At 41.9% G+C, this 115343-nt stretch carries 89 protein-coding genes, 5 tRNA genes and 2 pseudogenes; 58 read left to right on the forward strand and 38 right to left on the reverse strand.

Going from position 1 to position 115343, the window contains the following annotated elements:
• The 22 genes from Q0791_RS01565 to Q0791_RS01670 form a co-directional block, all read left to right on the forward strand.
• The coding region (locus tag Q0791_RS01565) for a transposase (protein WP_299002110.1) at window positions 1-391 on the forward strand (391 nt) is incomplete at its 5' end.
• Window positions 392-417: 26 nt separating this feature from the next.
• Window positions 418-960, forward strand: a complete 543-nt coding sequence (locus Q0791_RS01570) for a transcription termination/antitermination NusG family protein (protein WP_299002111.1) — start codon at window positions 418-420, stop codon at window positions 958-960.
• Between the two features lie 63 nt (window positions 961-1023).
• On the forward strand, window positions 1024-1524 hold the full coding sequence (locus Q0791_RS01575; RefSeq protein ID WP_299002112.1) for a thermonuclease family protein: 501 nt from the start codon (window positions 1024-1026) through the stop codon (window positions 1522-1524).
• A 443-nt stretch (window positions 1525-1967) separates the two neighbouring features.
• Window positions 1968-3110, forward strand: a complete 1143-nt coding sequence (locus Q0791_RS01580; RefSeq protein WP_299002114.1) for a hypothetical protein — start codon at window positions 1968-1970, stop codon at window positions 3108-3110.
• A gap of 877 nt (window positions 3111-3987) precedes the next feature.
• Window positions 3988-4629, forward strand: a complete 642-nt coding sequence (locus tag Q0791_RS01585) for a hypothetical protein (protein WP_299002115.1) — start codon at window positions 3988-3990, stop codon at window positions 4627-4629.
• Window positions 4630-5159: 530 nt separating this feature from the next.
• Window positions 5160-6542: a phage tail sheath C-terminal domain-containing protein gene (locus Q0791_RS01590; RefSeq protein WP_299002117.1), complete on the forward strand. Its 1383-nt coding sequence runs from the start codon at window positions 5160-5162 to the stop codon at window positions 6540-6542.
• Window positions 6543-6576: 34 nt separating this feature from the next.
• On the forward strand, window positions 6577-7017 hold the full coding sequence (locus Q0791_RS01595; RefSeq protein WP_299002118.1) for a phage tail protein: 441 nt from the start codon (window positions 6577-6579) through the stop codon (window positions 7015-7017).
• Between the two features lie 63 nt (window positions 7018-7080).
• Complete coding sequence (locus tag Q0791_RS01600) at window positions 7081-7569, forward strand: phage tail protein (RefSeq protein ID WP_299002120.1); 489 nt, start codon at window positions 7081-7083, stop codon at window positions 7567-7569.
• Window positions 7570-7572: 3 nt separating this feature from the next.
• Window positions 7573-7710 carry a hypothetical protein gene (locus tag Q0791_RS01605; RefSeq protein ID WP_299002121.1) on the forward strand — a complete coding sequence of 46 codons (138 nt, stop codon included), beginning with the start codon at window positions 7573-7575 and terminating at the stop codon, window positions 7708-7710.
• Between the two features lie 5 nt (window positions 7711-7715).
• The gene (locus Q0791_RS01610; RefSeq protein WP_299002124.1) at window positions 7716-8303 is read left to right on the forward strand and encodes a hypothetical protein; all 588 of its coding nucleotides are present in this window, start codon (window positions 7716-7718) and stop codon (window positions 8301-8303) included.
• A gap of 9 nt (window positions 8304-8312) precedes the next feature.
• Window positions 8313-9920: a type VI secretion system tip protein VgrG gene (vgrG, locus tag Q0791_RS01615; RefSeq protein ID WP_299002126.1), complete on the forward strand. Its 1608-nt coding sequence runs from the start codon at window positions 8313-8315 to the stop codon at window positions 9918-9920.
• Window positions 9921-9931: 11 nt separating this feature from the next.
• Window positions 9932-10315, forward strand: coding sequence for a GPW/gp25 family protein (locus Q0791_RS01620; RefSeq protein ID WP_299002127.1), 384 nt, complete (start codon window positions 9932-9934; stop codon window positions 10313-10315).
• Between the two features lie 177 nt (window positions 10316-10492).
• Window positions 10493-17419 (forward strand): baseplate J/gp47 family protein, encoded by a 6927-nt coding sequence (locus tag Q0791_RS01625; RefSeq protein WP_299002129.1) that lies wholly within the window; start codon window positions 10493-10495, stop codon window positions 17417-17419.
• A 144-nt stretch (window positions 17420-17563) separates the two neighbouring features.
• Window positions 17564-19402 (forward strand): hypothetical protein, encoded by a 1839-nt coding sequence (locus Q0791_RS01630; RefSeq protein ID WP_299002131.1) that lies wholly within the window; start codon window positions 17564-17566, stop codon window positions 19400-19402.
• Between the two features lie 211 nt (window positions 19403-19613).
• Window positions 19614-23921, forward strand: a complete 4308-nt coding sequence (locus Q0791_RS01635) for a hypothetical protein (RefSeq protein WP_299002133.1) — start codon at window positions 19614-19616, stop codon at window positions 23919-23921.
• A gap of 32 nt (window positions 23922-23953) precedes the next feature.
• Entirely contained in the window at window positions 23954-26863 is a 2910-nt protein-coding gene (locus Q0791_RS01640) for a contractile injection system tape measure protein (protein ID WP_299002135.1), read from the forward strand.
• On the forward strand, window positions 26856-27455 hold the full coding sequence (locus tag Q0791_RS01645; RefSeq protein WP_299002137.1) for a DUF4255 domain-containing protein: 600 nt from the start codon (window positions 26856-26858) through the stop codon (window positions 27453-27455). The genes Q0791_RS01640 and Q0791_RS01645 overlap by 8 nt, the downstream gene beginning before the upstream one ends.
• Window positions 27455-29275, forward strand: a complete 1821-nt coding sequence (locus Q0791_RS01650) for a hypothetical protein (RefSeq protein WP_299002138.1) — start codon at window positions 27455-27457, stop codon at window positions 29273-29275. The genes Q0791_RS01645 and Q0791_RS01650 overlap by 1 nt, the downstream gene beginning before the upstream one ends.
• A 121-nt stretch (window positions 29276-29396) precedes the next feature.
• Window positions 29397-30743, forward strand: coding sequence for an ATP-binding protein (locus tag Q0791_RS01655; RefSeq protein ID WP_299002139.1), 1347 nt, complete (start codon window positions 29397-29399; stop codon window positions 30741-30743).
• 21 nt (window positions 30744-30764) lie between these two features.
• Window positions 30765-33245 carry a GNAT family N-acetyltransferase gene (locus Q0791_RS01660; RefSeq protein ID WP_299002140.1) on the forward strand — a complete coding sequence of 827 codons (2481 nt, stop codon included), beginning with the start codon at window positions 30765-30767 and terminating at the stop codon, window positions 33243-33245.
• A gap of 70 nt (window positions 33246-33315) precedes the next feature.
• Window positions 33316-33687, forward strand: coding sequence for a hypothetical protein (locus tag Q0791_RS01665; RefSeq protein WP_299002141.1), 372 nt, complete (start codon window positions 33316-33318; stop codon window positions 33685-33687).
• 181 nt (window positions 33688-33868) lie between these two features.
• A complete protein-coding gene (locus Q0791_RS01670) occupies window positions 33869-34417 on the forward strand; it encodes a hypothetical protein (protein WP_299002143.1) in 549 nt (182 codons plus the stop codon).
• 128 nt (window positions 34418-34545) lie between these two features.
• Here Q0791_RS01670 and Q0791_RS01675 read toward each other — a convergent pair.
• Window positions 34546-35489, reverse strand: a pseudogene (locus Q0791_RS01675) (IS256 family transposase); the annotation flags it as partial.
• Window positions 35490-36463: 974 nt separating this feature from the next.
• Here Q0791_RS01675 and Q0791_RS01680 point away from each other — a divergent pair.
• The 9 genes from Q0791_RS01680 to Q0791_RS01720 all read left to right on the forward strand — a co-directional run bounded on the left by Q0791_RS01680 (window position 36464) and on the right by Q0791_RS01720 (window position 50117).
• On the forward strand, window positions 36464-37441 hold the full coding sequence (locus Q0791_RS01680; protein WP_299002145.1) for a DNA/RNA non-specific endonuclease: 978 nt from the start codon (window positions 36464-36466) through the stop codon (window positions 37439-37441).
• Window positions 37442-38242: 801 nt separating this feature from the next.
• Window positions 38243-40828 (forward strand): tail fiber protein, encoded by a 2586-nt coding sequence (locus tag Q0791_RS01685; RefSeq protein WP_299002146.1) that lies wholly within the window; start codon window positions 38243-38245, stop codon window positions 40826-40828.
• 100 nt (window positions 40829-40928) lie between these two features.
• Window positions 40929-41330: a 3TM-type holin gene (locus Q0791_RS01690; protein WP_299002148.1), complete on the forward strand. Its 402-nt coding sequence runs from the start codon at window positions 40929-40931 to the stop codon at window positions 41328-41330.
• A gap of 221 nt (window positions 41331-41551) precedes the next feature.
• Window positions 41552-42574, forward strand: coding sequence for a hypothetical protein (locus tag Q0791_RS01695; protein WP_299002150.1), 1023 nt, complete (start codon window positions 41552-41554; stop codon window positions 42572-42574).
• A gap of 133 nt (window positions 42575-42707) precedes the next feature.
• Window positions 42708-43667 (forward strand): hypothetical protein, encoded by a 960-nt coding sequence (locus Q0791_RS01700; protein WP_299002151.1) that lies wholly within the window; start codon window positions 42708-42710, stop codon window positions 43665-43667.
• A complete protein-coding gene (locus Q0791_RS01705) occupies window positions 43664-45298 on the forward strand; it encodes a serine protease (RefSeq protein WP_299002152.1) in 1635 nt (544 codons plus the stop codon). Before Q0791_RS01700 ends, Q0791_RS01705 begins: the two co-directional genes overlap by 4 nt.
• An 84-nt stretch (window positions 45299-45382) precedes the next feature.
• Window positions 45383-47161, forward strand: a complete 1779-nt coding sequence (locus Q0791_RS01710) for a hypothetical protein (protein WP_299002154.1) — start codon at window positions 45383-45385, stop codon at window positions 47159-47161.
• 10 nt (window positions 47162-47171) lie between these two features.
• Entirely contained in the window at window positions 47172-47726 is a 555-nt protein-coding gene (locus tag Q0791_RS01715; protein ID WP_299002156.1) for a pesticin C-terminus-like muramidase, read from the forward strand.
• A 123-nt stretch (window positions 47727-47849) separates the two neighbouring features.
• On the forward strand, window positions 47850-50117 hold the full coding sequence (locus Q0791_RS01720; protein ID WP_299002157.1) for a putative Ig domain-containing protein: 2268 nt from the start codon (window positions 47850-47852) through the stop codon (window positions 50115-50117).
• Between the two features lie 723 nt (window positions 50118-50840).
• Here the strand turns inward: Q0791_RS01720 and Q0791_RS01725 are convergent.
• The 5 genes from Q0791_RS01725 to Q0791_RS01745 form a co-directional block, all read right to left on the reverse strand.
• Window positions 50841-50947, reverse strand: a tRNA-OTHER gene (locus tag Q0791_RS01725).
• Window positions 50948-51033: 86 nt separating this feature from the next.
• Window positions 51034-51110, reverse strand: a tRNA-Val gene (locus tag Q0791_RS01730).
• A gap of 120 nt (window positions 51111-51230) precedes the next feature.
• Window positions 51231-51307, reverse strand: a tRNA-Val gene (locus Q0791_RS01735).
• A gap of 117 nt (window positions 51308-51424) precedes the next feature.
• Window positions 51425-51501, reverse strand: a tRNA-Val gene (locus Q0791_RS01740).
• 350 nt (window positions 51502-51851) lie between these two features.
• Window positions 51852-53219 (reverse strand): MATE family efflux transporter, encoded by a 1368-nt coding sequence (locus Q0791_RS01745; RefSeq protein ID WP_299002159.1) that lies wholly within the window; start codon window positions 53217-53219, stop codon window positions 51852-51854.
• Window positions 53220-53604: 385 nt separating this feature from the next.
• On the opposite strand from Q0791_RS01745, the gene Q0791_RS01750 reads away from it, so the two are divergent.
• Entirely contained in the window at window positions 53605-54216 is a 612-nt protein-coding gene (locus tag Q0791_RS01750; protein WP_299002275.1) for a riboflavin synthase subunit alpha, read from the forward strand.
• 120 nt (window positions 54217-54336) lie between these two features.
• On the opposite strand, the gene Q0791_RS01755 is transcribed toward Q0791_RS01750, so the two are convergent.
• The 3 genes from Q0791_RS01755 to Q0791_RS01765 all read right to left on the reverse strand — a co-directional run bounded on the left by Q0791_RS01755 (window position 54337) and on the right by Q0791_RS01765 (window position 55652).
• The gene (locus tag Q0791_RS01755; protein WP_299002161.1) at window positions 54337-54537 is read right to left on the reverse strand and encodes a CPXCG motif-containing cysteine-rich protein; all 201 of its coding nucleotides are present in this window, start codon (window positions 54535-54537) and stop codon (window positions 54337-54339) included.
• A 63-nt stretch (window positions 54538-54600) separates the two neighbouring features.
• On the reverse strand, window positions 54601-55350 hold the full coding sequence (locus Q0791_RS01760; RefSeq protein ID WP_299002163.1) for a pteridine reductase: 750 nt from the start codon (window positions 55348-55350) through the stop codon (window positions 54601-54603).
• 65 nt (window positions 55351-55415) lie between these two features.
• Window positions 55416-55652 carry a hypothetical protein gene (locus tag Q0791_RS01765; protein WP_299002164.1) on the reverse strand — a complete coding sequence of 79 codons (237 nt, stop codon included), beginning with the start codon at window positions 55650-55652 and terminating at the stop codon, window positions 55416-55418.
• A 225-nt stretch (window positions 55653-55877) separates the two neighbouring features.
• On the opposite strand from Q0791_RS01765, the gene Q0791_RS01770 reads away from it, so the two are divergent.
• From Q0791_RS01770 to rplT, 5 genes are all read left to right on the forward strand, one after another.
• On the forward strand, window positions 55878-56000 hold the full coding sequence (locus tag Q0791_RS01770) for a hypothetical protein (protein ID WP_299002165.1): 123 nt from the start codon (window positions 55878-55880) through the stop codon (window positions 55998-56000).
• A 56-nt stretch (window positions 56001-56056) separates the two neighbouring features.
• Window positions 56057-57985: a threonine--tRNA ligase gene (gene thrS, locus Q0791_RS01775; protein WP_299002166.1), complete on the forward strand. Its 1929-nt coding sequence runs from the start codon at window positions 56057-56059 to the stop codon at window positions 57983-57985.
• A gap of 3 nt (window positions 57986-57988) precedes the next feature.
• Window positions 57989-58531 (forward strand): translation initiation factor IF-3, encoded by a 543-nt coding sequence (gene infC / locus Q0791_RS01780; RefSeq protein ID WP_299002276.1) that lies wholly within the window; start codon window positions 57989-57991, stop codon window positions 58529-58531.
• A gap of 86 nt (window positions 58532-58617) precedes the next feature.
• Window positions 58618-58812, forward strand: a complete 195-nt coding sequence (gene rpmI, locus Q0791_RS01785; RefSeq protein WP_011865828.1) for a 50S ribosomal protein L35 — start codon at window positions 58618-58620, stop codon at window positions 58810-58812.
• An 18-nt stretch (window positions 58813-58830) separates the two neighbouring features.
• The gene (gene rplT / locus Q0791_RS01790) at window positions 58831-59190 is read left to right on the forward strand and encodes a 50S ribosomal protein L20 (protein WP_028775125.1); all 360 of its coding nucleotides are present in this window, start codon (window positions 58831-58833) and stop codon (window positions 59188-59190) included.
• A 124-nt stretch (window positions 59191-59314) separates the two neighbouring features.
• On the opposite strand, the gene Q0791_RS01795 is transcribed toward rplT, so the two are convergent.
• Window positions 59315-59932, reverse strand: coding sequence for a DUF938 domain-containing protein (locus Q0791_RS01795; RefSeq protein WP_299002189.1), 618 nt, complete (start codon window positions 59930-59932; stop codon window positions 59315-59317).
• Window positions 59933-60069: 137 nt separating this feature from the next.
• On the opposite strand from Q0791_RS01795, the gene Q0791_RS01800 reads away from it, so the two are divergent.
• Together Q0791_RS01800 and Q0791_RS01805 are read left to right on the forward strand one after the other, a co-directional pair.
• Entirely contained in the window at window positions 60070-60411 is a 342-nt protein-coding gene (locus Q0791_RS01800; protein ID WP_299002190.1) for a Fis family transcriptional regulator, read from the forward strand.
• 109 nt (window positions 60412-60520) lie between these two features.
• Entirely contained in the window at window positions 60521-60907 is a 387-nt protein-coding gene (locus Q0791_RS01805) for a hypothetical protein (protein ID WP_299002191.1), read from the forward strand.
• Between the two features lie 155 nt (window positions 60908-61062).
• On the opposite strand, the gene Q0791_RS01810 is transcribed toward Q0791_RS01805, so the two are convergent.
• Complete coding sequence (locus tag Q0791_RS01810) at window positions 61063-62622, reverse strand: S8 family peptidase (protein WP_299002192.1); 1560 nt, start codon at window positions 62620-62622, stop codon at window positions 61063-61065.
• A 676-nt stretch (window positions 62623-63298) separates the two neighbouring features.
• On the opposite strand from Q0791_RS01810, the gene Q0791_RS01815 reads away from it, so the two are divergent.
• From Q0791_RS01815 to cyoE, 8 genes and pseudogenes are all read left to right on the forward strand, one after another.
• Window positions 63299-66190 carry an ExeM/NucH family extracellular endonuclease gene (locus Q0791_RS01815; RefSeq protein ID WP_299002193.1) on the forward strand — a complete coding sequence of 964 codons (2892 nt, stop codon included), beginning with the start codon at window positions 63299-63301 and terminating at the stop codon, window positions 66188-66190.
• Between the two features lie 166 nt (window positions 66191-66356).
• Window positions 66357-68576 (forward strand): hypothetical protein, encoded by a 2220-nt coding sequence (locus Q0791_RS01820; RefSeq protein ID WP_299002194.1) that lies wholly within the window; start codon window positions 66357-66359, stop codon window positions 68574-68576.
• Window positions 68577-68745: 169 nt separating this feature from the next.
• Complete coding sequence (locus tag Q0791_RS01825) at window positions 68746-69249, forward strand: hypothetical protein (RefSeq protein ID WP_299002195.1); 504 nt, start codon at window positions 68746-68748, stop codon at window positions 69247-69249.
• A 746-nt stretch (window positions 69250-69995) separates the two neighbouring features.
• Window positions 69996-70826, forward strand: a pseudogene (gene cyoA / locus Q0791_RS01830) (ubiquinol oxidase subunit II); the annotation flags it as partial.
• Window positions 70827-70878: 52 nt separating this feature from the next.
• Entirely contained in the window at window positions 70879-72852 is a 1974-nt protein-coding gene (gene cyoB / locus Q0791_RS01835; protein WP_299002196.1) for a cytochrome o ubiquinol oxidase subunit I, read from the forward strand.
• Window positions 72845-73456, forward strand: coding sequence for a cytochrome o ubiquinol oxidase subunit III (gene cyoC / locus Q0791_RS01840; RefSeq protein WP_299002197.1), 612 nt, complete (start codon window positions 72845-72847; stop codon window positions 73454-73456). Before cyoB ends, cyoC begins: the two co-directional genes overlap by 8 nt.
• Complete coding sequence (gene cyoD / locus Q0791_RS01845; protein ID WP_299002198.1) at window positions 73453-73788, forward strand: cytochrome o ubiquinol oxidase subunit IV; 336 nt, start codon at window positions 73453-73455, stop codon at window positions 73786-73788. Before cyoC ends, cyoD begins: the two co-directional genes overlap by 4 nt.
• A complete protein-coding gene (gene cyoE, locus Q0791_RS01850) occupies window positions 73743-74633 on the forward strand; it encodes a heme o synthase (protein ID WP_299002199.1) in 891 nt (296 codons plus the stop codon). Before cyoD ends, cyoE begins: the two co-directional genes overlap by 46 nt.
• 329 nt (window positions 74634-74962) lie before the next feature.
• Here the strand turns inward: cyoE and Q0791_RS01855 are convergent, their stop codons facing one another.
• From Q0791_RS01855 to punR, 7 genes are all read right to left on the reverse strand, one after another.
• Window positions 74963-75301, reverse strand: coding sequence for a TusE/DsrC/DsvC family sulfur relay protein (locus Q0791_RS01855; RefSeq protein WP_299002200.1), 339 nt, complete (start codon window positions 75299-75301; stop codon window positions 74963-74965).
• On the reverse strand, window positions 75295-75576 hold the full coding sequence (tusB, locus tag Q0791_RS01860) for a sulfurtransferase complex subunit TusB (protein WP_299002201.1): 282 nt from the start codon (window positions 75574-75576) through the stop codon (window positions 75295-75297). The genes Q0791_RS01855 and tusB overlap by 7 nt, the downstream gene beginning before the upstream one ends.
• A complete protein-coding gene (gene tusC / locus Q0791_RS01865; protein ID WP_299002203.1) occupies window positions 75576-75932 on the reverse strand; it encodes a sulfurtransferase complex subunit TusC in 357 nt (118 codons plus the stop codon). The genes tusB and tusC overlap by 1 nt, the downstream gene beginning before the upstream one ends.
• Before the next feature lie 22 nt (window positions 75933-75954).
• The gene (gene tusD / locus Q0791_RS01870) at window positions 75955-76344 is read right to left on the reverse strand and encodes a sulfurtransferase complex subunit TusD (RefSeq protein WP_299002205.1); all 390 of its coding nucleotides are present in this window, start codon (window positions 76342-76344) and stop codon (window positions 75955-75957) included.
• An 89-nt stretch (window positions 76345-76433) separates the two neighbouring features.
• Window positions 76434-77093 (reverse strand): pseudouridine synthase, encoded by a 660-nt coding sequence (locus Q0791_RS01875; protein ID WP_299002278.1) that lies wholly within the window; start codon window positions 77091-77093, stop codon window positions 76434-76436.
• An 88-nt stretch (window positions 77094-77181) separates the two neighbouring features.
• Window positions 77182-77841, reverse strand: a complete 660-nt coding sequence (locus Q0791_RS01880; protein WP_299002207.1) for a Bax inhibitor-1/YccA family protein — start codon at window positions 77839-77841, stop codon at window positions 77182-77184.
• Between the two features lie 260 nt (window positions 77842-78101).
• Window positions 78102-79004 (reverse strand): DNA-binding transcriptional activator PunR, encoded by a 903-nt coding sequence (gene punR, locus Q0791_RS01885; protein WP_299002209.1) that lies wholly within the window; start codon window positions 79002-79004, stop codon window positions 78102-78104.
• 120 nt (window positions 79005-79124) lie between these two features.
• On the opposite strand from punR, the gene punC reads away from it, so the two are divergent.
• The gene (punC, locus tag Q0791_RS01890) at window positions 79125-80330 is read left to right on the forward strand and encodes a purine nucleoside transporter PunC (protein ID WP_299002211.1); all 1206 of its coding nucleotides are present in this window, start codon (window positions 79125-79127) and stop codon (window positions 80328-80330) included.
• 115 nt (window positions 80331-80445) lie between these two features.
• Window positions 80446-80536: transfer RNA gene (locus tag Q0791_RS01895), tRNA-Ser, on the forward strand.
• Window positions 80537-80844: 308 nt separating this feature from the next.
• On the opposite strand, the gene Q0791_RS01900 is transcribed toward Q0791_RS01895, so the two are convergent.
• The 3 genes from Q0791_RS01900 to Q0791_RS01910 form a co-directional block, all read right to left on the reverse strand.
• Window positions 80845-82611: a hypothetical protein gene (locus Q0791_RS01900; RefSeq protein ID WP_299002213.1), complete on the reverse strand. Its 1767-nt coding sequence runs from the start codon at window positions 82609-82611 to the stop codon at window positions 80845-80847.
• 727 nt (window positions 82612-83338) lie between these two features.
• Window positions 83339-83875: a TetR/AcrR family transcriptional regulator gene (locus Q0791_RS01905; RefSeq protein ID WP_299002215.1), complete on the reverse strand. Its 537-nt coding sequence runs from the start codon at window positions 83873-83875 to the stop codon at window positions 83339-83341.
• A gap of 287 nt (window positions 83876-84162) precedes the next feature.
• A complete protein-coding gene (locus Q0791_RS01910) occupies window positions 84163-84819 on the reverse strand; it encodes an NAD(P)H-dependent oxidoreductase (RefSeq protein WP_299002217.1) in 657 nt (218 codons plus the stop codon).
• A 247-nt stretch (window positions 84820-85066) separates the two neighbouring features.
• On the opposite strand from Q0791_RS01910, the gene Q0791_RS01915 reads away from it, so the two are divergent.
• Window positions 85067-85672, forward strand: coding sequence for an HAD family phosphatase (locus Q0791_RS01915; protein WP_299002219.1), 606 nt, complete (start codon window positions 85067-85069; stop codon window positions 85670-85672).
• Window positions 85673-85802: 130 nt separating this feature from the next.
• On the opposite strand, the gene Q0791_RS01920 is transcribed toward Q0791_RS01915, so the two are convergent.
• Window positions 85803-86690 (reverse strand): AEC family transporter, encoded by an 888-nt coding sequence (locus Q0791_RS01920; RefSeq protein ID WP_299002221.1) that lies wholly within the window; start codon window positions 86688-86690, stop codon window positions 85803-85805.
• 404 nt (window positions 86691-87094) lie between these two features.
• Between Q0791_RS01920 and Q0791_RS01925 the strand changes: the two genes are divergently transcribed.
• The 3 genes from Q0791_RS01925 to Q0791_RS01935 are packed head-to-tail and all read left to right on the forward strand — an operon-like array spanning window position 87095 to window position 89654.
• The gene (locus tag Q0791_RS01925) at window positions 87095-88567 is read left to right on the forward strand and encodes a hypothetical protein (protein WP_299002223.1); all 1473 of its coding nucleotides are present in this window, start codon (window positions 87095-87097) and stop codon (window positions 88565-88567) included.
• A 4-nt stretch (window positions 88568-88571) separates the two neighbouring features.
• Window positions 88572-89165 (forward strand): hypothetical protein, encoded by a 594-nt coding sequence (locus Q0791_RS01930; protein WP_299002225.1) that lies wholly within the window; start codon window positions 88572-88574, stop codon window positions 89163-89165.
• A 30-nt stretch (window positions 89166-89195) separates the two neighbouring features.
• Window positions 89196-89654: a macro domain-containing protein gene (locus Q0791_RS01935; protein ID WP_299002228.1), complete on the forward strand. Its 459-nt coding sequence runs from the start codon at window positions 89196-89198 to the stop codon at window positions 89652-89654.
• Here the strand turns inward: Q0791_RS01935 and Q0791_RS01940 are convergent.
• Window positions 89651-90232: a TetR/AcrR family transcriptional regulator gene (locus Q0791_RS01940; RefSeq protein ID WP_299002230.1), complete on the reverse strand. Its 582-nt coding sequence runs from the start codon at window positions 90230-90232 to the stop codon at window positions 89651-89653. The two genes, Q0791_RS01935 and Q0791_RS01940, sit on opposite strands and share 4 nt — an antisense overlap.
• Window positions 90233-90447: 215 nt before the next feature.
• Here Q0791_RS01940 and Q0791_RS01945 point away from each other — a divergent pair, with 215 nt between their 5' ends.
• On the forward strand, window positions 90448-90870 hold the full coding sequence (locus tag Q0791_RS01945) for a nuclear transport factor 2 family protein (protein ID WP_299002232.1): 423 nt from the start codon (window positions 90448-90450) through the stop codon (window positions 90868-90870).
• Window positions 90871-90940: 70 nt separating this feature from the next.
• On the opposite strand, the gene Q0791_RS01950 is transcribed toward Q0791_RS01945, so the two are convergent.
• The 6 genes from Q0791_RS01950 to Q0791_RS01975 all read right to left on the reverse strand — a co-directional run bounded on the left by Q0791_RS01950 (window position 90941) and on the right by Q0791_RS01975 (window position 98064).
• On the reverse strand, window positions 90941-91702 hold the full coding sequence (locus tag Q0791_RS01950) for a DUF3726 domain-containing protein (protein WP_299002234.1): 762 nt from the start codon (window positions 91700-91702) through the stop codon (window positions 90941-90943).
• A gap of 22 nt (window positions 91703-91724) precedes the next feature.
• Window positions 91725-93416: a hypothetical protein gene (locus Q0791_RS01955; protein ID WP_299002236.1), complete on the reverse strand. Its 1692-nt coding sequence runs from the start codon at window positions 93414-93416 to the stop codon at window positions 91725-91727.
• A gap of 60 nt (window positions 93417-93476) precedes the next feature.
• Window positions 93477-95063 carry a BCCT family transporter gene (locus Q0791_RS01960; RefSeq protein ID WP_299002238.1) on the reverse strand — a complete coding sequence of 529 codons (1587 nt, stop codon included), beginning with the start codon at window positions 95061-95063 and terminating at the stop codon, window positions 93477-93479.
• A gap of 81 nt (window positions 95064-95144) precedes the next feature.
• Entirely contained in the window at window positions 95145-96149 is a 1005-nt protein-coding gene (locus Q0791_RS01965) for a membrane dipeptidase (protein WP_299002239.1), read from the reverse strand.
• Window positions 96150-96158: 9 nt separating this feature from the next.
• Complete coding sequence (locus tag Q0791_RS01970) at window positions 96159-97607, reverse strand: aldehyde dehydrogenase family protein (RefSeq protein ID WP_299002240.1); 1449 nt, start codon at window positions 97605-97607, stop codon at window positions 96159-96161.
• 58 nt (window positions 97608-97665) lie between these two features.
• The gene (locus tag Q0791_RS01975; protein WP_299002241.1) at window positions 97666-98064 is read right to left on the reverse strand and encodes a RidA family protein; all 399 of its coding nucleotides are present in this window, start codon (window positions 98062-98064) and stop codon (window positions 97666-97668) included.
• Between the two features lie 537 nt (window positions 98065-98601).
• Here Q0791_RS01975 and Q0791_RS01980 point away from each other — a divergent pair.
• Window positions 98602-99480: a LysR family transcriptional regulator gene (locus Q0791_RS01980; protein ID WP_299002242.1), complete on the forward strand. Its 879-nt coding sequence runs from the start codon at window positions 98602-98604 to the stop codon at window positions 99478-99480.
• 90 nt (window positions 99481-99570) lie between these two features.
• Here Q0791_RS01980 and Q0791_RS01985 read toward each other — a convergent pair whose 3' ends face one another.
• Entirely contained in the window at window positions 99571-100833 is a 1263-nt protein-coding gene (locus Q0791_RS01985) for an SGNH/GDSL hydrolase family protein (protein WP_299002243.1), read from the reverse strand.
• Between the two features lie 417 nt (window positions 100834-101250).
• Here Q0791_RS01985 and Q0791_RS01990 point away from each other — a divergent pair, with 417 nt between their 5' ends.
• Complete coding sequence (locus tag Q0791_RS01990) at window positions 101251-101709, forward strand: DUF2919 domain-containing protein (protein ID WP_299002244.1); 459 nt, start codon at window positions 101251-101253, stop codon at window positions 101707-101709.
• Window positions 101710-101803: 94 nt separating this feature from the next.
• Here Q0791_RS01990 and Q0791_RS01995 read toward each other — a convergent pair whose 3' ends face one another.
• The 4 genes from Q0791_RS01995 to Q0791_RS02010 all read right to left on the reverse strand — a co-directional run bounded on the left by Q0791_RS01995 (window position 101804) and on the right by Q0791_RS02010 (window position 107314).
• On the reverse strand, window positions 101804-102124 hold the full coding sequence (locus tag Q0791_RS01995) for a YdbL family protein (protein WP_299002246.1): 321 nt from the start codon (window positions 102122-102124) through the stop codon (window positions 101804-101806).
• Window positions 102125-102143: 19 nt separating this feature from the next.
• Window positions 102144-102344, reverse strand: a complete 201-nt coding sequence (locus tag Q0791_RS02000; RefSeq protein WP_299002248.1) for a YnbE family lipoprotein — start codon at window positions 102342-102344, stop codon at window positions 102144-102146.
• Between the two features lie 193 nt (window positions 102345-102537).
• Window positions 102538-106377 (reverse strand): YdbH domain-containing protein, encoded by a 3840-nt coding sequence (locus tag Q0791_RS02005; RefSeq protein WP_299002250.1) that lies wholly within the window; start codon window positions 106375-106377, stop codon window positions 102538-102540.
• Between the two features lie 85 nt (window positions 106378-106462).
• Complete coding sequence (locus Q0791_RS02010) at window positions 106463-107314, reverse strand: D-hexose-6-phosphate mutarotase (RefSeq protein WP_299002252.1); 852 nt, start codon at window positions 107312-107314, stop codon at window positions 106463-106465.
• Window positions 107315-107505: 191 nt separating this feature from the next.
• Between Q0791_RS02010 and Q0791_RS02015 the strand changes: the two genes are divergently transcribed.
• Entirely contained in the window at window positions 107506-109296 is a 1791-nt protein-coding gene (locus tag Q0791_RS02015) for an acyl-CoA dehydrogenase C-terminal domain-containing protein (protein WP_299002253.1), read from the forward strand.
• A gap of 407 nt (window positions 109297-109703) precedes the next feature.
• Here the strand turns inward: Q0791_RS02015 and Q0791_RS02020 are convergent, their stop codons facing one another.
• Window positions 109704-110807 carry an alpha/beta hydrolase gene (locus Q0791_RS02020; protein ID WP_299002255.1) on the reverse strand — a complete coding sequence of 368 codons (1104 nt, stop codon included), beginning with the start codon at window positions 110805-110807 and terminating at the stop codon, window positions 109704-109706.
• 277 nt (window positions 110808-111084) lie between these two features.
• On the reverse strand, window positions 111085-112311 hold the full coding sequence (locus tag Q0791_RS02025) for a phosphatidylinositol-specific phospholipase C domain-containing protein (protein ID WP_299002257.1): 1227 nt from the start codon (window positions 112309-112311) through the stop codon (window positions 111085-111087).
• Between the two features lie 309 nt (window positions 112312-112620).
• Here Q0791_RS02025 and Q0791_RS02030 point away from each other — a divergent pair, with 309 nt between their 5' ends.
• Complete coding sequence (locus Q0791_RS02030) at window positions 112621-113229, forward strand: chorismate mutase (RefSeq protein WP_299002259.1); 609 nt, start codon at window positions 112621-112623, stop codon at window positions 113227-113229.
• A gap of 72 nt (window positions 113230-113301) precedes the next feature.
• On the opposite strand, the gene trpA is transcribed toward Q0791_RS02030, so the two are convergent.
• Both trpA and trpB read right to left on the reverse strand, forming a co-directional pair.
• Window positions 113302-114111, reverse strand: coding sequence for a tryptophan synthase subunit alpha (trpA, locus tag Q0791_RS02035; protein WP_299002261.1), 810 nt, complete (start codon window positions 114109-114111; stop codon window positions 113302-113304).
• On the reverse strand, window positions 114104-115303 hold the full coding sequence (trpB, locus tag Q0791_RS02040; protein WP_299002263.1) for a tryptophan synthase subunit beta: 1200 nt from the start codon (window positions 115301-115303) through the stop codon (window positions 114104-114106). The genes trpA and trpB overlap by 8 nt, the downstream gene beginning before the upstream one ends.
• Window positions 115304-115343: the final 40 nt, after the last annotated feature.

Raw genomic sequence — 115343 nt, forward strand, 5'->3', positions numbered from 1 at the left:
TGACTTAGGCACGCCTAAGGTTTTACAGTTATATGGAAAACGCTGGGGAATTGAAACAAGTTTTAGAGATATCAAGGATTACCGTTTTGGTATGGGCATGAGTGCAACGGTTACTCGCTCAACGGCAAGACGGGATAGGTTATTCCTGCTAAGTGCGTTGGCTATCGGTTTACTTACCTTATTAGGTAAGGCTGGCGAAGAGGCGGACTTAGAAAAAACCATTAAGGCCAATACCACAAAGAAAAGAAGCTACTCATTATATCGACAAGGTTGTATTTACTATGAACTGTTACCGACGATGAGAGAGGAATGGGCGCATCCATTAATGGAAAATTTTTATCGTTATATGAAGAACCATCTTATTTATCGCAATGTCTTCGGGATTATTTAGAATAAAAATATGAGGGGATCTTTAAGATGTCAGACAATGAAAAGTCGCAGTCACACTGGTATGTGCTGCAAACTAAACCCAATGCTGAAATCGGCTTAAGTGAATTGATTGACGCGAATACTGCGGCGGGTATTTGGAATATTCAGTGTTACTTACCCATTCTTAAACAAGGCGCTAAAACCTTGCCTATGTTTAAAGGTTATTTGTTTGTCTATCACGACGAGAGGGGGTTTCATCAACTCAATTATCAAACAGGCGTGAAGGGCTATGTTCGCTTTGGCGGTATGCCCAGTCAAATATGCCTTCGAGACATTGAGTTAATGCACCAAGTCGAAGCCCACTTTAATGGAGTCAACTCAGTGGATGCTTATCTTGTAAAAGGCATGAAAGTGCGGATCACAACGGGTGTGTTGGCGGGCCGTACAGGCGTGTTAATGGACAGCCCAAAAGGAAAAAAGGTCGCATTAGAAATTGAAAACTTAGGTCGAAGTTTATTGGTGCAGGTGCCGCCATCAGACTTATTGGTGCTACCTTGCAGTGATCAGTCTAGGTTCGCCCCTAGCGAATGATTATGTCTTATATAAGGCAACCCCACTTTTCTCATTTTAATTTGTCGATTAAAGGGATGTTTCATGAACCCATTGCAAGTGATGTTTATTATTGTGTGCCTTTATTGTGGCGCACTGACCTTAAGCTGTAAGGCTAAGCCGCTGCCCAATGTCTATGGCGCCGAGCTTATTAAAGTCATTGATGCCGACACCATAAAAGTCCGGCTCTTACTCTACCCTGGTTTATATCAAACCGTGAATTTGCGCATTGCGGGCATCGATACGCCTGAGTCTCGCCGCGGGGTCAAAAATGGTCAACGTATTCGTGAATGTGAAATCATTTTAGGCCATCAAGCCAGCGATTATGCCCGCAATTTGCTGCACCATGCTCAGCAGTTACAAGTGAGAAATATTGACCCTAGCCTCACCAAATACGCCAGCCGCATCAATGGTGAGCTGTGGCTGATAGACGGTGATTCTCCTATGAATTATGGCGCGCATTTAATCGAGCAAGGTCTGGCAGTGCCTTATACTGGCGGTGCTCGCCAGCCGTGGGAGTGTAAAAAGGTGACGCCGTTACCGTAATAAGTGAACAGTCTTGAAAAAACGTGAGCCCTCAGCGTATCGAAAGCCCTCAGCGGATCGATCGAGAGCCTTCAGCGAATAGAAAGTCTTCAGCGCATGAAAAGTAGAAAAAACCCTTGAACGAGAGCCTTAGAGAGAGCTTGTAGCGTACAAAAAGTGATAAGCAGCTCAAGGCAGAGAACCTGATCACATAGGCTCATCGATTATCTAAAACTCACTAATAGGTTGATTTTATTGGTTAAAGTTGCTTTTTTTGTATCAATTATATGACGCTAAGGGGCTCCTAGTTAGGGATGAGCATATGTTACAGAAAAACCGACAAAGGCACCTGTGCCAACATGACAAAATCATTATGCTAAGTAGTCTGCTCAGTAAGGTAGCCTGCAAGAGAGCCAGCCTGATAGCGAGGATGATGACGAGAATGGTGACGAGAATGCCGGCCTTTGGCAGGGCAGTGTTATGCATTTTTTTATGTTTTAAGTCTCGGTCAGGTGGTGCTTGCAGGACAGGAAACACCAAAGCAGGGAATACCAGAGCAGGAAATACTAGAACAGAAAACACCAGAACAGGAAATACTAGAACAGGAAATACTAGAACAGGAAATATCAGGGCAGGAAATATCAGAACAGGAAATACCAGGGCAGGAAATACTAGAACAGGAAATACTAGAACAGAAAACATCAGGGCAGGTGATGCTAGATGATTTACCGCGATTAACACGCAAACCTTGGGATCAGCGGCTCGATTATGTCCTCAGCCTGCGCCGAGATATTGAAACTATTACTATGCCTCAGGAAACTGGAGTGGGCAGTGCGCTGTTTACCATTGACTCAAGGCCCTATGATGTCACCTTGAGTGTTGGGGGCAACCTGTTTGATAACACCTCTGTGTTTACGGAGTTTATGATCAATCGCAATCAATATACCTATAATCAAGCTCATCCTAAGGTGGGAGTGGACTCTTCGGAGTGGCGGCTGGATGTGTTATTGGAACATGATTTTGGCGGTGGTTATACCTTAGGGCTCGATGGTTATTATGCGGATCGCAGTGACAAGTATAATATCGAATATCAGCTACCTGAGCAGACCATAATCCAGCAATATAATGATGACACTCAAGCTGTTGGCATGGATTTAATGGCATCACGCACCTTCTTTTTTGATGTGTCCTTTAATGTGCCCTTGATGGTACGTTTAGATTATAACTTGAGTTATTGGCGGTCTAAGGGTAATGAAGACACTGTCTCTCGGTATTATCAAAATCTGGCCTTGAGTCAGGCCATACAGTGGCGCTTTGATTTGCAAAGTGTGTTGAGCTTGCAGTATGTGGACTTTCCCGATGATTATTTTGTGTTAACCGAATACATTCAAGATGTGTATTTTCTTTCGGCAGAACTTAATTATCGATTTACTCAAGTGAGTCAATTTTCTCTGGGTTGGCAACGGCTTGAATTTGGTACCCGCTCAAACATAGTGACCTGGTCATTTCGTTTTGAATACCAGTTTGGTCTTGATGAAAGTAAGCGCCGCGCTAGGCAATACCGAGTGCCTAAGCCCATTTACCGTATTCGTGGGTTGTTACATTGAGACTTTAGCCGAGTTCAGGCGACTTCAGTGGTTTCTGTACTACATGATAAATTACATGGAAAATGTAGGCAGCAAAGAAAATTAAGACAGCCATCATTAACGGCATATTTTAAATCCTTTGATTAATCGTGGTGGGTTATAAATATCCAAATCAAACTCACTCATTCCGCCAATATCGCACATTTTCCCAGATTGGCAGCAGGCATTAGGTTAAAAACCGTTAGGTCATGATTTGATAAATGCTGAGTGCAGAATTCTGGCTAAAACCTCAGTATATTACTGATTAATAGTGGCTGGCTATAAAATAATCCTAGGGATGATATGCTTTATAAGCAAAGGGGACAGGGTAATACATATCCACATCAAACTCACTGATGTCCCTAATCTCACTCATTTTTCAAGACCAAGAATAAGCATTAAGTTAAAAGCAGTCGGGCCATTATCTGATAAATGCTGAGTGTAGAATTCTAGCGAAAATCTGAGTATGTTACTGATTAATAATGGCTGGCTATTAATAATCATTTTGCACTGGGAAGGCTTAAGGCCGGCCCGCTTAAGTTTCTCTGATGTGCCAGATGCAAGACCTGCAAGGTACAAGACCTGACCCCCTAGGTCTTGCACCTAGGTCTCCGTTAGGCTCCTCTCAGATTGAGAATTATTAAATGAAAATGCGTAAGGAGATGCTGTGGAGCAACTTAAACCCAAAACTAACAACAATTATACGACAAATGACTATATCGACATGAATGTAGTGGACGAGCTACGAAAAAATCATGAGCATAAGGCAAATGGTAAACACGTGGCCGTAATGTATTACGGTGCAGGGGAAACAGATTACGTGCTACAAGGATAAAATATTAAAAACACGCACGCGTACATGAAAATTCAACAAGAGGTCGCACAACCAAAAGGTGATACCGGTTTTGGGACGTGCGGCGAGTGCTTAGCCCTGAACAAGTATACAGACGGGTCCGTAACAGCAGAAAATGCTGCCACGCCCGAAACAAAGGCTCGCCTAGAAGCACTAAGGATGGTCGCGTTTAGAAGAGATAAAGAAGGTGATAAAACTGAACTCTATCCCATACCGCCCTGCGCCACGTGTAAGACGTGGGTAGAACCCGCTAATGGTCGATATAGAAACTATACGTCACGACTAACACAGAAATCAATATACGCGATCATGGGGAAATATAAGAAGACGGGCGACTCCTTAGCGACGTTGCTCGGTGCCGAAGAAACGTATACCTCAAAAAGTAACGGTGTCGAAGGCCTAAAAGAATCCGGTAAGTGGGTGTATGGTAACCCCTGGGTTGGTATGCTCAAAAAAAATGATGCCGCGGTGGCTCAATCGATCATAGACATATCACAGGAGGCGCTACCCGGCAAAACGATCACCGTAAAACTAAGTGACTGGCTAGAAAAGTATGCGGCTAATTGCAATCAGGTGCCTACTAATACACAAAATAACCGCTTGCCTTCGCAGTCGACCTTCACTATAGCCGTACCGCCGAAAAAATGAATGCGCGGTAACAGACATGTACAGATAGTATCTGTAGACAATTGTAAAACATGATAGGGATTAGACTTTCATATAGCATCCAAAGCTTGCGGGGTCAGGTCTTGTATTTTGCAATTTTGGCTTTCGGCTTCCTCGTGTACCTACGGGGTCAGGTCTTGTATTTTGCATACCTGGCTTCCTCACGATCAAGTGACCAAAAAATAATTGAAATAACCTAACTGAAATTAAAACCCTTTAAATCGAAATTTATTTTCACATTTTATTTAATCATACGTCTTTTCAATACAGTAATACTTCATCTTGAGCCTGAATTGGGAATTCATTCAATTAAGCTTGCGTAAAGTAAGCGGGTGGCGGTAACCACTTAATAATATACAAAACTCAACATTTCTAATCAGGCGGAACGTCTGCGCCTCAGGCTTAAGCCTAATCATTTCATGATTGAAAATCGAACGCTCAACCTTGAGTTGTACTCATAGCGTTATGCAATAACGCGCTCACCTTAACCTAATAAGCATATAAGGAAGCTTATGTCTAATTATCAAACACCTGGTATTTATATAGAAGAAAAGTCTGTACTGCCTCCGTCTATTGCGGGGGCTTCTACAGCTATCCCCGCTTTTATTGGTGTTGTGGCAAAGAACTTGTCCAATAAACGGGCCACCAGAATCACCACCTTAGAAGAGTATATCGCTCTGTTTGGCACGGTATCGACTGCAGATAAACAGTTTGTCGTTACCCTCAGTGATGATAATAAGGAGATTGCAAGCATCACGCCGCCGACACTCTCCTCTTCCAGCCCTATGTATAACAACATCCGTTTCTATTTTGATAATGGCGGCGGCCCCTGTTATATCGTGCCTGTAGAGAAAGATTCTGATTCATATAACCTTGCATCATATACCGACGCCCTTGATGTACTGTCGACTGAATCTGAGCCGACATTAATCATTCCTGTGGCTGATAAGCTGGCAGTAAGCGATTACCATTCACTCGTTGTTAAGGTGCTTGAGCAGTGCAATAAAATGCAAGACCGCTTTGGTATCTTCGACCTTGTTAGTGAAGAGCGAGATACCGAAGACAATCCTATTATATCCACGTTGGATAAAGCTGAAAATTTCAGGGGTGGTGTTAGCGCCAGCAAAGATGTACTCAAGTATGGCGCCGTCTATTACCCGGCATTAAAAACCCAATACGGCTACGAAATCGACGACAGCCAGATTTCGGTAACCTATAAAGACGAGTCTGGTGCGGATACAACCCATATGTTGGATGCCGCTGATATCAGCGATGAGGTTAAAAACCTAATTCAGCGGGAAGTGAAAACCTACCGCCTGACATTGCCAGTTAGCAGTGCCATGGCCGGGGTTTATGCCAAGGTTGATAATGAACGAGGCGTATGGAAAGCCCCTGCCAATGTGGCACTTAACTATGTTACAGAGCCTGAGATTAAAGTGACTAATGAGGAAAATGGTCTGCTTAACATCGACGCTGAAACTGGTAAGTCCATCAATGTTATTCGTGACTTTGGCACCCGCGGAAATTTGGTTTGGGGGGCGCGCACCTTAGCGGGCAATGACAACGAATGGCGCTATGTCCCAGTTCGACGCCTGTTTAATTATGTTGAAGAAAGCATTAACAATGCCACCAATTACGCGGTATTTGAGCCCAATGACGCCATGCTTTGGCTGAAATTAAAATCCAGTGCCGTCAGCTTCTTAACCGATTTATGGCAACAAGGCGCGCTTGCGGGCAGCTCTGCGGATCAGGCCTTTTTTGTGCAGGTAGGGCTGGGGCAAACCATGACTCAGCAAGATGTTCTGGAAGGGCGCTGTATTATCAAGATTGGTCTGGCCGCCGTTCGCCCGGCAGAATTCATCATCATGAAATTCACCCATCATATTCAACAGTAAACCTGTTTCAACCATTATTAATAAGGAAAAATAAATGAGTGAAAATGCAATCCCACTCCCGGTCTTTCAGTTCCAGGTTAACTTCGACAAAGAAAGCATTAACTTCAGTGAAGTCTCCGGGCTGAATATCGAGTATGAGCCGATCACCTATAAACACGGCTTAAGTTATAAAGGTGAAATTCAACATATTCCCGGCAACCGCACACCGGTAAAAATCACCTGTAAAAAAGGCATCGCACATAAATCAGAGGCATTAATTGAATGGATTAAAACCGTTCAGCTCAACCAGGTTGAGAAAAAAGTGGTCACTATTTCTATGCTGGATGAAACCGGTGAAAACGAGCTTATCACCTGGACATTAAACAATGCCTTCCCGACAAAACTCGAAGGCCCGTCTTTTAATGCAGGTTCTAATGAAGTTGCCATTGAGACCATAGAATTGATTGGCGACAAGCTCTCGCTCGAGCATAAATAATACTTTGTTTAAGGTAAATACAATCAAATGATTGTATTTACCGCTTTAATACTAGGATAAATCATGTCTTTGTATGATCTATTAGAAAAAACCAACTTGAGCATTACAGACACGCCCGTCAGGTTTAACTTTGCCGTTATTTTATTTCCAGGCGGCACGCCTGTCCCCAACCCCATTGATATACGCTTTAGTAAGGTCAGTGGCATGAATTGCTCGATTGAAACAGAGCCGTTAGAAGAGGGGGGAGAAAACCTAGCGAGGCATTTACTGCCAAAAAGGGTAAATTATGAAACCTTGAAACTGGAAAGGGGCATGGTGATTGGTTCTTTGTTGAATCTTGAGTTCTCCCTTGCCATGACAACATTGGAAATGGTGCCGGGCAATGCCATGGTATGTGTCTTAAATGACTTGGGTATTCCCGTCTCCTCTTGGTTATTTTTAAAAACCTACCCGCTTAAGTGGAGTGTGTCAGATCTGGATGCCAATCAAAATGATTTGATGATAGATACCATGGAACTGGCGTATGAAAAGTTTATCCCCTTGAGGCTATAAAATATGGAAGATGATAAAAGCAAATTGATAATCAATACCAAAGTTAAAGAAGATGATAAACATAAGCTCGATGAAGATGCAATTGTCGATAAATGTGTTGATCGAGTCATAGAAGCGCTGACTTCGTTACAATTTCGTTAGGGGGAATGATGTCTGAACTCATTAATAAGTTTATTCATCAAAAATTAAGCATTAAAAAGCTGGATGAAAATGGAAAGGAAATAGGTGATCAGCCGGGTGAAAGCTTTCAGGTGATGTTCAACCCAACTCACTATCAGGAAAAATTTGGTGTAGACGTTGTCTGTAAAACACTTATCGATGGCAGTGAATATTTAACCTATAAACAGCTACAAGATCAGACGCTTGAATTTGAACTGTTATTTGATGAAAGTTATGTCAATGAGTATGTCTGGCGCAGGTTAACTAAAAGCTTTGATAGTGTTGCTACGCAAATCGAAAACTTCAAAAAAACCACTGGCTATCCTTTGGCAGGGGAAAATAAACCAAACCAAGTAAAGTTGGAGTGGGGGGGAAATAACTTTAAAGATGAACGCTTCTTTTTACAGAGTATGGTATTGAATCATTTGATTTTTAATCGTTCAGGAAATCCAATAAGAACCAAAGCTAATGCTATTTTTAGAAGGGTCAATACCCTCAAGAGTGAGCAAGCGGATAACTCAGGCTCAGGTAGCAAATCTGCACCTATATCTAAACTAGAATTGAAAATTGGCTAAGGAAAGTACATGAGTGAATTTATTATATCTAGTGCTGATAACTCTGAAGTGAAGGTTAGTGTTGAAAAGTTTAAGTTTATCAGTAGTGTGAATCGGATCCCTTGTGTCTACCTTGTATTAAACGAAGATAGTAAGCTGTTTGATGATAAGAAATTGATTACTCTGAAAGGGGACTCGTCTATTGAGTTTATAGGATTTGTTAGCGAGAAATCCAAATCCTTTAATGGTGGTGTGTTTACATATGAAGTAAAACTTATTCACCCTGTATATCAATTAACCAAACTGAGAAAAACAAGAGTTTTTCAAGAAGGAAAAGAGTCGAAATTACTTGAAAGTATCATAGATTTATATCCTGATTTAGGCTTAAGGTTTAAGTACAAAGGTGCCAGTGTAGATAAAGTTGAACAACTCATACAATATGAATGTACGGACTGGGATTTTTTATTGTCTCGAGCCGAGGCAAATGGGTGTGTCGTTGCTGTAGATGGTAGTGAAATCAGGTTGGTAAATACAAGTGAACTGTTAAAAGGGGAGGCGAGTAAATTAATAGATAATTCAGAAATAAAGTCGGTAAACCTTAAATCTTACTATCAACAGGCTGTTGATGAAGTTTCTGTGAGTTTTCATAATCGTGACAATTTGCAAGCTCCTTTGGCTGAGTCAGTTAAAACGAAAGATGTAAACCTAAAAATAACCCAGCAGCCAGCAATTGAAGAAACTACGATGTGCAAATATCAAGGTGTATTTGGCGAAGTCAATGAAGCAAAAAACTGGTCGACGGGGAAAGTATTACGTAATCTACTGGCTAGAATTCAAGGAAAAATTGAAGTTGTTAATTTACACTACTCAAAGTTGTTAGCACCAGTAAGCTTAGCGGGCTATGAGGATATGAATGGTGACTCTTTTATTACTGGCACCGAAATTAAGTTTCAAAGCGAAAAGATAGAAACGGTGTTAACCATTGGCCTTTCCGAAACTGAATTTATGGATTTGCATTCGGTGCATTCGCCACCAGCTGGAAATTTATTGCCCGCTATTCAAGGGCTTCAAATAGGTTATGTTGCCAAGGTTGAACAGGACAGCAAACTTAAAGATCGCATTAAAGTCATGATACCTTCTTTACATGCAGGTAAAGAAAAGGCGAATAAATCTGTTTGGGCGCGCTTAATTTTTATGGCGGCAGGCCATAGCCGAGGTGTATTTTTTACGCCTGAAGTGGGTGATGAGCTCCTAGTAGGGTTTTTAAATAATGATCCCAGGCATCCTTATGTTTTAGGGTGTTTGTACTCTCATAAAACAAAAGGTGAAAATACCAAGCAGCCTTTTCTTATTAATAGTAAAGAAAACCAACATTCCGGCATTGTCACAAAAGAAGGATTAGCGCTGGAGTTCAATGATAGTAAAGAAGGTAAGTCTTTAAGTTTGTATGCTCCAGGGGCTGATGAAGCAGCTTCTAAGGACAATAGTTTTGGGTTACATATAAAAAGAATTGATCAAGACACAGTTGAGCTGCTCAATGGAGCTAATAACTCTATTGTTCTCAATAAAGCGGGCATTGAAATGAAAGCAGGGAATACCACCTTATTGCTTAACAACGAAGGTGTGACTGTCAGTTAAAAGGAAAAAATATGAATAGTACAGGTTGGGAGTTCCCGCCCATTTTTAAAAATTTGGGCTCTGCCATTGGAATGAGTAGTGGCGGAGAAAAAATAAAACAATCATTAAAAGTGATATTTTCAACCCATTTAGGAGAGCGGTTAAAACATGCTGACTTTGGTTGTAACCTTGCGCAGTTTAATTTTGAGCCGATTACTAACCAGTTTGTTAGTGTATTAGAAGATGAAATAACTAATGCGATAAAAAAGCATGAGCCGCGTATTCATCAATTTAATCTTGCGTTAAGCCATAGTGCTGATACACCTGAAACGATAAATATCAGGGTTAAATATTGGCTGGATGGATCAGATGAAGAACAAGTGTTTACTTATCCATTAGCCTTAGAAAATATTTAGTTGCTCTTCCATCAATAAATATTGTAACTCTTTTCGCTTAGCTGAGTTAGTTTAGTCCTCCTTTCTTTTTTTTGAATAATGTCAAACCTGTGTATTTTTTAAATACACCTTAGGTATTTCCCGTGCGCAATTAAGCTGGCGCATCATCAATTTTTAGCTAATTTTGAGGTTTTATTCGTGTCAATAGTAATCAATCGTCAAGGTATGACGCAGACTCAACGTTTATTTCCCGCGCTGGATCCATCCTATTATTCGATAGATGAGCGGGAATTAATAGAGCATATTCGCTACTTACAGCGTTATGCAAAAAAACTCAGGTTTCATCAGCAAAAAGACATAGAAACCGAGACCAAGGAAAATGAAAAACAGTTTTGGAGCAAGTTTTTAAATTTCACTGAGCAGGAGCTGATTGAAATTGTCAGTATCTTAAAGCAGCCAACACTCCTTGAGCAGAATCCGGCATTACAAAGTAAATATTTCCAGTCCCACTACAGCTTAGTGTTTACTTTTATTCAATTGCTGGACTATCCCAAGTTAAGAATGGCTCAGCTAACTCGAGAGCATTTGGATTATTGCTATCAACTTAGCCTGCAAATGTCACAAAAAGCCGCCCGAGCCGACAAGGTGCATGTGATTGTCGAACTTGCCAGCTATATTGAGCAATTAGCTCTGGATAAGGGCACGCTTGTTTATGCCGGTGAAGACACTGAAGGGCGCAGGGTAGAGTTTGAAGTCTCACAGGATATGCTGTTTAATCATGCCCAAGTCAGCGATATTTGCTCCGTTCAGTTTGATCAGGCAGAAACTGGCTTGGCCGAAATTCGCAGCCAGGCCGGAGAAGGTTTAGTCGGCTTTAATGCCATGCTGCTACACGCCTTGGGCGGCTTGGAAAACCTGCCACCGTTTCCCAAACTGTTAGGTTTAGAGCAGACATTGTCCTTATCCCAGTTATTGAACAACTGGTATCCCGATATTCGAGAATTGAGTGCAGAGCAGTTGTCACAGTCGGATCGGGAGTATGTTTTTAACCGTTTAAACTTTCTCAGTTTATTCGAATGCCAGTTTGTTTTTGATGTGCTTTATCGCGATACCAGGCAAGGGGCCGAAGGGGTACTGCCAGTAACCGAACGAGAGTGGCAGCAGGTTTATCGGATCATGGCCGTTATTCATGATGAAACCCACAGGAAAAGCCGCATCGCCCAGCTTAAGCAATGGCACCAGGAGAAAGGGATAAACGGACTGTTAGAGTGGCTTTTTGGCGCCCCCGGTCCCAGCGACATGTTACATGCCTTTCCTAAACTGAATGTGGCAGATTTTACTCAGAAACAGCAGCAGGCAGTGATCAGTTACCCAGTAGCCGTTTTATATTTCAGTCAGACAAGTGCCGCTGAGCGTTATGTGCAAAAACACTTGTGTATGGAGTACCGTGATTTTTCCCAATTGATGTCGAATATCTTGGGGGAAACGTCGGTGATTTCCTGGGAGTTGGTGTACCGTCTTCTTGAAAAAGCCTGGAGCAAAAAGCGTCATTACCAGTACCCGTCGATTACCGATACCAGAGTGACGGGAATGCAGCAGCAAGTGCTGCACACTAGCCTTGACAATATCCAGCCCTTTAGTCCTTTTCAAGGCGGAGAAGCGGCCGAGATGGGACTGCAGCTTCAGTCTGATCTACTGCTGATGAATGAAGGCGACCGAAAGGTAGAACTGATCATTGACTGTAAAGGTGAGACCTTGCCGCTTAATACCTTAGCCGAATTGGGTAACCGCTTTGCAGCGAGTGAGTTTTTCAAGGTGTCGCTTAGTACCGAGCAGGGCTGGCAGGAAGTGCCTGAATATCAGTTTGATTTTGGTGACATGTTTACAGAGCCAGTCATACGGGATACCGCCAGCCATACGGTGCAAATATTTGCAACCAGCTATACCCTGAGTAATCAGAGTGATACTTTAAAAGCGCAGTTGCTTGGTCAATATATCGCATTAGAAAATGGCTGTTGTTTTGAAATAGAGCAAGTTATTCGGGACGGACAAGAATTCCAGTTACGCCCCGTATTGTATCAATCAGGGCAAAACGCGGCCGCCCTAATAGCCAAATTCAATTTGGTAAACGAAAGCGGCGGGGTGTCGGGTGGCTTAAGCTATTCATTTGCCAGTCAAATATTAAGCGCTGGTGATGAGAGCTTTTCTCCTGAGCAGCAGGGGCATTTTGTTGTTGATGACAGCGGCAATGTTTATCAGATCCAGCGCTTTGTTAATGCCTCTGAAATTGAAGTGTCGATTTTGTGTCGTACCAGCAATGCCGAAGAGTTTGCCAACAAAGTATGGAAGTCTCTGCAACCTGAATTTGTTCCAAACCTGAATTTAAGTGATGTACAGTTAACCCATGCGACACTTTATGATCCGGACATCGATATTCGAGTGACGGGCAACAGCATTGATTTTACCTGCCCAGACGCTTGCAGCGCGCAGCAGCTGTTCAGCTACTGGCAACAAGCCACAATCACGGACGGGCTTAGCACCAGCCACTTTGAACTGCAACTGCCGGGCAGCGGTAATACTCTGTTACCCGAAGGTGAAAAGGCATTACCGGCAGAAGATCGCTGGTTAAAACGTTATCGCAGTTTGCGTGAACATGGCTTGGATGTCACCTTTGAAGGGCGCCGTGATGAAGCGGCAAGTGTTGCCATACTGCCCGCAAATGATGAGCCTAAAACGCAGTTTTTATTAAAGGGCAATGAGCTTAACATCATACCGGCGGTGAATGCGACGGCGAATGAGGTTGCAGCGGCTTGGCGTCATTGGCGTAGTGCCAATGACGGCTCGAATTTTAATGTCATGAGTCAGGATAAACGCCTGCTCGCTTTACAGCCGCTTAGCGAACAGTCAATGCTGCCGTTGGATATCCAAGAAAAAGCTTATCACTGGCTTGATGCCAAACAAAACGGCTTACGCTTTTCTTATTTAGGGGCCTCGGCTCAGCCGGCCAGCGTACTCTTGAAAGAAAATATCATCGATGATTACGATTTTGAGATAAGTGCAGACAATGTGTTAACGGTTTTGTATCCATTGTGCAGCAGAACGCTGGGTAGTAGCTTAATTAAAGCTTGGACGAAATGGCACAGCGATATACTCAATGATGCAAAGGGTTTTGCAATACAGCTTGTCGGGGATGATATTCTGGATATTGCCGCTAGGGCCGAGTTTGAACTGGGGCCTGTGTATCAGGTGCTGCTAGGGAATGAAACTCTGGGGGTTGCGATTAAGTATTTTGGTGACTTAGCCGATGGCAGCATACTTAACATTTTAGAGGCGGATGTCTTTAAAGCGGAATTTGAGCTAACACCGACACATATCTTGATTCGAGTACCACAAAATTCAAGTATCACGGCACAAGAACTCTTGCTGCACTGGCAGGACTGGCAAGTGGCAAACCCCGCTTCAGGGTTGGAGCTGGATTTGATTGTATATGGCGAGGATGACTTTACCATTGTACCTCAAACTCAGCTCTGGACACACTTTGGCGCAAAAGGGGAAGTTGGCGAGCATGGCTTGGCGGTAGATTACACTTGCAGTCAACACCCAGATCAAAAACCCAATGCCAAGGTCATATGCTGGGAAAATACAGAAGTAACAGATGCCTTTGAGTTTAGCTTTGAAAATGATGAGCTAACGGACTCGGCGGTACTGCATATAAGCTATCCACAAAATCACAGTGAACGTACCATTGAAAAGTTAGTGCAAAACTGGTTGAGCTTCTTGGAAGCAAATTCCCCCCTGGGTTTCTCCATTGCAGCTGCTGGGGAGGGGAGCTGGCAAGTCAGCGGGGATAAGCGCTGTGAATTAATCGCCACACCGCGTGCCCATTATCGAATAAGCACAGCGGGTTCGGCCTATATTCAGTTTGACTTTGTGACTGAGGCTGCAGGTGTGCCTCATCTGAGTATGGCAGAACATGCCGATCGCCAATTTGATATTCAATTTGAGCTGCCTGAGGTTGAGCAGACAGCGGGCGTACCCAATTTAACCCTTTATTATCCTGAGCAAAGCGAATACCAAACGGCTGAAAACTTGTACGATGCCTGGTATCAGCTGGAGCAGCATCACGGTTTTGTGTTGCGGGATAATTCCTTGAAGCTTGTGCCGCGCACGCTTGCGCGTTTGGCTGAGACTGGCAATCAGATCAAATACCTTGACTATTATGGTCTCAGGTTGAGATATGTCGGCTCGAAGCAAGACGTGACCCTTAAGCTGAGTCAGCAAAGCCCGTTTGACGACAGCACCGAAGGCCAGCAATTATTACTCGACTCGGGTTTATTGTTTGCAATCGGTAAAAAGTTAAATCGCAATACTGCCAATATTGAGCTGAGCGGCGTGGTTGACTTTCAGCAACGGGGCGGTATATATCCGGCGGACTCGGTTAAACGTCACAGCATGCGTATTACCACCGAAGTGGACGCATCCTTTATGCCTGTTATGCCGATCCCTGATGCTGAGTTTGCCGGCACCGAAAAAGCGGCAATAAAAGTGCAGCTTAACCCTGGCTATGGCATGGACGAGCCCTACTTTTTATACCCGGTATTTCGCGATATTGTTATCGAGCAGGCTATGATCAACGTAGAGGTGAGAAATTTAACCTCGGTGATTGCCCGCAGCCGGGACAGCTCATTGGATACCCAGTCGGAGCTTGCTCTCTTTGGTCATGAGCTTGGGCATAATGACTATTTTGACTTTGCCCATCCCGAGTTGTGCGGCAAACCGCTTCAAGCCCTGTATTGCGAATATGACTGGCGGGAATTAACCGATCCTATTACCAAAGAAGTAAATCAACTTCCTAATATTCAAACTTATTATAAAAGCTATGGCTTACTGGACGACCATAGCGTTGCCGATGTGGCCAATGAAGACTTTACCACCTCGTTGGCTATTTTTAACCGAAATCGGTGGCATGCTTCGGGACAGACGCAAAACCTCTTAGTTGCCGAGCAGCACTATTCGGCATTAGCTGATATGGGCAGTGAACCCGGCTTGCTGACATCGCCGAAGGAGGTGAGCAACTGGCAGACGCATTTCCGCCTGCAATTACACGGTAACTTTTATCACAGCGCTTATCGGCAGCTGCAACAAAAGTTGCAGCAAATCCAGCGGGAAGCCAGTAGCGCTCAAGCGGCATTTTCAAGCGCAGTGCAAGCTAAACAGGCGTATCATGAAGAGGTTAAAGCCACGCGCATTGCCCTGGAACAGGCCCGGCAGAGTGGGGAGGTCTATCAGGCTGCGCCAATCGCGGCAGTACCGGATTTACCCAACCCGAGAGAGGATGCGCAGGAGTTCAATCAATTTGAGCTACCGCTACCCTTTAGCCCGTTATTGAATAAGCTGAAGCTGGGTTATCGCACTTCTGGAGTGGTGAATTTGTCGAAGAGCTGGGCGGCAACAGCCTTTGAAATGCCTGTTGAGCTATATCGCCAACAGCCTTTTGGCATCAGAAAAATGGCGGGAGAGCAGGACAGTGACGATACTATGCTGCCGGTATATCAACACCAGGGCTACCTGTATCTGGGGTTGACGAACTTGTCGGCGGGGCAAAGTGTATCCCTGTTATTTCAGATAGCCCCGGGTACCGGGGAGGTAAGTCATGAGCGCGACGATGCAAGCTGGTCTTATCTTGCGGGAGAAAACTGGCAAGCGCTGCCACAAGCAGCCCTGCTAAAAGATGAAACCTACCACCTGCAAAATACAGGCTTGCTACAGCTGACGTTGCCAAGTGATGCCACGACCGCTCATACGGTAATGCCAGCCAACCGCATTTGGCTACGCATGGCGTTTGAACGGGACATAATGGGGTTACCCACCATTGTCGGCGTACATACCCAGGCTGTGCTGGCCAAGTATGTGTTAAATGAACAAGCCGTGGAAAGGTTACAAGCGCCACTTGCTGAGAATACTATCACTGCACTGGTTGAGCCGCTCCCCGGGTTGCAGGCACTTAAGCAACCCTATGCCTCATTTGCCGGGCGGGCTGTTGAAAGCGATCAAGATTATTACCAAAGAGTGGCGGAGCGCCTTAAGCATAAACAGCGTTGTTTAACACTCACAGATTATGAAACCTTAGTCCTGGGCGAATTCTCAGAGCTGCATCAGGTGCTTTGTATGCCCAATGTCTTGTACCGCGAACAAAGAGAAGGTGCGGACTTTTTACTAACGGAAGAGGAGAAAGATCTTAAGCTGATTATTATTGCCAAAAGTGCGCCGACCTTTGCGGGATTAGCTATGCGCCCTAGCGCGTCACAGCTGTTAATTGATAGGGTGCAGGCCTTTGTCGACCGGCATAAACCTGTGCGTACCCAAGTGGAAGTCATTAATCCGGGGTTTGAGGAGCTGTCTTTTAGATTAGCGGTAAAATTCAAGCCCGGATTTGATAAAGGTTTTTATGTGAAAACCCTTAACCAGGCGATTGTCGATTATTTATCCCCCTGGTCACATCAGAAGCAGGCCAGTCTGAACTTTGGACGCACTTTGTACAGTGCGGCTGTGGTGAATTTTATCGAGTCGCAGGCCTATGTTGAATATGTGGCCAATTTCACTCTGCTGCGTCAGGAGATTGCTCATCAGGGCTATCAGGAAGTGGTGCCCTTGTTTTTAAATGACGATCATGCCGCCAGCAGTTTGTATTCGGGTAACCTCCTAGTTTCGGCTGACCAGCATATTATTGACGTCATTGAGTCAGAGCTGTATGACGCCGATGCCTATCGGGGCATAGGTTATATGCAAATTGGTGCGGACTATTGGGTTGACCGTCCCGGCGCTGATTTTAGGCTCGGGCTCGGCCAGCTGATGATTGAATCGCCCAGGATCTATCCCGAATTATTGGAAAAAGAGTTACAACTACACATTCCAGAACAGGGAGATATTGCCATGCTATGGCAAGCTTTACTGGAGAAAGAGTATGTGACCGAACAATATGAGATAGGCCCGCATTTTAATACCGATTTGGGTCTGAATGGCTTTGAGGTCGAGCTGGCGGCAGAGGTTAAGCTGATGTTATACCAGCTGTTTATTGCTCGGCGACAATGGCAACCCAGCGAATACCGCTGGCAATTAGACTGACGTTTTAATTCAAATACAGGTTTCCTAACCTTGTGAACAAAGGGTTTAACTGAACCTGAATCAACAAACCGAATCATTTCTTTTTGAATAATCCGCTATTCGAATAATTTTCTTATATCTAAATCAACCTAATGAGTGATCACTATGACCAATAAAAAAAGCCGTTTTCAATTATATGATAAGTTTCGTCAGGGCGCGATTCCAACGGGCGCAGACTTCGCTGAGCTTATTCGCTCAAGCGTTAATGTGCTCGATGACGGCCTAGATATGCCGGAAGATGCGCTGCAGCCCATAAAAATCAGGGGGCGGGGTGAATACAACCATGTATTGGATTTCTGTGATAACGAGTGGAACCCGCAGTGGCGTATTTCACAAGCGGTTGATGGTCAGCCGGAACAAACCGGATTAAATTTTAGCGCCAATGGCAGCAGTCGGTTATTTATCGATCATGAATACGGCAATGTGGGCTTAAGTACTGAGCAGCCCGGTGCCCGCTTGCATATCAGCCAGCTCGGCAGTCAGGATTGCATTCGTATTGATGATGAGGTGGGGGATACCTCGCCATTTATTATTGACAGTACTGGGGCTATGGGCTTGGGCACGTTAGCGCCGGGGGCAGTGTTTCACCTGACCAATAGCGGTGAGCAGGACAGCTTTCGAGTCGATGATAAAAGCGAAGACGATAGCCCATTTGTCATTAAAAACGATGGCAACGTAGGAATAGGCTACAGCGCTTCGCTTGCTAAAGTGGCCATTAACGGCGGCCTTAATGTCGGCGGCACATTTGATCCGGGGGATAAAAATGCCAGTATTCAGGGCAATTTAGTTGTTAATGCCGATACCCAGCTTGGCGCAAGCGATCAGCAAACCGTATTTGTGCCAGCTCAAATACAGTCTGTTGCCGTACCGGATGCCAGCTCCAAAGTCGTAGTGAATGATTCGCTTAAAATTAAGCAAAATCTTGCGGTAACCGGCAGTACGGAGCTTGGCATCGCTGCTGAAGATTCTGTGACCATTAATGGTAATACTACATTAAATGAGACCTTAACGGTTAAGCAGAATGTGACTTTAGGTGATCAAGTAACGGATCATGTCACCATAAAAGGCTCTGCCACCATAGATAATGATTTAACCATTACAGGTGCGTTAACGGTAACCGGAAATGTCATTGCCAAAGATGCTGAACATGTACTGGGTGATGTCACTCTAGGAGATGCTGATAACGATATTATTACCATCGAAGGCACACTAAAGTCGGGGCATTCCAGCGATAAGCTGGAGATTCATGATGCGGTGAATATCACCCAAGAGTTAGTGGTGGGTAAGAATTCGACAACCAACGATTCATTATTCTTGCAAGGGAATGCTGAAGTTAACGGCCATTTTAAACTTGCAGGTAGCACGTACATAAATAAGTTTTCAAACGATGCGACCTTTAGTGAGAATAGCGAGAAAACTTTACCAACAGAGCAAGCGGTGAAAACTTATATCGATGGTGCTATTTCAAGTACAACTAACAGCTTGCAAGCATATGTCCACAATACTTTGCCTAAAGGGGCAATTATTATGTGGTCTGGTACAAGTATGCCAACAGGGTGGGCAATTTGTAATGGGGCTAATGGAACACCTAATTTAAGAGATAGATTTATTGTTAGCACTGGCAGTGCTTATGATGTTGGAGATATGGGGGGATCGAAGGAAGTTAGGCTTACGACCACTGAAATGCCAAGACACACACATACTATTGATGAAGGGGGGAGTCATAGTCACATAATTTCAGAGAAAAGAGGGGAAGGCGGTGGGGACGGCAGTCGCTTTGATATGACTGACGGTGATAGCAATGGGGACGTCACCACACAAACTGATGGTTCTCATAGCCATTCTATTAATTATAGCGGTGGTAATAGTGATGGCACTACCAAAGCGCATGAAAACAGACCCCCCTATTATGCATTGTATTTTATCATGAAAATAACAGAATAATGTATCTCTACCTGTGTATATCTAAGTATCACGGGTATATAGCATATTCGCTTCGCTATATTCGAAACCGAATGTTCACTTCTATTTAACTCATGTGTTATCAGATGGTTGATGACGTTAAAGTTCAGTTAGTTACAGCTTTTATGTAGCTGAAAAAAATACGGATATGTTAGAGCGAATATCGACCCAATACTTTTAATGGGAAAAATTCATGCCTGAACTAAACATAAATGATGAGGTGGATTGGTCACTGTTGCGTGAACAAGGCTTAGCCTATTTACGCACTATCAGTGCCCCTCTTTGGGACGATTTTAGTTTAACCGATCCCGGCCTTACCTTATTTGAAACCCTTTGTTACGGTATTGAGCACCTTAACAAGTATGCAAGCACGCCTGTTCAACAACTCTTGGCAAAGGATGCAAAGCGCGATCAGTATCGTCACTTTTTTAAGCAGGAAGATATTTTAACAACTCACCCCCTTACCGCTTTAGATTGTCGCAAGTTTTTAATTGATATCGAAGGTGTGCGCAATGCCTGGGTGGTGGACGGCGCAGATTTAAGTGAACCTATTTATTACGATAAGGATCATAACCGTCTGGGCCTACAAACAGCTCCCGGGCACAGGCCATTTACTTTGAAGGGGATACATGGCGTTCGCATAGAGGCAGAACCGGATTTGGCGCTTAGTCAAGCGGAGCTGGTTGAGCGCGTGCGCGAGCAGTTACATTCGGCGCGCGCATTGAGTGAGGATTACGGCGCAATCACGGTGCTCGATACTCAGCCTTTATATTTGTTTGCCAAGTTGGAACTTGTTGAAGACGCGGATGCCGAGCTCACCCTGGCCCAGCTTTATTTTGATTTAAAGCAGCAACTTGAACCTAGCGTGCCTAAGTATTCACTGGGCCAGTTACTTGCTCAAGGGCATGCTATGGCGGATATCTATGCCGGGCCTAAGCTTAAAAACGGTTTAATGCTTGATGAAGACCTGGGCGAGGAAAACCGGCCTCAGGAGCTGAGGCTGTCAGATATAAATCCTGTCATTTTGGGATTATCCGGCGTGTCGAATATTAAATACCTGGCGGCCTCACATCGCTTAGATGCCTCCAGGGAGGAAAGCTATGAATGGGTGATGCCCCTTGATGCCAGCCGAGTGTTGCGGCTGGCGCCCTTGGCGGATCAGCCGATCACTTTATTTAAGCAAGGGCTAAAACTTCATGTTGACAGGCAGCGGGTGGAGCAACATTTAAGCCGCCTCAATGAAGAAGCGGACTACCTGCAAGTGCAAAATGCGTTGTTAAGCACTCCGGTATCAATAGAGGATGAATCGACGGCCGACGCCTCGCCCCTAACAAGCAGCTTGGCAGCGTTATTGCCGGAAAATTATGGCTTGAGTTTACACGGGGCACCTGCAGGCGCAGGCAGTGCGCATAAAGCACAGATTAAACAGTTAAAAGCGTTTATTCTGATGTTTGATCAGCTGTTGGCGAACTCTGCCGCGCAAATTAACGCTGTGGGCCGTCAACTGAGTATCGATCAGGATAGCACAAGTGTAAGCTACCTGAGTCAGGTCTTGCAGGACAGCCAGCATTTGGATTTCAGTGAACTTGCCGATCCTAACTGGTTAGCACAAATACAGGCACAGCCGCAGCGAGACCTTGATCGGCGTCAGCGTCTGGTGGGCCACTTGCTGGCGCGCTTTAATGAGCAGTTTGTCGATCGTATTTTGCTTGATATGCAACAAGATGACTATTTTAACGCCCAGCAGACGTATCTGAAAAATCTGGATACTTTATCTCGTAATCGGGCCTTGGGGGTGAATTTACTTGAGGTCAACGATGACGTGAGCAAGCTTAACTTTAACCTAAATCAGCATGGTGTCGCTGCTAATGTGTTTAGCAAACTGGCCATGTCACAGGAGGAGCAGGACAGCTGTTTAATGGTGGAGCATATATTATTGCGCTCTGATTTTAGTGCTTACTCTTTGGCGAATGCTTATTTTGAACAGCTAACGGACACCAGCTCGGATCCCTACAGTTTTTCCCTGACCTTTTATTACGCAAATAATATGGGGCGCTTTGCCACTTTAGAAGGGTTTGACAGTACCTTGGAACATACCCTAATGGCGTTGCTGCCCGGCCATTTAAGCTGCCGCTATGTGCAAGTCAGTCAGGAGCAACTTAATGTGCTCAAGCAGAGCTACGCGAACTTTTTGACGCTGAAATATACGGCAAATGCACCTGAAGAATATCACCAGGCGCGTACAGAGTTGCTTACCCATATGGCGCTGGTGGCACAACGCGGCCCCAGGCTGCACCTGAGTGCTCAGAGCTTTGCGGATGACAGCAGCGAGGTCATAACCTGGCCTGATTTAAGCCCGGTAGCAGAAAATGTCCTACTTACCGATGTGGACGGTCAGGTGAAAGCCGCACTTTACCGACCCGAATTCTGGCAGGGCTTGCCCGCCGTGACGCAGTTGGAAGATGTCATGCTGCCCCTGCCGACAAGCAATACCTGGAGTGTGATGCTGGCGCTGTCTTGGCAAAGTGCGCAGCAAACCTTGTTTGAACTGGTTGGTGAAAATGGCTTTCCATCGGTGTTGCTCACCGTGGCCGAGCAAGAATTGATCCTGCAAATCAATGCTACAGCGGTTTGGCAACATGGGGTCGATCAGATGAGTCCACATTTAATCTGTCTGGTGTATGAACAGGATGCAAAAAATGGCGGTTACACCCTGCAATGTCACCTCAATGGTATTGTCAGCAGCGAACCTGTCGTTCTGTACCTTGGCGCGGAGCAGAATGTGTCCGGTTTATGGTTAGGCGACATCAATATGCACGAAGTGGTTTGGTTAAATTACGCCGCTAAAGGCGACTTGCTGCATTCGCTGACTACGGGTTTGATGGATAAATGGCATTTGGTCAGTAGTGAAGTGCATGCATTGCAGCGCCCCTTTGTTCATTTTGATGCCGCCGAACAAGGCGGCTATACACTTACACCTTCGGGGGACTTTGTGGATTGGCAAAGTCCGCACCTCTTAGATGTGAGCCTAGAACCCAGCTCGCCGGAGAAGCGGCCCGAAGTGATCTATCAGGCGGTGGCTGGCAATACTGGGCTTAAACTGAATAACTCAGCACTGGTGATTAATACGCCAGTATTGCATGAGCCTGTTCAGGCCGCCTTTTTAGTCTTTACCCTTGAGGCAGAGGGTAATGTGCTTAGCACTGAGCAAGGCACAGTCCTGCGGGTGCACAAGGATAGCCTAATTATTGATGTGGCAGAGCAGGCGTTTTCGCTTCCCTTGCCGCTGGCTCCCTGGATTCACTTGTTTATACAGCAACCAGCCCAGGGCGATGACATTCTGGTGATGATAAATGAACAGTACCGTTATACCTTACCTGCCAACGGACAGCAGATCTTTTCAGCTGCGCACGGCAGCTGGCGTTTAAGTCAGGAGCATGAGCAAGCTTCAGGTTTTTCAGGTCTGTTGTTAGAGTTTGCGGCATATTCAAATGTTCTGAGTGATGCAAGGCGTCAGCAGTTGGCACTGTTCCTTGGCAATAAATGGCAACTGGACCAAACCGGGGTTGATACTCTGGCTCAACCTATTTTGCATTTAGATGCCTTGCAGTTGGCAATGATGCAAACGGATGATGAGCAGGTTATTCAAGGTTGGCGTGATAAGCGCTTGAATCCGGCGGATACCCATTTAAAAGCCAGGTTGACGGCTCGTTCACAAAACGGTACGCCGGCACCGGTTTTCATGGCAGATGACGGGGTTAAGGTGGTGAATTTCACCAGCGAGCAGAGCCTTTTGGTGAGTGAGTTAGAACAGCAAAACCTGACCTTGATTGTGCGTTTCCAGTCTGACGGCGTACGGCCCATTTTACGTGCCGAGTTGGAAGCTGAGTTTACTGAGCATACTCAGCTATGGCAGCATTTAATTGACAAAGCCTGGATAGAAATACAAGGCAGCGAAAGTAACAGTGCCGCCATTAGGGTAAGTGCTGAGCAGGCACGCCAGGGACTTGATGACGAGCTGGGGTTGATTAGTCAGGATGTCTATCGTTTTTTACTTAACATTAAAGGGGTAACGGCTGATGACCACTGGGCCAAAGGGGCAGGGTTAGTCTCATTAGATTGCCCGGGGGAATACAATGATATGGGCTTGAGTATCGGCAGTGAAGGCTCCCTGCTGGCGGGAGTAGGCCATAGATATGGCGTACAAACGACATTGTCTTCCTCTTTGCATAACTGGCATACAAGTCACACTGCTGCGCTGACTTTGGACGCTGCATTCGGTGACTGCGCACTTTATCTCGACGGTGAACAAGCCGATGCAAAAAATTTACTTGAACAGGTGAATTTTACTCGAATCACCGGCCTTAAAATCGGCGGCTCATTCCACCAGGGAGCGCCTTTTTATGGCCATATCAAAGAGGTGTTGTTGTTTGAACAGGTGCTGGAGGAAGAGACTATCAAGTCGGTAACTCAGCACCTTGATCGCAAGTGGAGTTTTTAGCCACGTCCCAGCCCCCGCTCTTGCTGTGGCTTATGCATTTGGTTGAGAGTGTGGCTAAGTGTGCCAGAGTGGGGGCTTCCCCTAATCAATATTCAGTAAAAGCCTGCCAATTTATGATAGATGAAATAATAATCAATGTTGAATTTGACTGCGGTGCGCGATCGAATTTAGCGCAAACACGTTTTCAACAATTTGCCAAACAGCGTTTTCTGCCGCAGCTTAAGCTGTGGTTGAAGGATAATCAACTCAGTTTACCCCGAGGTAAAGCTATTGAACTGGATGTAGGAGAAATTTCACCCGATAGCTTAAGCCAATATTTCACCCAGAGCGTTATCAGGCAACTGTCTGACAGGGCTGAATTAGTTGCTTTGCAAGTTGAGAATGATGCTTTAGCCTCAGCAACCTTTGAGCAAGAGCTGAATTTACATCGCCTGAAGGTAGCTGAGCAAAGCAATAAACACAGCGAGTTTTCCCTCGATGATTTAGCGCATTACCTGCTTACCGGTTACCTTGCCCGTGTTTATCGCGATTTGTCTCTGTTGACCGAACTTTTGACGCGGTTTGTTGAAAGCGCTGGCGATGATATCGTGAAGGTATTAACAAAGACCTTGTGTTATCAAGTCGCTCAAAAAAGATTTGAGAGCATATGTACAAACAAGTTGCTCAAGCAAGTGATAGCGCTTATTGCGCCGACAGAGGTTTTAGCTGAACTCCTTGATATGTGCGCTGGCCTGGGGAAAACGCCATTATCGAATGTTGAACAGCGCTATAAAGTGTTGGCAGCATTAGGGCAGGCGCTTCAAGCTCACACACCGAGAGATCCTTGGATCCTGACATCACTTTTTTTACAGGAAAAAAAGGTCTCCAGCGAACAGTTGGTTTGTGTGGAAAACTGGCTGTGTGCCTTGTCTGAAAAGGATATCGGCTGGTTGCGGCTGCTTGTGTTGCCCAGACTTAACCGAAGTGATTATTGCCGCTACTTAGTTGAAAAATTGAGCCTGGATACTGTGACTTATTTGTTCGCACGGCTATTTTCAGTGTCACAATCGAGTATGCAAGCTTATTTAGCCGAGCAAAGGCAGCTTGATGATGAGAAAAGAGGTGATAACAAAAGTGAACAGGAGCGGCTAAGCGTAAAACTGGCTGAATTTGACACATTGTACAAAAAATATGGCCGACTGGATGAAGCTATCCTTACACATGCTGTGGATGAAAAGCGCACCCAGGAAAACAATATTAGTCAGCAAGGATTTTTAAACCGTTTGAGTGAATATTGCCAGCGTTTGCAGCTTGAGTTGCAAAGCGCCAAGGCAGAGATATTGAAGCTTTTTAATTCCTCCTTCGGTAAAGAGGAAGAGCCTGGCTCACAATATTTAACTAATCAAGAGCAAATGCAGACGGTTTTTGCCAAGCTTGTTAATGGCTTGGAGCAAGTATCAAAAAACCTTCAGCAAGCAGTGCTGAATAACCCCGAATTAAAGCGCTATCAGGCTGCCTGGCTGGAAATGTTAAACAGCATCAAGAGCTGTTTTGGAGGGCTGGCAACTGGCGTTCATCAACAGCCGCTGGATGATGAGTTATATGCAGATGTGGACGGTATTATTAATACCTGTCTTCAGTACGTAAACCAAATGGAGCAAACCCATAGTCAAACCCATACTCAAACACATAGTCAAAATAGCGCCTTAACGGGCGAGCCTGAACGGGTGGATATAGCCTGTTTAAATCTGCATGAGTTACAGCAGGCATTGAAGCGTGAAGTTGATAAATGGCATGCACAAATGAGCTTGTTTTCATCGCAGGATGCGAAAGTCTGTACCAAGGAGTCAGCTTTAGCGAGTATACAGGTACAAAAAGCTTGGGTTGTCATCTTGAAGGCGGCAGTCATTCAGGTTTTGGCGGATATAGAAGGCTCAGCGTTCGGCTTAGAGGGAACGCAGCAAAGCCTGATAAAGCTTGAGCAGGCAATCATGAATGTCCATGACATGGCCTTGGCGAGTGTGATGATTTTGGAAGCTGAGCGAAGCTATTGGCTGCAGTTGGGCCGGCAAATGCAAGATTCATTTGCGGGACATTCAGCGATTGTTAACCTTGATGCAGACGACACCAGCTCAGCTGAAAATATCAGCCAGTTTAACAAACTATGTTCGGCTTTGTTGCAGTTAATCGAGAGCCTTGAGAGCATACTGACGGCAGCACAGCGTTATCAACACACCCCAGATCCGACATTCATTGAAGATGCTTTGACCAGGTTACAACAGCTGGAGTCTCAAACCTCTATGTCAACTGCGCCAGTTTACGCCTTGGGCCTGCAATTATTAACCCCGAAAAAAGAAGCTGAGGTTCCCCTTGTAGATGTTTCGCCAACTGGGGACTCAAGACTCCCGCTAATAAAGGAGCAAGAGAATACTAATCCCGGCGAGACCAAGACCCACCTGCCAGTAGGAGAGTCGGGGCTGGTGATCATATGGCCCTATCTGAGCCAACTATTTACCCAGTTGCAATGGCTGAATAAAGAGCAGCAATTTAAGCAGTCAACATTTCACGAGCGGGCAGCGTATTGGTTATATCAACTGTGCCATGGCAAAGCAGAGCCTGTTGCTGCCTGTTGCCCGCTAATCAACATACTGCTGAATTTGCCTGCTGATTCTGTGATAGATGACGAAATTGAACTCAGTGAACAGGAAAGCAATGCAGTCAATCAATTATTTACTCAGTTGGCGCAGCATTGGCCCGCCCCGGTGGCACAGTCCTCAGAGCAAATACAGCGACTGTTTTTTAAACGACAAGGCAGCTTAATCGAACAGGCCAGCGGTTATCGGCTGCAAGTCAAACCTCAACTGCAAGATGTGTTGTTAAATACCTTGCCCTGGCCCTATGAAACTGTGGTTTTACCCTGGATGTCATCTCACTTACATGTCGAGTGGAGTACCCATGATTGAAAATGTATTGGATTTTATAAAAGAAACCGCTGAGAGCTATATTACAGAGCAGATAGGCAATGCACTTGGTGACGAAAAAGTGGTGCTGACCACCTTTGTTGACGATGCCGGCAAAACCCAAATCCCCATTGAGCGGCTGGGTTTAAGCCTGTTAAACATTGAGCATGAGCGAACCTTTCGTGCAGGACCTAACGTGCCCATGAAGCAAAGCAATGCTGGCACTCCTGAGCAGGCGGTATTTCTCCATAAGCCGGTTGACGTTAATTTACAGCTGATCTTCACCGCTAATTTTTCCAATTATCAGGAGAGCCTGAAACATATTTCCTATGTGATCCAGTGTTTTCAGTCACAAACCAATCTGGTGTTTGAACCGCAAGATGCTGAGCTGGAACCTATGCCTTTGCATATGGAGATCAACACGTTACCTTTGGAGCAGCAGCACTATATCTGGAGTATGATCGGCTTGAGGTACTTGCCATCTGTGGTGTATCGCCTGCGTATGGTGCGTATTCAGGATATCAACGACAAGCGGGTTAAGCCTGTGATGAAGTCGATGAAGTTTTCAGAGGGACAAAAAGAGGAGCAGGATTAATGGCTACCTTAAATTATCAAAATTTATTCTTTTTAACCTTGAAACACAGTCTTTATCCCAAGGCCAACCGCAACCTGTTTGACGTAGAGCCGATATTTGAATGTCGAGCCCTGATGAAGAACCTTAAGTTTGATTTTTACCAAAACGATGAAGGGTTTGGTGTGGCGGCGTCGGCAGATGAGGTGTTTGACGATAATCGCTTGCATACGCCGGTGACACAGCCGGAAAACCGTTTATCTTTTGCGGTATTTTCTCGAGTGCAAGACTTTTATCAAGACTCGTTTTTACCAGAAGAAACTCCAGGCCAGTTTATCTATTACTTCGATAATCTCGACGGTACTCAGGTATTTAGTCTGGCACTAAAACAAACTTCGGGTATAACGACTCAGCTAAGGCTACCGATAGCGCTTGGCCAGTTAAGTGGGCGAACGGTTAAGGATCAGCTTCATCGCCTTTGGGACGCACAAGGGCGGGTAGTGTCGCTGGCGGATAGGCTGCATATTGACGTTGAAACTTGGCGATATACTGTATCTTTAGCAGGGTTAACGCCCGGCCGATATCAGTGGCAGGATATGGATGGCGTACAGGATTATTATGTTTGTCCGGCTTCTTTTGCCCGCCGCGTGCCGGTGGCGGTATTTCATGTCTTTTTACATCAGGGAGTAGACTCTGAATATCAGGTGATTAACTATCGTCAGAGCGCGCAAACCAGCGAGCCTGAGCAGAAGCCCATTCAGTTTATCAATGAAAAAAACTGGGGACTGTATTTCAGTCGCTTTGAATTTTACTGGCGCTACCGAGTGAATACTCAGGAGCTGCTTTCCCATTCGGGCCTGTCTGTATACAGTATCGATCCTTCGGTAGGTTTTGAGCCTGAGTATCAGGTGGTGGATCACTGTCATTCAGATATTGTCTTTACCAGCAATCGGGCTATTCACCTAGATGAACCTCTGGCGCCTTTTGAACTGTATCAAACTTGTGTCTATGCCTATTGCTGTCAATGCCACTGCCATTGCCATAGTGAGCCTGATTGTTGCGATCATTACCCGGATCAGCACTGCCATCATAGTAATCACTATGGCGGTGGCAATCGAGGCCGAGGACATCAGGGTCGAAGACATTATCACCCTCATAGGCGTGATAATGCTTCTCCTCAAGCCTATTCATCTTCCCCAGCAGACCACCAGACTCCTTGGCACCTCCATCACCAAGGGTATTGGGATCGGGGCCGTTGGTGTTGTGATCTTCATCACGGCTATTGTGACTGTTATGCCCATGAATGCAGAATTGCCCGCCTGCCTAGGCTATCTCAAAAGTCACTTCGTTTTATTGAAGAAGACGGCAAGTTAATTGCTGAAGTGACTGTGGATGCGGAGCAGGATGATCACCGTCACTTATATCGTCCCCATGCATCGTGCCACTCGCCCTTTGGCCCGTCATCATCGCACAGATATGATATTCGCTCGGATAAACCGCAGGTTGAGCGCAATGCGCCTATGGGTAACCTGGAATATAGTAGTGGATCGCAAAGTCGTCGATCGCCGCATTATGCAGATAATGAAGGTAAGAAAAGTGTCGATGAAAAAAATTTAGATGCAAAAAATCACTATGAAGACAGGCGAGATGCCAGTGTTTATTCCCCCCCAGAGATGCAAAGAGATAGCCGAGTCTCAGCTCCTTTTTCACCGGAGCCATATGGGTATGACAAGGGGGAAGACTGCTATAGGCTGTCACAGGAGCAAGACTACCAGGACGACAGATATCACCGCCCTGAGCAAAGCCGTAGAGATTTGGGGCCTACACGTCGCCCCCGCCGTTAATATATTTTAACCCTGTACAAGTAGACCAACCCCTAATCCTAAACGGTCACTGCATTTTGTTAACCAAATAACGATGTCAGTGATTAACCGAGAGTGATCTTAAACATTGAATAATCGAAATATGAAAAATAATGCCTTAATTGAGCAGGATCTCGCCTGGCTGGAACATTGTGTCGAGTATCGGGTAGAGGAGTTCTTAAATTCAGAGCGGACCTATCATGGCCTTCCGGCTGCACCGGATTTTCATCCTGACGAAGCGGATGATTATGCGACCTTTTTAGTCAAACATAACTTATCAGAGCAAGAGCGCTTGATTTTGATTATGGCACTGGCACCTGAGATTAAACCTCAGGTGTTTGATGCCTTTTTAGTTAAAAATACCCATACCGAACGCAGCTTTTCTGAGTTTGGCGGCTATCAGGTGGGCAGCTTTAACGGTTTTATTCCCGACAGGCGCACCGCACTTTTTGTCCTGAGCGGCAATGATGTGCGCGCCCAGTTTGCACTTTATCCCTTATTTGACCCCAATAGCCGCTTGTTTAATCAGGATATTTTGCAAGAAGGCACAGCCAGTGATGCTCCTAAGAGTCACAATAAGCTGCAATTAAGTGAAACTGCACTGGCGCAGCTCTTAACGGGTCAACCACAGGCACAATTAAGCCTAGAGTTTCCAGCCAGAGAAATAGACAGTTCCTTGACCTGGTCAAACCTGGTGTTGCCGGCAAGTACTGAGTTTCAATTAAAAGAGCTGATGGCCTGGCTAAAGCTACGAGGGGACTGGCAGCATAGGGCACAGGGCAGAAATGGCGTGATGGCTCAGGATATTTATCAGGGATATCGCTGTTTATTTTATGGGCCGTCTGGTACGGGTAAATCGTTAACCGCCAGCTTATTGGGCAAGCAGGTCGGACTTAAAACCTATCGGGTCGACCTCTCTCAGTTGGTGTCTAAATACATAGGTGAAACAGAGAAAAACCTAGAGCAAGTTTTTAAACAGGCAGAAGCCAATCAATGGCTGCTGTTTTTTGATGAAGCAGAAGCGCTTTTTAACCAGCGTACCTCGGTCGGTAACGCTAATGATCGCAGTGCTAATCAGCAGGTGGGGTATTTGCTGCAGCGAATAGAAACTTGTACTACCACGGTTATTTTGGCAACCAACCTGAAAGAGAATATCGACCCTGCTTTTATCCGCCGCTTTCAGTCAATCGTCTATTTTCCTGTGCCGGACGCTAAACACAGAACCCGTTTATGGCGCAGCTTATTTGGCCCTGATTGGCATTTTGAGTCCAACATCCACTTTAACGAGCTGGGTCAACGTTTTGATCTGGCTGGTGGAGCGATGAATAATGTCATTCGCTACGCCAGTTTGATGGCCATGCAGCGCAGCAGTGAGGAAATTTTATATGATGATCTCATTGAGGGGATCCGCCGCGAATACGCCAAACAACACCGCAGTTTGCCGAGCTAATAATAGGTTAATAGGGAGTACATGATGGCAGCGAATAATAAACAGGCGCTGGCGGCCTTCTTTGAAAAGACTAGGGCCGAAAAGACCAGAGTTGTAAATAATAGCGCCGACAAAAAACAGCAAAACAGCCAGAACACCAATGAAACGAGCGAGCCAGACGAGCCCGCACCATTGCAGGTGGCAGGATTATTTCCTTCGCCTCAGGACACCCCGTTAGCGGGGGACTCGGGCTCCTTGGATTTTTCAGCCTTTTCTCAGTCTGAAATCTGGCGCTTGCAAAATGCCTATTATCAAAAGCAAGGACCTGCCGTCTGGCAGCAAAATCAGTTGCCGCATTATATTGCCAATACTCCCAGTCTTGTGAAGGCCTACGCCGATATACTGGTACATTTTGTTATGGACGGGCTGCAAAATGGTGCCATTGACTCTGAGCTGCCGATATATGTGCTTGAGTTAGGCGCAGGCTCCGGTCGTTTTGCCATTCAGCTGTTGCGGCAGCTGGAAGTGATAATGCGGCAGTACGGCTTGGCTGAATTGCAGCTGTGCTACCTGCTCAGTGATTTCAGTGAAAAAAACTGTGCCTTTATGGCGGCCCATCCTTATCTGCAACAGGACTTGGCGGACGGCCGCGCTAAAGTGATTCACTATAATATACTGGCTCAAAACGCAGAAGTTGACGTACCAGTTGATGTGACGAAGACAGAAGTGATAGATATTGCGTCGGTGCTATCCTGCAGCAACCCACCGATAGTGATCGCTAACTATGTGTTGGACAGCCTGCCGCAGGAATTAGTGTATTTGCACTATGGCGAGCTCTATCAGGGGGAAGTCGCAATTGAGACCGGCCCCTTGCCTGATGACATTCAATCACAACAAGAGGGCGAACAAGGATCCCAAGAACAATCCCAAGAAAAAGCGCAGGCTGAAACACAGTTGTACTATCGCTGGCAAAAGCAGCCGAGTGTTGCCCACTGGCTTAACTCTCAGCCCGAGGCGCTGAGCGCAGACCTAAGCCATCAGTTAAATTATTATTCAACCCGTTTACACAGTCAGCCCCTGATGTTGCCAACAGGCGCACTTGCCTGCCTCTATAAGTTACAGCAATCACTGCCACAGGGTATGCTGCTGCTCAGTAGCGATTTTGGCCAAAACCAGCTCAGTGAACTGGCTGATCTCGGTTTACCCGGTACATGGCAGCGGCAGCACTTTTCACAGCCGGTAAACTTTCACAGCATTAACTTGTGGCTGGACCGTCAACAGGCGCTGGCCCGTTCGATAAAACACAGGGGCAAGGGGCTGGTATTTAATCTGGCGATCACTTCGGGTACCCGCACAGCAGTATCGAATAAAGCCTGGCCTTTAACCCACCAGGCCTGTGAAAACAGCTTGCTTGATTATAACCCCGACGATTTCTTTGTGATTAAACGCAGCCTGCACGGCGCCAGGGAGGTGCTGAGCGAGGCGCAGCAACAGGCCTATATTCGCCTAAGTGAATATGATCCTAAAGTCTTAGCGCTGTTTTTACCTAACTTGCTGAGTCAGGGAGTATCAGTGGATAACAGGCTGGACTGGTGCGCCTTGCTAAGCAAGGTATGGCAAGCCTATATACCCATAGGCGAGCAGGGTGATTTTGCCTTTCAGCTGGGCTTGCTGGCCATAGACTTAAGTCACTGGAGTCTAGCGAAAGCCTGTTTTATCTCTTGCCTGCACTGGTATGGTGAGAGCACGGCGGCGCTGCACAATTTGGCATTATGCGCTCAGGCGACAGCTGAAGATGATTTGGCGATGAAAACCAGCGCGTATGCACTTGAACTAACCCCGAAGGATAAACAGGTTCAACAGCTGGCGCAAACCATCAAAGATAGCCAAGCACAAGGTGAAATGAGTCGGTATTTTTTCTGTTCGACTGATAGCGAGGCTTATCTTGTTTTGCGGCCATTGGCCGCGCACCACGGCGCGGAGTTTTATCTGCAATATCGGCATCAATATACCGCTGCTATGTTGCGCGGCCTTGCGCTGACATCGCTCAGCCAAGTGCAATCAGTCATTACCGAGTGGCAACAAGAGTCGAAGCAAGTCCAGAGTGTACATTACGGGGTGATCCATGCTGAACTTGGGCTGGTGGGAGTCACGGCGCTGGAATTTAACTTTGTCAAACCAGAGCAGAGAATAAAAACCGCTTATTTCTCGTTTTGGATAGGTACCGACTACCAGGGCATGGGGTTTGGCACGCAAGCGGTAGCCCTATGTATCGAGCAGGCACGGGCGATTGCACAGCCTCAAGTCTTGAATGCCTTAATTACCTCGGTTTGGCACCACAATGGTGCGTCTATGCGCATATTAGAAAAGCTGGGCTTTGTGCCTTTGGACTTAACTAAAGGACAGGGGGTTGAACAAGAGCTGTTTTATGCTTTGCCATTAGACCACAAAGAGCGAGAGGCTGATTTTATTTTACAGCTTAAACAGCAAGTTTCATCAGATCTCACCACAAGCGCGCAGTAACAAGTCGGAATCAGTTAACTTATTTTGTAAAAGTTAAGCCTGTGACTTAAATTAACAACAAGGACCTATTATGCCTCAAAACGTGGCCACAGCCGTTGCTGTGCAATTATCCCAGACAAAGCTTGCTGCTGATACCAATGGATCTGGCGCCTGGTCAATTTTAGTGGGCCCGTTAACCGAACCTGCGCTTAAGATAAAAACAGAAAAAGGCCCGGCTCTGTTGGCAGCCGATGTGTCATTGATCTATATGGGTGGCGCCGCAGCGGGCAGCCCGCCGGTACCCATTACCCCGGTGACCTCCAGTATTAAGTTGGAACCTAAGCCGGATACTAAGTTGATTAACAATACAAAATGTTTACTTGAAAAAGATGTGGCGCAAGATACCTACGGCAATATTTTAGAAGTTAGCGATGTTTCGGCGAAGTTAAAGGTGGGGGCATAGTGGGATTTGCAAGAAACAAGACCTGACCCCAGAGGTGCATGATTGTAATGGTCAACCACACCTCTAACTAGGTGGCTAAATTAACTATGCGACTATACCTTTTTATTTATGACGAACACCGAATCAGTTGCTAAGAAGCACCATTACACATGAATCAATTAACAATATATAGGAACAACATATGTTTATGAATTTCGCGAAATCCATGGGTAAAAAAAATACAATTAGTAAGATCCAGCAAATACAAAAATATAGCTACCGTACTGAAGCCCGAAACAAGATGTCTCGAATATACCTCGATAAAACTGGTCAAATAGATGATAAGAAGACAATAATGGCAGACGCTGACGACTTCAAAGATAAACAAAACTTTGAAGTCGTCAGCGCCGTAAAACATGGCGGACACATCGACAGAAATGGTTTTATCGGTCCGCTTAGTAATGACTTATATCATAACGCAGCGTCACTAATAACAGAGAACAGAATTGAAAATGAACAAAAGAAAAATATTAAAAAGAAGATGCAAAATGGAGAAATAAGCAACACAGTAGTCTTAGTTGAAGCAACTGATAAGGAAGTAATTGCGAACAAAGATGAGCTCTTGAAAGTAAAGGGTCCTACATATGATGTGAGAAAGAAGAATGGAACAATGACTAGCGAATATAAAAATCCGTTAGCATTATTCGATCCGAAGAAAGGATACCACTATGAAGGTACTGACGTGATTTAATTGATACGACTATACACGTGATCATTGAACATGCAGGTCATTCAAACAAAAAACCTTGATTTATTTTGTAATGAGATCATTATGTCTATATGCGATAAAAAGGGCAGAGTGTAGGGGGCAAGTCGGGGTCTAAATTGGCGATGCACGGCTTCCACAGCGTTAGTGGTGTAAATCACTTTTCGAATGTGCTCTGGATACTTAAAGTAGTGCAATCTCGGCCGCTTCCTTAGTCACAGCTCGATAAACCGGCTTTAAATCAGCCATGAAGGCTTTTTGATGCTTTGAGGCGACATATTTCATCGAGTTGCGGATTTGATGGATAACGCACAACTGCACCTCAGTTTGAGGAAAAATACTCGCTATGGCTTCAGGAAAGCCTGTCAGACCATCAACACAAGCGATGAGAATATCCTCAACCCCCCGATTATTAAAATCTGTCAGTACCGATAACAAATAGCTTGCCCCTTCATTTTCAGACAGGTGTAGGCCTAAGATCTCCTTTTTGCCTTCCATATTCATGGCAAGCAGCGTATAAACGGCTTTACTGATATAAGCGACCTTCTTCTTTGACTTTATAGTGAATAGCATCAAGCCAAATAATGGGGTAATGACTGTCTAATGGTCTTTGTTGCCAAGCCTTAAGCTCGGGCAATAGCTTATCGGTGACACTGTTAATCGTCCCTATTGAGACGTTAATACCATACATGTCTTCAACATGCTGATGAATGTTACGGTAGTTCATCCCCATGCTAAACATGGATAAGATTTGCCTATCCATTTCATCGGTTAAGGTGGTTTGATGTTTCTTAATCAGTTGAGGTTCAAAGGTGGATTGCCTGTCTCTGGGCGCATCAAGCTCAAAGCTGCCTGAAGCATGTTTTACGGTTTTTTGACTGGTGCCATTGCGACGATTAGGCTGTTTATCTTGCTCAAGATGCTGTTCTATTTCAGCATTAAGTGCCGCTTCTGTCAGTTGTTTGATTAATGGGCTTAAAATACCCTCTTTGCCTGTTAGATTTTTACCTGCTTGCAGTGCTTTTAAGGCTTGTTCAAAGTCAAAAGATTGAGTCATGTGTCATTCCTATTTTTTCACCATTGTACGGAAATGACACAGAATTACGAACACTACCTCACTGATCAATAATTTGCTAATACAGTGTAGTCTGTAGGGGCCATAACACAGTGGCGTGCTTCTACAGTTAACGTATAGAATTTCTCAATTGACTTGCGTATGCCTAGAACGCTTAGGATTGAATATGAGCATGCCTTTTATCATGTTTTTTCCCTTTTCCTTCAGCGAATGAGTGTACTATGTGAAGCAAGTTGTGCTTTTTTCAAAGGCGCTGAAAAGAAGTTAATTCTATTATGTTGTTATTCAAGCATTGTCTCTGTCATTATTCTCTGCTTATTCATTCAATTAAATTACGTTATATAATTCATTGCCAGTTTATGAGAACTCTTATAGACACCCATAGTTAATGGCGTATTTTAAACTCTCAGACTAAGCTTTATAAATTCATAGATGTTGGAAGTTGCTATGCCACGTCCAAGAAGGTGCTTAATTAGTATTGAACTTTATATTGTATAAAAAGAAGCCTATTATCATTGCTGTAGTTGGGTAATCATCGCCAACATTTAGATAAGCGACGACGGCATTTCTCGAAATGCTGTCAGTATATGCCTATAGGCTAGCACGCAGCTTATTTTAATATTCTATTCATTTTTGCAGATACACAGCAGGCATTAAGTTAAAAATAGGCAGATCATGATTTAATAAACCATGAGTGCTTAATTTTAGTAAAAGTCTCTGTATGTTACTGATTAATAATGGCTGGCTATATAAACCGTTTGTGATATTGCAGCTTCCTTTAATCTTACTCATGTTGAAACGGTGAGATCTATTACCCATTAAGTATTATAGAGATAAAATGGAACCATAATGTTTTTAAAGTAAATGAATAATGGCATCACAGGGTCATGGAAGGTATCTCTGGTGACCCCATTATTTATTGATATCTTCAAGAATCAGCGGGAGGAAACTTAGTGATGATGCAAACAAGGAAAAAGGTGAAACTGACATACCCTTCACAGAAAAAAGAAAAAAGAGAGGACACCTGGAATGGAGATACCCGAGTGTCAGTTGGACACAAGGATCAATTTATTAACGGGAAAGACGTAAACAAGACGATGCATGAAGCTGTTAGAGGCGGGAAAGTAAGCACAGCAACAGCTTACAACGCGAAGTGGGCTGTTTTCGAGTACGACAGTGACACTAATGACACAGAAAAAATCAAAGAAGAAGGTGAAACCGGATCGATACTAAACACCCGAAATACGTGGTGGGACGCTGGCCATATACTAGCAAACGCATCAGGCGGAAAAGGAAACGATCCCAAGAACATTTTTGCTCAAGATCCAGCAACTAACCAAGGAAAGGTGGGATATAAGGAATGGGTGGAAATGGAAAGTGACTTCAATACCCTAGTAAATAAGAGCGAATTTGAGGAACTTGAATGGGGTGTGAAGTTGGCACACAATGGGAACTACCACACAGTAGCTGACTATACCATTGAGGGCAAGGCAGTAAAAATGCAAGATAACTTCATTAGTTACACTGGCATACCAAAGTTCTTTCGAAGTAATTATGGAACTGATACAAACGACGAAACACAAAAGGCCGTAAAAGAACCCAACCCCCTCAGGAGAACTAGTGAGGTGAGTGTAAGGTACCGTAGCAAAAGGAAAGGAGAGGACTGGGGAGGCTACGTTACAAAGGATAATATATCAAATGAACAACACCTTTGGTGGGACGCGGGGCACATATTAGCCGAAAGTGTGGGGGGAGATGGTACGGATAAAAACAACATATTTGCACAGGATCCAGCTACTAATCAAGGTAAACAAGGTCATGATACGTGGCGAAAAAATGAACGTGATTTTAAGGGAGCATTGGCTAAAGGGAGTGACGCGAAAGCTTTTGGGCGCTGGAAAGTGGAATTTACTGGCTTAAATAAACAAGTGTGATTGTGAATGGGTATGGAAAAAATCAAGGTCAGAAGCCATACGGTTTGTTGGTACTGTGCTCTCTCTGTGTTTGTGTAAGAGGTCAAGTCACTGATCAATAATTTGCTTCTACAGTTAACGTATTCATTTTTCAATTGACTTGCGTATGCCTAGAGCGCTTAGGATTGAATATGAGCATGCCTTTTATCATGTTTTTTCCCTTTTCCTTCAGCGAATGAGTGTACTATGTGAAGCAAGTTGTGCTTTTTTCAAAGGCGCTGAAAAGAAGTTAATTCTATTATGTTGTTATTCAAGCATTGTCTCTGTCATTATTCAGGTACAATGTAAAAATACTGATATAAGCAATATTATAAGAAATAGTATAATCAAAGCTTAAATGGCGGATCCTGCCTGATATTAGGTTATGGCATTATTCTCTATTTATTCTCTGCTTATTCATTCAATTAAATTACGTTATTTAATTCATTGTCAGTTTATGGATGAAGTCATTTTAACTTTTTTTATTGCGTCATTCCTTCATGGGTTTATTTATTCCTAATTTTAATCTTGAATTTTAATTTTATTAATGACAATTAAAACTTAATCTATATTGATGGGGAAAATAAAGAAAAAGTGAAAGGGGAAGAATAAAGTTAAGGAACAAAAAAGCCCTATTTAAGCCCATGTTTAAATAGGCAAGGCGATTCAATATTTACCACAATAATATCCAATACCATTACCTTTCAAATTGTTAATTGTTGATTTTTATTCAGTTATTTTTGGCTATTTATTTTTAGTTATTTATTCTTATAAGGGATGTCGATGTCATTTATTTCAATACAGGCTGTGATAACGGCTGAGGGGAAGCGCCAGCTCAACGCGGCGCAGAAAACAAACCAAGTGTTGCAACTGACTCAAGCTAAGGTTGGAGTGGGCGCGCCGAGTGCGCCTCGCGGCGACAGACCCATAGGGGTGATGTCAAGCCTTGAGCATGTTTGCCAAGATTGGAGTGGTGAGGATGGCCTGACAATCACCCCAGAGCAATTGGCGCAAGGGCAAACTTGCTGGCAGCTTATCATGAGTCTGACCGATGAACAGATCCCAGCACTCAAAGGAGATTATGATATCTATGAAGTGGGGTTTTATTTAGCCGATGGCAGTTTGTTTGCCCTTCTGGCCAGTGAAAGTCCGCTACTGGAGAAGCGATTAGGGATTGAACTCAATGTGAGCGTGACATTGGCATTAACCCAAACACACGTTAGCAAAGAACAAATAAAACAAGGGCAAGTGAAGCAGCCGCAAGGAACATCGACGCTGAGAACATTGAACAATGTAGAAACCAAGCATCACTCGAATGGGATGTCGACAGTGACGGATGATCTGTTGGTGGAAGGAGGGTTTGAAGTTAAGGGCAATGTGATTTTAGGTCAAGCCGCCGATACCTTATTGTTATTTAAAGGACAAGTGGTGACGCAGTCTGATTTAAATATTGAATCGAATATGATTTTGTTTGGTGACATGACCTTGAGTCCTTTCAGTCAAATAAATAGTAGCAAGTTTCATATTTCAGGTGGGAATAGTGCTTGTCAGTTAGTGTTAGAAGCGGATAAGTCAAGCACTAATACCGCTGCCCATTCTGAGTTATTGTTGCAACAGCAAGGTGGCGAAACGCTTGGCAGTATTGCTCTTAATGGTGATGCACTTTTCATTAAACATGGGGCGTCAACTGGCAGCGGGATCCGTTTAGCCACCAGTATGGATAAGGATCTTAATAACGCCGTTGAGCGCTTGAGTATCGATACCGCGGGTGATGTGCGTATTCATGAAGCGCTCAATGTGGATGGCGCACTGACAGTTGATGGCAGTGCCACTTTAGGGGATTCAGATACTGATCTTATCACCATTTCAGGCTCGTTAACGTCAGTGCACAGTAGCGGCAAATTAGAAGTGAATGACACGCTGCATGTGAGTCAAACACTCAATGTTGATGGTGCACTGACAGTCGATGGCAGTGCCACTTTAGGGGACAGTGACACAGATGAAGTGATCATTAATGGTCAATTAAGATCCACAAATAGCAGTGGCTGGCTTGAGGTGAATGACGCGCTGTATATTAGAGAGGCATTGGATGTCAGTGGCAATACCACGCTAGGTCTTGAAGATACCGATGAGGTTAAGATCAGCGGACAGCTTAAGTCTAACCATAGTAGTAATGCCATTGAGGTTTCTGACGCACTGCATGTGAGTGAAACTTTATCTGTAGACGGTCATGTTACGCTGGGTAATGAAGATACTGATGTGGTGACTATTATCGGTTCGTTAGTATCGGGCAATAGCTCAAATAAACTAGAAATTAATGATGCAGTCCATGTGAGCGAATCTTTATCTGTAGACGGTCAGACGACGTTGGGCAATGAAGACGCGGACAGTGTCACCTTTGCAGGTACGTTAATCTCGAGCCATAGCAGCGGTAAGTTAGAAATTAATGATAGCGTCAATATCAGTGAAAGCTTGACTGTTACAGATGGACTGAATGTTAATGGGGGAGTGCGTTTAGGGAATGAAGATGCTGATAGCGTGACCCTTGCAGGTGCGCTTCAATCGGCGCATTCCAGTGGCAGTCTGGAGTTGAATGACGCACTACATGTGAGTGAAACTTTATCTGTAGACGGTCAGACGACGTTGGGCAATGAAGATGCGGACAGTGTCACCTTTGCAGGTGCGTTAATCTCGAGTCATAGCAGTGGCAAGGTTGAAGTGAATGATAGCGTCAATATCAGTGAAAGTCTTAATGTGGTTGGTGATGCTCATTTAGAGACATCATTACAGGTTGGTGGCAGTCAAAAGATCACTCATATCGCTAATACGGCTCAGGTAACACCCAGTGATGAAATCTTATTAACTGAATCTGCCATTCATCAGATTTTACCTAAAGGCAGTATTATTATGTGGTCTGGTTCGGCGATACCTTCTGGTTGGACACTTTGTAATGGTCAAAATAGTACACCAGATTTGCGAGGACGCTTTATTATTGGTGCAGGTCAAGGAGATGGGTTGACAAATAGGCCGCTGAATCAGGTAAGTGGCTCGGAACAAATATCCCTTCAAGTTGAAAATATACCGAGCCACAATCATAGTGCCATAGATAGTGGCCATGGGCATGGGGTTTCTGATCCCGGTCATGACCATCAAACCGATAGACTGACGAGTTCAGGCGATGGGGACAATGCCAGTGATCATAATTTTGTCTATCACAATGGAACAGAAAGAACTGGAGTAAATACAACGGGCATCGCTATAAATACTGGATATGCAAATATTAGTATTGGTAATACAGGCAGTAATTTACCTTTTCCAATTATCCCACCCTATTATTCCTTGTGTTTTATTATGAAACTGATGGGGTAAATTTTATCACGTTTTATTATTTCTTACGTCACTAAGGCGATTATTTTAATTTCTATTGTATTTCATTTTAACTTTTCAATCTTATTTTAAGGAGACCGTGATGGCAGGATTATTATCGAGTTTATTTTCAACTAGCGTTGCCGAGCCTGTGGCCGCAATCGGCTCGGTGCTTGACGATTTATTTACCAGTGATGAGGAGAGGTTGAATCTGGAAATGGTCAAGCAGCGACTGGCGCAAAAGCCGACGCTGGCTCAAACAGAAATCAGTAAAGTTCAGGCCAGTCACAGAAGTGTGTTTGTGGCAGGAGCGCGGCCCTTTTTAATGTGGGTCTGTGGGTTAGGCTTTTTATTTGCCTTTGTGATAAATCCAATATTGCAGTGGTTGTTTCCTGATGTGGGGACACCTGAGTTGCCCTTAAATATCATGATGGAACTCACCTTGGGAATGTTAGGTCTTGCGGGACTTAGAACGGTTGAAAAATTAAAAGGTGTGAGCAAATAAGGTCAATTGAGTAACGTAAATAGCGCGAAGGACAAGCTTGAATAAAGCGCTATTGGAGTGGCACTGGCATAAACCTTGTTGGCTCCACTTTCACTGTTCATTTTTTACTTTTTCACTTCTTCATTTTTTCACATAGCAAGATACACATTTTTAAGCGCTTTCTGTTGATAATGAGAAAGGCTCAAGACGTTGCTGTGTCTTGGATAAAGGGGCTGCTATGTATGATTATTATGTATGACTTTATGAAAGCCCTTAGCTCACGGTTTTTAGGGGGGATCTTGCTGTGTGCTCAGCCCTTAGTGTCATTCGCGCAACCAGGAGAACTTCAAGCACAAAATGACTTGCCTGATGAGTTTGGATTACTCACTCGTGATCTTGTGTTTGATAAAACAAGGCAGCGTGATTGGTATCAAAAACTCAATTATTACTTCGATGTTGCACATGAGATGAGGCAAATAAGATTAAGCCGAACGCCGATGAACTTAGCATTACAAAAAAGTGAGTTAGACGCCCAATATGATGTGAGTACTGTGTCTTTTACCTTAGGTGGAAATCTGTTTAATCGTACCTCTGTCTATGCCGATATCATTTATGAGCAATTTAAACTTGAAGGGGAAGTGATTGAGCAGACTCAAAGTGATCTCGCTATCATTGAGCCGCTCATGTTTCGTCGAGGTCGAGGGCAAACTGAGTTATTTGTTGAGTATGATCTGGGTCAAAGGGGGAGTGTCGGCTTAGATGGGTATTATGGGCAGAGTCAATATGCCAATAATGAAGGTGGCGGCAGTTATCTCGATCAAGAGTTTGGTTTTTCCTTGATGGGTGCTTATCGGTTTGATTTTGAGCATAGTGATGTCACGCTTGAGTCTATTTTCAGTTATCGGCAAGTGTTACCTGGGGATAGTGATTTTAACAATGTGTCCCAGCACTTTTATAGTCTGCTAAGCCATTATCGTTATCGATTTGATTTTGCGCTGGAGTGGGATCTTCATGGCCGACTGTCTTACTATCCAGCCTTTGATCCTAATAGCTTTTGGGATACATCCTTTCTCTACTCTGTTGGGAGTGAACTGCGTTATCGTTTGACGCCTGCCATGTCAGTTTTTCTGCGTCTCGAGCAGGCGCAATTTAATGCTGGAGGCCAGATCAGTAGCGCTCTACTTAAATTCGAGTATCAGTTTGGTTTGAAACAAGCTAAGCGCCGAGCACGTCGCAGTAAAATACCTCAATTATTAATTCGATAGCAAACTGCTGTTTCTTTATGAGTGATTAATGACGTTATTGCTATGGGAGCCATTTGTGAAAGGGATTTAGAGCAGGCGTCTTTTGTTGGGTTAAATAATGATTCCGATTGAATAAACAAAGTGGTGTGGATAAATGATGCCGTTATTATTGGCCTGTTATGCGGGCGCCGGAGTGGGGTTACTGTTAGGGGTGATCATGGGAAGCAGTGTGACGCCAACAGTAGCGATCCTACTGAGTGTGTTAACCAGTTTACTGGGGGCGATGTTAGGCCTAAATGATGGTCATTTTAGTGCGGCCAAAGCCATGAGGCTGGGTAGTTTTGGTTTTGCTTGTGTGCTGGGGGCCTATTTTGGGATTTATGTGCGCAGCCATAATATCCTTTCGCCTTCCCTTTTTGAGCTTAAAAGTCGTTACTTAGCCGTGGGTTTTAATGAGCAACAAGCTATTAATCTTATTCATATTAAAGCTTTCGGTACGCCCTTGAATGTTGAGCAGCAAACATTGGTGTCTAGCGGCCCCACGGTAGCTGCTCAGGAGCAATTCCAAGTTGATCTCGAGCCAGTTAGTGAGCCAGCGCTTGGATCTTCTGCAGCGTCAGCGCTTTCATCGACTGCGTCTTCAACTGCAATGGTGCCAACAAGATTTGCTCACCAGCAGCATACAAGTTTGTTATTTTCTGCGAGCGTTCAAGCTCAAGCCTGTGATGAATTATTAAATACCGATGATTCATTACCACTGGATGAGGTGATGAATAATGTTGAGCTGACCGGTGGGCAATGGGAAGTGTTAGCCACGAATGTTCGCCAGCATATTGCCAGTGAGTATCAAAAACCGCTGTTGTTATTGGTTAAATACTTAGCGTGTGAACTGTCTGTACCGTGGCGCTCTGATGAAGAGATGACTGAAAAGGCTTGCCTGTCATTACAGCGTATTCAACAAACTTATCATCAAAAGCTGTGGTTGACGCATCTTGCTACACAAACACCTTGGCAAACCATTACTGAGCATATTCAACAGCAGAATATACCCGCAAATGTGAAGTCAGCAAGCCTTGACTATTTTTCTCCTTTTGTATGCGAGTCAGTGAAATGAAACCTCATTATTGGTGTTTAGTTTGTCTATGTGCAGTGTTGAATGCTCAAGCCGAATTTGATCCCGAAATCTTGAGTCAGTCAACGGTGAGGGTGCAAGTTAAAGACAAAGGGCGCCTAGTGTCGGTGGCGAGTGGATTTGTTTGGAAAACAGCGTTCCAAGTGGTGACGTCTTTACATGTTATGCACGACAGTCCCAATAGCCAGATCATCATTGAATTTGGTAAAAAGCGACGTAAGGCTAAGGTTAAGGCGGTATTGACGAAGGCAGATTTGGTGTTGCTGGAAGTCAGTCGCCCCATTAAAGGTTGGCGACCTCTTAAGGACTTTGAGGGAAAAAAGCCGCCTTATAAAACCCGTATTACCGCCCTTGGGTATCATCATGGGGCATTGGGCATGAGTACCAGAGAGTTATTGAAAGGTTATGCCAAACCGGAAATATTACAGCAGTTATTACCTCCTCAAGCGGTGGCTATTTTACAAAAAACCAATATGCCCAGTGTCACTTTACCCATTTATTATTTAGATGGCAGTTTATTACCCGGTTATTCTGGTGCCCCCGTGGTTGATTTACAGGGGCGCTTGATAGGCATTGGTAATGGTGGATTGGAAAATGGGGCGGCGAATGTGAGTTGGGTGATCCCAGCATCATTTTTAACCGCGTTAGAGCAATCGAGTCAGGTAAGCTTGCCGAGTCAGATGGCACAAAAGAGTCAATTATTTTCCCTAGACAGGCGAATGCTTAATTCGAAAAATACTCAAATATGGCTTCCTAAAAAGGGTTATGATAACAATCCATTGAATTGGTTTTTTGCCTCGGCGATAGCAAGCCCTTTATGGGATAAAGAGCATGACTTTTCTCCTTTTAGTTTTGATTATCAGGAGGTGATTTATCAGCAGTTTCGCTTTATTAAGGTCAAGCAGCGACGCTACGCACAAATGATTGCTTCATCCGGTACCCCTAAGTTGCTCAATCATGTGTTGACCATTTTCAGGCATTTCTTTCCAGACATTAGCATCGATTATCAAAATCAATTATTTGATGTGTATACCGATCCCCATTATGGATTAAATATTGTGGTGCCTGCAGGGGCTGAGCTGATCACGGATGATGGCTTTTTATTGGCCCAAGATCAGGGGCTGTGTCGTACTTGTGCTTTTGAAATTCAATATCATGCCCGTTTACTCAGTGAGGAGCGTCAACTCAGGGCGGTGAAAACTCCGATGCATTTTTTAAATGACATTGCCGATCAACATTGGGAAGAGCTCAATCAAGAAGGGGATTATGATGAATATAGCCAATTACGCCAAATTGAGCGAGCAGGGAGCTATCGTTATGTTTTAAGAGCGGTATTTTCAGATTTTTTAGAGCCCTTTAAAGATAAGTTTGAGTTAAATTACTATTCTGCAGCCATTAGTCGTAATGCTTGGTTTCAAGCACAAGGGATCATTAATCCGTTTACTGTGGCTTTTGTTAGACAAATTAAGCGCAATAAGGGCTTAAATTGTCAGCAAGCCATGTTATCGACATTAGAGCATGATTTTTGCAGACAAGTGATCACCGCATTTCATGTACTCACTAGTACCCATTTAACCTCTTTTTCCAATCAAATTTTTAACGCTGAATCTTGATTTTAAATTTTTCCCTGAGTGTTGGCTCTTGGTGGAGCTTGGGGCGCTATCTCTTTTATTTTTTATATTGTTATAGGCGTATTTATGAGAGTAAAGCAAATTCGTGTGCTGTTGTTGTGCTTATTGGTGATGATTTTACCTGCTTGTTTGGAAGAGGGGAGCACTAGGGGTAATAAAAAATGGTTGTTAAATGCATCCATCCTTAAGGGGCAATTAAAAAAGGCCTCAGTGAGCGTGTTTGATAATCAAGGTAACTGGTTGTGGGAAGGGAAGTCTGATGATCTGGGGCAAGTGTCTATTCCCCTTTTTAGTCAGTTGAGCGGTGAGTTATCGATAGAGGTGGTGACGAGTGACGAAACACGTATGCGGTGTGATGCTAAAACCTGTGTCGATCAGAGTACTCAGCTCATTTATCAGTTTAATGACATAATGCCGAATTCAGGATTAGGGGCCTTGAAATTATCAAGTTATGTGGATTTAAACCATCTTAATGATAATCAAAATCAGACGATACAAGTGAATAGTTTAACCCATTTAGCGAAAACCTATTTAGATACTTCAACCCCTATATTGCTTGAGCGAGAAGATGAGGATTTTTCACAGTATGGGCAATATGCCAGCCAAGTGATTTTACGAGCATTAGGCTTAGCGTTACCCAGTGATGTGGACTTATTTTCTTTGCCGCAAGTCGATTTAAATGAAACACTTCAATTTGAAGGAATGAGTGAACAGCTCATTTTATTGAGTTTAATTAATGCCAGTTTTTCAAGTGACATACATGCCATTAATCACCTTTCTTCTGCATTACAGGCTGTTAGCTTAGATCCAACTAATATCGAGCTGCAAAATACATTAGAAGGTGTTCAAAAAAACGTATTAAAAGCAACTGAAGCATTGATCACTTTACCTGAGCTACCTAGGGTGCCTAATAAGGTGGTTAATCAGATTGATACTGCAGCGACGACACCGCTGGACTTTAGTGCGTTAACACAAGCGATGATATTCAATACTTCAGTGCCTGCTGATAATGAGATTAAGCAGATCCGTGCCTCAAGTAGTCACTGGTCCCCAACAATAAGTAATATGAGAGAAAAAACATGGTGGTGGGTGAGCCAGGCAGAAAGTGGGATCAATGAATGGATCCAACTGGACTATGCACAATCCATGCAGCCAAGTTATGTAAGATTGTCTGTAGATAAACGCTTTCAAGGTGTTGAGCTTAAATTACAAGGCAGAAGCATTGAGGAGCCTGTGTGGGTCGACTTAACGGATAACTTATCGAGTGCGCTTGTGACTCAGGGGCAACTGGATGAGAAGAACACCCTTACCTTATTGTTCCCTTTGGCACTTTCTGCTTCATATTCATCGTTTCGTTTGTATTCTTTACCGCCAAATGTCATTTGGCTTGAAGCCTTTTGTTTATTCACTGGGACTGATGAGCCCAAAGGGCAGTGTGTCAATGATGGATCTGTGTTGCCTGAGTCGGTACTGACATCCTCATTGTATTTTTCACCCAAAAATGTGATTGAAGATCAAGGTTATTTTTGGTTAAGTGGTATTGCAGTAGGTGAGCCGCAGTGGTTATCCATTGAATATTTTAATGCTTTTCAGGCCCAAAGAGTCCAATTGAGTGCACATAAAGACTATTTGGGGACTGATCCCGTCATTCAGGGGATGGACAGTCAAGGAGACTGGCACACCTTACTTGAGCTGGATGTGAATGCATTACAAAAAGAAGCGAATGATAAAGGGATCGTATCCGTTGATTTGGGGTTAAATGTGCATCAAGCCTATCAAAGGTATCGATATTACTCTGATGTGACAATATTTGTTCAACTTTTCTCTTTGACTTTTATTCCATAAGGAAGATGACATGATAGATTTTACATTTATAGAAGTGTTAGAAGGCAATACGCTCAATGCTTATGTGCCGGATCCTGAGCACAGTCAGTCAGGAGTGACCATAGGGTGTGGATTTGATCTGGGGGCGCGATCTTCTTGTGAATTGGAGCAGGTATTTCCCCCTGAATTGGCCAAAAAACTCACGCCTTATGCTGGGTTGAGAAAACAGCAAGCCCAAGCGGCTTTAATGAATTCACCTTTGACCTTATGCTCAAAAGAGGTATCTAAAATTAACGGTTATGCAAAAAAACAGGCTGTGGAGCAACTGGAGTCTTTATGGAAACATTCCCATGGTTTTGTGCCTTTTGATTGCTTACCTTCACCTTGTCAAACGGTGATTGCTTCGGTGGCGTTTCAATATGGCAATTTGTCCATTCGCACGCCAAACTTTTGGCGTCAGGTGTCATCCGGTGATTGGTTTGCAGCACTTGAAAATTTACGTCATTTCGGAGATATGTATTCGACTCGCCGCAATAAGGAAGCCGATTTACTGGAGTCTTGGCTCATAAAAGGTGAAATGACTTAAGTCATATTTTATGATGGATTAATACCGCTTTATTCCGCTTTCTTCCTCCTTCCTTCAACAATTCTGTGCCTTTTATATTGGTTTAGTTTTTTATGTGAGCGGCACACTTTTAAAAGCTTGCTAATGATGAAAAATGTATTGAAAAAGAAAAGCCGTGGCATTCTGCTATGGCTGCTGACTTGTACGTCATTTTTGCTTGAGTCCAGTGAAAATATTGGGGATGAGTCAAATTTATGTGGTGATATTGGTTTATTCAGTTTTAATCGTATTGCCAATCGAGTTGTGATGCAGTGTGGGGCTTATCAAATCAATGAATTTAGTTACTCTGTGGATGCAATATTGACAAGTACCACAATGGAATATCGATTTCATCAAGGCAGTGGAACGGATGGGGATGGCAGTGATGATAGCTTAATTCCCAGTGGTGATTTGCTCAGCCCAGATATGTTAGAGCAAACGGTATTTTCAAGCGCAATAGGCCGTGCTGGCTCGACGAATGATGGCAGCGATGTCATTGTTCAGCACACGCTAGCGTCTTCAAATATTATATTTGACTTTAATCAGTTTACTGAATATTGGATAGAGGCCAGCGCCCCGCTTTTTACTCTGTCGATTTGTTATGGCAATGCACCCGGTCCCGATGCTTATGGCAAAGATGCTGGTTTTTTATCATCGGGTGAGCAGTTTTTTAATATCGATGCGACCTTAATAAGCCCTCATTTAGAGCTTATTGGCGTCACTCACTTATATCACAATCAAGTCATGGTTCGTGTGAGTGCGAGCTTAGCGGCAAGCGTTTATTGGTTGGTCATTCCAAAGGGGGAAATTGCGCCCAGCGCCGAGGAGATTGTCAGTGGCGTGGATTATTCAGGTGTGGAAGTGATTGCAGCGGGAAACCTTTCACTGACGGCGAATGAGGAAACAGACTTGCTGGTTAATGGATTAACAGAGTCCACTGAGTATGATCTTTATTTTGTTGCCGATGGCGATTATTTAGGCTGTATAGCGCCTAAAATCAGTGTGATAACATCTCCTTTTATTGAAGGTAATCCTCCCTTAACTGTGCATCAAGATGCGTTATATGTATTTACGCCTTCTCACAATGCGCTGGATGCAAGTGTATTAACTTTTTCTGTTCTTAACGCCCCTAGCTGGTTAAGCCTTGATGAAAACACGGGGCAACTGAGCGGAATACCGACCAATGCCGATGTGGGTCATTATTTTGATATTAGGCTGCTAGTGACGGATGGATTGGTGAGTGGGCAGTTACCGGCTTTTGAGGTGGAAGTGATCAATGTTAACGACCCGCCAAAGGTTTTAGGCAGTCCCTATCCTTTGGTCTATCAGGATGAAGAGTATACTTTTACTCCAGAGACACAAGATATTGATGGCGATAGTTTAACCTTTATTATTGATAATAAACCCGATTGGGCGATGTTTGATGAAACAACGGGGACTTTATTCGGTACGCCGACAAATGATGATGTGGGCATTGATTACGATATACAGATCACCGCCTCTGATGCAGAATTTCAGGCCAGTTTGGTCTTTACCATCACTGTGATTAACGTCAATGATCCGCCAACAATTAATCCACTCATACAGCCCATTTGGGCTTATCAAGATCAGTATTATTCTTTTCAGTTTGAGGCGAAGGATATTGATGGCGATGCATTCACTTTTGATATTGAAAATAAACCCCATTGGGCCAGTTTTGAACCGTCAACGGGGGAATTAACGGGTACACCTAATAATGATGATGTGGGGATTTACTCCCATTTAATTGTCTCTGTCAGTGATGGGCAAGAGGTGAGCAGCGAGGTGTTTTCGCTAAAGGTGGAGAATGTTAACGATCCGCCCTCAATAGAGAATGAGCAATTTGTATTAGTGTCGGGCAGCAGTATTTTATTTACGCCCAGTGTGGCGGATATTGATGATGATCCCTTAACGTTAGCGATCGCCAAACCGCCTACTTTTGGATATTTGAGCGAGGTGAGTGGGCAATGGCATTATCAGGCGGATGCCGATTTTGTGGGACAAGACAGTTTTGATCTTCGTGTACAAGATAATAACGGTGCAGTGGCGACGGCCCAGTTTATTGTAAATGTGGTTGAGGTGCAGGAGATAGTCCAAAATGATGTCATTGAGCAAGATGAAGCGATGGATAAAGTTTATGTACTTGATGTGCTTGATAATGATTATGATGAATCCAATGAGAGTATTAGCTTAGTGGCTTCCATTAGCATAGATGGCGTGGCTAGTGTGGACGATAATGTGATTAAGTTTACGTTAACGAACCCAAATAATCGTTTTGTGACCATTAATTATATTATTAAGAATGAAAATGGCCATTTTGCCTATGCGCAAGCGAATTTGGTGATAAGTGAGTAATGTTTCTTAACTGCTTAATAAAGTTGAGTGGTTAAGTCGGAACTGGCAGTGTTTCTTTCTTAAATTTTAGCGTTGAATAAATACAAGCTTGATAAAAATCCGCCTCATTTTATGAGGCGGTTTTTTTTGTTTTTAGGGTGAACCAATATTGGGAAGGTTGATTTGTGGTAGATTATTAAATAAAACAATATGTTATATACACCAAAATATAAGGCTACAGGCGAAGTTTATCGGTTTTATTGTATGACTAAAGAGGTGGATCCCATTGGTTGGACAAATAAATATGACATTGATAAGAGATGGTACAACTGAGTGGATTCGAACCACCGACCGCTACCGCCATTTTTTCACAAAGAGCAGGTGGTGCGCTAACTAACTGAGCGATGCTGGTATTGCATTTTATATATCAATTTTTACGATATTTCATTCAAATAGATGACGTTTTAGCTAAAAAGTAGGGAGTTTTTTAATGCAAAATAGATAGGAATAGAGAAAGTAAATCAATGATAAATGGTACAACCGAGTGGATTCGAATCACCGACCCCTACCGCCATTTTTTCACAAAGAGCAGGTGGTACGCTAACCAACTGAGCGACGCTTGTATTGCATTCTATATATCAATTTTTACGATATTTCATTCAAATAGATGACGTCTTAGCTAAAAAGTAGGGAGTTTTTTAAATGCAAAATAGATAGGGATAGAGAAAGTAAATCAATGATAAATGGTACAACCGAGTGGATTCGAACTACTGACCCCTACAGCCGATCCGTTATGAGGAGTATGTAGTGCTGCTTTTCATTTTATCAACTGACAACTGAGCTAGGGTTGTCATGATTGTTCTTGTAGTAGTTTCTATTGGATTTCATTCAAAAAGAGATGGGATGCAAACTAATATTAATAGTGGAATAGAGAGAATGGTACAACCGAGTGGATTCGAACCACCGACCCCCACCATGTCAAGGTGGTGCTCTAACCAACTGAGCTACGGTTGTATTGTCTTTTTCATCTATATTCAGTTGTTTAAGAAGAGCAGGTGTTGCTTCTTTTTATGTTATCAACTGAGCTAGAGTTTTATTGCTTCTTTAAATCGTTTTCTTCATCTTAAAAGATGATGGTACAACCGAGTGGATTCGAACCACCGACCCCCACCATGTCAAGGTGGTGCTCTAACCAACTGAGCTACGGTTGTATTGTCTTTTCATCCATATTCAGTTGCTTAAAAAGTAGGTCGTGCTTCTTTTTATGCTATCAACTGAGCTTGGGTTTTATTGCTTCTTAAAGTCGTTTTCTTCATCTTAAAAGATGATGGTACAACCGAGTGGATTCGAACCACCGACCCCCACCATGTCAAGGTGGTGCTCTAACCAACTGAGCTACGGTTGTATTGTCTTTTTTAACCATATTCAGTTGCTTAAAAAAGTAAGTGGTGCTTCTTTTTATGCTATCAACTGAGCTACGGTTGTATTATCTTTTTTATCCATATTCAATTGGTTAAAAAGAGTGCATATAGCTTCTCTTTATGTTAACAACTGAACTAGGGTTATGTTGTACAGCTTATTTTGTTGTTCTTTAAGTTTCCCCTTGGAACGAGCGCTATATTAAGGTTGATATAGCACTCATGGCAAGTAAAAAATGCTTTTTTTGTGTTAAACGCTGTTTTGCTGTGCAACTTGGTGCAGAACTAAGCAAAAGCTAAGTTGTCATTACCAGTAAAAGGTTGATAAACAGAAAAGTTAGTCATGTTCTAACATTTGTGCCTTTAGTGGATTACGTTGAATATAGCGTAATCGAAAACCAAATAATCCAGCTGCGGCGGTTAATCCTGCGATCAGGCCAATCCAAAAGCCGTGAGCGCCCATTGCAGGAACAATGATATTGGTGCGGGCGAGCACAAATCCAAGTAACATGCCAATGAACCAATAAGACACGAGTGTGATATATAAAGCACTCTTAGTGTCTTTATAGCCTCGAAGGGCGCCAGCGGCAACCACTTGAATGGAATCTGATAGCTGATACAGTGCTGCAAGTAGCATTAAACTTCCTGCTAAGCTAATAACTTCGGGATTTTTATTGTATAGCTGTGCAATATTGTGCCGAAAAACGATGGTGATAGCAGCGGTTATGATGGCTAGAGAAAAAGACATGATCAATGCCAGTTTTGTCACTAATGCCGATAAATGGGCTTTGTCTTGCCCTAAGTAATAACCGACACGAATAGATGCGGCAATACCAATTGACAGTGGCAACATAAAAACGATGGATGAAAAATTCAGAGCAATTTGATGCCCAGCAACAATATTGGCACCTAATGGCGCTAAAAGTAATGCAATTACGGCAAATAAACTGACTTCAAAAAATAGAGCCATGGCGATGGGAAAACCGTGTTTGCTCATTTGCACTATGGTTTGAATATCGGGAAGGTTTAATGCATTAAAGATTCGAACATGTGTGAATTTACGGTCCAGCTGCATATAAATAAGCATGGCGATAAACATGGCCCAAAAGACTAATGCAGTGGCGATACCACAACCTGCCCCGCCCATGGCTGGCATGCCAAGCTTGCCATAAATAAAGATGTAATTCGCAGGAATATTCACGGCGAGTCCAACAAAGCCAATGATCATAGTAGGTAAAGTATGGGATATACCTTCGCTACACCCTCTCAACACTTGATAAAGAATAAAAGCGGGAACCCCCCAAATGAGTCCATTAATATATTGTACACTGACTTTAATTAAGTCAGGTTCAAGTTGCATTTGGTTAAAGATCCGTTCTGACAGGGAAAGAAAAAGGATCACGCCAACACTGCCGATGAGGGCAATATAAATGGCTTGAAAAACAAGAGGCTGTATTTTTTTTTCTTCATTTGCACCATGTAAATGAGCGAAAACGGGTGTAAAAGCCATTAAGAGCCCTTGCACAAAAAGTACGGCAGGTAACCATAAACTCATGCCAATGGCGACGGCGGCCATATCAAGCGCACTGACACTGCCTGCCATGACGGTATCGATAAACCCCATCATGGTTTGAGTGACTTGGGCAATGAGCACAGGAAGAGCGAGTTGTATTAAGCGTTTGGCTTGAAAGCCGGAATGTTCCATGAAACTGCCTTAAAGAAAATGAAGGGTAAAAGTGTTGTTGCGACGATTGAGCTCAGTTAACCCATTACAATGAGTCAATTATAGTGAATGTTAACATTACGCAATAGACCGCTACGGGCGTCTTTTTATTAGTTTGTCAGTTCTGACGATTTTTGCGGCAAATTATAATGTGTTTTTATATAGAATGAAAGTAAACTAATATATTGAAATAAATATGTTATTTTTGTTGTGCATTTGTTTTATTATCATGGTCTTTGAATGCTTTTTGCTCGCTGACTTTCTATGATTGATTTGTTGTGACTGCGGTGGAAAGTGTTGATCATGATTATTATAAAGAATTCACGTAAAATGGCGTTGAAAGTGATGACGGTTAGTGGGAGAAATGATGTTTACGGGGATTGTACAAGCAAAGTGTGAAGTGATGGGGATTCATCGTCAAATGGGGTTAAATACCTATGAAATAGCCTTGGGAACTTCACTGACTCAAGGCTTGCAAATTGGTGCAAGTGTGGCGACCAATGGTGTGTGTTTAACGGTAACCAAACAGGAAAATGAACGCGTATTTTTTGATGTCATGGAAGAAACCCTCAAGGTAACCAATTTAGTGCATCTGCAAGTGGGGGATAAAGTGAATATTGAACGCTCTTTGACCTTTGGAAATGAAATTGGTGGACATATTTTGTCTGGACATGTGCATACACAAGCTGTGATCAGTGAAGTGAGTGACACTGACAGTCATTATGATCTCACGTTGAATGTGGATCCTAAATGGATGAATTATATTTTGTATAAGGGATTTGTTGGCGTAAATGGTTGCAGTTTAACTGTGGGGAAGGTGACAGAAAACAGTTTTATGTTGCATTTAATCCCTGAAACATTGCGGCTCACAAATTTAGCTCAGTACAAAGTGGGCGATAAGCTTAATATTGAAATAGACAGTCAAACTCAAGCCATTGTTGATACTGTTGAGCGTGTGTTAGCCAAACGCTTTGGTTGAGCCCAGGTTCTTGATATAAACGACGCGTTTTAACCATTAGCCGTTCATCGATCTAATGTTACCTGAATATTATTGAAGTTAGTTCACTCTGTTGAACGATTATCATCTGTTGATTGACTATCAATAAAGTTGCTCGTTATCAGAGTCCACAAAGAGTTCAATTTTTTTCTGGTATTCATCAAGATGAAGACGTATGTGCATAGGGTTACAACAGATACGGCAATCGTCATAGTATTCTTGATCGCCTGCGCTGGCATCGATGTCAATACTCTGGTGATGCCCACAATGTGGGCAATTGATCGTTTTAGTGTGATACAACATAATTCATACCTCAAACCTTTGAGTCAGCCTGATTATTAGGCTGACTTTTTACTTAATTACCCATTATTTGATAGTTTCTGCTCCTTTAAAGCCCGTTGCACTGCGTCCACCGTCCACAGCGATGATTTGTCCTGAAATGTAAGGCGCTTTTGCTAAAAAGCAAACTAAGTTAGCAATATCTTCACTCTGTCCCAGTCTGGCTAGTGGAATGGCTTGAATTATCTCAGACTGGGCTGCTTTGTCACTATTATTGGGCCATAAAATGGCCCCCGGTGCGATACCATTAACGCGGACGTTGGGCCCCATTTCTTGCGCTAACGATAGGGTGGCCATTTCAAGTCCTGCCTTAGATATAGAGTATAGTCCATGATGCTTCAAAGGTCGCTTAGCATGGATATCCAGCAAGTTGATCACTAGCCCTTGATGTTGTTTGAGCAGTGGGAATAATCCTTGAGCAAGTAAATAAGGGGCAACCAAGTTAGTGGTTAATGTGGTTTGACATTGCTCAAATCTAGTGTGTTCAAATGCCGATGGTGAAAAGGAAGAGGCATTATTGACCAATAAGGTGACGGGCAGTTGCTTATGCATAATGGTATCAATAAGCTTAGCTATACCTGTCTCATTATCAAGATTGGCTTGTAGGCATAAAGCGGAATTAGGGCGATGTTGATTGAATTGATTGGCTAATGCCTGTGCTTCATCACTGGATTGTCCAAAGTGAATAATAATATTATAGCCTTCTTGATGTAGCTGCTGACTAATGGCGCAGCCAATACGCTTGGCGGCGCCGGTCACTAATGCCCATTTTTCCATGTTACTCACTTCAATGATAACTTAATGATATTCAGTTTATCATTTTGTTGATAGGACCCTAAATGTTATTTCATTTTTCTTTGTCTCTGTTTGAGTTGGTTTGCCAGTGACGGCTCAAATGTCTCAATATCGAGTAATGTCTTGTGGGTTTCTTCAATGAGGCGACGCATTTGTTCATTTAAGCTCATTTCTATTTCTTGGCTTAATACAAGGGGATCAAAAATGAGATCATTGTTTGCGGGCGTCGGCGGAGGGAAGTCATGTTGCACCAGAGCACCTGCGAGGATCCATGTTTTCATCATAATCAACTCCGTAGTCATAGCGTTCTGCCTGGATAAAGTGACGTTTGATATGATGCTTGTGTACTGCCATTTATTGGATGTCACTTAACGTGAAATGACAGTGAAAGCCTCTCTCACATCAATTGGCGCCATGGTAATGTTTATTCATGACAAAGCAGTGACATATTTTAGGCAAGTGGATGACAATGAAGCAGGGTTTTATGGACATTTAAGGAGGATTTAGGCATGGTGGGTGTTTTTAGTCTTGCTATTACCCCCTTGTTCCCCTTAGTATTACTGCTTTTGCATTATCATTCATCCGGCTCCTGTACTGCTTGTTTGTTTGATAGTGTTGATATTAACGATTAATTTTTAATAAACCCAAGTGGTCCTACGTGGGGATCACCACTGGATAAGGAATTTTCATGCCTGTAATTACCCTTCCTGATGGTAGCAAACGTGAGTTTGATGCACCTGTTTCCACCCTTGATGTTGCAGCGGATATTGGTCCTGGTTTAGCCAAAGCGTGTATTGCTGGTCGTGTGAACGGTGAGCTTAAAGATGCATGCGATATGATAGCTGAGGATTCAACCTTGGCTATCATTACTGCAAAAGATGAAGAAGGCGTTGAAATATTACGTCACTCTTGTGCTCATCTGTTGGGTCATGCAATTAAGCAATTGTTCCCTGAAACTAAAATGGCCATTGGTCCTGTGATTGATAATGGCTTTTACTATGATATTGACCTTGATCATAAGCTGACACAGGAAGATATAGATGCGCTGCAAAAGCGTATGATGGAACTGGCTAAAACCAACTATAAAGTTGAAAAGCGTGTGGGCAGCTGGCAAGTGGCTAGAGATACGTTTGAAGCGCGTGGTGAAACTTATAAAATGGCGATCCTTGATGAAAATATCAGTCAGGATGATACGCCAGCATTATACCATCATGAAGAATATGTGGATATGTGCCGTGGACCACATGTGCCTAATATGAAGTTTTGCCAGCATTTTAAGCTAATGAGTGTAGCTGGCGCATATTGGCGCGGTAATTCAGACAATAAAATGTTGCAGCGTGTGTATGGTACGGCTTGGGCTGATAAAAAAGCATTAAAAGTGCATTTGAATCGCCTCGAAGAAGCGGCAAAACGCGATCATCGAAAAATTGGTAAGCAATTAGATTTATACCATATGCAAGAAGAAGCACCGGGCATGGTGTTTTGGCATAATGATGGTTGGAGTTTATTTTTAGAACTTGAGAAATTTATTCGTCAAAAACTGGGCCAATACACTTACCAAGAAGTGAAAGGTCCCTTGATGATGGACAGAAGTTTGTGGGAGCGAAGTGGTCATTGGGATAAATACGCTGATGCTATGTTTACCACCCATTCTGAACATCGCGAATACGCCATTAAGCCGATGAACTGTCCAGGTCATGTGCAAATATTTAATCAAGGCTTGAAATCATATCGTGATTTACCGCTGCGTATGGCGGAATTTGGTTGCTGTCACCGTAATGAGCCTTCAGGTGCACTGCATGGCTTAATGCGGGTACGGGGCTTTACTCAAGATGATGCTCATGTTTTTTGTACCGAAGAGCAAGTCCAGCAAGAAGTCAGCGCGTGTATTCAAATGGTGTATGACACTTATGAAACCTTTGGTTTTAAAAATATTGTTGTCAAACTGTCTACGCGTCCAGAAAAGCGTATTGGTGATGATGCCATGTGGGATCGTGCTGAAGAGGCGCTGAAACAAGCACTCACGGCCAATGATATTGACTATGAAATTTTACCCGGCGAAGGGGCGTTTTATGGGCCTAAAATCGAATTTACTCTTCATGACTGTTTAGACAGGGCGTGGCAGTGCGGTACTGTGCAGCTTGATTATGCCTTACCAGGCCGTTTAGGGGCGACCTATGTTGCTGAAGATAACAGCCGTCAAACACCTGTCATGATCCATCGTGCTATTTTAGGATCCCTTGAGCGTTTCTTGGGTATTTTGATTGAAGAATATGCAGGGAAATTCCCCACTTGGTTAGCGCCACAGCAAGTGGTTGTGATGAATATTACCGATAAACAGTCACAATATGTGGATGAAGTGGTGAATTTATTCAAAGAACGCGGAATTAGAGCCACTAAAGACTTGAGAAATGAGAAGATAGGCTTTAAAATACGCGAGCACACCTTAAGGCGTGTTCCTTATTTATTGGTCGTAGGCGATCAAGAATTAGAGAATAAGGAAGTTGCGGTGCGAACCCGAGATGGTGTTGATTTAGGTAAAATGCATATCGAAACCTTTGCAGCCAAGATCAGCGAACAGATTTCGCTCCGTAGTCTCAATTTGTTGGAGGATTAGGTCATAAAGATCAAAAAAGCAGCAGGGCGCCAGGCGGCCCCGAACAGAATTAACGAACTCATCACGGGTGTTTCAGAAGTCCGTTTAAACGGTCTTGATGGTGAGCCATTAGGTATCATGAGTATTAGAGAAGCTCAAGAAGTCGCTGATGAAGCAGGTGTAGACCTAGTTGAAATCAGTCCTAACGCTGAGCCGCCTGTATGTCGTATCATGGACTACGGAAAGTTTCTTTTTGATAAAGCAAAAGCACAAAAAGAACAAAAGAAGAAGCAGAAACAGATACAGGTGAAGGAAATTAAATTCCGTCCCGGTACTGATGAAAACGACTATCAGGTAAAACTACGCAACCTGAAGCGTTTTCTAGATGACGGCGACAAAGCGAAAGTGACGCTGCGTTTCCGTGGTCGTGAGATGGCTCACCAAAACTTAGGTATGGATCTATTGAACCGTATCAAAGTGGATTTGGAAGAGCTAGCAGTGGTCGAGTCTTTCCCTAAAATGGAAGGTCGACAAGCTGTTATGGTTCTCGCGCCGAAAAAGAAATAGTAAGGCAACCTGAAAAGTAACAAAGATCTTGTTAAGGTCTTTGTTCGCCTTGCGTTTTATTAATGTCCCAATGCGGAGTTTTAGCAATGCCTAAAATGAAAACTGACAAGGGTGTACAAAAGCGTTTTAAGAAAACCGCTAATGGTTTCAAGCGCAAGCAAGCCCATTTACGTCATATTTTGACCAAGAAGAGCACTAAGCGTAAACGTCACTTACGTGCTAAATGTTTAGTCGCTAAGTCTGATGTGCCAGCAATCGCACGTCAACTACCATACGCTTAATTAGAGGAGTAAAGAACAATGCCTAGAGTTAAGCGTGGTGTAACCGCTCGTGCTCGTCACAAGAAAGTACTTAAATTAGCCAAAGGTTATTACGGAGCTCGCTCACGTACTTACCGCGTTGCAGTTCAAGCTGTAACAAAAGCTGGTCAATATGCTTACCGTGACCGTCGTCAAAAGAAACGTCAATTCCGTCAACTTTGGATTGCACGTATCAATGCGGCTTCTCGTCAAAATGGTCTATCTTACAGCCGTTTCATTAACGGTCTTAAGAAAGCCTCTATCGAAATCGATCGTAAGATCCTTGCCGATATCGCTGTTTTCGATAAAGTTGTATTCGCAACCTTAGTCGAAAAAGCAAAAGAAGCATTAGCTAAATAAGTTAATTCGACTTTAAATAAAGGAACCTTAGGGTTCCTTTTTTTGTTGGCCCAGAGAAATTAACATGAGCTGTAAACAAGGTCCGTACGGTGCTTTGAGACAGATGAGGGACTATCAATTCACTCTACTCGATGTTTTTGGTTTTTTGGAAGTGTAAAAATAAATTATTAGCGGGCATAGTTACTTTGCTTTGTAAACTCAGTCCTTGTTGACTGGCTAATGTGGTTATCCATTCAAGGGCTTTAATACCACTGAGTGGATTGTTTTGCTTAAGGTGTAAATCAAAGTGCTGATTACTCTTGCTGGTATAGTGTCCATTCTGATTAAAGGGGCCATAAATACACAGTTGGCCTTGTGGGAATAAATGCTGGCCCACTCCAATAAAAAATGCTTCAACCATAGTGCTACTCATAATATGCAAGGTATTGGCGGTGAAGATAGCATCCACTTTTTGTGTTAGGGGCCATGCTTTTGTGACATCGAGTAATAAAGGTGGGCGTAAATTATGGCTGGGCTGAGAGCTCAACCAATGATGAATGCCTTGATGATAAGCTTGCCTATCGCTGGTTTGCCAAATGAGATGGGATAAATGTTTGGCAAAATAAACGGCATGTTGCCCTGTACCACTACCGATTTCTAATACCTCACGGCTGTTGGCTAAAATGGGTAAAAGTTGCTTAAGAATAGGCGCTTTATTATTTTCGCAGGCTTGTGAAAAATAATCTTGTTGTGTGTGTGGCATAAGGTCTTCATATGATAAAAATAAAAAGTATGTCTTATATTAGTGTATTTAGGCCTAATATTGTCAGTTGACGAGGTAGGTTGAATGATTTTGAAGGAGTATAATGCGTTATTCCATATTTGATGAGTGTGAGTAACATGACGAAAACAGAAAAGAAAATCGACAAGGCTATTCGAGAAGCGCTGACCTTAGCGTGTGATGACATTTTAGCGCGAGTGGCTGGATTTGAGTGGTTAACCCATCAAGTTGATTTTAAAAATGTGGCTGGCACACTTAAGGTGATCTGTATTTTTGATACTCAAACGGCACAAGCTAATGCACTTTGCGAACAAGAGAATAAAAAAATGATCCAGCTGATCCAGACACGGCTTGTGAGTATTGGCATTCATTTAAAAGCAACAAGACAAATTCGCTTTGATAATGAAGAACGCTGTATAGCAGAGCATGGAGGTAATTGGGCACTAAGGCTAGCTTGTTGAATTAATTTTTATTTTGTGAAATATTTGTAAGGTTGATTGTAATAAATAGTCTGTTATTCCTGTCTTATACTGTAATCTTGTATGCATTAATATTTTGATGGGGAAAGCTATGAATAGCTATTTATTGGTGGGCGGCTTTGTGAGTTTGCTCTTGAGTATTAAGCATTTAACTTTAGATAGGAAAACAGTCCTTCTTCCTTTTTTAGCCAGTGATTTAAATATAGAGGTTAAAACTCATATCAGTAGTTTTTTCTACTTTATTGCTGTTTTTTATGTCCTTGCAACCTTGAGCTTATTTGTGTGTTATTTGGATCTTATTTCGCAAATGTATGCCTATGGTTTATTACTATTCATTGCTCTAGACTATGCTTTATTTGCCATTTGGCAGCTTTATGGAAAAATAATGAGTAGCGAAAAGCAGCCTTTATTATTCTATTGCCATTGGCTAGGTTATTTTGTTGTAACAGGGTGTATTATTTTGTGGGCCTTAGATTAGCGCTATATCAGTTAAATGTTGCTAAGCTCAAATGCTCAACTTGATGATAAAAGGCTACTTTTATAAGCGTATTATGCCATTGAAAATGACTCTTTAAGTGTTACAAAATAAGCACTTTAAGAGTCATTATAATTATAAATGATGACAGTGTTTGATTAGAAGCCTGCAGTTAAGCTTAGGCCACTGTAAGAGCGATAACCTCTGATCATAATATAATAAGTGGTTGCGCTAGTGACATTAAATTCGCAGCTTTCATTGTTGCCAGATACATAGGGGCGACAGTCATAACGTGAGGTTGTTGGATTGCTGCCGGCTCTGACATAAAGATCGGCATCTCCTGAGCCGCCAGATATTTCAACAGTCAGTTGACTGTTGGCTGGAACATCGATTTGATAGTAAGCTGTCGATAGCCAAGAACCACTCAAGTTTGTTTCTTCTATACAGTCTGTTCCACAACCTGGGTTTGGATCTGGGTCAGGATCTGGATCAGGGGTATCACCTCCTGATAGCGAGTACACTAACTCATTTGGCGAGCTTGAAATCGCATCAGAGATTTTATTTTTACTTGAACGGCTGCTCAGTAAATTCGTCATTGCAGAGGTAGATAAGCTGGGATCTTCATCAAGATACAGTGCGACGACACCAGCTACATGTGGGGCAGCCATAGAAGTGCCGCTAATCGTATTGGTGGCTGAATTAGAGGAATACCAAGCCGATTTGATACTTGAACCTGGCGCATAAATATCAAGACATGAACCATAGTTTGAGAAACTGGAACGTGCATCACTGCTGGTGGTAGAGCCAACGGTAATCGCATCTGCTGCGCGAGCGGGAGAGTAGTTACAGGCATCACTGTCGTCATTACCTGCCGCAACGACAAAGCTAATACCTGCCGCAACAGCTTCATTAACGGCATTGTCCAGTGTTGTTGATGCGCCGCCACCTAAACTCATATTAGCAACGGAAGGGCCAGATGCATTATTTTTGACCCAGTCAATGCCGGAAACAACCCCTGATGTTGTGCCTGAACCACTACAACTAAGGACTCTTACCCCGACAATGTCAACATTTTTTGCGACGCCGTAGGTTGAGCCACCAATAGTGCCCGCCACATGTGTACCGTGACCATTACAGTCTGTTGCATCATTATCATTATCGACGAAATCATATCCGCTGGATGCACGGTTACCGAATTCGTTGTGTGTGTTTAATACACCTGTATCGATAACATAGGCTGTGACGCCTGTGCCATCATAGTCATAGTGGTAGCTGTTGCTGAGGCCGAGATCTCTTTGGTCAACCCTATCAATACCCCATGTTGGATTGGATTGATCGCCCAATGTATTGACTATAGGGTCAATGCTGAGTATTTGATCTTGTTCTATGTATTTTATATCGGGATTACTCTGCATTGCTGCAATTTGTTCTGCATTGGCTTTGACTAATACACCATTAATAGTGTTGCCAAAGTTTTTAATAACCTTAACATCATAATTATTTTCAATTGTTATTGATTGTTGATTGACAAAAGACGTAATTGAAAGTTCGTCATTGAGGTTTAATACACTTGGCGTGTTAAAGACAATAATATAGTTATCTTTAATTGCATTTTGTTGGTCGACTTTTATTAATTGAGCTTGATATTCATTAGCATTAACCGAAGAGCAGGAAAAGGCAGCTGCAATAGCAAGTGCGAGTAAATGTTTTTTTTGCATGATGACTCCGTATTAGGTTTAATTTTATAACGGCGTAATCAACATAGAACACTTTTATGCTTATCTTCAATATCAATATTTTGTTTGATTCGATTTAGGCAATTTTAATAAAAGTTTAATAAAATTGTTTAATAATAATGGATTGCATAAGTTTTATGTGAAAATATAAATATCAACAAACAATTTGTTATTTCATATTCCAAAAATAATCTATGTAAAGCAACTAATTGTATTTAATTAGTTATTGCTAATATTTTGTTTTATATATTTTTTGAAATAAGGGTTATTAGTGTAAGGCAAGATATTTTTTTATAAAAGTGAGGAATAAGATTTGTATACTAGCCATTAAATACTATTTATTTATTTTTATAATAAAATGCTTGAGTTTTTTTTGGGAATTATATATGGGCTAGGGCAATGAATATGTGTTTATTATGTCACTTAAAATGAAAATGTAATGTTATTTATATCGAAAATGTGAGCTAATACACAAATGTTCACATAAAAGATATTGTTCTTGTTTCCATAGCGTATTTTTCTTAAATCGCCTATAGAAATAAGCTGTAGTGAACAGTAATAAACTAGACTGAAATAAGACTGTCATCATTGCCAGTTATATTCATTGTTGCTTCTGATGAATTTGAAGTCATCAATAAAAAATATTTAAGGGAATAACATGTTCATGAGAGATAGCTGCTTAATATTACTTCTAGGCTGTGCATTGAATTCTGTGTATGCAACAGAACATTTAATTATATCTGAGTACGTAGAGGGAAGTGGAAATAATAAGGCCTTAGAATTATATAACACGAGCGACTCTTTAATAAACCTAGATGGATATCAAATTGATTTTTATTTTAATGGGAACATCCATTCTGGAACCCATATCCTTTTACAGGGAAGCGTTGAGGCTGATGACGTTTTTGTTGTCAGTGATAATGATGCTAGTGAGGCTATCTTAGCTGTTACTGATATGACTTCATCAATGAGCTTTTTTAATGGGGATGATGCTGTCGTGTTAAGTTACCAAGGGGAGATAGTGGATAGTTTAGGGCAAGTGGGAAGCGATCCAGGTACTGAATGGGGATCGGGGATCCTTTCAACCAAAGACAACACTTTGAGGCGTAATGATACTCAGCCCATTGCCGATATCATAGTAGACGATGAGGTTTTATTGACAAATTGGTTCGGTTTTGAAAAAGATGACATTAGTGACTTAGGCTTTTTTGGAAGTGGTATGCCCACAGATCCTGAGCCAACAGAACCTATGGTGTGTGCCGATCCAATGACACGGATTAATGACATACAAGGTGAAAGTTTCGCTAGTGATTATGTGGGCGAGTCAGTGATGATAGAAGCCATTGTGGTGAGTAATAATGAATCTGGTTTGAATGGTTTTTTTGTGCAATCACCAGATAGCGAACATGACGATAATCCATTAACTTCAGAGGGCATGTTTGTTTACACAGCCGATACACCGCTGGGTTTTCAACTCGGTGATAGAGTCCGCCTTAAAGGCATTGTGGAGGAGTCTGCAACATTAACACAATTGGCATGGGTGGAACAAAGTCTATTGTGTGCTAGCGAGCAAACATTACCCAGCAGCACCTTAGTGAGCTTACCGATAACTGATGATATTGACTTTGAGTCATTGGAAGGCATGCGAGTACATTTTTCACAAAATCTCATTGTGAATGAGGTGTATAACTTGGGGCGTTATGGTGAAGTTTTACTGGGAAGTGAGCGCCACTTTATTGGTACTCAAGTGGCATCGCCCGGCGAGGAAGCATTAGCTGTTACGGCTCAAAATGCCTTAGATTCAATAATATTAGATGATGGTCTAACAAGTCAAAATCCTGAACATATACGTTTTCCGTCTCCGGAATTAAGCGCTGAAAATACAGTGAGAGTGGGGGATTTGGTGACGGATTTACATGGCATTATGCATTACGGCTTTGGTGCTTATCGTTTATTACCGATAGACGTTGTGAATTTTGTTGCAACGAATCCACGGACTGCTTTTCCTGTATTACCCGAGGAGCGAGATGTCGTTCTGGCGAGCTTTAACGTGCTGAATTTCTTTAATGGTGATGGATTCGGAGGCGGTTTTCCAACGGCTCGTGGAGCGAATAGTCTGCTTGAATTTGAACGCCAGCAGACCAAAATTGTGGCAGCCATGCTAGCCATTGATGCAGATATTTTTGGATTAATGGAAATTGAAAATGATGGATTTGGAACGCAATCTGCGATTGCACATTTAGTCGGCGCTTTAAATGCGCAAGTGGGCCTTGAGCGTTATGATTATATTTCTCCAGCGTTATCATATTTGGGAGATGATGAAATTGCTGTGGGGTTAATATACCGAGTCGATAGTCTTGTACCTTTAGGTGAAGCTCAGGTGTTGTCGAGTGATAACTCTCCCTTAGATGAGATGGGGGCTCCCTTATTTAATGATGATAAAAACCGTCCAATGCTGACGCAATCATTTGGTCTACTAGATGAGAGAGAAGATATTGTTCACGGTAAACCTTGGATTAGAGATGGGCAAATTGTTGCCGCAGAAAACCCCTTATCTGAGTTTGTGGTGGCAGTGAATCATTTTAAGTCTAAAGGTAGCAGTTGTAGCAGTATTGGGGATCCCGATCTTAATGATGGACAAGGAAATTGTAATCTTACGCGAACACGTGCTGCTGTGGCTGCATCCCAGTGGTTATCGGCGACTTATGCCGATAAAAAAATATTGCTCATGGGAGATTTAAATGCTTACGCACAAGAAGATCCCCTTACTGCATTACGCTTATTGGGGTTTCATGAACTTTTTAGTTATTTTGATAAAGAGGGTGCATACACTTATGTTTATTCAGGTGGATCGGGACAGTTAGATCATGTGCTGGCCAATGAGGCATTATTGGATAATGTTATTGATGTCACTCAGTGGCATATCAATACCGATGAGCCACGGGTATTAGATTATAATCTTGAGTATAAATCAGACACGCAACAAGATGTGTTATATGCGGAAGATGCATATCGATCATCGGATCATGATCCTGTCCTTGTTTCTCTGCTATTTGATAGGCCAAATATGGCTCCTATAGCAAGTTTTGAATTTTCCCAAAATCGAGGTTGGGTCAATTTTGTCAGTACATCCAGTGATGTCGATGGTGACATAATAAGTTATGAATGGGACTTTGGTGATGGCAATGTCGCCAGTGGTGCTAATGTGTCTCATGAATATAATCAAAATGGTGAGTATACAGTCACATTAACAGTGACTGATGATGGCGGCCTGATGCATTCCCAGACGCAAATGGTTCAGATCATTTTAGCGCCCGAAGGGCAAGCCCCTATCGCTATTATTCAATATCAAGCTTGGTGGTTTATTCATATATTTACGTCTATGAGCGTCGATCTGGATGGAACGATTGAAAGTCAAGTTTGGCATTTTGATGACGGTTACCTGTCAACCTTGCCTTGGGTTGTGCGTTTTGGCAATCAAGGCTCCCATGTTGAGCTAGTTGTTGAAGACGATGATGGGCTGAGAGATACTGCAGAACTGGATTATTAATGCGTTAACATGCTGTTGTGTACAGAGTTACAGCTATTGTACACAACGGCATTTTTACTTTCTAGACATACTCTTTGCATATTGCCTGCATTTTTTCTTTAATCTTCTATAGTCAATAAATAATGCAATTATTTTTGTTGTTGGCAAAGCACAGGGAGATAGAAGAATGGCAAGGATAAAATTATTTGGTTTTGCCAGACATTTATGTGTTTGTTTCATCTTTGTTCTCACCGGTTGTTTGTTTGACTCAGGTGATGACGACGCACCAAGCAGCTTAAGTGCATCCATTACTAATGCTGAGCTAGTATCAGGTAATAGTACTTTAGTGGTGATTTCAGCGAGTGAAACAACAGATTCAAATCGAACCATTACGCTAGATGACCTTTATAGTTTGCTGACGTTTGAAACGAGCTCATGCACTATCCCTAAAGGCAGTAAATATTGCTCTTTGGAAGTGATTGCTCAAAGTGTGAGCCGAGCGCAAGCTGGAGTGTTGAGTTTTACTGCGAGTAATCATGTTGCATTAGATAATGTGGCGTTTACTGTGATGCCATCGAATACGCGCGAATCTTTTATGATGCTTTATTGGTTGAATAATGGTGGCGACAATAATAATAACTCCACTGAAGCTGAAGCGACAGCATCGACAGATCGTTATTGTGGAGGTGATGATGAAACGGGGTATTTCATTCCTCAACCTTCTTATAATATGCCGGGTATTCAGCTGAGAACTGAAACTGATGCCGATGGTAATAGTATTGAATACGGATATGCTGCATGTAATGCCGGCGAAGAAACCATTGCTAATAATGGTTATAACAATAATGCCCATTTTGACAATCTCATTGATAGTGTTGATGCCGTGGGCTATGCCTTTTTACTTCCTTATATCGATGGTAGTGCCCAGTTTGATGATGGGGGAACGGATCTACAATATGATGATTTTGAGGTTGGTGGTTTATGTAACCAAGATACCGAAGGGTATGAAGTGTGTTTTAATGGTGCTAGCGTGTGGAATAAAGGGGATGCAAATTGTGATGAAGAAGTTTGTTATGGCTCATTTGATGCTTTTTTGAATGTACAAAACAGTACTGGAGATTTAGAACATTGGATTTCGGTAGGGGGTTGGACTTATCGAGACTATATGGATTATTTAGTGGCGGGAAAAAACGGTACGAGTGTGAGCCCATATGATGACAACTCGTTTGCACAAAACTTTATCAAGGTACTTAAAAATCTGAAAGCGAGAGGTATAGAAGGCATCGATTTTGACATTGAATTTAGTTCAGCCACTTATGATTGGAGCGAGAGTTTACTGTTTCAGGCATTAGCTCAGTCGACAGATAATCAAGGTTATAGCAATAGTAATGGTATCGGACTCATCGATACCATTATTTCTAAAACCGGTCTGAAAGTCTCTGTGACGATCCAAGCCTCACCGGATATGATTAAGGGATTACTGGGTAATGATGATACTGGTGGATCATCGTCTTTTAACTATCTTTATTCTTGGTTTTCTCAAGGTTTGAGTCATTTAACCTTTCTGACCTATGATAATCATGGTGTGTTTGATTACAACGGTAGTGGCGATGCTTATACGGGATTTTTAAGTAATTTGTTTCCTCAGCCGGATACTGGTCTCACGAATCCATACTCTGTGTATACCGATCCCATTGATGGAAATAGTTATGATTTATCCGTGAATGCTGTGACTCAGTACCTCAATGGGCATGATGGTGACGCGCCCAACTGGAATCGATTAAAAACCCAATGGCTGGCATTGGTGAACATTGGTATACCGGCATATGGTCGTGCCATGAGTCAAATAGGCGATGTAACAGCATCCACTCGGGTTACTAACGGTGGGCTATTTAATCTGATCAATAATGCAACGGCTTTACCTGGCGATCAAGATCAACAAACCTGTGAAGCAGACTTAAGTGGCTCTGATGTGTGTAATAGTATGTATTCTTATAATTATTTCATGAGTAACTTAGCTTCAACTTGGGCGGAAATGGATTGGAACTATTATGATGACATCGCCGATGAGACTTTTTATATTGCTTCAACGGCTTATTATGAAGAGAGTTTTATACCAAGTACGTCGATTAATACCTTTAGCACTAACGCCACTGGAGACGACATTGGCGCCTTGGATGTGAGCAGTTACTGGAGTGATACCAGTCTTAGCTTTGAATATAACTTTATTGCTTATATTTCTGCAAATACCGCTAAATCCTATGGTGCTTATGCATCCAATAGAGGCTTAGGTGGTGCCATTGTATGGTTGATGAGTGCTGAAGTTGAATATACTGACGAAAATGGCGCTACCAATGAAGATTCGCTTATTTACAATTTTCAAGTCGGCTTTACTGAGGGGTTATAATTTTTTCCACAGTGTACTGTTTTTCAACGCTTCATGATCCAGTACTCAGCTATATTGATATGATTGCTGTGGGAGTTCACATTGAAAATAAGGCGTTTCAATGGCGATAAGGGGCATATAGCTAAATTAATATAACACAGTGAAAGTTTAAGAGATAAGGTAAGATTCAATGAAGCTAAAAAGTAGGCCAGATAGAGGGGGGCGTATCTGCTTGTTAATGTTGCTAAATTTAGTCATTTTTTTGGGGGGAGTGCTAGGTTTAGCGCAAGCTCAAGTGACAGACAACAGCGTAACGGAGAGTATGCCTGTTACTGAATGCGGATCCCCTCATTCACTTAATCAGGCCAAGATTGTGTTTGTGACAGATCCAAACTATGCGCCTGATGATCCCTTTGCTGATAGACTGATTGAAATGGATTTTTCAAAAAATAGTTATGTGTTTGTTGAGTTAGAGAAAAACCGTTCATTTATAGGCGCTTATAAATATCGAAAGTTGGCACAAAATGTGGGCTATCTAGAAGGAAGAGATGCGATTGGCTCGTACATCTTACGTTATTCTATTACTTTGGTCTGTAAAAATGCATTAGAAGGACGCTATATTTTCAGTCAGGAAAAGGAAGGGGCTGTATTTGATATAAACCAAAATATGGGGCGTTATTATATCTATCCATAATACCATTATTTTATTCTCTTTTTTATGAGTATTTTGTTGATAAATATGAATAATAATAATCTTTTTTATTGTAGAAACTAGGAAGTATCTTTTTGCTTGTTAATCGTATAAGTCGTAAGGGGAGTCGATAGCATGTGTAAACTTAATATATTAAGTTTGAGCATTATTGAATATTACAATTGAAAATATACATTGTTTAAATAAATGTATATTTTGTTTTTTATTTTGGTTTGTTGATGCGGAATTTGTTTGTGTCGTTGCGATAAGTATATTTTAATATTTAAATTTAAAACAAACTGAGTGAATATTATTTCCTTTATTTGGATGAATTGGCCAATGGGAAATAAAAAAAGAGATGTTGATATTTTTATTTTGATTGTTGTTTGAGATTGCCTTATATTAGCCCGTGGAAAAAATAAGGCTGTAACATAATGATGTCTATAAATACTCATTTTAATGTTTTTTTGAGCATTTATAGATAATCCGTTTTTTAGTTTTATTGATTTTAACGCGATTGAGAATAACATCTAACTTATTATTTTTGATGTTTTTTTGATTTTTGTTTAGGGTGATGGTTTATATGTTTAAACTATTTTTTTCTTTTTTGTTAATTTTATTAAGGAAGATGTTTAAATAATTTTAAAAATAAAATTGATGTAATATATGACATACTCACATGCGGTGTAAGAATGACTTTATGCTGATTGAGTGTGCGTACTCTTAAAACATTTTAATCGAGTTGTAACATGAATATATGTAAAAAATATATTTTCTGGTTATTAGTACCATTCACTTTATTACTCAGTGGTTGTGAAATGGGTGCGCTTGATCCTAAAGGTCAAGTGGGTGCCGATGAAAAATCATTGATTATCACTGCATTACTATTAATGCTAATTGTAGTGATCCCAGTACTTGTGATGACATTTGTATTTGCATGGAAGTATCGTGAGTCAAATACTAAGGCAACGTATTTGCCTGATTGGTGTCACTCCACAAAAATTGAGCTGTGGGTCTGGGGTGTGCCTTTGGTCATTATTGCTGTATTAGCAGCGATAACTTGGACAACGACACATGAATTGGATCCTTATAAGCCATTAGATAGTGATGTCAAGCCGATAACGATTGAAGTGGTTGCTTTAGATTGGAAATGGCTATTTATTTATCCTGAGCAGCATTTTGCAACGGTAAATCACATTGAATTTCCTGCTAATGTACCCGTTAATTTCAAAATTACCTCAGATGCACCGATGAATTCTTTCTTCATTCCTCAGCTAGGTGGTCAAATTTACGCTATGACAGGTATGACAACGAAGTTGCACTTGATTGCGAATGAAGAAGGTACCTACAGAGGAATGTCGGCCAATATCAGTGGTGAAGGTTTCTCTGATATGACGTTCACTGCGACAGCCACCAGTGTTGATGGTTTTAATGCTTGGGTGAATGAAGTGAAACAGTCTCAACATACCTTGGATAAGGCCACTTATAACGTTTTACGGCAAAAGAGTATCGCTCATCCTGTTGAATATTTTTCAACGGTAGAGCCAAACATGTTTCAGCAAATTGTCGACAAGTACATGATGCCGGGCATGCAAGATGCGGATCGTAACTTTATTTTAAGGCAGGAATAAGATGTTTGGTAAGTTAACATGGGATGCCATTCCTTGGCATAACCCCTTGCCCCTTGTTGCATCAGTGATGATGATCTTGGTGGTGCTGTATATTGGGTATCGCATTCAAAAAGCAGATAAATGGCGTTATTTGTGGGATGAGTGGATCACATCTGTTGATCATAAAAAAATCGGCATAATGTATATTCTCGTTGCCTTTGTCATGATGTTACGTGGCTTTTCTGATGCCATCATGATGCGCCTGCAATTGGCCATTGCCAGTGGTAATGAAGGCTATTTACCGCCAGAGCATTATGATCAGATCTTTACCGCTCATGGCGTGATCATGATTTTCTTTGTGGCAATGCCGTTAGTGATAGGTTTAATCAACATTGTTGTACCACAGCAAATTGGTGCTCGCGATGTTGCTTTTCCTTTTATGAACTCCTTGAGTTTTTGGCTATTTGTTGCTGGCATGGCGCTGGTCAATATCTCATTAGGCATTGGCGAGTTTGCGACCACAGGCTGGTTAGCTTATCCGCCTTTATCTGAACTGTCTGGTAGTCCAGGGGTCGGTGTTGATTATTATATCTGGAGTCTGCAGATCTCAGGTATTGGTACATTGCTTACAGGTATTAACTTCTTAGTGACGATTTTCAAAATGCGTTGCCCAGGAATGAAGTTAATGCGTATGCCCATTTTCACTTGGACAGCCTTATTTACCAATATTCTGATTATTGCTGCGTTTCCAGTCTTAACGGTGACATTGGCATTACTGGCGTTAGATCGTTATTTGGGGACGCATTTCTTTACTGCCACAGGTGGCGGCGATCAGATGATGTATGTGAATCTCATCTGGATTTGGGGTCACCCAGAAGTGTATATTCTGATTTTACCGGCTTTTGGTGTATTTTCAGAAGTGGTCAGTACCTTCGCTCGTAAGCGCTTGTTTGGTTACACTTCTATGGTGTATGCATCGGGTGTGATTTCTATTCTGGCTTTTAGTGTCTGGTTACATCACTTCTTTACCATGGGGGCGGGGGCAAACGTCAATGCTTTCTTTGGTATTGCCACCATGATTATTTCTATTCCGACAGGGGTGAAGATTTTTAACTGGCTATTCACGATTTATCGTGGCCGTTTAAAGATGAATTTGCCAATCATGTGGACGCTGGCTTTCTTGTCAACTTTTACTGTGGGTGGAATGACAGGGGTCTTACTTGCGGTGCCCGGTGCAGACTTCTTGTTACATAATAGTTTATTCCTGATTGCTCACTTCCATAATGTGATTATTGGTGGTGTGGTCTTTGGTATGTTTGCGGGCTACAGCTACTGGTTCCCTAAAGCTTTTGGTTTCAAGCTTGAAGAGAAAAAGTGGGGTAAACGTGCGTTTTGGTTCTGGGTAGTTGGCTTCTATTTTGCCTTTATTCCATTATACGCCCTTGGCTTTATGGGCATGACGCGTCGCTTAAGTCATTATGATCCATCAACGGGCTGGCAGCCCTTGTTATTGGTGGCATTGTCGGGTGCGGTCATGGTGATGTTAGGTATTGCTTGTCAAGTGGTTCAACTTTACGTCAGTATTCGTGATCGTAAAGAAAACCTTGATGTGACTGGTGATGCATGGGATGGCCGTACGCTTGAATGGCAAACCAGTTCACCTCCAGCGCATTATAATTTTGCCTTTACGCCAGTTGTGGGTAGCCGTGATAGCTTTTGGGAAGATAAGCAGAAAAACGGTGGCAAATTACCTAAAGAAACACGTCCATATGTAGATATTCATATGCCACGTAATACCAGTGCTGGATTTATTATTTCCGCATTTTCCTTAGTGTTTGGTTTTGCCATGATCTGGCATATTTGGTGGCTTGCTGGCGTGAGTGTTATTGGTATGTTTATCAGCTTTGTTTGTCGTTGTTTCGATACAGATGTTGATTACTATGTACCAGCAGCAGAAGTTGAAGCGACCGAAAAATTGAGGGCTCAAAATGTCTAGTCTTGCAGTAGATAGCGTTCATACAGATCATGCCCATGAGCATGATGAAAGCTCAACTACCGTATTTGGGTTTTGGATTTATATCATGAGTGACTGCATTTTGTTTGCAACCTTGTTTGCAACTTATGCAGTATTGAGTAGCAGTACCTTTGGCGGGCCTTCAGCGGCTGAATTGTTTAACATGCCTTTTGTACTGGTAGAAACCTTTTTATTGTTAACCAGTAGCTTTACTTATGGTTTAGCTATGCTGGCCATGCATAAAGAGAAGTCTTGTCAAGTGATTGGCTGGTTAATCGTCACTTTCCTATTAGGAGCAGGCTTTATTGGTATGGAACTTTATGAGTTCCATGAGCTTGTGATTGAAGGTCATAGCTGGCAAGCCAGTGCATTTCTCTCTTCATTTTTTGGCTTGGTAGCCACTCATGGTTTACACGTATTTCTTGGTTTGATCTGGATGGTGATCATGATCTTCAGTGTGGCTAAATTTGGCCTGACCAAGCAAGTGAAAACGCGATTGACTTGTCTGAGCTTATTTTGGCACTTTCTTGATATTATTTGGATTTGTGTCTTTACCGTGGTGTATCTAATGGGAGCGATTTCATGAGTGGATCACACACTACCAGTAGTGGTGCCGATCATGGCACCCTAAAGTCTTATATTATAGGCTTCATTCTGTCTATTTTATTGACAGTCATTCCATATTACCTTGTGGTTGAGCAAAGTTTGCCATTGACTACTGTGGTAATGGCGATTGTTGTTTTAGGTGTCGCACAATTAATTGTGCAATTAGTTTTTTTCTTACACTTAAACACTAAGTCTGAACAAGGATGGAATTTCCTTTCCTTTGTTTTTACCGCCGTGATTGTTGCCATTTTATTAGCAGGTTCACTATGGATCATGTACAACCTCAGAATCAACATGATGATGATGCACTAAGGTTAAAAGATCTTATTTCAGTGACTAAGCCCGGTATTATACTGGGCAATCTTATCACTGTGATAGGCTGCTTTTTTCTTGCGTCAAAAGGAGAGTGGCATGCTGCTCTCCTGTTTAAAGTCATCATAGGGATCAGCTTAGTCATTGCCTCTGGTTGTGTTTTTAATAATTACATAGACAAAGACATTGATAAGTTGATGGAGCGCACGCAAACTCGCGTTATGGTGCGTGGGCTGCTGCCAGATTGGTTTGCGCTAAGTTATGGTGTGTTGCTCGGTGGGCTAGGTTTTGCCTTTTTAGGCAGTATTAACTTACTGACACTCGCAATGGGGGCGATTGGCTTTATTTTCTATGTGGGTGTATATAGCTTATGGGCTAAGCGTCATACTGAATACGGCACTGTGATTGGTGCTGTATCGGGTGCAATGCCAATGGCTGTGGGGTATTGTGCTGTGAGTAATCATCTGGATGCTGGCGTGATCACTCTGGTTTTAATCAGTATTCTGTGGCAAATACCCCATTCTTATGCCATTGGCGTATTTCGCTCTAAGGATTATCGTAATGCGAGTATTCCTATTTTATCGGTAACGAGAGCGATATCCACAGTCAAAGTACACAGCTTGGCATATGTGATCGCGTTCAGTCTGACTTGTGTGCTGCTGTATGCCTTAGGTTATGCGGGTAAGATTTACTTGATTACTATGCTTGTACTGAGTGCATGGTGGATTAAATTGGCTTGGCAAGGTTTTTCAACGAAAGATGATAAAAAATGGGCGAAGAAGATGTTCTTCTTTTCTATCATTATTATTAGTATTTTTAGTTTGTTAATTGGTTTAGGTTTATAAGCTAATAGAAACGGTGTGAGTCATAAGATCATTAAAAAGGAATGATGTTTTAGGCATCATTCCTTTTTTGTTGGCTGTTTTTTAAGGGAATACAATTAAATAACCTGAACTCGGGATAATGAGTGTCAACAATATTATGAAATTCATTTAATATCAGCAAATTAAATAAAATTGGGTTATCCTTTATTTTCAAAATTGGCTTAATACTGCAATTTTTGTCGATATCAAGGCGAGATTTCGTATCTAATAGCAGGCTATTAATAGAAAGCACAACACAGATAGGGGCAAAAATAGCGCTATTAAGCGGCGCTGCTTATCCCGAGTTCAGGTTAAATACATTTGGCTGGCTTAGGCAAGCCTGCAATTTTAGTGGCTTGTTTAGCGGGGCCCTGTGGAAACAGCTTATACAAATATTTAGAGTTACCTTTCTCACTGCCTAAGGTTTGCCCTATTGCTTTTACTAATACACGAATAGCTGGGCTGGTTTTATATTCTAAGTAAAAATCACGTACAAAATGTATCACTTCCCAGTGAGCATCAGTGAGTTGAATATTGTCTAGTTGTGCGATTACCTCACCCAGATCGGGAGACCAGTCGGTGACATTTTTCAAGTAACCTTGGTGATCGACTTCAATTTGTCGGTGATTAAAAGTAATATGTTTTACCACGTGATGACCTTTTCGTGCTTGAGTGTTTGGTTGATAAATTCGCTATAATCTATGATGTTAAAGTGAGATAATCGAGAGGCTAACCCTCTGGCATTCACATCGTCTTTTAATAAAAAAATCGTGTATGCTTTTAGCTGTTCTTGCCATGGTGTTTGTAATAAGGTGTAAAGCCCATTGCCGCTGAATAATAGGCTGTCATGATTTGCGGCATAGCGAAGGCAAGTTGCTAGGGCATTGTCTTCATTGGCAGAATGTTGAATGTGGTGTAAAATCATTAAAATACCCAAACTTGATCGGCAGATTGTAATTGTTTTTGGATCCTGTCTGGCTCACAAACTGTGGTGGGAATAAAAAAATCATCATCAGTTAATCCAAAAGTATCCATGCTCTCTTTGCACACGAGAATAGTGTCTATGTCGTATAAAGGTAATGCCTTAAAGGTGGCAATATAATCTTTGCAACCGATACGTTCTGGTGCCTGCTCTTTGAGTAAGTTAAACAGGCCGTCAAAGGTGAAAATTAAGCTGACTTCTTGATCATAACTTGCGCTGAGTAAGGCAAGATCGAACCCTTCTCTTCCTGCTGTATTGTCATGTGGGCCTTTTCTGAAAATAATAGTGACTTTTTTCATCTGGGTTCCTAAAACATTTTTCTTAAAAACTGAGCAGTCTATCGGCTTTTTCAATGCCGGTTACCAGTTCGCCTAATCCTGCCATGGTAAAAGGGGGCTGCATATTCCAGTGTGAATAGCCATTTTCTTTTGCTTCCGTTTCGGAGATTACGCCCCTTCTTAGCGCTGCTGATGCACAGTTGACCAGCGGGATTTGGTATTGTTCGCTTAAGGTTTGCCACGCAGCATGTAAATCAAGTTCATCATTAGCCGGTGTATTGAGTTGATTGGTATTGAATACTCCATCTTGGTAAAAAAAAATATGTAAGACATCATGGCCAGCTTCTAATACCGCTTTTGTGCAACGATAAGCTCGATAGCTGGCACTGGTACTGTATGCGGGGCTGTTGACTTGTATGATAAATTTGCTCATGTAAAGGGAGATACTTTCAAATAATGTGTCTATGGTAACGCAAAATCGACCATGAGGGGATTTTTTGTGTGTTAACCTTAGTGCGAATGTCAGTCTTTCTTGAGGTGACTATTTTCGATTTGGTCAGCAATATTTTCAACTTCACCAGGTTGTAAGTGTTCGAGTTGAATATTGCCAATTCGTACACGAATTAATCGCAAAGTCGGTAATCCTACTGCGGCTGTCATTTTACGTATTTGCCGATTTTTTCCTTCACTGAGACAGATACTTATCCAGCTCGTTGGACCATGTCTGGCATCGCGAATTTGTCGGCCTCGTGGTGGCAGTGTGGGTTTAGTGTGAAGTTGACGGATTTTGCAAGGTAAGGTTTGATACTTTTTGCCTTTAATGCCGATTTCCACCCCCCTTTGTAATCGCCTAAGTGCCTCCTCATTCACTTCGCCATCGAGTTGTATCCAATACTCTTTTTCAACATGTTTACCGCAAATATTATAGCTAAATTGACCGTCGGTGGTGAGTAATAATAATCCTTCAGAGTCATGATCGAGTTGCCCCACAGCCATGGTCTTTTTTGGAAAAGGGTAAAGATCACCTAATACTTGTTTGGGCCTTTTAGCTTCTTGTACAAATTGACTTAAACATCCATAGGGCTTGAACAGTTTAAAGTAATGAAGGGAAGAAGCTGTTTGTTCTGGATTTAAGGGATCAATGAGCGTTGAATTTAGTTTGAGGGGCTGAATATTTGGCATCACATTGATAAATCTTTAATCTTGACTTATTAAATAAAAAAGGCCCATGTTGGGCCTTTGAAAGAGATTTTGAAAGGTAAAAGGATAATTAATCGTTATTACCAATTCCCATCAAGTTAAGTAGAGCGATAAATAGATTAATAAAATCTAAATATAATGAAACTGTTGCTCGAATATAGTTGGTTTCACCACCGTTAACGATGCGGCTCGTATCATATAAAATAAAGCCAGTCATTAACAATGCCAGCCCTGCATTCATCGCCATAAATACTGGTCCACTACCGAGGAAAATATTGACAATGGAACCGACAATGACGATTACCAGACCTGCCACTAAGAAGCCTCTCATGAACGAGAAGTCTTTTTTAGTGGTAATGGCATAACCTGATAGTGTGATAAAGATCAGAGAGGTCAGTCCTAGTGCTTGCATGATGAGTTGAGGGCCATTGGCCATACCTGCATAATGGCTAAGGATGTAACCTAAAGATGCTCCTTGCATGCCAGTAAAAGCGAAAACCCAAAAAATACCCGATTGGCTTTCGGCTTTTTTTAGCGTAACAAAAAGCAAGATTAAGCTGCCAATAGAGAGTCCGAGAGACATCATAGGCCCAATTGATATTGCCATTGCCAAGCCGGCACAAACGGCTGAAAAGGCTAATGTCATTGACAATAACATATAGGTATTTTTTAAAAGTTTGTTTACTTGCAGTCTGGATTGATCAGCAGAATAAACCGTTTGTTGTGACATAGCTTTCTCCAAAAACAGATTGATTAAGTAAAGACAGTGTAGTGATATAAAGGTGCTACTGTTCTAACATCCTGTTATTTTACAAAATCACTTACTCATTCATTAAATCATACCTCAGCCAGCGTCAAGGTTAAAGAGAGTCTGATTAAAGTTTATACAAAAATGGCAGAAATGTCAGATAAATCGGTTTTTTTGCGCATTTGTTTTCATCAAAGTCATTCACAGATCAGAGGCATAAGCGTGCAAAATAGAGCATGTTGTTAATCTAACCAATCTTTATGGAGCTTTTTAGTATCACCTAAATAATCTAATACCCATGCCATTGCGGGGGATTGATTTGATGCGTTCCAAGCAAGACAACAAGGACTGGGGGCTTTTGGCCGTTCAAGCTGTTTTTCAATTAACGCACCGGTTTTAATAAAAGGCGCTGCGAAATGCATTGGCATGTAGCCTATTCCTAGCCCTTCACGGAAACAGTTTATGGCGCGGATCCAATCTGGCACCACTAAACGCCGTTGATTCTCAAGCAACCAGGTCATACGTTTGGGAATTTCTCTGGAGGTATCTTCTAAACAAATTGAGGGATATGGGCGCATTTCGTCATCTTGAAGTGGGCGTGTAATGGGCGCTAAGGGGTGATGATTACTCACCAGAAAAGCCCATTCTATTTCGCCCATGTCTTTAAAGTGAAACTCGCCTCCTACAGGGATGGCCGTGGTGGCACCAATGGCAATATCACTGCGTTTAGTGGCAATGGACTCCCATACGCCATTAAAGACTTCGATGCGAATAATCAGCTCGACATTTTTGAATGTACGATAAAAGTCAGCAATCAAGGTGCTAATTTTATCTGCGCGCACAATATTATCAAAGGCGATGGATAAAGTCGGTTGCCAGCCATTGGCAATGCGCTTAGTGTCACTGCGCATTTCTTCCATATTCGTCAGTAAGCTGCGAGCGTGTTTCACAAAATATTCGCCAGCAGGGGTGAGGCTGACGCTACGATGATGGCGCTCAAATAATATCACGCCTAATTCTTCTTCTACTTGTTTTACGGCATAACTTACCGCTGAAGGTACTTTGTGTAATTTATTGGCAGCAGCAGTGAAACTGCCGACACGCGCGACCATATCGATAAGTTGAAGTGATTGTTCTGAGAGCATTATCGGCAATTCCTTGCTATGAGATTATTTGATAGCTAAGTTCAAAAATAAACGTTTCACAAGCTTTTAGCAAATGATTAAACTGTGCCGCTGTTTTACTTAGTCTTAATTTTTTAGCTTATGAATTCAATTATTGATGTTAAATATTTCTTATTTCTCGCTTATCTTGCCTTATTGAGCATGTTAGGTTTTATTGCAACCGACATGTATTTACCTGCATTTAAAGCGATTGAAACCAGCTTCGACGCTCAATCGAGCCATGTGGCCATGTCGCTAACCAGTTTCTTGGCTGGATTAGCGTTAGGGCAATTATTGTATGGCCCATTAGTGCAACGTATGGGAAAGCGTGGAGCATTGATCTTAGGCCTAGTGATTTTCGGCCTAGCCAGTTTTTGGTTAGCCAGCAGTGAAACGATTCTGAGTTTTAATATAGCACGTTTTTTCCAAGCATTGGGAGCCTGTAGCGCTGGGGTGATCTGGCAAGCGATAGTCATTGAAAAATATGATGCAGAAAAGGCACAAGGGGTTTTCGCTAATGTGATGCCTTTGGTTGCTCTATCACCTGCATTAGCGCCAATTTTAGGTGCATTTTTATTGAATATTACTGGTTGGGAAGGGATTTTCTTTACTTTAACTGGGTTGGCAATTGCACTTGTTTTATTCACTTTGGTTCTTGTACCAAGTGATAAACAGGCTAAAAGTGCGGTTAAACCGAAAAACATTTCCTATTGCTCGATTTTAAAAAATAATCGTTATTTAGGTAATGTATTCATTTTTGGCGCTTGTTCAGGTGCCTTTTTTGCTTATTTGACGCTTTGGCCTATTGTGATGGAGCAACATGGGTTTGCAGCGACAGAAATCGGCTTAAGTTTTATTCCACAAACCATCATGTTTATTGTTGGGGGTTATGCTAGCAAAATGGTTATCCGTAAGCTAGGGGCAGAAAAAGCATTAAAAGTGTTGCTGATTTTGTTTGCTGTATGTGTAATGGGCATCGCGACTTGTACTCTCATTTTTACAGAATTGAGTTTGTATCCTCTACTGATTATTTTCTCTGTATTGGCTGCGGCTAATGGGGGCATTTATCCGATTGTGGTGAATAGTGCTTTGCAAGAATTTACTGAAAATGCGGCAAAAGCAGCAGGTTTACAAAATTTTATTCAGATCAGTGTTTCATTTGGCGCTTCAAGTATTGTGGCAATGTGGGCAGCTAAAGGTGAGATGGCCATTGGTGTTGGGATCGGCATTTGTGGTTTATTAGTGCTCGCGGCTTATAAGCTTAGAGGTTATCAATGTAAACGTGATTTATCTACAGTTACTCAGTAGGCTGTGTTTTCAATCAGGTTATTTTGATTAAATTGATTGTTAAGTCATCACTTAGTTATTTTTTTAATACTTAGACTTTACAAGTTAACCTGTAGCTTATATTATTCGCGGCAGTGGAGAGATGGCAGAGTGGTCGAATGCACCGGTCTTGAAAACCGGCATGGGTTTGTAGCCCATCTAGGGTTCAAATCCCTATCTCTCCGCCATATTAAAAGATTAAACCGCTGTTTTTTACAGCGGTTTTTTTATATCTAAATTCAGATGGTTTATGACATAGATTTGTAGCATGTCAATGTAGGGTTCAAATTCCTATCTCTGAGCCAAATAGAACAAAAAAGCCCATCATTTTAGATGGGCTTTTTTGTGTCTAAACTTATTGGATAGAAAATGGGGTTATCCCCTATTTTATAAGGGGGTAAATCCCAATCTTTTTGTTATTAGCCATGATTGTTTAAGAAAGACTCATGAGCGATGATGGGCGGATCACATACTCCTTTTTCCCATGAAGCAGGATTTATCCTGTGGCTTGATTTAAGTGCGCTGCGGCTTGCATAAATGCTTTACTTGGATTAGACCAAGCGGGCTGTAACCAAGCGCGTTGTACGATTTTCATGGTAATAAGATCGGTTGAGTTAGTATCAAGCTCGCATAAATAATGCTGCGTGTTCAAATCGGGATCGGTATAATGACCTTGATTAAGATCATTAAAAACATAGATGAGCGTATCACCTGTTGATGTTCGTTCACTGCCAAGAATGATAGCTGGTATGACGCCAATATTATCATTGACTTCACCTGTTTGACTTGTTTTTGAAACGAAATGTAATAACTCACCGGGCGTCGCTATTTGAGTCAAATCGCCTGTGATCATTAGGGGACGAGACCATACTGGACTATCATCAAAACCTGTGTCATAAAAACAGTCTGCTTCAATGCTACTGATCACCATTTCCCTTGTCACTCGCGCTTCTAAACGGGTATAGCCTCCTATTTGAGTTTCAATATTAGCATGTTGGCAAGTGATGCTCATCGTGTCTTGGTTTTTTTTGATATAGCATTGACCCTGTGAGTTAAGGGCTAAGGGAATTTGTTCTCGATTATGGTATACGACCCATTCAACATCAGTGTCTGAGCTGACGGTTAGTGTGTGTGTTTGGTCATCGTAACGAATTTGAGTGAAAGCAAAATGACCACATGTGGCGTAAAATTTCCCTGCACTAATGTTATCACGGATCTGAGCTTGTCTTTCTATTAATGAAAGGTGATTAAAATCTTCACTGAGTGCAAGAGTGATAAGACCTTTATTGTTTCGGTAAGTGACAGCTGGAGGAAGCCCTAGTGTCGTTGGCTCACCCCAATCGCTGTTGGTATCGTCAAGATTATGCGCGTGTAGGAAGCTGCAATCAGAGGCAAAAGCCCAAATTGGGTAATCATGTTGTGGGGCATTTAAGAGAAGATCCCATACTTCAAAACCAAAAGGATTAGCTTCTTTGGAGCCTAATGCTTCAATATCAGTCGTGCATCTGTCATCGGCAAAGCGATTGTAAGTTTCAACACCTAGTACACGTTGACGTTGCTCTGGTTGGGCTGTGTCGATGGGCTTACAGGCTTCTTCAATTTGTTGTAATGTTTCGGTATCACCGTAGTAATCAGGGTGGCCAATAATAAAGCCTTTGTCTATAGGGCTATCGGGGTAAAGCCTGTGTATGTGACCATAGTCATAATCGATACTTTGCCAGAGTTCATCATAAGCATGATCACTGGGCCAATTTGGTCTTTCGTTTTGGTTTTGATTTTCAAGTAAGGTGATGGGAGTGAAATTGTCGGGTATGTCACTCATGATGAGCGCTGGTGCATTGATCCCATCTGGATCATTATGCTCTCCCAGAAAACATTCATGGCCCGTGAGGCCGCCAAAAGACAGGCCTTGTTTACTTAAAATTGACATTAATTCGCCGTTGGTCACTCGGCCACCAAGATAGGAACTGCCACCGCCGTAACGCTCGTTACCAATAAAATTATCAACGTGACTGTGAATATCACCTTTAAGCCACTGTGTATTGCTTTCAATATTGCTATAAGGTGAATAAGTGCTCAAATTTGTTTTTTGAGTTGATGTAAGATCGTCGGATGGAGAACTTGTATTGGCTGAGACGCTAAAAGAAGGCTGTATTGCTGTTGAGGCGAGTGCGGCCGAAGCCCATCCCAATTTTTTTATGGTATTACGTTTGTCAATTGAAAATTTTGGATGATTATTTGAAAAAAGCGTGATTAATTTCATTGTTTATATTTTTTCCAATATAGCATTTTTATTTGGAGTGAAAGGCTTTATAAATGAAAGTGTAATTTTATTTATATTCTGATACTCTTTGAAAGTTCTTGTATTAATCGTTTTTATTGGATGAGTGAGTTTATTGAGCCTTAATTGATAATAATTTTATGATGATTAGAATTAAACTGGTTATTATTCTCCAATTTCCTATTAGTAAAGCTTACAAGCGTTAATGCTTAATGTTTTTATAGAGGGATAATTTAATATTAAACTGAATAAATCCTGAACAACATATGTTTAGAAACATAATATTATGTCAATAAAGCTATCTCAATTGTTTGTTCGTAAATACGTAAAAATGAATGTCAATATTTTTCAGTAAGATGTAGGGCTCTGTAATTTTAAATTATTAAATATAATGATATTTCAAACCTTATTGGATTTTTGTGTTGACCTGACTTGTCAATTGTACTTTGGTATTTAGTTGGGACGTCGATGTCCTTATTATCTTTTTATTTTATAGATGAAGCCGATAAAAAATGTGATTAATCTGTTTTACTCTTTTTATTTTATTGGAGAATATTGCAATAATAGGGAACATAAAATAGAGGGCAAGAAGGCGTTGGGGGACATGAGCGTATAGAAGTGCCCCTATTATTTGAACACGACTTTAAGTGAATAACCTTCTCTTTTCATTGGTGAATTTTTGGTATTAAAAGTAAATGGGTTTGAGCAGCTAGTGCTTCTGTGTAAAGCGGGCAATTAATTGGGTAATGAGCCCTTTATCCCCTAAGAGTTTTGCGAGTAACGCAGCGCCATCTAAACTTGCGATAAGTTGTTGTGCACTTAATTTTGCATTTTTTTGATCAGCGAAAATAGCAACTGAGAGCCAATTGATATTATCGATAAAAAACTGTTTGACTTCAGATTGTATTTCGCTGGGCAAGGCATCAATCTCAGCACCTAGAATAGTACATGGACAAATTTTGTTATCAATAATGATGGCGCGTTCAAAAAAATTGGCGTAGTGGTAGAGTCTTTCTTCAATACTCGTGTAGTCTTGGCTAATTTTTTCTAGTGCATCATTTACGGCAAGGCGATATCTTAGTACAACGGCTATGCTAAGTTCGGACTTAGTCGGAAAATAGTGTTCAATTTCTTCAGTGTTAATATTTAATTTTGCTGCAAGTGCTGAAAAGTTAAAACTATTGTATCCACCGCTGCGAATGTAGCTTTCGGCTGCATCTAAAATTTGTTCTTGAATTAATGGCATGGTGTTGCCTCCAATGCATGATGCTTTTTATGGACAGCTTTAAAAGTGTCCATAATACATCTTAATCATCTTCTTTTAATGTGTCTAGTCATGGCCTACTGAGTTAGGATAACGCCAGTTCTCTCTCATTTGTGTGACTTTAAGGAGGTTATGGGGAGTATGTCAACTTGAAAGTGTAATGCTTGGTAATAAATGGTCATCAATATTATGGGCTTATTGTTAGTAAATGGGCGGGCTGACATATTTTAGGGGGAGTCACTGTTTAAAATATGCCAGATTGTTAGCCGTTACAACACTTGTAATACATCTTCCGTTGATAAACGAGACTTTGGCAAATTGACATTGTAGTCTTCATCAATATGATGATAACCGATAGCTAATGCCACGTCACATTGATAACCCTTTAATTCCTTTTCAAAAGCTTTACCAATCATTTCACTATCAACACCTTCCATAGTTGTGGAGTCGATGCCTAAACGCGCTAAAGTATGTAAGGTGTTACCTAATGCTAAATAGGTTTGTGCTTTTGTCCAGTGAGCATTATTGCCTTTCTCATTGGTATTGATATCAACAAAAGCAAAGCCGCCAAAGGCTTGTTCTCGATCCTCGAGTTTTACACGCTTATCTAAAATACTTTTATCCACCACTTTTGCATAATCTTCACGGGTATAACGGGGGTTATAAGCAAAGAGAATGACATGGGAGCAAGATTTGATATGAGGTTGATTAAACTGAAATTTATTGATGAAGGTATCATGCATTCGTTGTTTTGCCTGCTCACTTTCAATCACAATAAACTTCCAGGGTTGTGAATTAATCGATGAGGCTGAAAGTCGCATGGCTTCATAAATGATTTGCATGTTTTCAGGCGATACTTTTTTTGAAGGATCGTAACGCTTAGTGGTATAGCGGCTGTTTAAATCACTCAGGATTGTGTGTGTCATTTCATTGCTCCAACATCTTATTTTTAAAAGCACTAACGCTAAAACGATAGCTTATCATAGCTTCTAAGTATCAGAAATAAAACCGTATTACTGATAACATATTTTCAAATATTTTTTGATAATCCTATTTGTAGGAAAAACAGGAAGGCGTGTTTAAATGCTGTATTTAAGGTCAGGATCTTCTACCCTTAATTTTAAAGGGAGTTATACCAATTTAGCGATATAAACCATCATTGAGCAGATAACTATGCAATATAAGATTATTTTTGATATTGGTAACGTGCTGTTGACTTGGAAACCAGAGGTGTTTATTACTCAGGTTCCGCGTGTCAGTGAAGCATTAGGTAATATTAAACAAAATCATCTATTTTTGTCTCTTTGGGATCAGTTTGATCAAGGTCTGCTGTCTGAAGTCGAGTTAGTATCCAGCTTATCCCAAAGGGCGCATTTATCAGTTAGAGAATTACAACAGTTTATGGTAATGGCTAAGACATCTTTATTGTCAGTTGCTGGTGCATTGACGCTTTTGGGGGATCTAGCATCATCGGGTTATGCCTTGTACTGTATTACGAATATGAGTGAGAGTTTTTATCAATTTTTAGTTAAACGTTATCAATTTTGGCAGTACTTTAGACGGATTGTTGTCTCGGGACAATTAAAGATCAATAAACCCGATGTGAGAATATTTCAGTATTTACTGAATAAAGAAGGATTGCAGGCCAAAGATTGTATTTTTATTGATGATAAGGCTGACAATATCGCTGGTGCTTCGCAACTAGGTTTTAATACGATTCAATTTTTTTCTACAGAGCAACTACTCTTTGCATTGAAAGAATATCATATTGATGTTTAGATCTTCTGGTATGAAATCATCATGTAAGTAAGCAGAGAAATTGAAAGTAAAATTCAGTCAATTATAGATGGTCATTACGGGTATATATTAATGAAAATAGTATAATTAATAGTACAAATTAAGGTAGTGTTTATATCCAGTAGGTTAATGCTAGAGGTAAAATAACAATACTTAAAATTGTCGAAATAAAAATGATACTTGACACTTGAGGTGCATCTTGTGGTCTAAAGATTGAGATCCATAAGTAAGTATTGACAGCCGCAGGCATAATACATTGCAAAATTAGAACACCACGCATATTACCATTAAAATCAAATAAATGGGATAAAAATAAGGCAATAACAGCACCCATAATAAAGTGAGCAAGAGAAAATAATAGGCCTATTTTGATATTGGTTAATTTAATTTGTGCCAAGCTATAGCCTAATGTGAGCAGCATTAGAGGAATGGGCATACCCCCTAGAATATGTAACGATGAAGTAATGGGGGCAGGAAGTTGTATTTTGAAATAAATGATGCATATTGCCAGAATGACACTGTAAACACTTGGGCTCAATAAGGCCTCTTTAAGCTTCCATTGTCCTGAAGTGACTGCCGGAGTGACAATAAACATGAATAGCATACCAATAATGACAAAGGTGATCCCAAATAATATGCCGTCATGTCCAAATGCTAATGCGCAAATAGGGATCCCAATATTGCCTGTATTATTCACACTTAAGCAAGAAAAATAAGTGGGAATCGACTGTTTGGTTGCGAGTAAAAATAAGTAAACCAGTAATGCAAACAAGATAAACATTAATAATGCGGCGAACATCATAGTTAATAGCTGATTAATTTGAACGTCTCGACCTAGCATATGAGCTAGAATGAGTGCAGGATAACCAATGTGTGACATTAATTTGGAGATCATCTTGATGTCGAGTTTTTGTTTAAATAAAGCAAGGAGGTAACCCAGAAAAGCAATCATTAGAATAGGAAAAATAATGTTAATTACATTGTGAAAAAGTGGTGTCATTGTTTGCTTCTCTTTAGCACACTTGAAATGAGTGCCTATTTTAATATGTTAAGCGTTTTGGCCTTTGGTACTGTGCGTTGACTATTCACTGATTTTTTAGTGTAGCACTGATTTAATATTAGCGAGGTTGATGCTGTTGGAGAGGCGATCACTATGAATGCAATAGTGGCCAAATGGATCCGTGCCAACTAGGCTTAAAGATAAGCATTAGAGCGAGGTGACTATTGAGTTTGTGTAACCTATTTTATTATGAGGCTGAAACTCAGAAGAAATGGGATCTTCGTTTTAAATGATGTTTATTTGGTTTTTAAGGTTAAGTTTTATATCTTTCTGTTTTCAGAGATTAATTTTGATAGTGGACGGATAAATTCATTGATTAAACCTTATATTGAAGGAGCTCAAGGATGAGTGAATGGACTGACAGGGACGTACGGTGCTTAATGTTTTTTTGTCTTGTTGTTTTGATGGTGGTTTCATTCATGGTTCATGGCAATGACGAACCCCCTATCAATCCTTATTTGGCCGATTCTCCTTGGCCTATGTCCCATCGAAACCCCTATAACCAAGCCTCTTCCCCTTTAAAGGGAATAGAGCCTAATGATAATGTGCAAGTGTCTTGGCAATCAGCTTGGCCCTCTATTACTCTGGCCTTGAGTGGCGATCCACAGCGAGTATGGGGATCGACATTTAAGTCGGTTTATCAAGTGGATTTAAGTGGCGGTGATATTAATAAATTGGCAACTCAAACCCTTAGTCAGCCCGAAAATGGTATTTCAGGTGCTTACACCTTAGTGGATAGCGAAGGGAAATTCTTCTCACCGCGAGATCTCACACTATCGCGTTTTTCTCAGGTGAGTGAGGGAAATGATCCCCGTATTGTCATAGAAGACAGCTTTACTATTCCTCAAGGGTATTTGACAGTGGCTGATGAGCATATTGTGGGAATGAATATGACTTATGACGGCTTTATTGCCATGGCGACCTCAGCAGGATTACTGGTGGTCGTGAGTCGAGACTTTCGTTTTCACACCGCACTTTCCATGGGCTCCAATCAAAGCGTTTCAAATTCCATTGCGATTGATGAAGAAGGGGGGATTTATGTACTAACCAATAAGCAACTTCACCGTGTGCAATGGAATGGGACTCAATTGGTGCATTTATGGAGTACGACCTATGAATCAGGACCCGATGAACCCTTACCGGGTCGATTAGGGACGGGGTCGGGTTCAACACCGACATTAATGGGTAAGCAAGGTGGCGATAAATTCGTTGTTTTTACCGATGGTAGTGAATTAATGAATTTAGTTTTGGTGTGGCGAGATGTTATTCCTGATGATTGGGAGCCCATTGCCGAGGGAAAAGATCGCCGCATCGCCGCAGAGTTTCCTATCACCTTTGGGGTTGAAGAGGCGACACGGAGTATTTCTGAGCAATCAGTGTTGGTTAGGGGCTACAGTGCCATGGTGGTAGATAATCAATACCGTTTGGATACTTCTGATTGGTTTGATAATCCAAACGCGGGCGCTATTACTGTCTTATTTTCTAATTTAGGCTTTAACGCACCCTATGGGGTGGAAAAATTCAGCTGGGATCCTGTGAATAGGCGGGTTGTCAGTAACTGGGCTAATCAGGAAAGCTGTCCAAATGGAATACCGACTATGAGTGTTGCATCGAATATCGCTTACTGTTGGGGACAACGAAATTCCAAGTGGACATTACTGGGCTTTGATTGGGATACCGGAGAGACGGTTGTTGAAGTCCCTATGGGTTATGGCGTGCGTTATAACTCTACTTATGCGGCGACACAAATTGCTGATGAGGGGCAAATGATATCCGGTACCTTATTAGGTTTAGTGCGTTTGCTGCCGAGTCGATAATAGGATGAATCAATTCGCCAATATTTTGTTTTTGATCCAGTCTGTTACCGGAATCCTTGCACAAACCCCTGTGCCACTTTTTGAAGATATATCACATAAATTAACGCTCCCTTACCGTCAAGATTGGGCATGTGTTTCAGACTCGAGTTTTAATCACCTATTAAAAACAAAATTTAATGTGATTGATTTACCCCAGATGCGCCAAAAGGCCATAGGTAAACCGGGGGAAGGTGGATTGTGTCAAGGTCAAGTATTTCAAGTAAAAGAGAATGCCATCATTCGAGTTTATCGTATGTGGAGTCGTCAGGCACCCTTAACAAAATGGGGTCACTGGTGGACATTGAAAAAGCCTTCTGGGGGATTATTCCAATATCGACGGGACTATGCCATTTGTTATCATACTTTTCCCATTGATTCGCTTGTGTCTTGTCAGTTAAAAGCCAATGCATTAGTCGTTGCGGGTCCCGGGCAAAGTGCATTTTGTGATAATGGCAGTCATTATTTACCGTCGGCTGAAATTCAGGTATATATTGAAGATGTGAGTTCGGCCGTCATTAACTGCCGTATTGCGCTGAAAACGCCTTTTTTAACACCTTGAATAGGATAGACTTGTTAACAGTGATTGACGATGAAATACATAAATGGCGATTTAATTAAATTAGCCCAACAAGGGCATTTTGATGTCATTATTCATGGCTGTAATTGTTTTTGTGCTATGGGGGCTGGCATTGCAAAGCAAATACGACAGCACTTCCCTGAAGCTTATATTGCTGATAGACAAACGAAGAAAGGCGATGTAGCAAAGCTTGGCACATATTCCTGTGCCAAAGTGAGGAGCAGGCAGCATGATTTTGTGGTGGTGAATGCGTATACGCAATTTCATTGGTCTGGTGATGGCGTAAAACTTGATTATGATGCTGTTTATCGAGTGTTTACATTATTAAAACAAGACTTTTCTGGATTAAGAATAGGTTACCCTATGATTGGGGCTGGGCTTGCCGGCGGTGATTGGCATATTATTGCCCCTATCATTGATAAAGCACTGTGTGAAGAAAATCATACTCTAGTTTGTTATCAATCAGCTTAATTTCTCATTCTTAAGGCTTGAAAAAGGCAGTCTATTATTTTTTCTTGGTATTGCTGTCGTTGGGCTTTATCTTGACTGATCTCAAAATAATCTTGTGTGAAAATGGCACTGACACTGCTGGCTATAAACGTAATGATCATTTCAACGGTCATATCATTGCGTAATTGTCCTTGCTGCTGAAAAGCAGTGAGACTTTGGTGCCAATGTGTCGGCGAATAGAGGGGGAAATCCGTTCCGGCAAGTTCATGGTTATCTGCTTGTAGGTGCTGCCATTGCATCATTCGAACCAGTTCTGGATGTTGCGCATATGTTTGTACTCTGACATCAACAAGTTGGTGTAGAAATGCCAAAAAGCCCTTATCGGGATTAATAGGTTCATTTTGAACATCAGATGAAACAATGGCTTCTTTGACTTTTCTCCATAAAGTGGCTTTATTATCGAAGTAATGAAAAATAAGCCCTTTGGCAACGCCTGCATTTTTAGCAATTTGACCGATAGAAGTGCCGTCAAACCCTTTTTCAGCAAAAAGGTGTGTTGCAGATTTTAATATATTGTTTTTACTGGTATTTATTTTCATATCTTATTTGATTATTACTTTTTTTTATTGAGTACAGATCAGTATAACATTAATATTGACCAATCGGTCAGATTGATGTAAGTTTGATATTAACCGATTGGTCAGCTTTATTTTGTATTGATTGGGTTAGAGTGAAATATTAGAGGGATAACTCGATAATTTAAGTAAAAGCTAACCAATTATTGTGTTTATATAGTGTTATATGGGAAGAGATTATGTTTAAGCAGATCACACATGATTTTAATGCAAAATATCAAAAGATCTTTCAACATTTTTTCTATCAATGGGTTTTTTCAGAGAAGTTAACGGCTGAGCAAATTATGGATGAGTTTTTTACTGATGATTTCACTGCTATCATTGACGGAAACTTATTAACTCGGCAGGACTTTTTACGTCGTATTGGCAAAATGAGGGCAGAAACACTGATTGAGCAACAGGAATTTTTGCAGATGATGGAACAAGAGAATAAGTTATTTAGTATGCATACTGTTAAAGGCAAAATGTTAGCGGATGACAGTGATTTTGAAACCAGAGCCATTGCTTATTTTGAATTTAGGGATGACAAGTTACATCAAGGATATTTAAATAGTGCGACGGCTGGAAAGTTGCATAGTCATGATATTGCATCCCGCTGTTAATTGATCTTATCTTTTTTTGATGATGAAACTTGCATCCTTATATTATTTATGTCTCCCCTTTGGATTGGTTTTACTGATGCTTTTCAGTATGATCCCCGCCAGCGCCCATGCGTGAGCGTTCACTTGATTCGACTAACAGATGGCTGGCGATAGAGTGGAGATAAGCCCAATCGTCTTGGGTGACAGCTATTCCCTGTTTCCAAGCATTTTTCTGATTGTCAGCTTGGTGTAATGCGCTAATGTGCTGCATATTGTCGTGAACGGCCGGATGTGAAAGAGGGTGTTGACTGATCTCTATGGTAAGAGAGTGAGTATCATTCTCTTTTTGATCAGATAAATACAGCTCAGGTAAACATTGACCCGCATCAAGAATATAAATAACTTGCTGAGCCGTTGAACCATTATTCCAACTCGCTTTGACGAACAAATCCTGTTTTGCCAGTTTTAGCAGTTCACTAAAGGCTAACCAACGATTATGACAATGGGTTAATATCAGTGTGATAGCGGTTTGCTCAGCGAGTTTCTCTACACTGTAGTCCAGTAGACTGGGTAAGTGACAAATAATGCTGCAGCCTTTCAGATCTGCTTTAACGCCTTGCAGGCATTCGCTATCGATACTAATGGGCTGATCGTGATCCTTTTCTATAAACGCTAAGGCGTTGACGAAATGTTTTACTCCATTGAGTCCAACCATTTCTAAGTCAGCGACCATTTTTGCAATAATATCGGCTTCACCACAATGTTTATTCAGTCCCATAAATGCTTTGGCACAAAGGCTTGTTAATTCATTATGGGAAACCTGTATATGGGTTTTAGGATTGGCCTTTTTCATGTTATTTGTTCTCCGCTATCGATTACATGCATTCAATGTCTGTTTCTTGTTGAGGAAGCAGTGGAAACAACCATTCATCTTCATGGAGTTCATGAGATAAGGGTGAACCTTGAAAGAGAGTGACTCTGACCCATCTGTCTGAGCGAGGATCGAACTTAGTGGCACCGAACATAGACAGTTTGCACCTGAGTAAGTGCATCGGCAGCACCTTTTTGTTCAATAGGTTGATTTGAATGTCTCCCATTGTGCATTGAGCGAGACTCCAAATGCGCCGTGTAATGTGACGAAAGTGAGGATGTGCCAGTAAAAAAGCACTGATAGGCATGTTTAGGGCGGAGCTGCTTAATGCCTGATACAGTTGATTGACTTTTCTGGCGATGTCTAGCGGCATTTCCCGTTCATGACCAGGCTCTTCTCCTCTAATGCCCATTCTAGGTTCTTCTTTTTCTTTAGAGCGGTACCAAAACCAATATTGTTGATTTTGTTTTGAGAAGTCTATTTGAGTCGCCCAGTGGTAACGAGTGTTGAGTAATTCTAATATGTCTTCATTACTTAGACCGGATGGTAAATGCAATGATTCATCCACCGCTTGACCTATGTCATATTGATCCACAATTTCAGGGTAGATTTCTAATAAACAGGTTAATAATACTTCTTGAGTTTCAAGAGAGTATGTCGTGGACAGTGCAACTATGGATGACCAAGAACTGTGTTTTTCAAGTTCATCTTTCAGTGACGGAAGTTCATTGCTGCAAGTCATATTTTTATCATCTTGATGGGGATCAATGGTCTTGACTTGTTGTAGATGCACAGCTGCACGATTAAGCAATTGGGCTAAGGCTTTTTTCTTTTGTGCTGTGATAGGTTGTGAAGTGACATGTGCGATGGCATTTTCCCGTTGTGATAACCACTGATCGATCACTTTTGGGTGATTAATGAGGTAAGGTACCATTCCTAGTCCCGTTGCATTACCTATGCCTAAATAACGCTGAAGTGAAATGGATAATGTCACGGCATTCTCACCGCCTTGCTGTTTTGCTAAGTAATGTACCCAATCAATACTGAATTGTCTTAGGACATAAACTGCGCACATTTGGGCACTGAATGAGGAATTAAAATCGGTATTATTTTTTAAGATTTCAAAATCGGCGATACCAAACTTACCATTTCCGTAAACAGCCGTTGTGCGCAATAAATAACCTACATTGGCAATGATGTCGGTGTTTGGCTGTGAGCCTGATGATAAGGCATCAACAATATGTTCAAAGACACGGACACTTTTATTGGCCCGAGCGAGGACTAATACTTGGCTAGAATTGCGACCCGCTTCTTGTAGTGGCACATTGCCTTTGAGTTTGGCATATAACTCATGACTTATCTCACCTTGTACTAGCGCAAAAGTAATATCCCATTTTTCAGCGATAACGCGGTCGTTGCGCTCTTCATCTAAGATTTCACTGGAAAAAATCAGTAAGTGATAGTGATATTCGTGGGCATTGATACGATAAATAACATGACCAAAACCCGCTTCACATAGCCGCCATTCTGTTTGTTTGATTTGCCATTGCTGCTTAGCCATACGGCGCGTTAAACTGCGGACAAAACTTAATCGAGTCTGATGCATGGCGCCTAGCCGATTGGGATCCATGACAATATCGGGGTGCCTTAAGGATGCTTTTTTGTTTATGTCTGTTGGATATTCTTTATTGAACATTTTATGTCCTCGCGCGTTCTTATTTATTTCATTTTTTATTGATTTTATGAGTATTCAGCTTTAAGGGATGATGCCTTGTGTTTTTGCCATTTTGAGAGCCAGTTGTGGTGCATTCCACAATGAAGGCAGTAATATGATAGAAACAGGGACAGCGGTTATCACAATAAAGGATTGCAATGCGCTGATCCCTCCTGCACCCATTGAAATAAGCACCATGGCCGAGGCTCCCATCATGATCCCCCAAAAAGCTCGAATATGGGCACTGGGTTCATTTTTGCCACTGATCACGACGCTAATGGTATAGGTCATTGAATCCCCTGTTGTGACGATAAAAATAGCCGTTAAGAGTAAAAATGATATTGAAATTATGCTTGGATAAGGCAATTGTTCTGTGATCGCCAGAAGGGATGCAGGTAAGTTAAATCCCGAAAATGCGTGACTGACAGAACCTGGATTGGCAATTTCTAAGGCTAAGCCTGTTCCGCCAACAACGGTGAACCAAAAACAAGTAATGAGCGGGGCAATGATACTGATAGCAAGGATAAGTTGTCTTATGGTTCGGCCTCGTGAAACACGGGCAATAAAAATGGCCATAATGGGTCCGTAACCTAAAAACCAACCCCAAAAGAATAATGTCCATTGGCTTAACCAAGCTGTATTACCGTGATAGGTTGCCATAGGGATAAAATGACTGATCATCGACCCAAGTCCTTGCAAGTATCCCTTAATAATAAAGTTACTGTCACCGAAAATAAGAATATAGATCATTAAAGCCATGGCCAGTAAGATATTGCAACGGCTTAAAAATTGTAGCCCTTTGTTCATGCCAGTCAGTGCTGATATGGTGTAAAGAGTAATGGCCAGTAATATGATGATAAGTTGGGTTGCATAAGTATCGGGAAAAGCAAAGAGCGCGTTAAGCGCATAGCTGACTTGTAAGCCTAAAAAGCCAATAGGGCCAATAGTGCCTGCGGCAACGGCGATAATGCTGGTGGCATCAATAAAAGCCCCTGTGAATCCGGTCAATGCTCGCTTTCCAAGCAGAGGATATAACAAGGTACGGGGTTTCAATGGTAAACCTTTATCGAAATGTAGATGCATTAATACGATGGAAGTGAGGCTTCCCAATATGGCCCAAGCTAAAAACCCCCAATGCATAAAAGATTGCGATAAGGCATTGATGGCGAGTTGATGAGTGTTATCTGTTGCTGAAAAAAGCGGCGGAGGGCTGACAAAATGAGCAATGGGCTCAGCTGCGGCCCAAAAGACGCCACCGCCAGCCAACAAAGTGCAAATGATGACGGATAACCATCGAAAGCTATCCATCTCAGGGGCGCTAAGCTGGCCTAAGCGTACTTTTCCTGTTTTGCCAATGGCAAGGCCTAAACTGATGATAAACGTGAGCAAGAGTAACAGCTCCCAGTAGGAGCCAAATACCTTAATAGACCAAGCAAAACCAGTATTAACGATACTGGCAAGTAACGTATTATCGAACAAGGCTAAGGAGACAAAAAGTGCTATGAAGCCGCCGCTGAGCCAAAATACTGCTTTGTCATATCCCTGCGTTTCTTTTCCTATGTGATTGTGAAGGCTTGTTGATTTTGTTGTCGATAGATTCTTATCTATGAGCTCGAGTGCATCAGACATATATTGCTCCATCAGTTTAAGGGGGCTTGGTTACCCCTCATTTGGCTCAGTTTATTGTTATCTTTCTCTATTGATGAGTGGTTACTGAGCTGAGTTTTTATTTTGTGCAGATAAGCTTTCGGTTAAGAAATTAAGCCAATTACCGCCTAATATTTTCTGTGTTTCTAGCGAGGAAAATCCTTGTTTTAATAATCCTTGGTAGATATTTTCCATTCCTTTTTCACCACTAAACCAAGGCAAATTATCTGGCCATCCGGTATTATTTGAAGAGCCCTCACCGTAATCCATTTGCTTGGACCATTTTCCATTTCGCATCCATTCCAATATGGATTGTGGTTGATTGAGGCAAAGATCACTGCCAATACCGATATGGTCGACCCCCATCAATTCGGCGGTATCGGCAACCATTTGACAAAAAGTGTCTAAACTGCATTGACTGCCATTGGGTAGATGAAAAGGGTATAGGCTAAAGCCCAATAAGCCGCCTCTTTTTGCCAAAGACGTCAGTACTTGATTGGATTTATTACGCAGTGCATCATGAGCAAAACTGGGGTTTGCATGGCTAATGCAAATAGGCCTAGCAGAAGTATCAATCGCCTGAAGGGTTGATAACTCAGCGCTGTGAGACATATCAATGATCATGCCCACACGGTTCATTTCGCTGATGGCTTGTTTACCAAAACGAGTTAATCCACTGTCGGTTTTTTCATAGCAGCCACAGGCTAATAAACTTTGGTTATTGTAAGTGAGCTGCATGATGAGCAAACCTTGTTTGCGCATCACTTCAATGAGCCCGATTTCATCGTCTATGGGTGAGCAGTTTTGTGCGCCCAGAAAAATACCGACTTTACCTAGTGCTTTAGCTTGGTGGATATCATTTGCCTGATGGACAGGCATAATGAGATCGCTATTTTGTTCAAATAGTCGATTCCACTGTGCAAAACGCGTTAATGTTTCTCTTGCATTTTCATGGTAAACCAAGGTGGCATGTACGGCTGTAATACCACTGGCTTTTAAAGATTGAAAGTAGGGACGATCCCAATGGCAATATTGAAGCCCGTCTATGATAATGTGATCACGGTACATAGTGACTCCTTAATAGGGGCGCAAGTAAGTGGTTTTTATCGTCGAATAAAATTCTTTTGCGTATTGACCTTGCTCTCTTGGGCCAAAGCTGGATTGTTTACGACCACCAAAAGGCACATGATAATCTGTACCTGCGGTGGGTAAGTTCACCATGACGCAACCGGTTTGCGCTTGTTGTTTAAATAAGGCAGCACTTTTAAGGCTTTGTGTGATAATGCCAGCGGTTAAACCAAAGCGAGTATCATTGACGGTGGCAATGGCTTCATCGAGACTGCTGACTTTGATCACACTGGCTAAAGGCGCGAAGATCTCTTCTTGGTTCATGTCCCAATGGTTTTGTGTATTGAGCATTAATGTGGGAGCCATGTAGTAACCTTCATGCTCAAGCGTGAGTTGATGTCCGCCGAATGCACATTCTGCCCCTAGTTCATGAGCGCGTTTGATCCAAGCTAGGTTGGATTGCAACTGCTTATCATCAACCACAGGTCCCATAAAGATGTCTTTGTTCAGCGCATGTCCGACTTTTAATTGCCCCATGCGTTGAATTAATGCATCCACATACTTGTCATGGACTTTGTCTAATACCACAAGCCTTGAAGACGCGGTGCACTTTTGACCCGCTCCTGAATAGGAACCTGCAATAGTGGCTTCGACAGCTAATGAAATATCAGCATCATCGGCGATAACTAAGGCATTTTTACTGCCCATTTCCAGTTGGCATTTGACAAAATTAGGTGAGGTTGCCGTCGCAATTTTACGGCCAATATCCACTGAACCGGTAAAGCTTACCCCATTTATCTCGTTGGAATGGATGAGAGTATCACCAACTTGAGCACCGCTACCTAAAATCAGATTAAACGTGCCTTCTGGCAGTCCTTGACGATGAATAATTTCCGTCAATGCAACGGCACTTGCTGGGGTTAAGTTGGCAGGTTTCCAGATCACACTGTTACCAAAAGCGAGGGCGGGCGCAATTTTCCATGCGGCAGTAGCTATAGGGAAGTTCCAAGGCGAGATGATGGCGACCACACCGAGTGCTTCTCGGCTGACTTCAACTGAGACGCCAGGCCTGACAGAATCGGCTAGATCCCCCATTTGTCGTAATACTTCGGCGGCAAAGTATTGGAAAAATTGTCCTGAACGATAGACTTCCCCTCGTCCTTCTGCAAAAGGCTTGCCTTCTTCTTGAGAGAGGAGTCGACCCAGTTCATCACATCGATTAATCAGTTCATCTCCGATGGCCTGTAGCACTTTTTGTTTGTGTTCTAAGGGGGTTTTTTCCCATGTGGGCTGTGCCTGTTGAGCAGCATCGATGGCTTGATGAACTTGCTGTGAGCTGGCTTGTGCGAAATGCCCCAAATGATGTGAAATATCCGAAGGGTTGATGTTATCGATTGTTGAACTTCCCTGTTGCCATTTTCCGGCAATATAAAGTGCGTTTTCTGTATTTAATGTCATGGTTAACCTCTAATGAATACTCTCTATTCTTATGATGCTTGCTAATGTTTCAACCTATTCACTCACTGTCAGATACTGTGGCGTAGACAACCAGTTCAACGAGCATTTCTTCCCGTGCTAAGCCTGCTACCACTATGGCTGCCCGATTAGGAAAAGGGGCTTGAAAATATTCGGCATAAATTGCGTTGACAGTGGCCAGATAAGTGCGGTCAGTGACATAAATCATGACTTGCAGTACGCTGTTTGTATCTGTACCAGCGCAATTTAGGGTATGAACAAGATTATCTAAGGTTTGGCGGGTTTGTGCTTCAATGCCGCCTTCTACGACTTGACCTTGTTGATTGATAGGAATTTGAGCGGTGTAAAGGGTATTATTCGCTGTTATAGCCCACTCTAATGGGGCTTTCGATGCAAAAAGAGACGTACTTATGGCCTGTTTAGCTGCTGTCTTTGACATAAACGATACCTAGCGTTTTGAGATAAATGTAATGTGTTCATTTTATGTTCAGCTAGAATATTGCATAGGCTTTTTGATAAGTCTAATTAGTAATTTTTTTAAATTGATAATTTAAATTTATCACTTGTTGACAAATGACAAGGCTAGAATGGAGATGAATATGATCTTTTTATCCTCATCTTTTTGGTTAAATATGGAGTAATGCTTTAATAGATATAATAAATCATTGGCTGTTTTTTTAATATTTTTGACTGAGCAGTGGCCTTTTTTAACGTCAAGATATGTCAGTATTTGTTTTGCTTGGTGCTTGTAGGTGTTACACAATATGTTTTTATTTGTGGTTAATTGTTTTTCTATGTTTTATTTATGAGTTGATATTGGGTGTTTAGTGTGTCTATTTAGTTGGTTGTTGACGAAGAGATGATAAAAATTATGCTTAAAAGCCAGAGTTAAAGGTCGTCAATTTCATTTTTTCACTCTTGTTATTTTTAACGTTAGATAGCCAATAATGAAAGTGTCAGTTAAGGAGCCGATGCAATGATGGATATTAAGTTACAGCAATTAAAACATTTTTGCTGGGTAGTCGAGGAAGGTGGATTTCGAGCGGCGTCTGCAAGAGCAAATCGTTCACAGGCCGCTTTGTCGACTTCCATTAAAGCGTTAGAGAAAACACTAGGGCAAGTATTATTTGAAGCTGGGCATAAAGCGAAGCTGACACCCTTTGGAGAGTTATGTTTACCTAAAGTTGAGCAGTTTATGACCCAATATCATCATTTAATTTATGATTTAAATGCGGCGGCGGCAGGACAGCTAGGTGAACTTCGTATTGCCAGTGTGCCTTCTGTTGCGGCAAAAATCATTCCTCGAATATTGGCTAAATTTACTAAACAATATCCTAAAATAAAAGTGTCCTTGATTGATGATAATGCTGCGGGAGTTGAGAGACGCCTTTTAGCGGGAGAGGTGGATTTAGCCTTAGGTAATTGTTTGAATATTAACCATGATAGAATCGATTTTACATTACTCTTATTGGACCCTATTGGCGTTGTTTGTTTAAAAAGTCATGAGCTATCAATAAAAGAAGGAATTCAGTGGCAAGAAATAAAAGATTATCCTTTTGTCAATAATGGTACCTGTTCTTTACTTGACCCGACGAGTGCCCATGTGCTGAGTCAGAATGCATTTTATAGTGTAGAGAATATCACCTCACTGTTTTCAGTATTGGAGTTAGGGGTGGGGGTGACAACGTTACCTAAGTTAGCTTTTCCAGAGAACTTACCTTCACTATGTTGGATCCCACTGATTGCACCTAAATTAGAACGTGAAGTGGGTATTTTTAAATTGATCGATCGTCATATTTCACCCCAAGCGATGATTTTTTATAATTTGTGTATAAAGGAATTGGCACCTGAATAACAACTTATTTTTGTGGAGAGTTCAGGAAATGACCCAGAAAGTGCACGCTTTCTGAGTCATTGTCGTTATAGCGTTTAGCGTGTTTGATGACTATTGTGCTGTTTGGTTTTTAAAGGTGAAACTTGATAGCGCATTACTCACGATTTGCTCTGCGATAATGTAATGGGCTTGTGTTGTTGGATGAGTGACTCCCCAAAATAAATAGCTATCAGAGCCATTAACAACACAATCGGAGCGAAGTGAATGGGATTTTAAGTAATCCACTGATGAACTACGATTGATGTCAAGGCAAGAGTCGGTGACATTGGTTAAGCCATAACTTTCTGGAGAATCGATAACATTATCAAATAATGTGTAGGTATCAAACAAGACAAAATTGTATCCCTGATCTTGATAGTTTTCGATTTGGTTTTTAATAAACGCATTGTATTCCATGATTTTATCTTTTACTTCTATTGCCTTATCAGCACTGGAATATTTAAATTGTGGTGCATGACTGGCATCGGGTAAATTTAAAACCAACATATTTGTAATGCCACTGTCGATGAGTTTTTCTATGATTTCGGTAAAATCACCACTGACTTCAGCGACGCTGCGATCATAGTTAACAAAATCATTCAGGCCAAATTCTAATGTTACTAAGCTGTCTTTAGGATCATAATTTTCAGCCAGTTGCATGTATTCCACATAGGAGTCTATTTGATCGGTCACCCCAGGCAAAATGACATATTGATCTTCACCAGCCGCACCACTAATGGCCCAATTATAAAGGGGCAAGCCCATTAGTTGAGAGACATACTCAGTCCAGACATAGCCATTTGAAAAATGCCCTAAAAACCATGAGTTGTCATTTGGAAATAACCATTGAGAGGCATTATATAAATTCCCTGTGTCAGAAATACTGTCGCCAAAACTGACCACTTTATTGACTAAACTTTTATCATCGTTATCGCTGCTGATGTCATTTGTCCAGATAGTTTGATTATAAGAAAAGCGTGTGTCTGCCGCGAAAAAGGTGATATCGGCTGCAGCATAATCGGTATCTAAGGTTTTTTGACAGCGTTCGAGTAAGGTATCTTGGCTGGTGGAAGTATAAAACATGTTTTTCCATGAAATGCTGGAATACCAATAGCCTGTGACTTTGTAATAACTGCCGTCATCATTTAGCCCCCATTCCCAATCGGTTGCAACATCGTCATGGCTGTCGCTGGGCCTGTACCAACAACGTAAATAGGTATAGGTTTCATTTGATTGTAATGTGCTGATCTGTGAGCTTGATAATGTGCTGTTAGCGGCAAAACTTGAAAAAGGGAGTAGGCATAATGTGAGATAGAAGGTATTTTTTAGGATCATATTATTGGTCTCTCCATTTAAATTCAGGCCAGTGGTCTTGTTGATTTGCGTGCCTGAATAATCATTTATTGTTATCAGTTATCATCTTTAGTGGAATTCAGTATTAGTATTTTATTAATTAGATTTCACTAATTTGATTAATAACAATTTAATGGAAATGACGCTATATTTTTTTGAGTGCTAGCTCTAAAAACAGTGTTCTGTTTGATTTTTGTATTTTGTTTTTATTTTTTTACTCGTTTTTTGTTTCTTTATTGTTTATTGTTTGTTTTGTTTTAGCGATGAAATGCATATGCGAGTACTCTCAAGTCACAGGCACATATCACAGGCAAATCACAGTTCAGGCATTGAAATAGAAAAAATAGCCACTATTTCTAATGGATAAATATGCATTAGTAGTTGTGGGAAGGTGGTGGTTTGAATTTTAGTCATATTCGTTGGCTCGATGAGAAAGGGCAGGTTAAACCGCCTATCTATCTTTATGGTATGTTGATTTTTCTTGCGAGAGGATGGTGTATTTGGATAGCTTCATTAACTCAAGCTAATGATCGAGCGGGGTTAGTGAGCTTATTTTATCCCCATAAAGCGGATTTTATTATGTCTCTGATTGCGGGCCTGGGGGCCGTATTCATTTATATTGTTGTCATTGCGGAGCGCAAGCGCAGTCCTGAGTGGTTTCGTATTCCCTTTGGCCAAATCAAGTGGATGTTGTTAGGATTATTATTACTTGATGGAGGATTACTCATTTCTCGAATTGTCAATAGCTACTATTTGTACAGTTGGAGTACGGGGTTAGATGCATTGCTATTGTTTTGGAGTACGCTGTATTTGGTGAAGTCAAAACGGTTATCTTTGTATTTATCTGATTGGAAGTGACATTGTCATTTCATTGTAAGACCAATGGGCTTAATGATGTTAAGCCCATTGGTCTTTATAAAAATAAAAAAGTCTATATTGGCTTTTTAAGGGGTTATTTTCTTACCCAATTGCCTTTTTTGTTTTGATAAAACTGGCCTTTCTTTGTGGCTGAAATGGCTTTTTTTGCTGCAAGATTAGCCACTTCTGCCAGAGGAATATTATTCTTTTTAGCAATTCTTTGGTAAGAACTACGTCGTTCCTCGTTCACTCTTTTTGTTAACTTATTCACTTCTGGACCGGCTTTAACGACACCAAGGTAACCGTTTTGCAGCTCACCCACTTTGCCTTGAGTTTTTGCATCTTGTAAGGATATGGCAAAGGCATTGAGGCTGAAGAGTAAGATTGTGACTAGTGTTAAAATGCGAGTTTTCATGATTGCTCCATGGGTAAGATTAAAATAATTCATCATTTGTGAGAAGTTGATCTAGCTCTTTGTCCACTTTGATTTTGATTTCGTGTTCAATTTTCACGTTAAGGTTGATAACAATGGGTTTATCGGGGGGCGCAAGTTGAACCTTTGGGGTACAGGCGCCGATGAACAATAAAGCCGTTAAACTGATTGTTATATATTGAGGTAACACCTTGTTAAACATTTATTTTCCTTACATCATATAATGGTTGTTTTGATGACTCATATAAAGCAAGTTTAACCATATTTATCCATTGAGTGAAAGATTACTCCTCTTTTTATATCATTATCTTCATTGAGTGTGATCTTATCGCTGCATGCTATCCCTTGAATGATGAATACAGGCTGAATACTTTATTGAATGTTTTTAAATTCATTTACTTAATTGATTTTTCTATTCCACTTTGCAATTTACCACTGAGCTGTAGGCTTCTGAGTAATTGTAATAGGTTTTCTTCTTGGGTGTAATTAAAGTGAATAGGGCGCTCAATGCCTTTACTTTTCCCTTTTATTTGTGCTTTTAAAATGGCATCACCATTTGTTTTCATACTAAATTGACTGGTTAACTCACTGTATTTTAAATGTTCTAATGCTGAAAAAGCAAAATCCAAGTAAGGTTGAGATATTTTCATTTGCTCTACACTGGGGTTATCGTTAATAGCAATTAATCCGCCAGGGGGACGAGCAACAAGCTCCCCGTTATCGATACTCAGTTTATCGAATTGAAAGCGAATGGGTAGCACGGCATCAAACAAGCCATCGGCATAAACGCCTTCAACGGGGTGAAGCGTGAGTAATTGGTTAAGACTGACGCCCTGTAATAGTATATAGGCATCTGTTTCGCCAGTGGTATTGAGCTGAAACTTAGGTATGGCTAAGGTGCCTTTTAATGTATGGCCCTGAAGCTTGAGTTCAAGTTGTGTGCGGTTGAGTCCAAGTCGTGCCCATAAGCGTTGCCAAGGGGTTGAGGTTTCAGTGATGGAATGAGTAAGTTGCCTTGTGCTGGTTTGACTGAGTCTTGCTTGGACATTGATATTGGTGATGATAATGCCTGGATTAAATGCTTCGAGTGATAAGGTTAATGTTTCACATTGAAGTGGCAGTGGGTTCACTTTTATCTGCTTTTTGAGCAATGGCGATAATTGGTAGTGACATTGGGCGTGTAATTGTCCCCTCTCAAAAGGGAGTCCGTTAAATTGGCCTGATATATCATCAATATGCGTGTTGAGTGTGAATAACCAAGGTGCTGCTTTTGCCGTTTTTTGGTAACTGAGTTCAAATTGACTCATTCCAGTGAGCGAAAGATCTAATGGGGTGGTTTGTGCTTCTTTCATTAGGGTGACGAATTCATCCAATGGCCGAGCAAAGCTCCACTGGCCTGTTATTGATTGTAAATTGGCAAAAGAGTCGAGTTGCACTTGATGTTGACTGCTGAAGTCAAGTTCATTGATTTTCCAGTTCTCTTGGCTGTTGATGCGGTTTTGATTAACAGTGATGGATTGGTGTAGCGACAGGTTTTTCATATGAATTAACTGCTGCTGTGCACTTGCTTTTTTTAGCGCTAGAGATGGCTGATTTTTGATTAAGGAAGTCGAAGCAGGTTTGCTTTTACTGATAAAGAGATCATCAATATTAACGGTTATTTCCTGCATTTGTGGCTGATTAATCCATGCCCAGAGTGCTTGTATGGCATTTGTTGAGTGCAGCCTGTCTGATCGAGGCTCTGAGCGAGGTTGTAAAGACAAATCTTGAGTGAAGTCATAAGTCAGTGAGAAAGGATGATTTGAGCGTAGATCTAACTGCTTAATACGTCCTTGATAGTTTATGAAATCTTCATTTTTATTATTGTGGGTCGTTTGTTTTTTGTTGTTAGCGGTCTTATTTGTTGAAGTGTTAGTCTTTTTTATCCATTGCGCATTCACTGTGTTTAATTGAAAGTGAGTGGGGGATAAATTGAGTGCAATATGCTGCTTAGGTAAATAGGTGAATGTGCTTCCTGCCTCGATGGTTAATTGATTTTTTTCGGCAGCGAGCCTATTTAATTCATTGGGTATATGGGGGGCGTGACTGTTTTTGAGTGAGTTCGCTAACAAATGGCGATGGCTATTAACATCATTGATATTATCAAAAGCAACAGCGCCTGCATTGAGACGGATAGGTGTGTCAAAGTTAAGCTGGAATTGCATTTGATCATTTTTATAGTCTTGAATGAAAGTGCCTTGGCTTGTTAATTCAAGTTGATTAACACTTATTCTGGTTGAAGGAGCTACTTCACTGTGTGGTGCTTTGTCTTTTTTATCATTCATTACTGTAGATCTGTTACTCTTGCTCTTGCTCTTGCCTTGTTGGGGCTGCTTTTTTTGCTCAGAGAATAAAGGCAATGAGAGTTTAATCGGTTGACTTTGCTGTGTGTTAAATGCCCACTTTCCACTTGTTTCTGATTGTGTGTTGATATTTCGAATGTGCAGATCCTGTAATGATAAATGCGTTGTCAATTGGGCAAGCTCCAATACAATATCGCCATGTGATAATGTCACTTCCTTACTGGCCATATTAACGGTTAATGGTTCGATGATGGACAGCGTTAGCTTTGAGGTTGTTTGGCTTAATGGCTTCGGTTTTGCTTTGCCCAATTGTGTTAACAATGTTTTTGCTTGATGAGGCAATTGAAAATAAGTGGCTAATTGTATTAGCTGATCATGACTGGGACGGAGAGTTAGATCCATGGGCTTTATGGATAAGCTTGGCTGAGTCAAAGATCCAAAAATATCAATTTGCCATTGAGGCTGTTGACAAGGGGAGGTGTTTACGCGCTCGTTTTTTTCAATCTGAGCCATATTTTGAGAAAGGTTCTTATGATTGTTAACATTTTGATTATCTGCGCTTGTTGAACGGGTTGTGATTGTGGTGTCAACGGGCTGAGTCATGTTTTGAAAAAGGCTCTGTGGCATATTATTGCGATAATGATGCTTAATATTATGACTATCAGTGCCTGTTGAACTGGCTGTCACTCTTGTTTCAACGGGAGCCATGTTTTGAGAAAGGTTCTTATGATTGTTAACATTTTGATTATTTGCGCTTGTTGAACGGGTTGTCACTCTGGTGTCAGCGGAAGTTATGTTTTGAGAAAGCTTCAGTGGAATATTAATATAAGTATGATGATTATCAGTGCTTGTGGGTTGGGTGGTGATTTTAGCATCAAGGGGAGAAAGATAAAGTGATACACCACAAACTTGATGCATTGATTCTAGGGTGATATATTGTTGATTTTGTTGATTTTGTTGATTTTGTTGATTTTGTTGATTTTGTTGAGTGGAAGATTGAACCCCTAGTTTAATTTGGCTGTAAAGCTTACCTGATTGTGGCATTTTTGAGTCAACAAGCCTTGATAATCGATGAGACAATAATCGCACTTCTTTATTGAGTATTGAGGGCTTGCTCATTGAACTTGAAGAATGGATTTTTGATGAAGCTTGGGTCGATGTTTGCACTACTGATGATTGAGAAAGCGGTTGAGCTAAGCTCAAATTATCTAGTTGTTGGGAGAATGTCTTTAAGCCACTGCTTAATGCGTCAAAAGATAGTTGACTGGAAAATGCCCATTGCGTCTCGGTGAATTGGCCGGACAGTGTCCAAGTCGGCAAGTTGTCCATCAATATTTGAGTGGAAAACTGCCCTTGATATAAATTCAGTGATTTAATCTTAGCGAGTTGAATAGTCTTGTGATGATCGCGCTTTTTAAAAAAGAGGTTAATGTGCTTTACATTGAGCTTGGGAGAATTTGCCAGCAATGCCATGAGCTGAGAGTTAGGAAGCGGGATCTTTGAGTGAGTATTTGTTTTTGCTTCACTGTCAACTAAGGTGTTAATTTTATCGGCAAATGTGATAGGGCTGAGGGATGCATTGATTTTGTTAATGGTCACATTTGTAATATCGCTGCTTGATAGCTGAAAAAGAGACGTCCCTTGATTAAATTCTATGTCGATATCTTGTAGGGTGAATTGATCTTGATTAACCTCAATGGTGAGGTTAGGGACTGTCCAATGGGTGAGACTGTCTGCTGAAACAGTCATCTGGGTTACTTGCGCGTTAAAAGGGGTTAAATAGTGATTGATGAGGCCTTTTATTAAGCGTTCAACATTAAAACTGGCAATGATGGATAAGCCTATAAGAAAGCTTAATCCAATAAAAAAAAGCACAATAATACGCCGTTTCACAGACGACTCTCCCTGTTAGTGGATACAGATGTTACGCTTAAGCCACTTGAAACCTTTTTTCAAGTGACTGTGATATCTTTCACCGCTAAGCGTCTTGCCACCTAATTTGGGTGGTTAATCTGTGGGTCTCATTGGGCGCTAAGGTGACGCTATCATCGAGAACGTTCGCCGCTTCTAAGCAAACCATAGAGAGATAATCATCATTCCTAAAGCGTGATAAGCGCGTGGATTTTTCAATCCAAGGGTTCCATAGTATCGCAGATTGACTGTTCTGACGTGACACTTGGATAATCCCCTTTTGTGTATGTAATAATTGTACTGGACTGAGTTGGGTAAAGACTTTATCGGTTTCTTGGTTGATCACTAAGCTATCTTGTACTTGTTTAATCGGGTCTTGATTAAATTCAATAAACTTGGCTTGTCCAAAGCCCGTTGCGGAAAATTGATGAATATCACCGATGGGAAAATAACTGTGTAAAGCTTGGGAGAAGGTGATGCTTTTGTCATCGAGATTGGTATTGATAAGCGAGAGACTCAATGAATCACTTAAGCGAAATTCGGCACTTAATTGGGTACGGTAGGGCCAATACTTTTGTGTATTATCATCCAATGTTAAGGTAAAAAGTAACTTCACTTCAGTCTCATTCATGTTGACTTCTTGAAGTTGCCACATTTGGGTTCGAGCAAACCCGTGTTGAGGCCAATCAGAATTGGTGTGCATGCCAAACCAAGGCCAACAAATCGGGATCCCACCACGAATGGCACTGCCGATTTGATAATCATTGTCCCTTGAGCACCAAAGCAGCGGCGGCTGGCCTTTAGGTTTAAAATAATCAATTTGAGCACCTTGTTTAAAAATACGAGCCTGACAATGCTGTGTATCAATGTCGATGTATTCCAAACCTTTGTTGTGCATTTTAGTGGTGACAGAGCCCATAATGCTTCCTAATTACCTGATTTTGTATAAGCTTACCGTATTCTGAGGGGGAAGTGAAACGCCCTTTTTAACTGCTTAAAGCATAATATTGGATCTTAATAGTTGTTGCGTTTTTAAGCTGAAAATGAGAATAATATTGAGCTTTTACTCAAATGCATCGATAGCAATAATGACAAGAAAGGGAAGACAGTATGCCAGTTTATCAAGCACCATTGCGTGATTATCAATTTGTTTTAAATGAATTACTTAATGTATATCAGCAAGATGAGTTAAAGGGTTTTGATGAGATTGATACTGAGTTAGTCAATGCCATTTTACAAGGTATGGCGGAGTTTAGTACTGATATCATGTTGCCATTAAATTCAGTGGGGGATCGTGAAGGTTGTCGTTTGGAAGCGGGTCAAGTGAAAACACCGACAGGGTTTAAAGCGGCGTATGATCAATTTGTTGACAATGGTTGGGCGACGCTGACGAGTGATCCTGCTTATGGCGGCCAAGGCTTACCCAGTGTGGTTGGGTCGTTTATTTTAGAAATGACGGCAGCAACCAATATGTCATTTGGCATGTATCCAGGCTTAACCCATGGTGCTTATTCGGCTATTCATGCCCACGGCAGTGAATCATTGAAGCAGAAATATCTTGAAAAATTCGTCAGTGGTGAATGGACTGGCACCATGAATTTGACCGAATCTCACGCAGGAACAGATTTAGCGCTATTGCGGACAAAAGCGGTGCCTTTAGATAATGAAAAATATGCCATATCGGGAGAGAAAATTTTTATCTCATCGGGCGATCATGATTTGAGCGACAATATCGTGCATCTGGTATTGGCAAGGTTGCCCGACGCCCCTGCAGGGGTGAAAGGGATCTCACTATTTGCGGTGCCTAAGTATTTAATTAATGATGATGGTAGCTTAGGAGAGAGAAATCAACTCAGTGCTACAGGGCTTGAGCACAAAATGGGACTGCATGGTAATTCCACTTGTGTGATGTTATTTGATGGTGCTGAGGGAGAGCTTGTGGGTGAGGCCCATCAAGGTTTGAGAGCCATGTTCACTATGATGAATGAAGCACGTTTAGGAGTGGGTATACAAGGATTAGCCGTGTCTGATATTGCTTATCAGAATGCACTCTTATATGCAAAAGATCGTATTCAGGGACGTGCACTCAGTGGTCCCAAAGACAATGATAAAGCCGCCGATCCTATATTAGTTCATGGTGATGTACGTCGTATGTTATTGGCGCAAAAAGCCTTTAATGAAGGGGCTCGAGGATTAATGGGACAGCAATCTTTATGGTTGGACATGTCAATGCGTCATCAAAATCCTGAAAAAGCCAAAGAGGCGGCCGCCCTTGCTGCATTTTTTACGCCTGTTGTGAAAGGCTTTGTCACAGATCAAGGGTTTAAAGCCTGTGTTGATGCACAGCAAGTCTTTGGTGGGCATGGCTATGTTCATGAATGGGGAATGGAGCAGTTTGTTAGGGATCTACGAATTTCAATGATCTATGAAGGCACTAATGGTGTGCAAGCACTGGATTTAATTGGAAGAAAGTTACTGTCAGATAAGGGGGCTGCGCTTAATCTTTGGTCTAAAATGGTGAAACAATATATTGGTCAGCATCAGGGCAATTCGGCTATGACACCTTATGTGATGGGATTAATGCACGCTGCAAAAGATCTTGAAAAAGCCACAGGTTTTATTGCAAGCCGAGTTGAAAAGTCACCGGATATGATAGGGGTAGCGTCAATGCCCTATTTACAATTAATGGGGATCACCGCTCTTGCTTGGATTTGGGCTCGAACGGCATCAATTGCACTGCAGGCTTTAGATGAAGAGACACAGGAGCGCACTTTTTATCAGTCAAAGTTACAAACAGCCAAGTGCTATATGGATTATTGGGCTGTACAAACGACGAGTTTACGTTTGCAAATAGAATCGAGCAGCCACACTATGGCTGAATTTGATGATGCCCTTTTTTAATCTTGATTAAGTTATCTTTGATGACTGTTAACCTTTGGCCTGTTATACGGATAACTTGTTTGTAATTAAGCCTGTGTGCTTCACTCCTAACATAGGCAATCGATAATGGGTCGATTGCCTTATTGAGATAGGTTATACCAATTCTATTATATAGATGATCAATTCAGAGCTTCTCAGGCTTTTCAATTCAAGGCGCATTTATGCTGTAATGGTGATCCCTTTCAAATGAATGCAACGCAGAAGTGGAATGTCTGAGAAGCTCACTTTGTGCGGGTTTCGACATACTTTATGCTACGTTAGATGCTTTCGATATAGAATCACTATTAGCTTCAATCATCCGCCTTGCCTACAGCATGTTGAATTCCCGCTGAAAGATCACTTATATAGTAGAATTGGTATAAACAAGGTTATTTATTCTGTATAAAGTTGAGTAAAGCAGGCATGAAACGGTCAAAAGCTTGTATATGGGGAACATGGCCCACATTATCCAGTTCGACTAAGGTGGCGTTAGGAATGACTTTTGCTGTTTTTTTGCCAAGTTCGGCATAGTTACCCATGGTTTTTGCGACTTTTGGCGTGATCCTTTCTTTTCCGTGGGCCGTTTTATCACTTTGACCAATAATAAGCAGTGTGGGCATGGTTAAGTTTTTAAATTCATAAACCACAGGTTGAGTGTAAAGCATGTCGTAGATGAGTGCCGAATTCCATGCATATCTTGGATAGTCAGGGCTGTTCATAAAGCTGGCAATAATATCAACATAAGGTTGATATTCTGACTTCCAATGACCCTGATAGTAATTGTTAATTTGGTATTGTTTAAGTTTCTCAGGGGTTTTGGCCAGCTCAATGTTATACCAGTAATCGACGCCACCTTGGGGGTAGGGCACAACAGTTTTCCAATCTTCTAAGCCTAATGGGTTTTCAAGAATAAGTTTAGTGGTGGTGTTTGGGTACATAAGGGCAAAACGGGTAGCCAGCATTCCCCCTAAAGAGTGTCCTAGTACTATGGTTTTTTTGATGTGTAAGGTATCGAGTAAGGTTTTGGTATTTTGCGCTAACTGCTGAAAGGTATATTGAAAGTAGGCAGGTTTTGAGGATTTACCAAAGCCAATTTGATCGGGCACTAGCACATTAAATCCTGCTTGGTTTAAATGGGCAATCACTTGTTTGAAATACATGCCATTAAAGTTTTTACCGTGCATAAGCAAGACTGTGTGTCCATTGGGATTATTGGCTTTGACATACATATAAGCCATTTTTAATGACTGCTGTTGAACATTTAAAGGCAAAAAGTGTACGGGATAAGGGTAAGGATAACCCTCGAGGTTAATACCGTATTGGTGACTGTCGGCAGAAGAAGTTGAGTGAGATCCGCCTTGGGTTGATGCGAAAGCGAAAAAAGGGCTTAAACATAACAGTATCAAGCCGATAAAAGCGATTTTGGCAGGTGAAACAGAAGGCCTTGGTAGCAAGCCTGACTGAAAAATGGGAGAGAGAAAGGACTCGTTCATTGTGGATTTATCCTTATTTAGATCGTAGGGAACACAGGATTAATGTATTTTTATTTCAGCAAGCATAATACGTTCACTTGACTATCGGCAAATAGATTAAGCTTTAATGGAATGAAATGCATTCATTTTTACTATTTCAATTGTAAGAAAAAATGAAGCAAGGGAAAAGAAAAGGCGGTGATAGAAAGCGCTGATTTGAACGTGAATATACCCACAGTTTGTCCTTATTTGTGGGTATATTCGCGATTTTATTTATGTCAAATGGATTGCTGTGTCATCATAACTCAGAGGGGTGACGGCCATTGATGCGCCATTGTCCTTCGGTGACTTGATCGCTGTAATCCAGCCAAACCTGAGCATGGTTCTTGGCTTCTTTAGCGGCTTTTAATTTTTCATTATCAAAACTGTTTGTTGGCACATCAAAATGGAAATTACTCCCCAGTGTCTGACAAGCTTGTTCTCCTTCATTCCAAGTGCCTGTATTATCGGTCACTTGCCACTGTTTATTTTGCTCATTATAGCAGGCATAGGCATAATCATTACCGCAAAATTGATCGTCCCAGCGTCCATTAGCCCATTGCAGTGCACAATGTTGGCTGTCTCCAGCATTGTTGGGTTCATTGGTATCCCAACTCCAAATACTCGAGACAAGTCGGTTATCTGTGGTGACCATGTCATCGAGGTTAACGATATTGGCGCCTTGGCTAAAAAAGTCTGTGACGTCAGTATCGGTGATATAATTATCACTGCCGCCAGTAAGAATGTCACCGATAGCTTTAGTGGTGGTTCTGTCCTCCCAAATTCGACCGATTTCACCCAGATCTTTAAAAACAAGCTTGCCCCAGTTGCTGTGATTGGTGCAGCCATCCTGACCCCAAATAACCACTTTCTTGCCGCTACTAATGATATCGGCTTTTGTCAATGTATCCAGTGGAGTATCGCAGCCCTGACTGGTATATACCCACTGACCTATGCGCTCGTCAAGTTGACTGATAGCTTCATCATAACGACCTTCCATATGATCTTCTATATACAGAATAAGAACTTGATTTTCACTGTCTTCACTATTAAGCCAATTTTTTATTTCATTGAGCCCTTCGGTAAAATATTTATCGTTGATGCTGCAAAAGCCATGGCATAGCAGTAAACGCTTAGGGTAAGAAAACAGGCTTTCCATTTTTGTGGTCCAATGGACGTCCAGTTCGATAAAACGTGCCCCCATCAATAATTGTTCTTTGATCGTGTGTTTTTGCTGAGGGTCGAGGTAGCGGCATCCGACTGAGAAGTTACAACTAGTATAAGCTTCAGAATTATAACTATTGTGCGTGCCTAAGATATTATTGTTTTTCAGTGGTGCATACACATCCAGTAGTCGCTGAGAGGCGAGGGCTTGGCCTTGCCATGAAGCATTAAAGTCAGAAATACTATCGGCGCTGGCATTAAAGCTGAGTTGGCAGCAAGCTAAGGTGGCGGCTGACATGAAAGTAAAAAATGAAGATTTCATTCAGTTGGATCCTATATTATTTTAAGGCTATTAGTGAGTGATAAAGACGCTTTATCCGCTCCTTACTGATAGCCATTCCTTGTGGATCATTTAAATGACAATGATTGACTTAAGGCTAGTTGGGTTAAAGGAGAACAGCTTGGCAATAATGTCGTCATCCCCCATAAACCTACTCGAACAAAAGCCTTATGTAATGATAATGTTTATTAAATGTTTTTAATGTATGATTTTTTCTAATGGAGTAATGGGAAGAAAAATCATTTTCCTTATTTCATATCGGCTAGCTGTACTTAACGTTATGAGAGTGTAATGAATAAATTGCAGCTGATAATGATGAATTTATTTAATTGTAAAGATAAGGCTTCTATGAAACATTTACATAAAATGAGAATCAAAAAGTATGGCTTATTGTGTTTAATCTTATCGTTTTCTGGATCGGCAATGGCGAATGTCGATGTAGACAGTATTTTTAACACAATAAATGAAAGGTTAACTTATATGCAAGATGTGGCGCTTTATAAAGCGCAGCATCACTTGGCCATTGAAGATCTGGCACGTGAAAAACAAGTATTAGCCAGTGCCATGCAAGCCGCCAGCCAATTGGGGTTACCGGCGAATAAAGTGGATAGCTTTTTTAAGGCACAAATAGCCGTAGCAAAAGCGATACAATATCGTTACCGTGCACACTGGCTAGCCAGCCCTACATCAAGAACTCCAGAAGATTTAAAGACACAAATCAGGCCAGCTTTGATTAAATTGGGAAAACAGTTGAATACTGAATTGGCCGCTTATGTGAAGCAAGGAGGGCACTTCATGCAGGCACAATACCCGCGTTTTAGTGATGCGATTAATGTCAAGTATGTGACTGATGCAGATAAAAAATTGCTGTTTAATGCATTGATAAAGATCACTGAATGATAATAGGGATAATAAAAAAGCGTCAGTGTATGACTGACGCTTTTATGGGATTGTCGTTAATGTAAAAATAAATTAAAGCTGCGTACCTGCTTTCATATTACGGGTAAATTCGCCTAATTTCTTCAGCAGCTGAGTTTCATTATCTTTATAAGCGGTGATAATTTTGACTACCGCTGAGCCTGAAATCGCACCAGCAGCCCCCGCGTTAATGGCATCATGTACCTGAGAGGGCTCAGCAATACCAAAACCGAGTAATGGCGGCGGGGCATCAAACTGATTGAGTTTTTGTAAAATATCACCAATGGGCATGCCTGCTTTAGATTCCGTACCTGTCACCCCTGCGCGTGATAGCAAATAGGTATAACCTTCCCCTTTGCTGCTCACCGCTTTTAAGGTGGCTTCATTGGCATTAGGCGGTGCAATAAAAATCGGAGCGATACCATGAGCTTTGGCCGCTGTAATAAAGGGGGTGGCTTCTTCTACAGGGACATCGGCGATAAGCACTGAGTCTACGCCAGCAGCCTTAGCTTTTGCATAAAAAGTATCGATACCATTGGCAAACACTAAATTAGCATAAAGCAGTAATCCCATGGGAATACTTGGGTGCTTGGCACGGACTTTGGCGAGTATATCAAAACAGATCTTGGGTGTGGTATTCGCGCTTAAAGCACGTAGGTTTGCCTCTTGAATAACGGGGCCATCGGCTAAGGGATCGGAAAAAGGAAAGCCTAACTCTAATGCATCGGCGCCATTGTCAATTAAGGTATCGATGATTTTCAATGACAATTCAGGGCTAGGATCCCCTAAGGTCACAAAGGGGACAAAGGCGCCTTGTTGCTTGTCTTTTAATGCAGCAAAGGCGGTGTGATAACGGTTACTCATGAGAATGCTCCTTTGCTTGTTCAGAGAGTATATCGGATACGGTAAAGATATCTTTGTCGCCTCGACCCGATAAATTGACCACTAGTAAGGTTGCTTTGGTGGCCGCTTTAGCGAGCTTTAAGGCATAAGCGAGAGCGTGAGCCGACTCTAATGCCGGAATAATGCCTTCCGAGCGAGCAAGTAGTTGAAAGGCATCGAGTGCTTCTTCATCGGTGGCAGACTCGTAAGTGGCGCGGCCTGTTTTGGCAAGGTGAGCATGTTGTGGGCCGACAGAGGGGAAATCAAGTCCTGCAGAAATCGAGTAAGACTCTTCTATTTGGCCTTGTTCATCTTGCATTAACGGCGCCTTCATGCCAAAGAAAATACCTGTTTTCCCATGTTTTAATGGTGCGCCGTGCATAGGGGTATCTATGCCTTTACCCGCAGGTTCAACGCCGATTAATGCAACGGACTCCTCATCGATAAAATCGGCAAACATGCCGATGGCATTTGAACCTCCGCCAACACAGGCGATGACGGCATCGGGTAATCTGCCTTCTTTTTCCAGTATTTGTTGTTTCGTCTCTTCACCTATCATGCGCTGAAATTCACGGACTATGGTGGGGAAGGGGTGAGGGCCTGCTGCGGTGCCCAGAAGATAATGCGCACTATCGTAACGAGCAGACCAGTCGCGCATGGCTTCATTGCACGCATCTTTTAATGTAGCAGAGCCTGAGGTAACAGGAATGACTTCGGCGCCCATGAGTTTCATGCGAAAGACATTAGGCGATTGACGCTCAACATCTTTGGCACCCATGTAAATTTTACATTTTAAATCCAATAATGCGCAGGCAAGTGCGGTGGCCACGCCATGTTGGCCAGCGCCTGTTTCAGCAATGATCTCTTTTTTACCCATGCGCTTAGCCAGCAGTGCTTGGCCTAAGACTTGGTTGGTCTTATGGGCGCCGCCATGTAATAAGTCTTCTCGTTTAAGGTAAATCTTAGCCAATGGATTTGGGCTGAGATTTCGAGTTAAGGTCAGTGCGGTAGGGCGGCCAGCATAATTTTTAAGGAGATCCGTGAACTCAGCTTGAAAGGCGGGATCGGCTTGGGCTTCAATAAAGGCCGTCTCTAGCTGCTTGAGGGCAGGGACTAAAATTTGTGGTACGTACATACCGCCATATTCCCCAAAATAGGGGTTTAACTTGTTCATACCTTGTTCCTCATTGCATTATGTAAACCATTGATTATGT

Origin of the sequence: uncultured Shewanella sp. (assembly GCF_947495455.1) — a bacterium.
In the GTDB taxonomy this organism is placed as follows: domain Bacteria; phylum Pseudomonadota; class Gammaproteobacteria; order Enterobacterales; family Shewanellaceae; genus Shewanella.

Coding starts and splice junctions, on each gene's coding strand:
- Q0791_RS01700 (WP_299002151.1), top strand. CDS start 42,708: ATGATGCCGTTATTATTGGCCTGTTATGCGGGCGCCGGAGTGGGGTTA.
- Q0791_RS01715 (WP_299002156.1), top strand. CDS start 47,172: ATGATAGATTTTACATTTATAGAAGTGTTAGAAGGCAATACGCTCAAT.
- Q0791_RS02010 (WP_299002252.1), bottom strand. CDS start 107,314: ATGGGCTCTGTCACCACTAAAATGCACAACAAAGGTTTGGAATACATC.
- Q0791_RS01765 (WP_299002164.1), bottom strand. CDS start 55,652: ATGATGAAAACATGGATCCTCGCAGGTGCTCTGGTGCAACATGACTTC.
- rpmI (WP_011865828.1), top strand. CDS start 58,618: ATGCCTAAAATGAAAACTGACAAGGGTGTACAAAAGCGTTTTAAGAAA.
- Q0791_RS01905 (WP_299002215.1), bottom strand. CDS start 83,875: ATGCCATTAATTCAAGAACAAATTTTAGATGCAGCCGAAAGCTACATT.
- Q0791_RS01620 (WP_299002127.1), top strand. CDS start 9,932: ATGAATAGTACAGGTTGGGAGTTCCCGCCCATTTTTAAAAATTTGGGC.
- Q0791_RS01970 (WP_299002240.1), bottom strand. CDS start 97,607: ATGACATTAAATACAGAAAACGCACTTTATATTGCCGGAAAATGGCAA.
- Q0791_RS02000 (WP_299002248.1), bottom strand. CDS start 102,344: ATGTTTAACAAGGTGTTACCTCAATATATAACAATCAGTTTAACGGCT.
- Q0791_RS01800 (WP_299002190.1), top strand. CDS start 60,070: ATGACGAAAACAGAAAAGAAAATCGACAAGGCTATTCGAGAAGCGCTG.
- Q0791_RS01805 (WP_299002191.1), top strand. CDS start 60,521: ATGAATAGCTATTTATTGGTGGGCGGCTTTGTGAGTTTGCTCTTGAGT.
- Q0791_RS01900 (WP_299002213.1), bottom strand. CDS start 82,611: ATGAAATTAATCACGCTTTTTTCAAATAATCATCCAAAATTTTCAATT.
- Q0791_RS01995 (WP_299002246.1), bottom strand. CDS start 102,124: ATGAAAACTCGCATTTTAACACTAGTCACAATCTTACTCTTCAGCCTC.
- Q0791_RS01635 (WP_299002133.1), top strand. CDS start 19,614: ATGCCTGAACTAAACATAAATGATGAGGTGGATTGGTCACTGTTGCGT.
- Q0791_RS01600 (WP_299002120.1), top strand. CDS start 7,081: ATGTCTTTGTATGATCTATTAGAAAAAACCAACTTGAGCATTACAGAC.
- Q0791_RS01630 (WP_299002131.1), top strand. CDS start 17,564: ATGACCAATAAAAAAAGCCGTTTTCAATTATATGATAAGTTTCGTCAG.
- Q0791_RS01815 (WP_299002193.1), top strand. CDS start 63,299: ATGTTCATGAGAGATAGCTGCTTAATATTACTTCTAGGCTGTGCATTG.
- Q0791_RS01825 (WP_299002195.1), top strand. CDS start 68,746: ATGAAGCTAAAAAGTAGGCCAGATAGAGGGGGGCGTATCTGCTTGTTA.
- trpA (WP_299002261.1), bottom strand. CDS start 114,111: ATGAGTAACCGTTATCACACCGCCTTTGCTGCATTAAAAGACAAGCAA.
- Q0791_RS01820 (WP_299002194.1), top strand. CDS start 66,357: ATGGCAAGGATAAAATTATTTGGTTTTGCCAGACATTTATGTGTTTGT.
- Q0791_RS01670 (WP_299002143.1), top strand. CDS start 33,869: ATGTTTATGAATTTCGCGAAATCCATGGGTAAAAAAAATACAATTAGT.
- Q0791_RS01950 (WP_299002234.1), bottom strand. CDS start 91,702: ATGAAAAAGGCCAATCCTAAAACCCATATACAGGTTTCCCATAATGAA.
- tusC (WP_299002203.1), bottom strand. CDS start 75,932: ATGAAAAAAGTCACTATTATTTTCAGAAAAGGCCCACATGACAATACA.
- Q0791_RS01595 (WP_299002118.1), top strand. CDS start 6,577: ATGAGTGAAAATGCAATCCCACTCCCGGTCTTTCAGTTCCAGGTTAAC.
- Q0791_RS01680 (WP_299002145.1), top strand. CDS start 36,464: ATGATGCAAACAAGGAAAAAGGTGAAACTGACATACCCTTCACAGAAA.
- rplT (WP_028775125.1), top strand. CDS start 58,831: ATGCCTAGAGTTAAGCGTGGTGTAACCGCTCGTGCTCGTCACAAGAAA.
- punC (WP_299002211.1), top strand. CDS start 79,125: ATGAATTCAATTATTGATGTTAAATATTTCTTATTTCTCGCTTATCTT.
- Q0791_RS02030 (WP_299002259.1), top strand. CDS start 112,621: ATGAATAAATTGCAGCTGATAATGATGAATTTATTTAATTGTAAAGAT.
- Q0791_RS01585 (WP_299002115.1), top strand. CDS start 3,988: ATGAAAATTCAACAAGAGGTCGCACAACCAAAAGGTGATACCGGTTTT.
- Q0791_RS01925 (WP_299002223.1), top strand. CDS start 87,095: ATGAGTGAATGGACTGACAGGGACGTACGGTGCTTAATGTTTTTTTGT.
- Q0791_RS01915 (WP_299002219.1), top strand. CDS start 85,067: ATGCAATATAAGATTATTTTTGATATTGGTAACGTGCTGTTGACTTGG.
- Q0791_RS01965 (WP_299002239.1), bottom strand. CDS start 96,149: ATGTACCGTGATCACATTATCATAGACGGGCTTCAATATTGCCATTGG.
- Q0791_RS01705 (WP_299002152.1), top strand. CDS start 43,664: ATGAAACCTCATTATTGGTGTTTAGTTTGTCTATGTGCAGTGTTGAAT.
- Q0791_RS01945 (WP_299002232.1), top strand. CDS start 90,448: ATGTTTAAGCAGATCACACATGATTTTAATGCAAAATATCAAAAGATC.
- Q0791_RS01760 (WP_299002163.1), bottom strand. CDS start 55,350: ATGGAAAAATGGGCATTAGTGACCGGCGCCGCCAAGCGTATTGGCTGC.
- Q0791_RS02015 (WP_299002253.1), top strand. CDS start 107,506: ATGCCAGTTTATCAAGCACCATTGCGTGATTATCAATTTGTTTTAAAT.
- Q0791_RS01650 (WP_299002138.1), top strand. CDS start 27,455: ATGGCTACCTTAAATTATCAAAATTTATTCTTTTTAACCTTGAAACAC.
- cyoE (WP_299002199.1), top strand. CDS start 73,743: ATGGATCATGTACAACCTCAGAATCAACATGATGATGATGCACTAAGG.
- trpB (WP_299002263.1), bottom strand. CDS start 115,303: ATGAACAAGTTAAACCCCTATTTTGGGGAATATGGCGGTATGTACGTA.
- Q0791_RS01810 (WP_299002192.1), bottom strand. CDS start 62,622: ATGCAAAAAAAACATTTACTCGCACTTGCTATTGCAGCTGCCTTTTCC.
- tusD (WP_299002205.1), bottom strand. CDS start 76,344: ATGAGCAAATTTATCATACAAGTCAACAGCCCCGCATACAGTACCAGT.
- Q0791_RS01940 (WP_299002230.1), bottom strand. CDS start 90,232: ATGAAAATAAATACCAGTAAAAACAATATATTAAAATCTGCAACACAC.
- Q0791_RS01695 (WP_299002150.1), top strand. CDS start 41,552: ATGATTATTATGTATGACTTTATGAAAGCCCTTAGCTCACGGTTTTTA.
- Q0791_RS01985 (WP_299002243.1), bottom strand. CDS start 100,833: ATGATCCTAAAAAATACCTTCTATCTCACATTATGCCTACTCCCTTTT.
- Q0791_RS01640 (WP_299002135.1), top strand. CDS start 23,954: ATGCATTTGGTTGAGAGTGTGGCTAAGTGTGCCAGAGTGGGGGCTTCC.
- Q0791_RS01690 (WP_299002148.1), top strand. CDS start 40,929: ATGGCAGGATTATTATCGAGTTTATTTTCAACTAGCGTTGCCGAGCCT.
- Q0791_RS01720 (WP_299002157.1), top strand. CDS start 47,850: ATGATGAAAAATGTATTGAAAAAGAAAAGCCGTGGCATTCTGCTATGG.
- Q0791_RS01910 (WP_299002217.1), bottom strand. CDS start 84,819: ATGACACACACAATCCTGAGTGATTTAAACAGCCGCTATACCACTAAG.
- Q0791_RS01655 (WP_299002139.1), top strand. CDS start 29,397: ATGAAAAATAATGCCTTAATTGAGCAGGATCTCGCCTGGCTGGAACAT.
- cyoB (WP_299002196.1), top strand. CDS start 70,879: ATGTTTGGTAAGTTAACATGGGATGCCATTCCTTGGCATAACCCCTTG.
- Q0791_RS01570 (WP_299002111.1), top strand. CDS start 418: ATGTCAGACAATGAAAAGTCGCAGTCACACTGGTATGTGCTGCAAACT.
- Q0791_RS01755 (WP_299002161.1), bottom strand. CDS start 54,537: ATGTTGTATCACACTAAAACGATCAATTGCCCACATTGTGGGCATCAC.
- Q0791_RS02025 (WP_299002257.1), bottom strand. CDS start 112,311: ATGAAATCTTCATTTTTTACTTTCATGTCAGCCGCCACCTTAGCTTGC.
- tusB (WP_299002201.1), bottom strand. CDS start 75,576: ATGATTTTACACCACATTCAACATTCTGCCAATGAAGACAATGCCCTA.
- Q0791_RS01685 (WP_299002146.1), top strand. CDS start 38,243: ATGTCATTTATTTCAATACAGGCTGTGATAACGGCTGAGGGGAAGCGC.
- Q0791_RS01795 (WP_299002189.1), bottom strand. CDS start 59,932: ATGCCACACACACAACAAGATTATTTTTCACAAGCCTGCGAAAATAAT.
- Q0791_RS01960 (WP_299002238.1), bottom strand. CDS start 95,063: ATGTCTGATGCACTCGAGCTCATAGATAAGAATCTATCGACAACAAAA.
- Q0791_RS01920 (WP_299002221.1), bottom strand. CDS start 86,690: ATGACACCACTTTTTCACAATGTAATTAACATTATTTTTCCTATTCTA.
- Q0791_RS01710 (WP_299002154.1), top strand. CDS start 45,383: ATGAGAGTAAAGCAAATTCGTGTGCTGTTGTTGTGCTTATTGGTGATG.
- Q0791_RS01610 (WP_299002124.1), top strand. CDS start 7,716: ATGATGTCTGAACTCATTAATAAGTTTATTCATCAAAAATTAAGCATT.
- cyoC (WP_299002197.1), top strand. CDS start 72,845: ATGTCTAGTCTTGCAGTAGATAGCGTTCATACAGATCATGCCCATGAG.
- Q0791_RS01575 (WP_299002112.1), top strand. CDS start 1,024: ATGAACCCATTGCAAGTGATGTTTATTATTGTGTGCCTTTATTGTGGC.
- Q0791_RS01980 (WP_299002242.1), top strand. CDS start 98,602: ATGATGGATATTAAGTTACAGCAATTAAAACATTTTTGCTGGGTAGTC.
- Q0791_RS02020 (WP_299002255.1), bottom strand. CDS start 110,807: ATGAACGAGTCCTTTCTCTCTCCCATTTTTCAGTCAGGCTTGCTACCA.
- Q0791_RS01930 (WP_299002225.1), top strand. CDS start 88,572: ATGAATCAATTCGCCAATATTTTGTTTTTGATCCAGTCTGTTACCGGA.
- Q0791_RS01750 (WP_299002275.1), top strand. CDS start 53,605: ATGTTTACGGGGATTGTACAAGCAAAGTGTGAAGTGATGGGGATTCAT.
- punR (WP_299002209.1), bottom strand. CDS start 79,004: ATGCTCTCAGAACAATCACTTCAACTTATCGATATGGTCGCGCGTGTC.
- Q0791_RS01770 (WP_299002165.1), top strand. CDS start 55,878: ATGGTGGGTGTTTTTAGTCTTGCTATTACCCCCTTGTTCCCCTTAGTA.
- Q0791_RS01955 (WP_299002236.1), bottom strand. CDS start 93,416: ATGTTCAATAAAGAATATCCAACAGACATAAACAAAAAAGCATCCTTA.
- Q0791_RS01935 (WP_299002228.1), top strand. CDS start 89,196: ATGAAATACATAAATGGCGATTTAATTAAATTAGCCCAACAAGGGCAT.
- Q0791_RS01745 (WP_299002159.1), bottom strand. CDS start 53,219: ATGGAACATTCCGGCTTTCAAGCCAAACGCTTAATACAACTCGCTCTT.
- Q0791_RS01645 (WP_299002137.1), top strand. CDS start 26,856: ATGATTGAAAATGTATTGGATTTTATAAAAGAAACCGCTGAGAGCTAT.
- Q0791_RS01975 (WP_299002241.1), bottom strand. CDS start 98,064: ATGTCAAAGACAGCAGCTAAACAGGCCATAAGTACGTCTCTTTTTGCA.
- Q0791_RS01605 (WP_299002121.1), top strand. CDS start 7,573: ATGGAAGATGATAAAAGCAAATTGATAATCAATACCAAAGTTAAAGAA.
- thrS (WP_299002166.1), top strand. CDS start 56,057: ATGCCTGTAATTACCCTTCCTGATGGTAGCAAACGTGAGTTTGATGCA.
- Q0791_RS01875 (WP_299002278.1), bottom strand. CDS start 77,093: ATGCCAAATATTCAGCCCCTCAAACTAAATTCAACGCTCATTGATCCC.
- cyoD (WP_299002198.1), top strand. CDS start 73,453: ATGAGTGGATCACACACTACCAGTAGTGGTGCCGATCATGGCACCCTA.
- Q0791_RS01660 (WP_299002140.1), top strand. CDS start 30,765: ATGATGGCAGCGAATAATAAACAGGCGCTGGCGGCCTTCTTTGAAAAG.
- vgrG (WP_299002126.1), top strand. CDS start 8,313: ATGAGTGAATTTATTATATCTAGTGCTGATAACTCTGAAGTGAAGGTT.
- Q0791_RS01880 (WP_299002207.1), bottom strand. CDS start 77,841: ATGTCACAACAAACGGTTTATTCTGCTGATCAATCCAGACTGCAAGTA.
- Q0791_RS01590 (WP_299002117.1), top strand. CDS start 5,160: ATGTCTAATTATCAAACACCTGGTATTTATATAGAAGAAAAGTCTGTA.
- Q0791_RS01665 (WP_299002141.1), top strand. CDS start 33,316: ATGCCTCAAAACGTGGCCACAGCCGTTGCTGTGCAATTATCCCAGACA.